This is a genomic window from Lelliottia sp. AC1 (assembly GCF_023278595.1).
Classification (GTDB): Bacteria; Pseudomonadota; Gammaproteobacteria; order Enterobacterales; family Enterobacteriaceae; genus Enterobacter; species Enterobacter nimipressuralis.
In genome coordinates this window covers 449,794-565,136 of the sequence record NZ_CP025699.1, presented here as the reverse complement: position 1 = coordinate 565,136, position 115,343 = coordinate 449,794, and the positions used below count along the sequence as shown (strand labels likewise).

Here is a 115,343-nt window from a genome sequence, read left to right as displayed (position 1 = left end):
TTACCAAAACGGGTGCGATGGGCGAGGAAAATGCCGATCACCACCACGCCTAACATCAGCAGGCCCATCGCGCTCAGACGCCCGCCGCCGGGGATTTTCCACGCCAGGCTTGAGAGCGTGTCGTAGATCGGGTGGTTAATCGGGATCGACTCTTCCGACACCAGATAGCTCACGCCGCGCAGGAAGAACATTCCGGCGAGGGTAATGATAAACGCCGGGATCTTCAGGGCATCGATCAGGAGTCCCATGAACGCACCAAACGCGCAGCCCATCGCCAGCACCAGCGGGAAGGCCAGCAGCGGCGAGATCCCCCAGAAACCGATCGCTTTGGCGAGGAACACGCCAGTAAAAGCGATCACCGAGCCGACGGAGAGATCGATCCCGCCGGAGAGGATCACAAAGGTCATGCCGACAGCGATGATCCCGAGAAAGGCGTTATCCGTCAGAATGTTGCAAATCACGCGCGTGGAGGCGAAACCGGGGAATTGCGTCAGGCAGTAGAGATAGCCCAGCACGAAGACCCCCAGCGTGATCATGAGCGGTAAATTACGTTTTATCATGGCCGCGAATCCCCTTGATGATGCTAATAAAGCGCGACGACTGAACAATCAGCACGCAGAGCACAACCACCGCTTTCACCACCTGATTCAGCTCCGGCTGGAAGCCCGAAAGCAGAATTCCAGTGTTCATCCCCTGGATAATCAGCGCGCCAATCACCGACAGCAGCAGGTTAAAGCGCCCACCCATCAGCGATCCGCCGCCAATCACCACCGCCAGAATGGCGTCCAGCTCCAGCCACAGCCCGGCGTTGTTGGCATCAGCGCCGCGAATATCGGCGGCGACGATGATCCCGGCAATCGCCGCGCAGACACCGCTCAGCACATAGGTCAGCATCACCACCATACGGGTGCTGACGCCCGCATTTTTCGCGGCGCGAATGTTGATCCCAACCGCTTCGATAAACATCCCCAGCGCCGTTTTGCGGGTAAACAGCCAGAAAACGATTAGCGTGACCAGCGCAATGATCACCGGCGTCGGGAACAGCAGCAGCTTGCCGCTGCCGATCCACGCCAGCGACGGTGAGTCAAAGGTGACGATCTGCCCGGAGGTAATCAGCTGCGCCACGCCGCGCCCGGCCACCATCAAAATTAAGGTCGCGACAAACGGCTGAATTTTGAGAAGCGAAACGAGGACCCCGTTCCACAGCCCCGCCAGCACCCCGGTGCCCAGCGCCGCTAAAATCACCACAGGCAGACTGTGCCCGGCGACCGTCATCGAGGCGGCAGTCGCGCCGGCGATAGCCATGGTCGCCCCCACAGAGAGATCAATGCCGCCGGTGGCAATCACCAGCGTCATACCGATCGCCAGCAGCGCCACCGGTGCCGCGCGGTTTAGGATATCGATGGGGCTACCGAACAGCCGCCCATCCTGCAAAATGATCTGGAAAAAGTGCGGCGCAACGAGGCTGTCCACCACCAGCACCAGCAGCAGCGCCACAATTTGCGGCGTACCGGTAGGCCAGCTGAAGCGGCGCCTGGACTCGCCAGGCTTCGGAAGAGAACGGGACATCACGATTGACTCCTTATGCCGCGATGGCATTCATGATCGCCGGAACGGAGAGTTCATCCAGCGGGATCTCTGCCACCTGCTTGCGATCGCGCATGATAATCACGCGATCGGCATACCCCACCAGCTCCTCAAGCTCGGATGAGATAACCAGCAGCGCCAGACCGTCGGCGCAGAGCGTTTCGATCAGGCGAATAATTTCCGCGTGCGCGCCAACGTCGATACCGCGCGTCGGCTCATCGAGGATCAGGAACTGCGGTTTGGTCAGCAGCCAGCGGGAGAGCAACACTTTTTGCTGATTACCGCCGGAGAGAAACTCAATCGGCTGTTCAGGGCTGGGGGTGCGAATGCCCAGCTGGCGGATAAAGCGTTCGGCGATGGCGATCTGCTCGCGCTTCGGAATGGGCCGTAGCCAGCCGCGCTGCGCCTGTAGCGCCAGGACGATATTTTCGCGCACCGAGGCCGCGGCAATGATGCCGTCGGTTTTACGATCTTCCGGGCAAAAACCGATCCCAAGGCACGAGGCCTGATGCGGCGATCGCAGGGTTTGCGGTTTGCCTTTGATCATCGCGCTGCCGCTGTCGGCGGGCTTGATGCCGAAGATCACCTCGGCGGTTTCGGTGCGACCGGACCCCAGCAGGCCCGCCAGACCGACAATTTCGCCGGGACGCACTTCCAGGTCGAACGGTGTGATGGTCCCTTTTTTGCCGAAATCTTTGAAGGCGGCGACGGGTTTGTCGCTCAGCAGTGTGCGGCCCGCGCGCTGCAGCGCATGGGTGTCCAGCTCGCGGCCCAGCATCATTTTGACCAGCTCGATCTGCGGCAGCTCGCGGGTGTCGCGGCAGCCGACAAAACTGCCGTTGCGCAGAACCGTAATACGATCGCTGACCTGATAGACCTGATCGAGGAAGTGGGTGACGAAGATCAGGCTGACGCCCTGATCGCGCAGCTGGCGCATCAGGGTGAAGAGCATTTCCACTTCCTGGGTATCGAGGCTGGCGGTGGGTTCATCGAGGATCAGCACTTTGGCAGAGAGATCGATGGCCCGGCAAATGGCGACAATCTGCTGCATCGCTACGGAAAAGCGGTTCAGCGGCTCGCGCACGTCGAGGGAGAAACCGTAGGATTCCATCAGCCGGGTGGCACGCGCCTCCATCTCTTTTCGGCGCAGCAGACCAAACCGACGCGGCTCACGGCCAATAAACAGGTTATCCGCCACCGACATGTTCGGCAGCAGGTTCACTTCCTGGTATACGGTCCCGATGCCCAGCTGCTGAGCGTGAGCGGTATTTTTCGGTGAAATGGCGTTGCCTTCCAGCCAGATGCTGCCGCGATCGGCGTGATATACCCCGGTTAAGGCCTTGATCAGCGTCGATTTCCCGGCGCCGTTTTCCCCGAGCAGCGCCATAATCTCACCGCGTCGCAGGCTGAAATCGACGTTATCCAGCGCTTTCACGCCAGGGAAGAATTTGCTTAATCCTTCGGTTCGGAGGATTTCCTGGTGTTGTTCAACGGTCATGGTTCCCCCTGCATCAAGCCGAATGACGCTGCGCTTATCCGGCCTACAAAAGCGTGTACTGTAGGCCGGGCAAGCGCAGCGCCACCCGGCTTTTTTCCTGGCTTAAAGGCTTAGTAGCCCATGTTTTTCTTCTTCTCTAACTCTTCTTTCGCCGTATCTGGCAGATAGAGGGTCGATTTGGTGATGGTCAGCTGTTCGGGTTTGGTGCCGTCTTTCTTGAATTTCTCAAGGGCATCAAACGCCGGACCAGCCATGTTTGGCGTCAGCTCGACGCTGGCATTCGCTTCGCCGTCGATCATCGCTTTGTAGATATCCGGTACGCCGTCGATAGAGCCGGTGAGGATATCTTTGCCCGGCTTCAGGCCCGCTTCTTTGATCGCCTGAATTGCGCCGATCACCATGTCGTCGTTATGGGCGTAAACCATGCAGATGTTTTTGCCGTTGTTTTCCGCTTTGATGAAGCTCTCCATAACTTCTTTACCTTTACTGCGGGTAAAGTCGCCGGACTGAGAACGGATGATTTTGATGTTTGGCGCTTTGGCGATGGCTTCCGCAAAGCCTTTCTTACGGTCAATCGCCACGCTCGCGCCGACGGTGCCTTGCAGTTCGACGACGTTACACGGCTTGCCATCCACCTGCTTAATCAGCCAGTCGCCAATCAGCTGCCCTTCGAGCACGTTGTTGGCGGTGACGGTGGTCATATAGAGAGATTTGTCTTTGACATCAATGGAACGGTCGAGCAGGAATACGGGAATTTCAGCGTCTTTGGCTTCTTTCAGCACCGGTTCCCAGCCCGTCGCCACTACCGGCGCGATGAAGATGGCGTCTACGCCCTGGGCGATAAACGAGCGCACTGCTTTAATCTGGTTTTCCTGTTTTTGCTGGCCATCGGCGATTTTCAGCGTGATGCCGCGCTTTTGGGCTTCGCTTTTCGCGACATTGGTTTCCGCCGCTCGCCAGCCTGATTCCGAGCCAACCTGTGAAAAACCGACGGTTAATGGTGCGGCCATCGCCATAGACGACATGGCTGCCGAAACTGCTGTGACAAGAAGTAAGCGCTTCCACATAATGATGCCCTCGTAGCCCAGGTTATTGTTGGTCAAAAGATGTTCTGCGAAAAAACTATAGCCAATGGGCGATGTAACGGATTGCGTTACATCACACTTCAGAAAAGTGAATAAAACGTTAATCACAAGTTTGTAATCGCTTTCATTCACCCATTAAATATGCGGCTGAGTTTATGGATTTTCCTGTCATGGAAAGGGTCTGAAAATGGCACGAGGATGCGGATGAGAATGAAAACAGGCGGAGACTTTCGGCGCGAGTTGGCTATAATACTCGCCACTTGTTTAGCATACATATAGGACACTCACATGAGCTTACTCAACGTCCCTGCGGGTAAAGAACTGCCGGAAGACATCTACGTTGTTATCGAAATCCCGGCCAACGCAGATCCTATCAAATACGAAATCGACAAAGACACCGGTGCGCTGTTCGTTGACCGTTTCATGTCCACTGCGATGTTCTACCCGTGCAACTACGGTTACATCAACCACACCCTGTCTCTGGACGGTGACCCGGTAGACGTGCTGGTCCCAACGCCATACCCACTGGCCCCAGGTTCTGTGGTTCGCTGCCGTCCGGTTGGCGTTCTGAAAATGACCGACGAAGCCGGTGAAGATGCGAAACTGGTTGCGGTTCCGCACACTAAGCTGAGCAAAGAGTACGATCACATTAAAGATGTGAACGACCTGCCAGAACTGCTGAAAGCGCAGATCACTCACTTCTTCGAGCACTACAAAGATCTCGAAAAAGGCAAATGGGTTAAAGTTGACGGCTGGGACAACGCAGAAGCAGCGAAAGCTGAAATCGTTGCATCCTTCGAGCGCGCTGCTAAGAAGTAATTCTTACGCCCAATGCTAAGCCCCGCGAGTCGGGGCTTTTTTGTGCCTGTCATTCCATATCCCCTTAACAATTAACCGGTTATTGTCCTACCAGAAAAGGTAGCCGTTGTTCACACAACTCAATTGATAATGAGAGTAGATATCATTATCATTTTCACTTCGTAAATAAATGTGAATAAACGTCAATGACCCTACACAATGTGAAGACCCTCAAAGCCTCCGCCGCACTCGCGGTTACTGCTGCTTTTATGCTGACCAGCGTGTCTGGTTACTCGGCCACCCTGCCAGAGAAAGACTTTATCACCCAGCCCGTGGGCCACGGTGTCTACGAACTGGCCTACGACGCAGAGGCAAAGGTGCTGTTTGCCGCCAGCGCCCCCTCTTTTGATAAAGACAAAACCAACGGCAAAATCTACAAGCTGAACCTGGAAGATCTGACCGGCACGGGCGTCATTGAAACCACGCGCCGCGCGTTTGCAACTGTGCTGGACGAAGAGAGTCAGACGCTTTACGTGGGCAATACCCTCGAAGGCTCCGTGACCCTGATCGATACGCGCACCGGCAAGGAGCTGGCCGTGATTCAGCTCGCCGACACCAGCAACCCGAAAGATATCGCCCATACCCGCGAAATGGTGCTCGATAAACAGCATCACCGCCTGTACGTTACCGGCGTGGTGGAGAAAGGCATCGTCTGGGTGGTGGATACGAAAAAGCGTCAGCTCATCAACACGCTGACCAATATGGGTGAGTACCCGACCGGGCTGGCGCTGGACGCGGAGAAAAACCGTCTGTACGTGGTGAATGGCCGCAACGACCTGATCGCTGTTGATACCCAAAGCGATACCATCGTCAGCCGGTTCAGCGTCGAACCGGAGAAAAAACACTTCTTTCTGAATATCGCCCTCGACAGCAAAAACAACCGCGCCTTCCTCACCGACCCGGATTTACCGAAGGTGCTGGTGGTGGATATCACTACCGGCAAGGTGCTCCAGCACATCGACGTCACCAACTCGCTGGCGGTGCTCTATAACGAAAAGCGTCACGAAGTTTACGTCACGCACCGCAACGCCAAGCTCATCAGCATTATCGACAGCCAGACATATCAGCTGAAAAACAGCATTGCGACCACCGCGATGCCGAACAGCCTCGCCCTCTCCTCCGACGGTAACGTGCTGTACGCCAGCATTAAACAAGACGAGAAAGTGGCAAAAGAGAAACCGGATTACGTCATCAAAATCACGCTCGATAAGCTCTGATTTCATCATCCACCACACCTTGCGGCGTAAGACCGCAGGGTGTTTTTTTTTATTTTTCCTTTTGGGTTTATGGCTATGAAAACGCGTCAATTTATTACGTTCACAGGCATGGTGGCGTTAACCGGCACACTGGTTTTACCCGCGCAGGCAGATGATGAAATGGTGGTCACCGCCACCGGCTTTTCACAACAGAAAAAAGAAGCGCCCGCGACGATTTCAAGTATCGATCGCAAAACGCTGGATATTCAGCCCGACCAGACCATCGGCGACGCGATTAAAAATATCCCCGGCGTGTCGGTCTCTAACGGCGGCAGCGATATGGCCAACGGCAGCATCATGATGCGCGGTATGGACTCAAGCTACACGGCGTTTATGGTCAATAGCGTGAAACAGAACACCAGCGAATCGCGCCCCTACGGCCAGGATATCGGTGCCGAAGCAGGCTTTTTACCGCCAATGGAAGCCATCGAACGCATCGAAGTGATTCGCGGCCCGATGTCATCCCTGTACGGCTCTGACGCCATCGGCGGCGTGGTGAACGTGATCACCAAAAAACCCTACGGCGTGGCCGACTGGACCGGCGCTATCGCCGCCAATACCTGGCTGCAGGAGCATAAAGATCTGGGCAACACCAGCCAGCTGAACCTGTTCGCAATGGGACCGCTCATCCAGGACAAACTCGGTCTGAGCATTGCCGCCGACGGGCTGGATCGCCGCGATGACGAGCGCCAGAACTACTTCGGCAAGCACAACCGTAAATCTGTCGATGCCACTCTGGGCCTCAAGGCCAGCGAAAATAACCTCTTTGACCTGAATGTGGTTGTCGGCGAGCAGGAAAAAAACCGCACCAAAAAACGCGGTACGCCGTGGATGTGGAAGTTCGATCGCGACGCCGTGACGCTCACGCACACCGGCTGGTATGCGGATGACACCATTGCCACCACTAACTACATCAACTACGAGAAAGGGCGCTCGAAGTACCTGCTCGATAACACCTCGCCGGAGTACGTGCAGACGGAAAACTACGTCGCCAACTCGCAAACCACTTTTACCTTCGATAACCATAAACTCACCGTCGGCGCGAACTTCACGCGCGAAGAGCTGAACGACCACTTCTATGAGTCGGGCAAAACGCTGCCGGGCGTCGAACCGGTCACCAAAGTGACACGCAACGGCTGGGCGCTGTTCGCGGAAGATGGCTGGACGATTAACGACTTTACCTTGACCACCTCCGCGCGCGGCGATTACGACAGCTACTTCGGCGCGCACATCACACCAAAACTGTACGGCAACTGGGCGATTTCTGACGCCTGGGCGCTCAAAGGCGGGATCTCCGCTGGCTATAAAAAACCGGAGCTGCGCGCCACCTCCGATCAGTTTGTCACGCCGCACGGATCAACGCCGCCCTATCCGTTCCTGACCGTGGGTAACGACGATCTGAAACCAGAGAAAAGCCTCAACGCCGAAACGGGCCTCTACTGGACCGGGGAAGCCGTATCGCTGGATGGCACCGTCTTCTACACCCAGTTTAAGGACAAAATCTCCGAGCAGACGATTTGCGAAACCACCGCCACCAACCAGTGCGAAGTGAACGGCTATAAAGCGGATTCCGTCGATAAATACTTTAACGTCAGCAAAGCGGATGTTTACGGTATCGAGCTGAATGGCGACTGGCAGATCACTCAGGATCTGAAAGCGAACGCGAACTACACCTACAACCACAGCGAGCAGAAATCTGGTGTGAATAAAGGCTACGCGCTGAACGACTATCCGCGCCACATGGCGAACCTGTCGCTGAACTGGGCGGCAACGCAGTCGCTGGATCTGTGGAGCAACGCGAACTACCGCAGCAGTAACCGGGACAGCAACAGCGGCACGAAGTATGAGGCTTACACGCTGGTCGATATCGGCGCGCGCTACAAGCTGAATAAGAACACGCAGCTGCTGGCGGGGATTTACAACCTGTTTGATGCGGATCCGAAACGCGAAACGTCGTGGGGAGAATACGGGCAGCTCGAAGGACGCCGGTATAATCTTGGCGCGCGCATCGAATTTTAAGGGTACCAAAAACAACGCCACCCGAAGGTGGCGTTGTTTTTATCAGTACTGGTCTCTGTCTAACCAGTTACCACTTTCAATCAGTTTCAATCCATCGACCTGACGCTGGTACACGTACATCCATGCACTGCCATACGGGGTCTGGATCAACTGGCGTGCATATTCACCGCCCCTGGTGCGCAAGGCATCAAGTTCGGCAAGTGTAGCGTTATCAATACGATAAACTTCACCCTGTACCGTCCCGTTCCCCGGAACCGCGCCTGGATAGTGGCCCAGACTGTACAACTGGTAGTTCTCGATATTGTAATTTCCCAGCAACTGGGCGTTCGTCATCCAGTGACTGTTGCCCTGCCTGGTTCGTAAACTGCCGTATACAAATATTCGCATTGCTAAAACTCAAACTGATAGAGCAAATCGAGCGCCTGGTCTACGCCAGACACCGCTTCCAGATATAGCTTAGGCATCAGCCGATAGCGTAGCGTGAGAGTTGCCAGTGAGTCAAAGATCCCCACGCCATATTTCACCTGTAGACCCGGCAGTACATAGCCGCTGACCACCACCTGCGAAGAGTCACCGACCCCCTGGGTGTCCAGCGCCAGATTACTTACGCCAAACGTCTCGCCGATTTTACCCACAACCTGACCACTTTGTGCAACCCCCAGGCCGACTAACATTGAGGTCATCGCCGCACTATCGCTCTGCTGGCTGTCCAGACCCTGCCCGCGCAGCAGATAAGAGAGCGCTTCCTGCTGCGACATCGCCGGATCGGAGAAGATCTCCGCCTTTGGCTCGTCGGCCGTTCCGGTGACACGCACCCCGGCAATCACATCGTTTTCGGTCGACTCTGGGTTACGAATCGCTTCGATGTTGAGCAGCGGCTGGTCCGGCGGGCCGGAGAACAGCAACTCACCTTTGCGCACAATCAGATCCTGGCCGTAGGCGTGGAAACGCCCTTCCGGAATGTTAATTTGCCCGTTCAGGCCCAGCCCTTGCTGATCCTGCGCCACTTTCAGGTCACCCGTCAGTCGCGCCTTCAGGCCAAACGCATCGAGACGCACGTTGTTGCCGACGTGAATGATCAGGTTACTGTTAATCGGAATCGCGGCGCTTTTGGTTTCGACCGGCTTCAGATCGTTATTCAGCATCACCTCATCACTGGAAACGCCGACGGCGCTTTCCGGCACGTCGTGAACCACGATACGTGCCCACGGCACATCGACGCGGCCATCGAGGGTAAACAGGCTCGGCGTCGCCTCGAACACCACATCCGGCGACACGTCGAGGCGCACCATTGGTGGCACCGTGATACGCACCCGGCTGCCTTTCGCCGCCACGCGCGCGCGCCAGTTATCGATCTGGCTCCAGTCGGCGTCACCGCTGAGGTTGATTTGCCCTTGCTGCGTGCGCACCACCCCGGCCAGCGTCGAGCTCATGCCGTTGAAGTTCATTGAGATCTGGCTCGGCTGCATATCAAACGGCATAAAGTTGCCGTCGATATCCACACCGTTGAGCTGCATCTGACCAAACAGCTGCGGGCTTTCGGCGTTGCCCGCCAGACGCAGATTGGCGCTGAGCATCCCCGCCGCTTTTTCGCCGCGGGAGAAGATCGGGTTCACCATCGCCAGGTTCATATTGCGAATATTGACGTTACCGCCCAGATTACGCCGTCCTTGCGGATCGGTGATCTGCACCTGGCCGTCAAACTGTCCGTTGTTGGTCAGGCGAATCAGCCAGCCCAGCTCCGCACGGTTGTTATGCAGATCCGCCGTCAGGTTCAGCGTCTCGAACGCCACCGGCAGCGGCGCGTCGTTCACCGTCTGGGTCACTTTTACGTTGCGCCCGGAGAGGGTCACGTTACCTTGCGGCAGCCCTTCTTTGGTGGTGTCCCAGGACACATCGGCTTTACCGCTAAAGACGCCGCTCGCGTCGGTGGTTTCTGGCATAAACGGCTTGAGCATCGCGAGATCGAAGCGGTTCAGATTCACCACCGCACGCCCTTCCGCACCGGCATCAATGGTCTGCGGCACGCACAGTTCGGCGTTCGGGTTAGTCCAGCAGTGTGGCCCGATGCTGATTTTCTGCTCGGCGTTGCGGTAATCCAGCGCGATGGAGCGGGACAGCGTCAGTGGCCCTACCGGCGTGCTGAACCGGGTATTATCCAGAACCCCTTTCCAGCGCTCCTCTTTGCGGTCGAAACTCCCCGTCAGATGCAGCTGGCCGGAGACCGGCTCGCCCTGCACGCGCAGCTGGAGATCGTGCTGCTTCTCGCTGCCTTTTGCGTCCAGCGTGACCAGGCTGATATTCACATCCGGCTGGGAAATCCGCTCGACGCGCAGGTTCAGGTTACCCGCGATCTGATCGGTGGATTTGACGTCACCTTTCACCAGAACGCGCGCGACGGACAGCTCCTGCCAGCGCAGATTGTTGGCGGTAATATCCGCCAACAGCTGCGGCGCGTCGACGGTGCCACGCACTTTCACTAAGCCTTTCGCAGTGCCGCCGAGGCCCGGCAGGGCATTGTCGAGATTTGGCGCGTCGATGGTGGCATCCAGATTGAGATCTTTCACGCCCAGCTCGCCTTTGATATCGGCGGTGTTGCGTCCGAGCGCCACGTGCAGTTTCGGGATGATCCACTGCAGATAGCTGTTCCCGCGCAGAGAGCCTTCGACGTTCACTTTATTCTGCTTCACGTTGCCGGTGATTTTGAGCTCCGGCACCTCCATCTGCCAGCTTTCGCCGTACAGGCTGCCGCGCGTTTTGATCGTCCCATCGAGTTTCGACGGCCAGTCCGGCACCTCTTTGGCGGTGTTGATCCCTTTGAGGTTCAGCTCGCCGCGCCAGCTGATCGCTTTCTGCCAGTCGAGCAGCGCCGTCAGTTCGGTTTTGCCTTCCAGCGCCGCCACGGAGAGTTTATCGAGGTTAATCTGCTGCTCGTTACCCTTGGCATCCAGAGTGATATCCGCAGGCGGTAACCCTTCGCCTTTCACCGACGTGCGGAACGACAGGGTGTAATCGGTCATTTTACCGCTCAGCTTGAGCTTCAGCTTATCGGCCAGGAACTGTTTTTCGCCGGTAAACGGCCAGTAAAGCTGTTCGCTCACCACCTCCAGATTCAGCGGTAAACCCGCTTCCGCCAGCTGAGTCTGCCCGCGCAACACCATATCTACCGGGCCGGAGAGATTCACGCCAAACTCCAGCTTCTCGCGCAGCGCACCGCCCACTTTCAGCTTCACCTTCTCGCCTTTGAGCGGGTCGATATTCAGGGCGCTGTTGAGGGTGATATCCACCGGCCAGTTGTCGCGCAGCAGCGCCTGCCCGGTCGCGTTCACGCTCCCCTGATTGGTATCAATATCCAGCGCATCGAGCTTCATGGTGCCGTCGATGCTGCTCACTTTCAGCAGCATGTTGAACACGGTCAAATCCGTGTCGCCCGTCAGGCGCAGCTGTTCGCCCTTAAACTCTTCGATATTCAGATTGAGCGGCAAATGAACGTCGGTCATCTCCGGCAGAACCGGCTTCGAGAAGAGATCTTTCAGGGTCTCGCCGAGCGGTTTCTCTTCCGGCTGCGGGTTCTGAATTTTCGGTTCGACGATCTCTTCCTGTGCCACTTTCGCCACTTTCGGCAGGGCGATCAGCAGCCCCTGCAGAGAGGTCGGCGTCAGCGTCAGGTTTTTCTCCTGCCAGCGCAGGCCGGAGGTGAAGTCCATCACCGAAACGGTGGTGTCGTCGATCTTAATATTGACGTTATTGAGCGCCACGCGGTACAGCGCAATCGGATAGGGAGTGGAGAGGTTCAGCGGGCCGCTGTCCTCCTCCTCGACAGGGGCAGATTTCGGCATTTTGTCCGAATCTATCGCCACGTTGACGTCTTTTAACGACAGATCGTTGACGCACAGGCTGCTGTCACGCAGACAGCTGAGCTTAACCGCAAGGTGAAACTCGCCCGCGTTCACCGCCACGCCGGGCTGCTGGTAGCGGATATTCTTCAGACGCAGATCGCGCCAGCCGCCCGTCACCTGGCCGATCTCAAGCCCTGGCACCCAGCGGTTAGCCGCGTTAAACAGCAGATGCAAGCCGGTGGTGGTGCCCACCAGGAACGCCACCGTGCCGAGCAGCAGCACGATAAAAATCAGAACGCCGAGGCTGATCTTCTTCCATAAACTCATAATTCAGGCCCCAGACCGATGTAAAACTGTAAACCGTGTTCGTCTTTGTCGCCGACCGGAACGGCGAAATCGAGCTTGATCGGCCCGACCGGTGATTGCCAGCGCACGCCTACGCCCGCACCGGTTTTGAAATCGCTTTTGCGGATATCGCTCACCGCTTCACCGCCGTCGACAAACATCGCTCCCCACCATTTGCCGCTGACGTTGTACTGGTATTCCAGCGAGCCGGTCGCCAGTTTGGAGGCCCCCATCAGCTGGCCTTTGTCATTTTTCGGGGAGATCGATTTGTATTTGTAGCCGCGAATACTGCGGTCGCCACCCGCGAAGAAACGCAGGTCTGGCGGCACACGTTCGAAATCGCCGGTTTCAATCCAACCGAGGTTTCCGCGCGTCACAAAGCGGTGTTTGTCATAGAACGTACGGATCCAGACGTTTTGCGCCTGTACTACCGAGAAATCGACGTCCGATCCCCAGGCGGTATTGGAGTAATCAATCGAGTAACGCTGGGAATCGCCCCAGGTCGGCATCAGGCCGCCGCGCGAGCGGGTACGGCTGATCATCACGCCCGGATAGAGCAGCATGGTGGTGTTGGTGACGTTTGCCTGGGTAAAGTGGTCGAGACTCCAGCGCAAATTAATCGCCCGCTGCCAGCCGCTGGAGAGGTCCCAGAAGCGCGACAGCGCGAGAGTGGTGGAGTCAGACTCCGTATCGTTTAAATCGGTACGCTTAAAGCCGCCCTGCACCAGGTAATACTGCTCCAGCGGGTTCTTCAGCAGCGGCATTTTATAGCTGAAATCGAGCTGCTGTTCCGGGGCGGAGATACTGGCGCTGGTGGTCAGACTGTGGCCGTAGGAGTTCATCCACGGCTTTTTCCACGTCGCTTTCACGCGCGGGCCGACGTCCGTTGAGTAACCGACACCGGTTTCTATGGTGTTTTCGGTACGCGGTGAAACCACTCCGTGCAGCGGTAACACTTTGGTTTTGCGCGCCTTGTCGAATTCCGGCGCAACAACCACGGAGTTAAACCAGCCGGTCGCCGACAGGCGGCGGTTCAGCTCCGCCAGATCTTTTGACTGGTAGTAATCGCCCTCTTTGAAAGGGATCAGGTTTTGCAGATACTCGTCGCGGATTTGCGAGCCTTCGAAGGTCACGTCGCCAAAACGGTAGCGTTCACCGCTATCGTAATCGATATCCCAGAACGCCTGGCGGCGGTCGAGGGCAACGCCCAGCTGGCTTTTATTGAACTGGCTGTCGAAGTAGCCCTTACGCAGCGCGACGCTGGTAAGCTCTTTTTTAAAGTGGTCGTAGTCGCCGTGATTCAGCACGGTGCCAACTTTCGGGCGCGTGCCCAGCAGATCCAGATAATCACGGTCAGTGCGCGCGCCGCCGCGCAGCACCACGTTGGTGCCGCCAATCAGCACCGGCTCGCCCTTGGAAACGCGGGCAATTAACACCTGACGGCCTTTGGCCGGTGGTGGACGTAAATCGAAATCAATGGTGGGTTCGTAGTAGCCCAGCGCTTTTAACCCTTCGCGGATCGCATCATCTACGCGCGCGCGAAAGCGCCGGTCCGGCGTCACTTCGTCACTCTCAATCGTTGACAGCTGTGCACGCACGTTTTTTTCCAGCGTCCCGGATAACCCCTCAACCTGCAAACGGACATTCGCCGCGCTGGCGACCCCGCTTGTCAGCAATAAACTGACCAAACAAAACTGGCGGATCTTTGGCACGTTCTCTCCTGAATATCCTTGTTTCCACCCCTGGAAGCAATTGATGTACCGCTCCGCGGCGTATCACGGCATAAAGCCCAAAACCCAATAAGAGGGTTGAAAAATGGCCGAGAGGCCTAATATTTCTTATGTTTAAATCTAGACTCATTCAGCGTATTTATTGTGTTCAATTAAACGCTCCATGACAACCTTAACTGAAACATCGCTGCCCCGGAGGCCCTACCGTGAGTTTATTCGACAAAAAGCATCTTGTTTCTCAAGCAGATGCACTGCCGGGACGTAATACGCCAATGCCGGTCGCTACCTTACACGCTGTGAACAATCATTCAATGACTAACGTCCCGGACGGGATGGAGATCGCCCTCTTCGCCATGGGCTGCTTCTGGGGCGTCGAGCGTCTGTTCTGGCAACTGCCGGGCGTCTACAGCACGGCGGCGGGCTACACTGGCGGTTACACGCCGAATCCGACCTACCGCGAAGTCTGCTCGGGTGATACCGGCCACGCAGAAGCCGTGCGCGTGGTGTACGACCCGGCGATCATCAGCTACGAACAATTATTGCAGGTTTTCTGGGAAAACCACGATCCGGCCCAGGGGATGCAGCAGGGTAACGATCACGGCACGCAATACCGTTCCGCCATTTACCCGCTGACGCCGGAGCAGGACGCCGCCGCGCGCGCCAGCCTGACCCGCTTCCAGGAGGCGATGAATGCCGCGGGCGATAAGCGTCACGTCACCACCGAAATCGCCAACGCCACGCCGTTCTACTACGCGGAAGATGACCACCAGCAGTATCTGCACAAAAACCCGTACGGCTACTGCGGGATCGGCGGGATTGGTGTCTGCCTGCCGCCACAGTTGGCCTGATTACTGATCCAGCGCCACGCGAGCCGCGTGGCGCGTGGCATTACTGACCGATCCAAAATCCATCACTTTGCCCTGCAACAGCAGGTTAAACACCGACGCCTGCGGCCGGTTCAGCCGCGTCTGAAGCAGGTGCACCGCCTCAATCCCCAGCTCACGACACGGCACCGTGACGCCCGTCACCGGCGCATCCAGCCGGTTTTGCAAATTCCAGGTGAAATCGGTGGTGATAATGGAGATATCCTCCGGCACGCGCAGACCGCGACGCTGCAACGCCCTGAGCACCCCTTCCGTCATACTGGTGCTGTTAGGAAAAATCACCTGCGGCCACTGGGTTTTATCGTGCCCGGCCAGCCAATCGTCGAGGGCGCGCTCGGCCTCCTCCGCCGTAAACCACTCGGTTACCATCAAATCGTTTTGCGAGTCGAACGGCACGTGAAAATGGCGGTACGCCTCTTTAATGCCGTCGAGGCGCGCGTAGAGCGTCTCACGACGCAGGCAGGTCATGGTCAGAATTCGGCGGTGGCCCTGCTCGAAGAGATGGCGCATGGCGGTAAACCCGATGGCGCGATGATCGGGCGAAACAGAATCGAGCGCCATTTCCCGATCGATGGAGTTAATTAAAACGCAGGGTTTATTCAGGGTGGTGGCGAGTTTAAAGATGGTGGAATCATCAGTGCCGATAATAATGATCGCGTTAATATTTTTATGCCCGGCTTTTTCGAGAAATAATTTTACGTCTGCGCGCTGTTCTTCTAATCCGCAATAACTGATCCAGACATCATGGGGCGCACTGGCTTCGGCAATGCCTTTCGTCACCTCAAGATAAAAAATATCCCCGCGTCCCTGAAAGGTGCGTTCTGGGGCAAACACCGCAATGCCGTTAATCAGCAGCCGCCCGCTCGCCATGGACGCCAGCACGCCAAGTTCCCGCGCGCAGCGCACTATAGCCTCGCGGGCCTTGTCGCTGGTATAGGATTTGCCGCTTAAAACCCTGGAAACGGTGCTGACGGAGTAGCCCGTCAACGCCGCAATTTCGTCCATTTTTAGCTTGCCCGGCATAGTGTGACCTCGCTCGCATTCAGTTTTTGCAATTATTTGCAGAAACAGCCTGTTGATTTTAAAACCAAATCTACCGGGCGTAGGTGTTTACTTATGCGCCTTGCGAGTATTCTCACAAAAACACATTGTCGCTGCGGTTCGCCTTTCCTATTTTCCCCTCATCACTCTTTTTAACGACTTAAGGTGTGACATGGAAAAGGTACGGTTTGGCATTATTGGTATCGGCAATATCGGCACGGTTCATGCGCGCTATCTGTTAGCGGGTGTCGTTAAAGATGCCTGTCTGACGGCGGTCTGCGAAAACGATCCCGAAAAACATCACGCCATTCGGCAGCTCGTCGGCGAGTCCGTCGCGCTCTTTCATGAGGCCGAAGAGCTGCTCACCAGCGGGCTGATCGACGCAGTCATTGTCGCCACGCCCCACTACGATCACCCCCGGCTTTCCATCATGGCGATGCGCCACGGCATTCATACCCTGTGCGAGAAACCGGCGGGCGTCTACACCGCACAAGTGCAGGAGATGAACGCCTGCGCACGCGAGTGCGACGTAGTGTTCGGCATCATGTACAACCAACGCCCTAACCCGCTGTATCTGAAAGTGAAAGATCTGATCGACAGCGGCGAGCTGGGCGAAATCCGCCGCTCTAACTGGATTATCACCAACTGGTACCGCTCGCAGAGCTACTACAACTCCGGCGGCTGGCGCGCCACCTGGAAGGGCGAAGGCGGCGGCGTACTGCTCAACCAGGACCCGCATCAGCTCGATCTCTGGCAGTGGCTGGTCGGGATGCCGGTGCGGCTGCGGGCGTTTTGCCAGTTCGGTAAACATCGTCAGATTGAAGTGGAAGACGAGGTGACCGCCTACGCCGAATACGCCAATGGCGCGACCGGGGTGTTTATCACCACCGTCGCCGAAACACCGGGAACCAACCGGCTGGAGATCACCGGCGATCGCGGCAAAGTGGTGGTCGAAGAGGGAAAACTGCGCTACTGGCGGCTGCGGGAGTCCGAAACCGACTTTAACGCCCGCTGGCAAAACGGCTTTGGCGAGCCGGAGTGCTGGGAGGTTTCCATCCCGGTCGCTGCGGAATGCAGCGAACACCACGTCATTACCGCCAACTTCTGCGCCGCCGTGCTGCGCGGCGAGCCGCTGATTGCGCCCGGGCTTGAGGGGATCAACGGCCTGACGCTCTCCAACGCCATGCATTTATCAACCTGGACGGACGACTGGGTCACGCTCCCGCTCAACGAGAAACAGTACCTGCGCCTGCTGCAACAGCGCATCGCCACCTCTGTGGACAAAGAGACCACCAGCCGCACCCTGGATGCCTCAGGCACCTGGTAACACCGGAGAAAAGAACGATGTTAAAAATCGCCATCGTGGGAACAGGGAACATCTCGCATAACCATATTCAGAGCTATTTGCAGTTCGGCCAGCGCTGCACCATCGTGGCGCTGGTGGACATCTACCCGGAAAAAGCGCACGAGAAAAAAGCGCGCTACGGCCTGAATGACGCGCGCATCTATGAAAGCCACCAGCAGATGCTGGCCGCCGAAGCGGATATTGATATCGTCGACGTCTGCACGCCGCCCTACGTCCACGCCGAAATCAGCATCGACGCCCTGAACGCCGGGTGTCACGTCCTGTGTGAAAAACCGATGGCCGCGTCGCTTGAGGAGTGCGACGCGATGATTGCCGCGCAACAAGCCAGCGGAAAAACCCTGTCGATCATCGCCCAGAACCGCTTTACCGACGCCTTCTGGCGGCTGAAAGCAGCGCTGGATTCCCGCCTGGCGGGCAAAATCTGCCACGCGCAGGTGGACTCGTTCTGGTGGCGCGGCCACTGCTATTACGACCTGTGGTGGCGCGGCACCTGGGAGAAAGAGGGCGGCGGCTGCACCCTCAACCATGCGGTTCACCACATCGACGCCATCCAGTGGATGCTGGGCTTTCCGTCGGAAGTGGTGGCGATGATGACCAACGTCGCCCACGACAACGCCGAAGTGGAAGATCTGAGCGCCGCGATTTTCAAATACCCCAGCGGCGCACTCACGCAGCTCACCGCTTCCGTGGTGCACCACGGAGAAGATCAGAAGATTGTGATTCAGGGTGAGAAAGCGCGGATCTCCGCGCCGTGGGAGGTGTTCGCCAGCGTCAGCGCCGACAACGGTTTCCCGCAGCCCACGAACGATACGACGCGCGAAACGCAGCTGAATGCGGTATTTCACGAGACGCCCAAACTCGAGTGGACGCTGCACACCGGGCAGATCCACGACCTGCTGCGCGCGGTTGAACAGCAAACCGCTCCGCTGGTCGATGGCGTGCAGGGCAAACGCTCCCTTGAACTCATCACCGCCATCTATAAATCGTCCATCACCGGAAGTGTGGTCCGACTGCCTATCTCCCGCGATGACCCGTTCTATCGCACCGGTGGCACCAACGTGCTCGCCCCGCGCTTCTACCAAAAATCCGCCAGCGTCGCCAATTTCAGCGAAACCGGCGCCATTCCATTAGGCAAAAATCTGGACCAGGGGATCTGACCATGAATAAACATGACGGTATGAATTACGCGCCCGTGGGCAAACCACAGCCGGTGGTCCAGCCCGGTGAATTTGTCTTTGCGGCGGCGGCTCTCGATCACGGCCATATCTACGGCATGTGCAACGGGCTGATGGAGGCCGGGGCGACGCTGAAATGGGTCTACGATCCCGATCCCGCGAAAGTGGATAAATTTGTGCAGCAGTATCCGCAGGTGAAGGTCGCTGACTCGCTGGAGGTGATTCTTGCCGACAGCGACGTGCAGCTGGTCGCCGGGGCGGCGGTTCCGTCCGAGCGCTGCGCGCTGGGGCTGAAGGCCATGGCCGCAGGTAAAGACTATTTCACCGACAAAGCGCCGCTGACCACGCTGGAGCAGCTCGACGATGCCAAAACGATGGTGGCGAAAACCGGGCGTAAATACGCGGTCTATTACAGCGAGCGTCTGCACGTCGAAAGCGCAGTGTTTGCCGGCCAACTGGTGAAACAGGGGGCGATAGGTCGCGTGGTACAGACCCTCGGCACGGGCCCGCACCGCGAAGGGCAAGGCCGCCCGGACTGGTTCTACGAGCGGCGCTATTTCGGCGGCATTCTGTGCGATATCGGCAGCCACCAGATCGAGCAATTCCTGTTTTACACCGGCAACCACGAGGCCACGGTGGTCGCCAGCCAGGCACGAAATTTCAACCATCCGCACCACCCCAATTTTGAAGATTTCGGCGACGCGATGCTCAAGGGTGAAAACGGGGCCAGCGGCTACTTCCGCTGCGACTGGTTTACCCCCAACGGGCTATCAACCTGGGGCGATGGGCGTCTGACGCTGCTCGGCACCGACGGGTATATCGAAATTCGTAAATATGTCGATCTCACGCGCGGCGAACAGGACGTGGTCTATCTCGTCAACAACGAGGGCGAATTCCGCTATCCGGTGGCGGGTCAGGTCGGTTTCCCGTTCTTTGGCGAGCTAATTCTGGACTGCCTGAATCGCACCGAAAACGCGATGACCCAGGCGCACGCCTTTAAAGCGGCCGAGCTGTGCGTGAAAGCGCAAATGCTGGCAAACGCGGCGGATTAACGAGAGGTGCGGATGAAAACGCTCAATGCAGCCCTTATCGGCGGCGGTGCGATCCACAGCTGCCACGTCAATGCCCTGCGCCAGATGCCTGGCGTGACCCTGCGCGCGCTGGCGGATATCAACAGCGAAGTCGGTTTGAAGCTGGCGATGGCGTATCAGTGCCGCTTTTATCAGGATTATCAGGAGATGCTGCTGGATGACGAAATCGACGTGATTCACATCTGCACGCCGCATTTCGAGCATAAACGGATGATTCTGGCGGCCCTTGCGGCAGGGAAGCATGTGTTCTGCGAAAAGCCGGTGGGGATGAACGGCGGCGAAATCACTGAGATCGCGCACGCCGCGCAGAATGCGGCGGGGCTGCTTGGCGTGTGTTATCAGAACCGGCTCAACCCCACCAGCCAGCGCATCCGACGGGAGCTGGCAGAGGGTGAGATGGGCAAGATGCTGAGTATCAAAGCCGTGCTCACCTGGTCGCGTTCGGGCGCTTATTACACCGAAAGCCCCTGGCGCGGGCGTTTTGCCACCGAGGGCGGGAGCTTGCTGATCAATCAGGCGATTCACACCCTCGATCTGATGCAGTGGTTTGCGGGCGGCGTGACGCGCCTGAAAGGGGTCGTCGACAGCGGCGAGCTGGCCGACGTGACGCAAGCCGAGGACAGCGCGATGGCGACGCTGCACTTCACCAACGGCGCGCGTGGCCTGTTTTACGCCACTAACTGCCACACCACCGACTCGCCGCTGCTGCTCGAGATTCACTGCGAAAACGGCACCTTGCAGCTGTGCGATAACGCCCTGTGGCGGTTGTGCAACGGCGAGCGGGTGAAACTGGTAAGCGACGCATCGCCAAACGGTGTCGCAAAAAGTTACTGGGGTTTAGGCCACCAGCACGCGATTGGCGGTTTTTATGCCGCCATCCAAAACCCGGAAAAAGCGGATTACACCGATATTCGCGAAGCCGGAAAATCAATCAACCTTGTGGAGGCCATTTATCGTTCATCCCAGATTCGGCAATGGATTGAGATTAATCAGCAGTGAATAAAAATCGGCCAGAATAAATCTGGTTCATAATAACCCTACTCTGAGTATCAATATTATGGTCAAACCAACTGAACGCAGGGTTGGTTATGGTGTGGCGCTTGGCTACGGCATAACCGATCTGTTTGGCGGAGGCGCTTTCGCCATTATTGGCACCTGGCTGTTATTTTTTTATACCACCTATTGCGGACTGAGCGTGCTCGAAGCCGGTTCTATCTTTGCTATTGCGCGAGTCATTGACGCCGTATTAAGCCCGATCATGGGTTATATCACCGACAATTTTGGCAATACCTGGCTCGGGCGAAAATTTGGTCGCCGCCGCTTCTTTTTATTATTAAGTTCACCGCTGATGTTTTTATATGCCCTGCTGTGGGTAACCGATATGGGCTACTGGTATTATCTCGGCACCTATTTGTCGATTGAATTATTGTCGGCGATGGTGCTGGTACCGTGGGAAACGCTGGCGGCTGAGATGACCAACCGCTACGAAGAGCGCAGCCGCTTGTCCGGAGTGCGGATGATCTGCTCCCAGCTCGGCGGTTTTCTGGCGGTGTCTGTGCCCGGCGTGATTATGCATTTCACCGGGAAAGATAATCCGTTTACTTATACCCTCACCGGATTAATCTTCTCCTGCGTCTTTTGTCTCGCGGTATTTATTACCTGGCGCACCACCTGGGAGGCGAAAGATGTACATCAGGAGTCCGATTTTAAAATTGAGACCCACCGCAGTAGCGGTTTACTCAATCACCTGAAATATCTGGTACTGGATCTCTTCTCCGCCTTCCAAATTCGCGCCTTTCGTTTACACATCATCATCTATATTTTCTCGTTTACCGCGATGGATGTGTTCGGTTCAGTTTTTACTTATTACGTGGTTTATTGTCTGAGTCAGGACGCAGCGGCGGTTTCCGGCTGGCTCAGTATCGCCGCGTTCGCCTCGGTGCCGGGCACTTACGGATTTATGCTGCTGTTAAACCGGCTGAATATTTCCCCGTCGGCGGCGCTGCGAATCGCTTACGGCTGTATATTCTTCGTGCTGGCGTTCTTGTTCGCCGTCTATTACACGGAAACCCAGGTCCCTGCCCTGCTGTTCTCGGCGGTCTTTATTCTGCTTGGCGCGGCGCGTGCCGGGTTGTATTACATCCCGTGGAACATCTACAGCTTTATTCCTGACATCGACGAGATGGTCACCCAGCAGCGCCGGGAGGGGATTTTTGCCGGCGTCATGGTGCTGACGCGTAAAAGCACCGTCGCGCTGGCGATCATGCTGATCGGCGTGGTGTTGCAGGAGTCCGGGTTTGTGAAAGGCAACGGTGCGCAGCCTGAATCGGCCCTGTACGCCATTATCGGCCTGATGCTGTTCGCCACCTCCGCGCTGCTGGCGGTGAGTTTCATCACTACCTATAAATTCACCCTAACGCGCGACACCCACAAACTGCTGCTCAAAGAGATCGCCCGTCGCAAGCTGGGCGGCGATTACCGCGACTGCGATGCGCATACCCGGGTGGTCATTAAACAGCTCACGGGCTATGAGTACGACGAGGTCTGGGGCGGTAACGCCGCACGGCGACCGGTGGATAATGTCAGTTTGTCCTAATTAAGGGGCCGGGCAGCACACGCCTGCCCGGCCTGTTTTTGCCAAAAATGTGACCTCTGGCGGATTTACACACGTTTACGCTATACTACCCGCTGAAATAATCGGCTCAACGCTACGAGCCGATGTTCAATGTGTCTTCACACAAACGAAATCAACTTCCCTTCCGAGGATCTGGCGAGAAGCCGGATAAACTATGTTAAACAGTATTTTAGTAATACTTTGTCTTATTGCCGTCAGTGCATTTTTCTCGATATCTGAGATTTCGCTGGCCGCCTCCCGCAAGATCAAACTTAAACTGCTTGCCGACGATGGCAATCTCAATGCACAACGCATCCTGAAAATGCAGGAAAATCCCGGTATGTTCTTTACCGTGGTGCAAATCGGTCTGAACGCCGTCGCCATTCTCGGCGGTATCGTGGGTGACGCCGCCTTTTCTCCGGCCTTCTATAGCCTGTTCTCGAAGTACTTCTCGCCTGAACTGTCCGAGCAGCTGAGCTTTATTCTCTCCTTCTCACTGGTGACCGGCCTGTTCATCCTGTTCGCGGATTTAACCCCGAAACGCATCGGTATGATTGCGCCAGAAGCTGTGGCTTTGCGCATCATCAACCCGATGCGCTTCTGCCTGTACGTGTTCCGTCCGCTGGTCTGGTTCTTTAACGGCCTGGCAAACACCATTTTCCGCCTCTTCAAACTGCCAATGGTGCGTAAAGATGACATCACGTCTGATGATATTTACGCGGTGTTTGAAGCCGGTGCGCTGGCAGGTGTTCTGCGTAAGCAGGAGCATGAACTGATCGAGAACGTGTTTGAACTCGAATCCCGTACCGTGCCGTCCTCCATGACCGGGCGCGAAAACGTGATTTGGTTTGATCTGCACGAAGACGAGCAGAGCCTGAAAAACAAAGTGGCCGAGCATCCGCACTCCAAGTTCCTGGTCTGTAACGAAGATATCGATCACATCATCGGCTACGTCGATTCAAAAGACCTGCTGAACCGCGTGCTGGCTAACCAAAGCCTGGCGCTGAACAGCGGTGTGCAGATCCGCAATACCCTGATTGTGCCGGACACCCTGACGCTCTCCGAAGCGTTGGAAAGTTTCAAAACTGCGGGCGAAGACTTCGCGGTGATCATGAATGAATACGCGCTGGTCGTAGGTATCATTACGCTCAACGACGTGATGACCACCCTGATGGGTGACCTGGTCGGCCAGGGTCTGGAAGAGCAGATCGTCGCGCGCGATGAGAACTCATGGCTGGTGGATGGCGGCACGCCGATTGAAGACGTGATGCGCGTGCTGGATATCGACGAATTCCCGCAGTCGGGCAACTACGAGACGATTGGCGGCTTTATGATGTTTATGCTGCGTAAAATCCCGAAACGTACCGACTCGGTGAAGTTCTCCGGCTATAAGTTTGAAGTGGTGGATATCGACAACTACCGCATCGACCAGCTGCTGGTGACACGCATCGATAACAAACCGACCGTGCTGGTGCCGAAGCTGCCGGACGCGGAAGAGAAAGCCTCGGCGTAAGTGCCCCACAAACATCAACGGCTCCCAATGGGAGCCGTTTTTATATACTGCTTTAACTACTGCATAGCACGCGGTTAAGCCATCTCAGTTTGCAGACGCATAACCTGGCGGTTGACTTCGGACATCACAGAATAGTGCTGTTTGTCCTTCACTTTCGGGATAAGAATTTTGCCCTTATCAAATTCGAAAGCGCCAACATCCTTGATGTACAACCGTCCTCGGAACAGGATCTTCACGTACTTCGCCACCTGAAGCGGGTTGTAGCGTTGGAAAATTTTCATTCTTGTATCTCCTGCGAATCATACGCTCTTGCGGCGCCACAATCGGGCCGACTGTCCTGAGCGCAAATTTATTGCTCAATGACTATAGACCAGAAAAACGTTGATACCCAGTATGCATAAGTTTATTTACCGTTTGATTACAAATATTCAGAACATTCTTTGCATAGCATTTCTAAAAGCAGTATAAGCCTTCGTTTTTTTACGGATATGTGCGTTCGCCCGCAAACTGGCACTCGGATTGCGGGAAAAGCCGATTGATCGCACTTATGATTAAACCGTAAGACCAAGTGGTCGGATCACCTGCAACTATAAGGAAACACCATGACCCTTCGTAACATCCTGGCCGCAGCGTGCCTGTTACTGCCGCTGATGGCTTCCGCACACAACATTGAAAAGGGACAACGTGTGCCACCAGTCGGTATTGCCGATCGGGGAGAATTGATTCTCGACAATGATAAGTTTAGCTATAAACCCTGGAATAGCGCGCAGCTCGCGGGCAAAGTGCGAGTGGTGCAACATATTGCCGGTCGTACCTCGGCAAAAGAGAAAAATGCCACCCTCGTGGAAGCGATTAAGACTGGCAAATTCCCGCACGACCGTTACCAGACCACCACCATCGTGAACACCGATGACGCGATTCCAGGCTCGGGCATGTTTGTGCGCAGCAGCCTGGAGAGCAACAAAAAGCTCTATCCGTGGTCGCAGTTTATTGTCGACAGCGATGGCGTGACGCGTAAAGCCTGGGGTCTGGAAGAGGAGAGTTCAGCGATTGTGGTGCTGGATAAAGATGGCCGCGTGCAATGGGTGAAAGACGGCGCGCTGACGCAGGAAGAGGTGCAGCAGGTTGTCGCCCTGCTGCACAAATTGCTCGGTCAGTAAATCGAAACCCGGAAGCCCGGATTTAAGAACGACTCGCGCGGGGTGTAGTCCAGTGGCTTGCCCTGCCAGTCGTGAACGTGTGCGCCCGCGGCAGACGCCACCGCATGGCCTGCCGCCGTATCCCAGACGTTGGTTGGCCCAAAGCGCGGATACAGCTGCGCCTGCCCTTCCGCCACCAGGCAGAATTTCAGGGACGAGCCAATCGACGTCGTCTGGTGCTCGCCGATTTGATGCAGATACTCCTGCAGCTCAGCGTCACTGTGGGAACGGCTGATGACCACCAGCGGTGGTCGCGCGTCGCGCACCTGGATGGGCTTGCGCGTACCGCTCTCTTCTTTCCACGCCTTGCCTTCTGCGGCGCTGTACATCACCTTCAGCACCGGCGCGTAGACCACGCCCAGCACCGCTTTCCCGTTTTCAATCAAGGCAATATTGACGGTAAACTCACCGTTACGCTTGATAAATTCTTTGGTGCCATCCAGCGGGTCCACCAGCCAGTAGCGCTGCCAGTGCTGGCGCACATCCCAGCTCTGCGGATCTTCTTCAGACAGCACCGGGATATCCGGCGTCAGGGCCTGAAGCCCTTTGAGGATCACCTCGTGGGCCGCGAGATCGGCCGCTGTCACCGGCGAGTCATCCGCTTTGCTGACAACGTCCATCGGCTTTGTGCCATCGTAGACCTGCATAATGGCATCACCCGCATCCCGTGCGAGCTGACAAATTTTATCTAACATTATCCACCTCTTCGTTATCGCAGTGGTCATAACTTATTGTTTTAGTTATATCGTATTGTTAACAATTCCGCTATCTGTGAAGCAATTCTGGTTTCACGACGCTTTTTTCTGGCAGGATTCACACTTCTGTAAGCAACAAAATATACATACATATTCTTTTGTGGCTTGGATCGTAAAAAGGACTCCTCTGATGATTAAGTTTAGCGCAACGCTCCTGGCAACGCTGATTGCCGCAAGCGTGCAGGCCGCGACGGTAGATCTTCGCATTCTGGAAACTACCGACCTGCATAGCAACATGATGGATTTCGATTACTACAAAGATACCCCGACCGAAAAATTCGGACTGGTACGCACCGCAAGTTTGATTAACGCCGCGCGCGGCGAGGTGAAAAACAGCGTGCTGGTCGATAACGGCGACTTAATTCAGGGTAGTCCGCTCGGCGATTACATGGCGGCGAAGGGGCTGAAAAAAGGCGATATTCACCCGGTTTATAAGGCGTTGAATACCCTGGATTACGCCGTCGGTAACCTCGGAAACCACGAGTTTAACTACGGGCTGGATTATCTGCATATGGCGCTCGCTGGCGCAAAATTCCCGTACGTTAACGCCAATATCATCGACGTTAAGACCCAAAAGCCGCTGTTTACGCCCTATCTGATTAAAGAGACTGAGGTCGTGGATCAGGACGGTAAAAAGCAGACGCTGAAAATCGGCTATATCGGGTTTGTGCCACCGCAGATCATGACCTGGGATAAAGCCAATCTCTCGGGCAAAGTGACCGTTAATGACATCACCGAAACCGCGCGCAAGTACGTTCCGGAAATGCGTGAGAAAGGGGCTGATCTGGTGGTCGTGGTGGCGCACTCCGGACTGTCTGCCGATCCGTATCAGGCGATGGCCGAGAACTCCGTCTATTACCTCAGCGAAGTACCGGGCGTTGACGCCATTCTGTTTGGTCACGCGCACGCGGTCTTCCCTGGCAAAGATTTTGCCAGCATTAAAGGTGCCGATATCGAGAAAGGAACCCTCAACGGCGTGCCGTCGGTGATGCCCGGCATGTGGGGCGATCATCTGGGTGTGGTGGATCTGGTGCTGAATAACGATGGCGGAAAATGGCAGGTCACCCAGTCGAAAGCCGAAGCGCGCCCAATCTACGACGCGGCGGCGAAAAAATCGCTGGCGGCAGAAGATAAAAATATCCTGAACGTGCTGAAACACGATCACGATGCGACCCGCGAATTTGTCAGCAAGCCGGTCGGGAAATCCTCCGACAATATGTACAGCTACCTGGCGCTGGTGCAGGACGATCCCACTGTTCAGGTGGTGAATATGGCGCAGAAAGCCTACGTTGAGCGCTTTATTCAGGGCGATCCGGACCTGGCGAAACTGCCGGTGCTTTCTGCGGCGGCTCCGTTCAAAGTCGGCGGGCGTAAAAACGATCCGGCCAGCTACGTTGAAGTGGAAAAAGGTCAGCTCACCTTCCGCAACGCGGCGGATCTCTATCTCTATCCGAACACGCTGGTAGTGGTAAAAGCCACGGGGAAAGAGGTGAAAGAGTGGCTGGAGTGTTCCGCCGGTCAGTTTAACCAGATCGACGTTCACAGCAGTAAGCCGCAGTCGCTGATCAACTGGGACGGTTTCCGCACCTATAACTTCGACGTGATTGACGGCGTGGAATACCAGATCGACGTGTCACAGCCGGCGAAATACGACGGCGAGTGCCAGACGGTGAACCCGCAGGCGGAGCGTATCAAGCATCTGACCTTCCAGGGTAAACCGATCGACCCGAACGCGGTATTCCTGGTCGCGACCAATAACTATCGCGCGTACGGCGGCAAATTCGCCGGGACCGGCGATAGCCATATCGCGTTTGCATCACCGGACGAGAACCGCTCGGTGCTGGCGGCGTGGATTGGCGAGCAGTCGAAAAAGGATGGCGCGATCCATCCGGCGGCAGACAATAACTGGCGTCTGGCCCCGATTCAGAGCGCGTCTAAGCTGGATATTCGTTTTGAGACATCACCGTCTGACAAAGCGGCGGCGTTTATCAAAGACAAAGCGCAGTATCCGATGAGCAAGACCGGAACCGATGATATCGGGTTCGCGATTTATCAGGTGGATTTGAGCAAGTAAACGTATTTACCCGGCCTGCACAATGGCAGGCCGGGTAAAGGTTAACGCCGTGCGGCAATCACGCCGCACGATCCTCGCGATGAGCCAACACCTGCGGCGTATTTACCTCGATCCAGTCCACCAGCGCGGCGACCTTCTCGCTCACCTCATCGCCCAGCGGCGTGAGGCTGTACTCCACGTGCGGAGGCACCACCGGATACGACACACGATTCACAAATCCATCCTGCTCCAGCGCCTGTAATGACTGCGCCAGCATCTTCTCGCTGACGCCACCCATTTTACGACGCAGGTCGCTAAAGCGATGCGTGCCCTGGCGCAACGCCACCAGAATCAGCACGCCCCAACGGCTGGTGACGTGTTTGAGCACTTCACGGGACGGACACTGCTCGGCAAACAGGTTGCCGTCGCGCATTTGCTCGCTGAGGGTAGGGATTGCTGTTTTCATACTGATCTTTTCACACATACTAACTAAAAGTTAGTGATATTATGCCACATCAAAATCCCGCCCACCAGAGCCGCAGCTTCATGCCCCAGCCGCTGGTGTAACCCGTGGTAATGGATTTGACCTCTCCGCGCGAGACGATAAGCACCGTCGGGGTCACCTGCACCTGCCAGCGGCGTGCGAGCTGGCCCTGAGGGTCGTTGACCGTCGGCATCCCGTAGTGCTTTTTCGCCAGCCAATGGCTCAGCGTGGCATCGTCACCGGAACGCAGCGCCACGCTGATGACGTTTCTCCCCTCCTCTGCCATCTCTGCCACCGACGGCGTGGTGTAGCGGCATACGCCACACCAGGTCGCCCAGACATACACCAGCAGCGGTCTGTCGTGGCTGCGCTGCGCCAGATCCACCGATTCGCCGTCCAGCGTCTGCAGCGGCGTGCTGATAAAGGTCGATGGAAGCGCAGGTTTGCGGAACTGATCGGTGATCAGCACTGCCGCGAGGGCAATCAGCAGCCAGACCATACCCTCACGCAGCCAGCGCAGCGCTTTACTGCGCATCTGGCTTCGCCAGCTCTTGCTTCACCAGCGCCTCCAGGTCGTCGTACGGAATAGCGCCCGGCACCAGGGTTTTGCCGACCAGGGTCGCCGGAGTGCCCTGCACGCCCAGCACCTGAGCAAGAATCAAATTCATCTGCAGGGTTTCGCCGCTCTTCTCATCGGCCTTGATGGCGCCCGTGCCCGTTTTCTGCTGAGCGGCCAGGATAGAAGCCTCGTCGTGATAGCCTTTCTTCGACATCAATCGCTGGTGCAGCGCCCAATACTGCTGAGGCTGCTGTCGCCAGGCCGTCAGCGCAATTCGCGCAGAGTGGGCCGAGCTTTCACTGCGAAACGGCAGCAGTTTCACCACCAGTTTGACGTCCGGAAATTTATGCACAATCTTCTCAAGCTCCGGGTCAAACTGCTTGCAGTAGGGGCAGTTGTAATCGGTAAACGACACCAGCGTCAAGCGTGGTTTTTCCGCGCCCATCGCAGGCGTGTCAGGATCATTCCAGAGCAAATTCTCCAGATCGGGTTCAGCGGCAAAACTCAGGGTCGAAAAACAGAACAGCACGATCAAGGTTAAAATACGCATTGTTAGTGTCCTTTGGCGTTATTCAGGGTCTGAAAGAGATCGTCACGATCCAGCAGCGGCGGCAATATGCGGCCTTGCTCCAGCCCGGGGCCATAAATTTGGTTGAAGGGGACGGCGGCACTCTGACGCGCGCGAAGGAACTGGCTAATCGTCTCGGATGGACGGCTCCAGTCGCCGCGCAGCGCAACCACATCCGGTTCGCTGAGGGCGTTTTGCACCTCGTCGCGTAGCAGCACGTTGTATTTGTTCGCTTTGCAGGTCACGCACCAGTCGGCGGTGACATCGACGAAGACCCGTTTGTTGTCGGCCAGCGCGGCGGTAATCGCCTGTTCGCTGAGCGGCTGCCAGACGATGCGATCTTTCGCCAGCCCCGGTTGACCGGCGCCGATGAGCGGAAGGGAAATACCGAGCGACACCATCGCGGCCAGGGCACTCCACAGCGCCACCCGCCATCCCCAGCGCCATAGCGTGGCGATCAGCAGCGTGATGACGATGAACGCGCCTAACGCCTGCGTCGGCACTCGCCCAATGTGAACGGCGAGCAGGCTGGCAAGCCACAGCCCTGACGCGAGCATCATCAGGCCGAGGATTATCCGCACGACGTTCATCCAGCGTCCCGGACGCGGCAGGCGCAGCGCCAGCCCTGGCCAGGCAGCGATCAACAGCCACGGCAGGCTCATGCCGATCCCCATCACCAGGAATATCCCCCACAGCAGGGACAACGGGGCGACCAGCGCCACCGAAACCGCCGTGCCGAGAAACGGCGCGGTGCACGGAGTTGCCAGCAGCGTCGCAAAGGCCCCCTGGCAGAAATGACCCACCAGACCATTGCCGCCCCGCGTGGCGAGAAACGTAGAGACACCGGATGAAAGCCTGATTTCAAACAGCCCCAGCAGGCTGGCGCTGAACCCCACCATCACCACCACCATCGCGGCGATAAACCACGGGTTCTGGAACTGGATACCCCAGCCGAGCGCCTGATTGCTGAGACGCAGCGCCGTCATCATCAGCGCCAGCGCGAGGAACGAGGTCACGATCCCGGCGGCCGAGGCCATAAACTGCTGACGCACCACGCGGCGATGAGTCGACGAGGCCTGCACGACACTGCCCAGTTTCATTGCCAGTACCGGCAGCACGCACGGCATGACGTTGAGGATCAGCCCACCGGCCAGCGCCATCAGCAGAATCCAGGCCATGGTAAACGGGGCGTCCCCGGATGGCGCGTCGCCCACCGTCACCTGACTCTCCTGCGCCTGACCGCTGTCGGCGAGCACCAGCGACAGGGTTTTGCCCCGCAGATCCGGTGCGCTGTCTCCCCAGCCGTCGCTGACGGGCAGCGTCGCGGTCAAGGTCTGGCCGTCAATCCGGTATACCGGCTTGCCAAAATCCGTGTCGGCCAGGGTGTCGATAAACAGCTCGGGCTTTTGCCAGCCCGCCTCGCGGGTGGCGGTGATGCGAAGCTTTTCGTCACCGAAACCGGCGCTTAGATCGGAAGTGAGCCCTTCCTTGAGCGGCAGAGTACCCAGCGCGCGGCTGAAATCGTAGCTAAATTGCGGATCGGCGGGCGCACTGAGATCCAGCGCAAAGGGGTAGTCCGTCAGGATGCAGACGTTGCTGCAGGTGGAGAGCGTGAGCACGCCCGACAGTTTCTCCGGCATTGCGCCGCGCAGGGTGATCGGAAACGACACATTACCGTCGTAGCCCTGCGTGGTAATGCCTGCCACCTCGAAACGCTGCGGCACCGGCCAGCGCCAGTCCATCTCCAGCGGCGTGTTCCAGCTTATCGCCGGGGCGATGCCGCCCTCTCCAGGCGATCGCCAGTAGGTTTTCCAGCCTTTTTCGAGACGAACATCCAGCAGCAGGCGCGTGTCGTGCCCTTGCCGGGCGTCTGCCCGCACGCGAACGCTGGCGTGGTCATTATCCGCGGCGCGTAGCCAGCCGCTGTCGGCGGCCTGACTGACGGGCAGCCATAGCCAGAACAGGCAGAGCACAAGCTGCCTTAAAAATGCATACATTTATTTTCTCCATAAATAATTAATTACCCTGAATTAGCAGGCAATCAATCATTCACGGAATACGCAGAGTCGCAGATGCACCCGCAATCGGGGCGGAGAGATGACGCGAGGCGGCCAGCGGCGCACCGGGCGATGGGGTACGGCGGCCAGCACCGCCAGGACCAGCGTGATGGCAAACAGCGCGCCTTCAAACATGATCGGCGGTGTTGCCAGCAGGGATTTGGCACTCAGCTCGCAAGGGGTGACCGGGGCATCGCTGTCGCCAGTCTGCTTTACCGTTTGCTGAGCCACAGAAGCGGCGTTCATCACCAGCGCGTGCAGCCCCGCCATGCGCTGGGTGGTGCAGACAAGCACCACCAGACATGCCAGAGCGACAAGAAGAAAAGCTTTACGCTGACGGGGGATCATAGACGCCTCAATCAAATTCAGGCGGATATCTTAGCGGCAAAAAAGGCGCTGTGCTGTAAAGAAACGTCGTGATGACAAATTTAACACTTACCTTTTTGTACGTACTTACTAAAAGTTAGTAAGAGTGGTAATGTTCCGTCATACCATGCAAACAACGAGGAAATAACTCATGATCGCAATTACCGGCGCAACCGGCCAGCTTGGCCAACACGTTATCAACAACCTGCTTAAAACCGTTCCTGCCAGCGAGATCGTGGCAATTGTACGTAACCCGGCAAAAGCCGACGCCCTGAGCCAGAAAGGCATTACCGTTCGCCAGGCGGATTACACCGACCAGGCCGCGTTCACCACCGCCCTGAGCGGCGTGGAGAAACTGCTGCTGATCTCCTCAAGCGAGGTCGGCCAGCGTGCGACCCAGCATCAGAATGTTATCAACGCGGCAAAAGCGGCGGGCGTGAAATTTATCGCCTACACCAGTCTGCTCCATGCGGATAAGTCGCCACTCGGCCTGCGCGATGAACACATCGCCACCGAAAAGGCGCTGGCCGAGTCCGGCATTCCTTACGCCCTGCTGCGCAACGGCTGGTACACCGAAAACTATCTCGCCAGCGCACCACCGGCCCTGGAGCACGGCGTGTTTATCGGCGCGGCGGGTGACGGCAAAATCGCCGCAGCCACACGCGAAGATTATGCCGCTGCGGCGGCGAAAGTGATCGCGGAAGAGGGTCATGCAGGCAACGTGTACGAACTGGCTGGCGACACGGCGTGGACGCTGAGCGAACTGGCTGCCGAGCTGAGCAAGCAAAGCGGAAAACCGGTGACCTATCAGAACCTGAGCGAAGCCGATTTCGCCGCCGCGCTGAAAAGCGTGGGCTTACCGGCCGGGCTGGCGGATATGCTGGCAGATTCCGATGTCGGTGCCTCGAAGGGTGGTCTGTTCGACGACATCCGTACCTTGAGCAAATTGATCGGTCGCCCGACCACGCCGCTGGCTGAGAGCATCAAAGGCATTCTGTAATTGTTAAGCGGTGGTTAATTTTAGTGGCATCCCCGTGGGTCATCTCTGATAATGAAAAGATGACCCACCTGGAGGATCACCGTGCAAGGCGTACCCGAACAGTTCATTGATGAAAGAGACAGCGCCCGCTTTCGCCATCTGGCGCAGGTGCCGGGCGTCGAACTGTATCATGCGCATATCTCACGTTACGCCTTTGAACCTCACACCCACGAAGCCTTCGGGATCGGCGCGATAGAAGCCGGAGCCGAGCGCTTTCGCTATCGTGGCGCGCAGCATGTCGCGCCCGTTCACTCTGTTGTCACCATGAATCCCGACGAGTTGCACACCGGCGAGGCCGCCACTGAAGACGGCTGGCGCTACCGGATGGTCTATCTCGATCCCGCTCTGCTCGAAGAGGTGACCGGCATTCGCCACTGGTGGTTTAGCGACGTCACGCGCCACGACCCGCTGCGTTCGCAGCAGATCTGTCAGCTGATTTATGGACTGTGGCATACGGACGATCCGCTGGCCCAGAAGGGCTTACTGCTGGATCTGATCGAGACATTTCAGCCGCTGGCGCGCCATGCTCCGGTCATTCAGGAAGGGGCGCACCGTTTCGAGCGCGCGCGCGAGTATCTGCACGACAACTATATGCATCCGGTGACCCTGGATGAGCTGGCGCACGTGGTCTCGCTGAGTCCGTACCATTTCCAGCGCCAGTTCAAAGCGCACTTTCACGTGACGCCGCACCAGATGCTGATGGCGATCCGCCTGTGGCGCGCCAAAGCGTTTCTCACCCTCGGCATGCCGGCCGCTGAAGTGGCCGCCGCGACCGGGCTGACCGATCAGTCTCATCTCACCCGCGCCTTTACCCATCGCTACGGCATTACGCCCGTTCGCTATCAGAAGCAGGTCGTTCGGCGCTAATGCGCAATCTCATACAATATTCCCGGCGGACCTCTTTCTACACTGTGCGCAGGTTTCTCTGACGTGGATAGCAAAATGATTAGCGGCGTGTTGTATGCCCTGCTGGCGGGTTTGATGTGGGGATTAATTTTTGTCGGCCCGCTCATTGTGCCGGAATACCCGGCAATGTTGCAGTCGATGGGGCGCTATCTGGCGCTGGGGCTTTTCGCCCTGCCGCTGGCGTGGATGGGGCGCGCTCGCCTGCGTCAGTTGAGTCGCGGCGACTGGGTCACCGCCCTGGGCCTGACCATGATGGGCAATCTGATCTATTACGTTTGTCTGGCCAGCGCCATTCAGCGCACCGGCGCGCCCGTGTCGACCATGATTATCGGCACCCTGCCGGTGGTGATTCCGGTGTTCGCCAACCTGCTCTATAGCCATCGCGACGGTAAACTGGCGTGGTCGAAAATGCTGCCTGCGCTGGTGTGTATCGCCACCGGTCTGGCGTTCGTCAATATCGCCGAGCTGCGTCATGCGCGTGTCGATGAGTTTGACGGATGGCGTTACGGCTCGGGGATTTTGCTGGCGTCGATCTCCGTGGTCTGCTGGGCGTGGTATGCCCTGCGTAACGCCCGCTGGCTGCGGGAAAACCCGGATAAGCATCCGATGATGTGGGCCACCGCCCAGGCGCTGGTGACGCTGCCGGTATCGCTGCTCGGCTACGTGGCATCTTGCTGGTGGCTGGGGCTGCAACAGCCGGAGTTTGCCCTGCCGTTCGGGCCGCGTCCGTGGGTGTTTGTCGGCCTGATGGTGGCGATTGCGGTGCTGTGCTCGTGGGTGGGTGCTTTGTGCTGGAATATCGCCAGCCAGAAATTGCCGACGGTGATTCTTGGGCCGTTGATTGTCTTTGAAACCCTGGCCGGGCTGCTTTATACCTTCCTGATGCGCCAGAGCGTGCCGCCGCTGTTAACGGGGTGCGGGATTTTGCTGCTGGTGGTGGGGGTGGTGATTGCCGTCAGAGCGAAGCCGGAAAAACCGACGGTGGTGACGGTTTCGCAGGTTTGACACCACGCCCGGAAAGCGTCAGGGCTTTCCGGGAGCGGATTGTAGTAGCCGGATGGACGCAAGCGCCCTCCGGTCTCTGTCAGAAGGTTTCCCAGTTCCCGTCAACCATCGCTGCTGCGGGTTTAGCTTTTGCGACGTAGGTTTTCACCGGTGCCGCTTTTACCGCCTGACCGCGAGTGATTTTAAACACCGCGACCGCTTCGTTCAGGCGCGCAGCCTGATCTTCCAGCGCCGCTGCGGCTGCCGCTGACTCTTCCACCAGCGAGGCGTTCTGCTGAGTCACGCGATCCATCTCGGCGACTGCCTGCCCGACCTGATCGATACCACGGCTCTGCTCGTCGGACGCCGAGGCGATTTCGCCCATGATATCGGTCACGCGGGTGACGGCATTCACGATCTCAGACATGGTCTCCCCGGCCTGATTCACCAGTGCAGAACCGGCGTTGACGCGATCGCCTGAATCATCGATCAGTGCTTTGATCTCTTTCGCGGCCTGAGCGCTACGCTGGGCCAGAGTACGGACTTCCCCTGCCACGACCGCAAAACCACGGCCCTGCTCGCCTGCACGCGCCGCTTCTACCGCCGCGTTGAGAGCCAGGATGTTGGTCTGGAAGGCAATGCCGTCGATCACGTTAGTGATCTGGGCAATTTTGCTGGAACTGGTGGCAATCTCATCCATCGTGCGCACCACGCCTTCCACCACGCTGCCGCCTTTTTTGGCGGTGGTTGATGCATCCAGCGCCAGTCGGGACGCCTGACGGGCGTTATCGGCGTTTTGCTTCACGGTGGCGGTCAGCTGTTCCATGCTCGCAGCGGTCTCTTCCAGCGACGCGGCCTGCTGCTCGGTGCGGGAGGAGAGATCGTTGCTGCCGGCGGAAATTTCACCTGCGCCCGTATAGATTGTGTCAGCCCCTTCGCGCACCACGCCGACGGTGTTCGCCAGTGCGGTTTGCATCTCTTGCACGTTACGCGCCAGTACCGCCATTTCGTTCTTGCCCTGGGCGTCGATCGGCTGCGTCAGATCGCCTGCCGCAATCGCGCGGATATGGCTGATCACATCATGCAGCGGGAGCAACAGCACGCGGCGCATCGCAATCCAGCTGGTAATAATAACGGCGGCGACCACCACCATAATGGCGGAGAGGATCCACAGGATGCGGGTGTAGTCGCTTTCATTGTCCTGAATGCCTTTACTGGTCAGCTTCGCCTGCGCTTCACGCCACTCGCGATACACCTTTTGCATCGCGGTCTGCTTTTGCTCGGCGTTTTGCTTGAACATATCTTCCAGGTTGCCCTGTGCCAGTAAGGTGTTCATTTGCGTCAGAGTGGCGGAGTAGACGCGGTACTGCTCTTCCAGCTGTTTGGAGAGGTTTTCGTCCATTCCCGGCGTTTCCGGCAGGGCGTAATATTTATCGTAATGACCCTGCGCTTCCGTCAGCAGGTTTTTCGCGGTAGCGACCAGCTCGTTCAGCTGCCCGCCGTTAATCTGGCTCGCCACGCTGCTCTGCAAGCGGAGCATTCCACGGTTGAGGGTGACGCGCGCCTGGTTGAGGCTGATCCAGGCGTCAGTAAATTCCGCGACGTTCTGGCTGGAGAGCTGAGAGACGGTGAAATTGTCTTTGTCATTATTCAGAGCATTGATGAATACCCCGGCGGAGATCAGCTGAACGGCGCCCAGCCCGAGCAACACCGAGATTAAGAGGGTGATGACTTTTATACGTTTAAACATGCGATGCCTTTAGTTATCTGCAGGATTTTATCTGACCTGTATCTATCGGCAGGGGCGCAGGGTTATTTAACGCCTTCTCCGGCATGAGAAGCCCATTCGCGGAATTTTTCAAATCCATTCAGCAGGTTAATACATCAAAATAAATGTGACGGATCTCTCATTTTCTCCGCTGCCCCCAAAGGGTTATAGCTTCACCAAAAAGATGCATTTAAAATGCATCTTATATTCTTAATGATGAGGTAACGACGATGGCCTTCCGCGACCAACCTTTAGGCGAGCTGGCGCTCTCCATCCCACGCGCATCTGCGCTGTTTCGTAAATACGATATTGACTACTGCTGCGGCGGGAAGCAAACGCTGGCGCGTGCGGCATTGCGTAAGGCGCTGGATGTTGATGCGATTGAAGCTGAGCTGGCGCAGCTGGCCGAACAGCCCATCGAGAAAGACTGGCGCAGCGTGGCGCTGGCGGAAATCATCGACCACATCATCGTGCGTTACCATGACCGTCACCGCGAACAGCTCCCGGAACTGATTCTGCAGGCAACCAAAGTTGAGCGCGTGCATGCCGATAAAGCCACCGTACCGCGCGGCCTGGCGAAATACCTGACCATGCTGCACGAAGAGTTATCCAGCCACATGATGAAAGAGGAGCAGATCCTCTTCCCGATGATCAAACAGGGCATGGGTACGCAGGCGATGGGACCGATCAGCGTCATGGAGAGCGAGCACGACGACGCGGGCGAACTGCTGGAAGTGATCAAACACACCACCAATAACGTGACGCCGCCGCCAGACGCCTGCACAACCTGGAAAGCGATGTACAACGGCATTAACGAGATGATCGATGATCTGATGGAACACATCAGTCTGGAAAATAACGTCCTGTTCCCACGTGCCTTAGCCGGGGAATAAAAAAAGGCCCGGTCGCGTGAGCGCTTACCGGGCCTCTGTTTTGTGCTTTAGTGTGCCGGAGAGACGAAGCGCCCCCGGCAACAGACTTAGCGCATACCTGCCATACGTTTCTTACCGATAAACAGCCAGCCTAACCCCAGCGCAATGAACCACAGCGGCGTTACGATCAGCGCCTGACGGGTGTCATCTTCCAGCGTCAACAGAACCAGCACAAACACGAAGAACGCCATACAGACCCAGCACATCAGCTTGCCGAGCGGCATCTTGTAGATGGATTTCTCATGCAGCTGCGGACGCTGTTTGCGGTACACCAGGTACGAGCAGAGGATGATGGTCCAGACAAACATGAACAGGATCGCGGAGACCGTGGTGATCATGGTGAAGGCGCCAATCACGCTCGGGTTGACGTACAGCATCACCACACCGCCCAGCAGGCAGATGCAGGAGAAGGTCAGCCCTTTCGCCGGTACGGCACGTTTGGAGAGCTTCGCGAAAGCGCTGGGTGCCACGCCTTCCTGCGCCAGACCGAACAGCATACGGCTGGTCGAGAACACGCCGCTGTTGGCAGAAGAGGCCGCCGACGTCAGCACCACGAAGTTAATCAGGCTTGCCGCAGCAGGCAGACCAACCAGCACGAACAGTTCTACGAACGGGCTTTTGGTTGGAACGACGGAGCTCCACGGCGTCACGGACATAATGACGATCAGCGCGAAGACGTAGAACATGATGATACGAATCGGGATGGAGTTGATCGCGCGCGGCAGGGATTTCTCCGGATCTTTGGTTTCCGCAGCGGTGGTGCCCACCAGCTCAATACCCACGAAGGCGAACACCGCAATCTGGAAGCCAGCAAAGAAGCCGCTCAGCCCTTTCGGGAACCAGCCGCCGTCATTCCACAGGTGTGTAAAGGAAGCCTGCACGCCGGTCGGTGACTGGAAGTGCGTCAGCACCATCACCAGCCCCACGACAATCAGCCCGACGATGGCGACGATTTTGATCATCGCAAACCAGAACTCCATCTCACCAAACATTTTTACGGTGGCGAGGTTAAGGCTCAGCAGCAGGACGATCACCGCAAGGGACGCCACCCAGTCGGAAAGACCGGGGAACCAGAATTGCGCGTAGGCGGTGATGGCGACAACGTCAGCCATGCCGGTGACCACCCAGCAGAACCAGTAAGTCCAGCCGGTAAAGTATCCCGCCCAGGGGCCGAGCAGGTCAGAAGCGAAGTCGCTAAAAGATTTGTATTCGAGATTCGAGAGCAGCAATTCACCCATTGCACGCATCACGAAGAACAGCATAAAACCGATGATCATATAGACGAAGATGATCGACGGCCCGGCAAGACTGATGGTTTTGCCAGACCCCATGAACAGCCCTGTGCCGATGGCACCGCCGATGGCGATAAGCTGAATATGACGGTTTGTGAGATTGCGCCGTAGCGACTGTTCAGACGAAGCCTCTTCGTCGGCAACGACTTTTACCTGATCTACCATGTGTTTTTTTCCTGTTATGCCTGTCTGTGTTGTTAAGGCTCTTCTGGCCTTTAGTTACGTCATGATGTGACGGTCCCTTAAAAAGGACTCATCGATAGTAGGTAAGAATCGGCGGGATGAATACTATGAAATAGATATTATGTTAATAATATGTTTAAAGTGAGTGTCATATCACTCATACAACGCGAAACAGCTCACAAAAATACACGCAACTCGTAGCTTTGCAAGATAAAATATTGATATCGGCTTAACTATAGGTTTTCTCACTATTTCCCCTCCCGCAGGGGGAGAGGAAATGTGTGTGCCGATTACAGAATTTCCAGCAGCTCGACTTCAAACACCAGGGTGCTGAATGGCGGGATGGACGCGCCAGCGCCACGCTCGCCGTAAGCCAGGTTCTGCGGGATAGTCAGTTCCCATTTGGAACCTACAGGCATCAGCGTCAGCGCTTCGATCCAGCCTGGGATCACGCCGTTGACCGGGAATTCAGCCGGTTCGCCACGGGCGACAGAGCTGTCGAACACCGTACCGTCGATCAGTTTACCGGTGTAGTGCACGCGTACATGGTCAGTACGTGCAGGGATTGCGCCTTCACCCTGAGCGATGACGCGGAACTGCAGGCCGGATTCGGTGCTGTTCACGCCCTCTTTCTCACGGTTCTCTTCCAGGTATTTCACGCCTTCGGCGGCCATCTCTTCAAAACGCTCGCGACGAACGGCATCTGCACGTTCGTGAACTTCACGCAGTGCGCGATGTACAACGTCTACCGGTACAGCCGGGTGTTTGCCTTCCAGCGCGTCAGCGATACCCGCCACCAGTGCTTCAGGTAACAGTCCTTCCAGGCCGGATTCGCTCAGCTGCTGTCCTACCTGCAAACCGATACCGTAGCTTGCCTGCGCTTCGATAGTGTCAAAAGTCGGGGTGGTCATGGGTTTTCCTTCCATCACATTTAAAGTAGCGGGCAGCATATCAGCCACGCCCTTATGGGTAAAACTTTGTCTTAAGTTAAGATGACAAACTGCGCCGAAACAGAAACAATAGAGGTGACCAGGTGTTTTCCTAAACGTGAGTCACACGAGTCGGGTTTACTACGCCATTCAGGCAGTTAGCAGACTATACTTCTCAGGACAGGATTATAATGATGCGGAGCAGGAGGAGAGCCATGCCCGGGCGATTTGAACTGAAACCTACCCTGGCGAAAATCTGGCATGCGCCGGACAACTTTCGCATCATGGATCCGCTGCCGCCCTTCCATCGCAGAGGCGTCATTATTGCTGCCCTGGTGGTGGTGATTGGGTTCCTGCTTCCTTCTGGCGATGACAGCCGCGATGCGCAGCCTGTCACGCGTAATGCGCAGTTAGATATTCAGTCGCAGTCGCGGCCACAGCCCGATCAACAGCCGATGCAAACGCAGCTGGTGACGCCGTCAAACGATCCAGGCCAGGTGGCGCCGGTCTCCCCGGAACCGATTCAGGAAGAGCAGCCGCAGGAACAAGCCGCAGCGCCAGTTCAGTCGCAGGCGCAGCAGCCCACCGGCATTGAACAGCAGTGGCGCTCCTATCGCGTCGAGCCGGGTAAAACCATGGCGCAGCTCTTCCGCGACCATAATCTGCCACCGACCGATGTGTACGCCATGGCGCAAGTAGAAGGCGAAGGAAAACCCCTGAGTAATTTGCAGAATGGCCAGATGGTACAGATTCGCCAGAACGCCAGCGGCGTGGTGACAGGGCTGACGATTGATACCGGCAGCGGCCAGCAGGTGCTTTTTATGCGTGAGCCAAACGGCAGCTTTATCCGCGTGAAGTAGCCGAAAGCCCGGTCACACTGGCCGGGCGTTCATATCAGGCGTTTTTTTTGGCCTTATTCACCCACCAGATCCCCGAACAGACCAGCACCAGCGCGATAGCGTATTTGATCTCCAGAATGTTTTCCCCGAGGAAAATGGCGGACAGCACTGTACCGGCAACCGGAATGACAAAGTTGAAGGGGGCTATCATGCTGACGCGATTTACTTTGAGCAGCATACTCCACAGTGCAAAGGCCACGGACGAGAGCAGCGTCAAATAGCCGAGAACGGCCACTGCAGCCGTGCTGTGCACTTCCAGCCGCCCACCCGTCGAGTAGCCCCCTATCACCAGCACCAGCCCGCCAATGGCCAGTTGCCACCCGGTCATTACCGTGGGATCGACGGTTTGCGAAATACGTTTCCCGTACAGCGTGGCTGCCGAGAGGATGAACGCCGCCAGCACCACAAAACCATCACCGTTCCAGACAAAGTGAAAATCCAGTAATCCGCTGTTGAAATTCACCAGCATCACGCCCGCAAAGCCCAGAATACAGCCGATGGTTTTGTTATAGCTGAGTTTGTCGTTTTGATAGATAAAGTGCGCGAGCAGTACGCTGAAGAAGGTTCCGGTCGCATTCATGATCGACCCTTTCACGCCGGTCGTGTACGCAAGGCCCACATAGAAGAAAACGTACTGGATTGACGTTTGTGTCAGGCCCAGCAGCGTAAGCTGCCCAAACTGCCGTGGCGTGAGCCGGGCGATGGGTTTGCGTTGCGCGAGGGCAAACATCAGCAGTAGCAGGCCTGCAAAGAGAAAACGGTAACCGGCAAAGACCACTTTCGACGGAATATCGTCGGTGGCAATCTGAAAAAGTTCGTAGCCGCTTTTGATCGCCGGATAAGAGCTTCCCCACAGCAGGCAGCAGAGCGTGGCGCTGGCGTAGGCGATATTCTTACGGGCAAACAGGGATACGGGCTGAGAGGCATCCATAGCAAATCTCAAAGATAAAATAGCGTTTCAATTATTATCAGAGATTGCGACGGGAATAGCTACCATACAAGTTGAGAGGTGTGATTCTGGCGGGGCTAAAAAACAAAACGCCGGCACAAGGCCGGCGCTTAGACGCTAACTAAGTAAAAATTACTCAGCTACAACGTTAACAACCAGTTTAGCGAACACTTCGCTGTGAACCTGGAAGTCCACTTCGTGCTCACCAGTGGTACGCAGAACGCCGTTCGGCATGCGAACTTCGCTCTTAGCCACTTCAACGCCAGCTGCAGTTACAGCGTCAGCGATGTCGCGGGTACCGATAGAACCGAACAGTTTACCTTCGTCGCCAGATTTAGACGCGATGGTAACGGTGCCCAGTGCATTGATTGCTTCAGCACGAGCGTTAGCAGCCGCCAGAACGTCAGCCAGTTTGGCTTCCAGTTCAGCACGACGTGCTTCGAAAAACTCAACGTTTTTCTTAGTAGCTGGAACAGCTTTACCCTGTGGAACCAGGAAGTTACGTGCGTAACCCGCTTTAACGTTAACCTGATCACCCAGGCTGCCCAGGTTTGCTACTTTATCAAGCAGAATAACTTGCATTACCTTATCCTCTTAAAGTCGTATTAATGGACCGTGCCCGATTACTGATGACGATCAGTGTACGGCAGCAGGGACAGGTAGCGAGCGCGTTTGATAGCGCGAGCCAGCTGACGCTGATATTTTGCACGAGTACCGGTGATACGGCTTGGGACAATCTTACCGCTTTCGGTGATGTAGTTTTTCAGCGTTGCGATATCTTTATAGTCGATCTCTTGAACGCCTTCCGCGGTGAAACGGCAGAACTTGCGACGACGGAAATAACGTGCCATATGGCTAGTCTCCAGAATCTATCAAATCAATCTGCTCGGCATGCAGAACCATTTTGCTCAGGCCGTTCTTTGCCTTGTGGCAAGAGATGAACCCCTGAACGGTGACTGCACAGCCGACCGTTATACTGTGAGTAATGGCCTGGTTTTCGTGTCCGCTAATAATAACGGGCATTTGGCACCACGCCTGCCGGTGAAACCCGGCTTCCTCCTGCACAGAACGATGCTCAAGCACGAACTGGCAATGAGGAATTCCTGATGGGCTGACCTTACGAAGGGGGGTCCTGCACACGGTACCGGACAACACCAGACGGTTGGTCATCAGAAATTACTCTTCAGAATCCCCAGCATCAGAATCATCTGCGGTTTCGTTTGCGAAATCATCGCGACGCTCACGGCGCTCGTCTTTCGCTTTAACCATCGGAGATGCTTCGGTAACTGCGTTCTTAGTACGCATTACCATGCTGCGGATAACGGCGTCGTTGAAGCGGAAGTTAGTTTCCAGCTCATCGATCACTTCCTGCGGAGCTTCAACGTTCAGCAGAACGTAGTGAGCTTTGTGCAGTTTGTTGATCGGGTAAGCCAGCTGACGGCGGCCCCAGTCTTCCAGACGGTGGATCGTACCTTCTGCTGCAGTGATTGCACCAGTGTAACGTTCGATCATACCCGGAACCTGTTCGCTCTGGTCAGGATGGACCATAAAAACGATTTCGTAATGACGCATCGAATTGCTCCTTACGGATTATTCAGCCTCCTGTCTGGGTCAGCCGCGGCCCATGGAGGCAAGGAACGTGTTAAAGGGCGGCCGAAAAATTGACGCGTCATTCTAATTGCGAACCCCCATAAACTCAAGCTGATTGCACAAATAATTCGCACAAAGCGTAAAGCTGGCCTAAGTGGATGATTTAAAATTAGACACATCGGAAAGCGCTACTTTTTTGAACAACAGCATCAGAAATGGTCGCCATTCCCCACACTATTAGCGATTACACTTTAATCAGACCCTATCCCAGGCGAATAAGGAGAGGAAAACCGTCACAGCACGCAGTCGTGGAGCGCATATCATGAAAAAAATCGTAATAGCCATTCTGGCTGCGCTTTTGCTCAGTGCAAACGCGATGGCAGCCATCAAGATCGACGGTCGACAGGCCAGAAATATGGATGATGTGCAGAGCTTAGGCGTAATTTACATAAACCATAACTTCGCCACCGAAAGTGAAGCAGATCAGGCGCTGAATGAAGAGACCGATGCATCGGGCGCAAAGTACTACCACGTCATTTTGACCCGTGAGCCCGGTAGCAACGGCAATATGCATGCAAGCGCAGATATCTATCGATAAGACTTTGACGCTAGCACCAGGAAAGCCAAAACGAGAACATAGCCATAGTTTGACTTGCCCCCTGCCCGGGGGCTTTTTTTATTTCTGCCCGTAATACGCATGAGGGCCATGCTTGCGCAGATAGTGCTTGTTCATCAAATAGCGATCAATGGGCTGTAGCTGCGGATTGATTCCGCGCGCAATCCACGCCATCTTCGCCACCTCTTCAAGTACTACCGCGTTGTGCACCGCCTCGTGAGCATTTTTGCCCCACGCAAACGGGCCGTGCTGCCAGACGACAATCCCCGGCGTATGCAGCGGCTCGCACTCGCCGATCGTCTCGATGATGACCTTGCCCGTATTCAGCTCATATTCACCCTGTACTTCTGCTTCGGTTAATGGCCGGGTACAGGGAATATCACCGAAGAAATAGTCCGCGTGCGTGGTACCGAGTGCCGGGATAGCGAGCCCGGCCTGCGCCCAGGCTGTCGCATGGGTAGAGTGGGTATGCACCACACCGCCGAGCGTCGGATAGCGGCGGTACAGCGCCAGATGGGTTGCTGTATCCGAGGAAGGATTCCATCTCCCCTCGATAACGTTCCCCTCAAGATCCACTACCACCATATCCTCTGGCTGCATGACGTCATACGCCACCCCGCTTGGCTTGATGACCACCCGCCCGCGCCCGCGGTCGATAGCACTCACGTTGCCCCAGGTGAATGTCACCAGGCCGTAGCGCGGCAAATCCATATTCGCATCATAGACCTGCTGTTTAAGCTGTTGCATGAGCCGCCTCCCGCAATCCCGCCCGCGCCATACGCTCGCAAACCCAGTCGCGCGCTTTCGCCACTTCGGCTAGTGGGTCGTCTGCCGTTTCGCTCCACATCTCAATCAAATAAGGCCCACAATAACCGCTCTGTTTGAGTGTCCGGAAGCACTGTTCGAAATCCACCACCCCGGTGCCGAACGGTACGTTTTTGAATACGCCGGGGCGTGTGTCTTTGACGTGAACCGCTACGATATGCCCGCAACCTGCCTGCAACTCCATCTGTACGTCGTTATCCCACGCCGAGAGATTGCCGATATCAGGATAGATCTGGAACCACGGATTATTGAGATAGTGCGCGTAGCCCAGCGCTTTGCTGATGGAGTTCATCAGCGGGTAATCCATGATCTCCATCGCCAGCGTCACCTGGGCACGGCTGGCCATTTCTACGCTTTGCTTCAGCCCCTCACGAAAGCGACGCCGGGTTTCGTCATTGGCCTCCTGATAATAGACGTCATAGCCCGCCAGCTGGATGACGCGAATCCCGACATCCTGCGCGAAAGTGATGGCTTTACGCATGATCTCCAGCCCCTGGGCGCGAATCGGGTCATCTTCGCTGCCCAGCGGAAAACGGCGGTGCGCACTTAAGCACATTGACGGCACCCGCACGCCCGTTTCCGCTACCGCATTGACCAGCGCCAGCCGCTGTTCACGGCTCCAGTCGAGACGCGCGAGACGAAAATCGGTCTCATCCACCGACATTTCGACAAAATCGAACCCCAGCTGACGCGCCAGTTGCAGGCGCTCCCCCCAGCACTCCCCGGCAGGGAGTGCTTTTTCGTAGATCCCGAGCGGGACCTGTTTCGATAACATATCCGCTCCTTATCCCCACAGCTGGGCGATGGAGCGTTTAAACTGACGCGCAGCCTCTACCGGTGAAACCGCATCACGAATGCTGCGCCCGGCAATAAAGACGTGAATCGGAATGCCTTTAAACAGCGGTAAATCCTCCAACGCCAGGCCGCCGGTCACCGTCACTTTGAAGCCCATCTCCGAAAGACGTTTAATTGCGCTGATATCCGCGTCGCCCCAGGCGACACCAGCGGCCTGCGCGTCGCGGCTGCGGTGATACACCACCTGCTGAATGCCCGCATCACGCCACTCTTGCGCCTGCTCCCAGGTCCAGTAGCCGGTCAGCTCAATCTGCACATCGCCATTAAACTCGTTTGCCACTTCCAGCGCGCCTTTGGTGGTGTTGATATCGGCACAGCAAATCACCGTCACCCAGTCTGCGTTCGCTTCAAAACACATGCGGGAGAGAATTTTCCCGGCGTCAGCGATCTTGGCGTCGGCCAATACGATTTTATGCGGGTATAGCGCTTTCAGGTCACGGACGGCGCGAACACCTTCTCCGACGCAGAGAATGGTGCCGACTTCGATGATGTCCACCTCTTCAGCAATCAAACGCGTGGTTTCATACGCATGGGCCATCGTTTGGTTATCCAGTGCGACCTGCAACATCGGTAATGACATTTCACTTCCCTCTTATACTGCCGCCGCAGTGGCGTGATCGATTAATTCCAGCACTTCCTGCTCGGTACGGCAGGTGCGTAAACGGTCGAAATTGGCTTCATCATCAAACAGATTAACGATCTGCATGATGCCCACCTCCTGGTGAGTCGTCGCATCGACTGCCGCCAGGGTGATCAGGATATCGACCGGATCGTTATCCTCATGGTTAAACACCAGCGGCGACTTCAGCGTCACCAGCGCAAAGCCGGTTTTTTTAACGCCCTCTTCCGGGCGGCCATGCGGCATAGCCAGACCCGGTGCGATAACAAAGTACGGGCCGTGCTGCGCCACGCCGTCGAGGATGGCCTGGTAATAGCGCGGCTCAACCACATCGGCGTTAACCAGCAAATCGACGCCCAGTTTGACGGCGTCCTGCCAGGTGCTGGCCTCGGCCTGAAGCAGGATGGAATGGTTCTCCGCCAGCGAATCTCGTAATTTCATGACGCGTCCTTATTTGATATCACCAGGGAAGTGCGCTTTGATGACCTCCATCAGCTTCGGACCAAAATCGGCAGCAGAGAGCATGTTGCGCACGCCCACCACATATTTATTGCCCGTCACCGTGATCTCCCCTGCGATATGCGTGGAGGCAATAATCACATCTGCCCCGCTCAGTTCGCTTTTGTATTCGCCCACGGCACAGCTATTTACCGAATGATCAACGCCCTGCCCGGTGAGAAACTGGTCCACTTTCATTTTCATGATCATGGAGCTGCCCTGTCCGTTACCACACACTGCCAGAATACGTACGGTCATAATCAAAACTCCTTATTAAGCAGACTGCTCTGCCAGTTGTTTCTCTGCGTCTTCTTCAGCGCGAAGTGCGCGTCCGGCGAAGACCATATAAACCAGTGCAATCAGGATAATGATGGCCATAAACGCGAGCCCGATGGAGGCGAAGCCCTGCATCATCGGCGGCGCCAGAATCGACCAGTCGGCCATGCCCATCCAGGCGCTCATGCCGGTCAGTTTGACCGCCCACACGCAGCCGAAGATTTCGATCATCCCCATCACCAGACAAATCTTCAGCGCCGCGCGCCAGCCGCCGAAGTGGTTAGCAAACACGCCGATGGTGGCGTTGGAGAAGAACATCGGGATAAAGCCGGGGATGATCAGAATGGAGGAGCCGCAGCCAACCAGAATGCCAACGGCAATCAGCTGGCCGATGGTGCCCCACATAAAGCCCCACACCACGGCGTTCGGCGCGAAGCTATAGATTGCCGCACAGTCGATCGCCAGAACGGCACCGGGGATCAGGCGCTGAGAGATACCGTTAAAGGCTTCGGAAAGTTCAGCCACAAACATGCGCACGCCCTGGGTGATGATGAAAATCGCCACCGCGAACTGGAAGCCCGTTTGCAGAATGTAGATACTCCAGTGGGTTTTGCCGGCCATCGCCTGCACAACGTCAATGCCGAAGGAGAGCAGGATCGCGCCAAAAAAGAGGGTCATGACGATGGCGGTGGAGACAATATTGTCGTGGAAGATATTCAGCCAGCCGGGCAGTTTGAGATCTTCAACGCTCTCCTCTTTCTTACCGAGGTACGGCGCAACTTTATAGGCAATCCAGGAGGCGAACTGCTGCTGGTGACCAATTGAGAAACCGCAGCCGTCAGTCACTTCCTGCGTCGGTTTGTACATCATGTTGGAGGTGATACCCCAGTAGAGCGACACCAGCACTGCCGTGCAGATAATAGTGGTCCACATCGGATAGCCGAAGATATAGAAGAAGACGGCGATCAGACCCGCCTGCTGGAACATGATGTGCCCGGTGAGCATTATGGTGCGAATGCCGGTAATACGCCGCAGCAGGACGAACGTAATGTTCAACGCCAGCGCGAGCAGCACCGCATACCCCACCCAGCTGTAAGCCTCGCCCATGCGTTCAATGGTCGCCATCATCGAGGCGTAGGTGTCAGAGATGGCACCGTTAATGCCATAAACTTCCGACATTTTGGCGACAACAGGCTTGAACGTGCTGGTTAATATACCTGACCCTGCCTGCAGCAACATAAACCCGATAATCGTTTTGATGGTGCCTTTCACAATTACGCTCGCGCTTTTGCGTAACAGGATATAGCCAAGGCAGGTCACAATACCCAACAACAGCGGCGCATTGGTCATTACCTGGTTGAAGAAAACGGTAAAGACGCTGTAGAGGATTTCCATAACACACTCCAGAAAGTGAGGGTACGAAGGATAAACTGCGTACAAGAAGTGCCCTCACTCTAGTAATCACAAATAATCACCACAAGATTGCATTTGATTATTTGTGACGTGTCACGCATATTATTTCCCTGCACTTTATAGTGATTTTCATTCAGCATTCACCATCACAAATTTTTTCTTTTAATTTATACAATTAACAAAACACACCAACAATTAAGCCTGTTTGCGCACCCGCTCAAGACCCCCATACCCGATCTATCAATCAATAAAATCACCATTGCAAAGCTGATTTAATGGTGACAACATAAATCACAACACATCACATTATGATTAATTATGATTGAAACAGGGAGTCAAACGATGAGTAAAGTAAAATCCATCACCCGCGAATCATGGATTCTGAGCACTTTCCCGGAATGGGGTAGCTGGCTGAATGAAGAGATCGAACAGGAACAGGTCGCACCGGGCACCTTTGCGATGTGGTGGCTGGGTTGCACCGGGATTTGGCTAAAATCGGAGGGCGGCGCAAACATCTGTGTCGATTTCTGGTGCGGGACGGGCAAGCAGAGCCATGGCAATCCGCTGATGAAAGCAGGCCATCAGATGCAGCGCATGGCTGGCGTCAAAAAACTGCAGCCGAACCTGCGCACCACGCCGTTTGTGCTGGATCCGTTCGCGATTCGTCAGATCGATGCCGTGCTCTCAACCCACGATCACAACGATCATATCGACGTGAACGTAGCAGCAGCGGTCATGCAAAACTGCGCCGACGATGTGCCCTTTATTGGGCCACAAACCTGCGTGGATCTGTGGATGGGTTGGGGTGTGCCAAAAGAGCGCTGCATCGTGATGAAGCCCGGCGACGTTGTGAAAATCAAAGACATTGAGATCCATGCCCTCGACGCCTTTGACCGTACCGCATTGATTACTCTGCCTGCCGACCAAAAAGCGGCTGGCGTGCTGCCAGACGGCATGGACGAGCGCGCGGTGAACTACCTGTTCAAAACGCCTAGCGGATCGCTCTATCACAGCGGCGATTCGCACTACTCCAACTACTATGCGAAGCACGGCAACGAGCATCGCATCGACGTAGCGCTGGGATCGTACGGGGAAAACCCGCGCGGTATCACCGATAAAATGACCAGCGCCGATATGCTGCGCATGGCGGAAGCGCTCAACACCAAAGTCGTGATCCCGTTCCACCACGATATCTGGTCAAACTTCCAGGCCGATCCACAGGAGATCCGCGTCCTGTGGGAAATGAAAAAAGATCGTCTTAAGTATGGCTTCAAGCCGTTTATCTGGCAGGTCGGCGGCAAATTTACCTGGCCGCTGGACAAAGATAATTTCGAATACCACTACCCGCGTGGTTTCGATGACTGCTTCACGATAGAACCCGATCTGCCGTTCAAATCGTTCCTGTAGTGGCGGAACTCAGGTTGCCAGGCGAGTCGCCTGGCAATTCTCTCATTTGCTTAGTATTTTCAGGCTATTTCAAATATCATCTTTTAAAATCAATTTATTTCGGAATAGCTCATGACGGAAGCGCAACGGCATCAAATTTTACTGGAACTCCTGGCGCAAACCGGCTTTGTCACCGTCGAACAAGTGATTGATCGCCTGGCAATCTCCCCAGCCACGGCGCGGCGTGATATCAACAAACTGGATGAGAGCGGGAAGCTCAAAAAAGTACGCAACGGTGCCGAGGCGATCAGCCAGCAGCGCCCGCGCTGGACGCCGATGAATATCCATCAGGCGCAGAATCATGATGAAAAAGTGCGTATTGCGCGGGCGGCTTCGCAGCTGGTGAATCCGGGGGAAAGCGTGGTGATCAACTGCGGCTCCACGGCCTTTTTACTGGGCCGCGAGATGTGCGGGAAGCCAGTGCAAATCATCACGAACTATCTGCCGCTGGCCAATTACCTGATCGACCAGGAGCATGAAAGCGTGGTGATCATGGGCGGCCAGTACAACAAAAGTCAGTCCATCACCCTCAGCCCACAGGACAGCGAAAACAGCCTGTATGCCGGGCACTGGATGTTTACCAGCGGTAAGGGCCTGACTGCCGACGGGCTGTACAAAACCGATATGCTGACGGCGATGGCGGAGCAGAATATGCTAAACGTTGTCGGAAAACTGGTGGTACTGGTCGACAGCAGCAAAGTAGGCGAGCGCGCCGGCATGCTGTTCAGCCGGGCAGAACAGATCGACATGGTGATCACCGGCAAAAACGCTAACCCTCAGATCCTGCAAAAACTGGAGGATCTGGGTGTCACCATTCTTCGCGTTTAGAGATGCTTTTGGAAAAAACCGGTCGTGGCATCCAGCGCCGTGGGCGTGATGCGATGCCCCACACCGACTTCCCACAGGCAGGTCAGGTTTTTATCCAGCCCCTCACGCAACAATGCCTGCTGTAATCGGAATGTCTCGGCGGCAGGCACAATATCGTCTGCTTCGCCGTGCCAGAGCAGCAGCGGGCGGTCTGCCAGACGCGGTAAGGCGTGTGTCACGTCCCACTCCGCGAGGGTTGCCAGAACGCTTTCAACGTCCTGCGCCTGTGGCGGAAAGAGAGTCTGCGACAGAGAGGTAAAGTATCCCGACCCCATCAGGCTCGCTACGCATTTTACCTCCGGGTGGCGCGCCATAATGCCCAGCGCGGTCATGCCGCCCATCGACGCCCCCGCGACGGCAAGACGTTCATCGGCCACCAGCCCCGCCGCATAAAGCGCATCGCGAAGCCCAGCGAACTCCGCCAAACTGCCGTGTAATATTTGCCAGAACTGCCCTAACCGCGCCTGCTCATCACCCGTAAACCGCGCCCCGTGCCGGGGTGCATCCGGCATCACCACGCGAAAACCCGCCTGCGCCAGCGCGACGGCAAAATAGCTGTAAACCAGTTTTGATGAGGTAAACCCATGATAAAAAATAATAACGGGTAAAGGTTGCTCACTTAACCCCGCCGGAAAAGCGTGTAGAATTTCATGGTCGCCAAGCCGCTGAGTCTTAAGTTCAATCATCGTCGATCCTCTTTCTAATGGGTGATTCATAATCTTGAGAACTGGATTACGCTTTCACGATATTTTCATTCGAAAATGACGTCACAGATAACAGTTTGGGAACATTCCCCCAAAATGAAATTCGCAGACATCTACACTATGGCTATCAGGAAACGAGATATGGTTATGCGCAGGTTCGCTGCTTTATTGCTGGTGCTGCTGTTAACAAGCTGTAGCGTGCTGGAAGGAACACCACAGCCCGCCCCGGCCGCCACCAGTTATCCTCAGGAAATTCGTCGTAATCAGACCGAAGGATTACAACGTATGGGTACCGTCAGTGTGCTGGTTCGTGGCTCACCGGCGGATGCGGAGGATGCAATAAAAGCGAAAGCTGTCGCCGCAAAAGCAGATTACTACGTCATTATTATGGTGGATGAAACCATTATTACCGGACAGTGGTACTCGCAAGCCATTTTGTATCGCAAATAACTGTCAGGATTTAAACGACATTTACACTGCTTTGCGTCCATAGACGTTTTCCTGTCCACAATAAACTCCATGCCTGTGACAATGGAAGTGAGTTTATTTGCGAAGGATTGCCCGGCGGATACCGGAGACATGTGAAATGGAGCTGACAATGAAACGATCTCTTGCTTTGACCTCACTGCTGCTCTCAGCGGGGCTGATGAGCACAACCGCGCAGTCAGCCGAATTTGCCAGCGCTGATTGTGTCACAGGCTTAAATGAAATTGGCCTTATCTCCGTGAATAACATTTCAGGGAGCCCGCAAGACGTGGAACGTGTGATTGCATTTAAAGCGGATGAGCAGGGTGCTTCGTGGTATCGCATTGTCCAGATGCAGGAAGACCGATACGCCGACCAGTGGCGAGTACAGGCTATTCTTTACGCCTGACACGCCCCGATAAAAGCCACTTAATTTTAGTGGCTTTTGTATTTTTACCTATCTATTATCTTTAGCGCTACCAAATAGAGACAGTAGTGTAACATTTTGTTACATAAAGTTGATAAATGTTAGCTCCGCTCTGCCGTTGAACTGCCATACCTTTTCAACAATGAGCAATTTATGATCAACTTTTTCCGCCGTTCAGGCCTTGGCGCAAAGCTATCGTTACTTACCGGCGTGAGTGTCGCAACGCTCTTTCTGCTGTTCACTTTTCTTCTGAGCCATAAAGCCAGCCAACAGCTGGAAGCACTGGCGGTGGAAGATCTTCATAACCAGTCCACCGGTATCGTGGATATGGTGCAGATGTTTAATACCAGCCTGAGTGAAGAAGTTGAGAGTTACACTAAACTCTTCGGCACCTTTCTGCCCCAGCCGCTTAGCATCGATCCCGGTCAGCTACGCGCCATCAATGGCCAGAACGCCCCCTTGCTGAAAGGCGGCGATACCGAACTGCATGAAAACAACAGCTTCTCCGACGACTTTCTGAGTCGTACCGGCGCGATCTCAACCTTGTTTGTCCGCAGCGGCAACGATTTTGTACGCGTGGCAACCTCCCTGCGCAAAGAGAACGGTGAACGTGCGAGCGGTACCGTGCTGGACAACTCCAGCGCCGCCTTCAACGCCGTCACCAAAGGCGACGTCTATCGTGGCCTGGCCCTGCTGTTTGGCAAGCGCTACATCACGCAGTACCAGCCGGTTAAAGATGCGAGCGGTCAGGTGATTGCAATCGTGTTTGTCGGCGTAGATATCAGCCATTCCTGGAATGTGATGCGCGATAAAATTCTTAATCGCCGCCTGGGCGACAGCGGTCACTTTTACGTCCTGGATCGCAGCAACGGCAAAACACGCGGGCAGTATCTGTTCCACGCCAGCGAAGAGGGCCAACTGCCAAAATGGGATAGCGCCCTCCAGCAGCAACTGCTGAGCGGAAAAGAGGGCACCGTCGAGCGCATTAGCGACGATGGCCGCACGCTGAAAATGGCCTATACTCCGCTGCCGGGCTGGAACTGGACGATTGTCGGTGAAGTGGATAAATCCGCACTACTGGCGAACGTCAACGCCTTACGTGACCGCTTCCTGCTGGCAGGCGTCGTGCTCTCGGCGCTGTTCGCTGCCGCGTTTGTCATTATCATTCGCCGCTGGTTAACCCGCCCTCTGCGCGATGTGATTCACCTTGCCCGCCAGTACGCCGCAGGGGATCTGCGCGCCGAACTGCCCGTCAGCCGTCAGGATGAAGTGGGGCAACTGATCGGCGCGATTAACGGCATCGGCGGCGGGCTTCAGCAAATCGTGCACCAGGTGCGCGAAGCCGCAGGTGAGATTCACCTTGGCACCAACGCACTGGCAGCCGATGCGGGCGAAATCTCCGGGCAGATCAACAAACAGGCCAGCAGCGTTGAAGAAACCTCCGCGAGCATGGAGCAACTGGCCGCCACCGTGCAGCAAAATGCGGCGAACATGGAACAAACGCAGCAGCTGGTACGGGAAACATCGCGCGCTGTTCATCACGGTGGGGAAACGGTCGGTAACGCTGTCGCCACCATGGATGATATTCGCGACGCATCGAAACGTATCGAAGATATCACCCGCGTGATTGAGTCCATCGCGTTCCAGACCAATATTCTGGCGCTGAACGCTGCAGTAGAAGCCGCGCGCGCCGGTGAACATGGCAAAGGTTTTGCGGTGGTGGCGCAGGAGGTCCGGGCGCTGGCCGCGCGCAGTGCAAACGCCGTTAAAGAGATCGAGCAGCTTATCGGCGACACGCTGAAAAAGGTAAGCGAGGGCCACCAGCTGTCCGAGCAAACCCGGCAGGCGATGGACTCGATCATCGTGCATATCGATAACATCAACCAGCTGGTCACGGAGATTAACCACGCCTCGCACGAGCAGTCGGCGGGGATCCGTCAGGTCAATCTGGCGATGACCCACATCGGCGAAGCGACACATATTAACGCCGACCGCGTATCGCGCAGCGAGCAAACCGCACACACGCTGCGCGAGAAAGGCTCACACCTGACCGAGCTGGTAAGCCTGTTCCGCCTGAAGGGTTAACCGACTCGCCCCGTGGCGCGCAGCAGCAGTTCGTTTTGCACCTGTTCGCTCAGCAGCGAGCCGCCGCGGGGATCCAGCATCATGCGACACCAGGCTTGCGCCACCGGCGGCGAGGCATGTCGCAACATCTGCGCCCCGGCGCCCAGCAAAAAGAGCTGCTGGGTAATTTCCCGGCCCTGAGCCTCCTGCGGTTTACGCAGTTTTTGCTGCAGCTGCCGCCAGCCACGATCAAAATGACGATCCTGACCTTTCACCTGCGCGAAGTCCTCGTGCAGCACATCAACAATGCCCGAATGTTTCGTCAGCACCCGCAGTACATCCAGGCACATGATGTTGCCCGACCCCTCCCAGATGCTGTTCACCGGCATTTCGCGGTACAGGCGCGGCAATTCGCTCTCTTCGCAATACCCGGCACCGCCCAGCACTTCCATCGCCTCGGCGACAAAGGGAATTCCGCCTTTGCACACGCTGAATTTCGCTGCGGGCGTAAAGAGCCGTGCCCATGCAGATTCTTGCGGATCGTCCCGGCGATCCCAGGCGCGCGCCAGGCGGAACAGCAGCGCCGTTTGCCCTTCGAGCTGGAGCGCCATCCGGCTCAGCACATCGCGCATCAGTGGCTGGTCGATAAGGTTTTTGCCAAATGTCTGCCGCTGATGGGCATGATACAACGCGGCCGAGAGCGCGCGGCGCATCAGCCCGTGGCTGCCCAGTGCACAGTCAAAGCGCGTCAGGCCGCCCATCTTCAGGATTTGGCGCACACCCTCGCCCTCTTCGCCTAATAGCCAACCGGAGGCGTTCATAAACTCGACCTCACTGCTGGCGTTCGACCGGTTACCGAGCTTGTCTTTCAGGCGTTCCAGCCGGACGGCGTTGCGCTGCCCGTCAGGCAGAATGCGCGGAACGAAAAAGCACGACAGCCCTCCGTGAGCCTGAGCCAGCACCAGATGGGCATCGCTTTGCGGCACAGAGAAAAACCATTTATGTCCTATCAGCCGATAGCTGCCGTCGCCGCACTTCTCTGCCCGTGTGGTGTTGCTCAGCACATCGGACCCGCCCTGCTTTTCGGTCATTCCCATACCGATAAGCAGCCCACGCTTTTGCGCGCCGGACGCCAGATGCGGGTCGTAGCGATCGCTCAACAGCGGCGAGAGCCACTCGTGGAAGGGTTTGGGAAGTGATTGCTGAAGTAACGGCGTGGCGGCGAAGGTCATGGTGATGGGGCAAAGCGTTCCGGCCTCAACCTGAGCATGGAGCACAAACCGCGCGGCGCGGGCGACAAACGCCCCTTTACGCGCCTCCTCCTCCCACGCCAGATTGTGGACCCGATTAGCGCATAGCCCCTGCATCAGCAGATGCCACGCCGGATGGAAGCGTACATCGTCCAGCCGCTCCCCGCGCGGATCGTAACGTAACAGTTCCGGCGGATTGGCGTTTGCGAGGCGGCCCAGCTCCAGCGATTCCGCCGTTCCGAGCTGCTGGCCGATGCTGGCGAGAAATTCGCTGTCCCATTCCGCCCCTTCGCGTGCCACCGCCTCACGCAGCGCGCAATCGGACAGAAAAAGATTGCTGTTCGACAGGGGTACAGGCTGATTGAAAACCGTGTGTGTCTGCCAGTGCATATGTCTCCCTCCTTCAATGGCAATGAAGGTAAGTATGGACAGACTGCACAACGGCTGCATGGGAGTCGGGTCACAAGGCGACGATCTGATTGAAATCATTCGTGAAACAGGTCACACAATATAAGAATAAACTATTTCACGTCGGCCATTCTGTTGAATAATTTATTCTCATCTTCCGAGAGAGAATCATTATGCAATCTTCCCAACGTGCGCCGGATGCGCACAAGCGCGCTTTAATTGCAGGTTCGATTGGCAACTTCATCGAATGGTATGAATTCGCGGTGTACGGTTTTATGGCGACCGTCATTGCGAAGAACTTCTTCCAGCTGGAAGGTGAAGCGGGGATGACCAGCCTGATCCTCACCTACGCCTCATTTGCGATCGCGTTCTTCTTCCGCCCGCTCGGCGCAGTCGTTTTTGGCCGCATCGGCGACCGCATTGGCCGTAAGCCGACGCTGATTATCGTGCTGGTGCTGATGACGCTCGCGACGGCCGCTATCGGCATGGTGCCGGTTTACGCCAGCATCGGCATTGCCGCACCGCTGATCATTACCGGGCTGCGCATTTTGCAGGGCCTGTTTGCGGGCGGCGAGTACGGCGGGGCCGTGTCGCTGATGACCGAGTTCGCCCCGCGTGGCAAACGGGGGCTTTACGGCGCGTGGCAATCCTTTACCGTGGCACTTGGGCTGCTGGCTGGCGCTGGCATCGTCGCACTGCTTTCGGTCGTGATGACGCCGGACGCGCTGCATGACTGGGGCTGGCGTATTCCGTTCTTCCTCGCGCTGCCGATGGGCGTGGTCGCCCTGTGGCTGCGCGTCAGCATGGAAGAGACGCCGAGTTTTGTGCAGCAAAAGGAAAAACCGGTTGTCGCCGAAGCGCACACCGCTGCCACGCTGAAAGCGATTGTGATGGGGATTGGCCGTGTGATGGTCTGGTCAGCCGCCGGGTATACCTATCTGGTGATCATGCCGACCTATCTGCAATCCGCATTGCATACGGGCTTTAACCAGGCGCTGCTGATTGCGGTGATTTCGAATATCGGATTTGCGCTGACGATTATCCCGTCAGGAATACTCAGTGACCGCATCGGGCGACGCACGGTGATGGTGATGGCGACCGCGCTGCTGCTGATCCTCGCCCTGCCGCTGCTGAAAATTTTGCAGGCGGAATCCAGTACCCTGGCGGTGAAAGCGATTGTGGTGTTAATTGCGGGCGGTCTGGTGGGGATGCTCGCGGGGCCAGGGCCTGCGATGCTGTCGGAGATGTTCCCGACGCGCGTGCGCTATACCGGGCTGGGTCTGGCCTATTCGCTGTCTAACGCCATTTTCTCTGGCTGCGCGGGGTTGATTATCACCGGGTTGATCAAGCAGACGGGGAATCTGGATATTCCAGCGTATTACGTGATGGCGACGGCGGTGGTGAGCATTGTCGCGCTGATGACGCTGAATAAAGATGACCATTTGCGGTCTTTAGAAGAATAGTTTTCGGCCGGGTGGCAGCTTCGCCTGACCCGGCCTGGATGTTTTTGTAGACCCGGTAAGCGAAGCGCTACCGGGCACAAAAAATCACCCGCGCTGACGCACCGCTTCGAACAGGCAAATACCTGTTGCCACAGACACGTTCAGAGACGAGACGCTGCCCGCCATCGGAATGCTGATCAGCTCGTCGCAATGCTCGCGCGTCAGACGGCGCATCCCTTCCCCTTCAGCACCCATCACCAGCGCCATACGGCCGGTCATTTTGCTCTGATAAAGGGTATGGTCTGCTTCGCCAGCGGTGCCGACAATCCAGATATTCTCTTCCTGCAGCTGACGCATGGTGCGCGCCAGGTTGGTCACGCGGATCAACGGCACGTTTTCCGCCGCGCCACAGGCGACTTTCTTCGCCGTAGCATTGAGCTGCGCAGAACGGTCGCGCGGTACAATCACCGCATGTACGCCTGCCGCATCTGCACTACGCAGGCATGCGCCGAGGTTGTGCGGATCGGTCACGCCGTCGAGGATCAGGAAGAACGGGTTATCGAGCTGGGCGATCAGATCCGGCAGATCGTTTTCCTGATACTGACGGCCCGGTTTCGCACGCGCGATAATGCCCTGGTGAACGGCACCCTCGCTTTTTTCGTCGAGGAACTGGCGGCTCGCCAGCTGAATCACCACGCCCTGGGCTTCCAGCGCATGGATCAGGGGCAGCAGACGTTTATCCTCGCGGCCTTTCAGAATATACACTTCCTGAAAACGCTCCGGAGCGCGCTCCAGCAGGGCCTGCACCGCATGGATGCCGTAAATCATTTCACTCATTGATGGTTCTCATTAATTGCTTTTGCCGGGCAATTCTACGCTTGCCCGGCCGACAAAGGGTGAGGGAGTGTTACTCCGCCACTTTTTTCTTCGCAGCACGCTTCGCTTTGGTCGCGGCCGCTATTTTCTGGGTCTTGGCGGACGGTTTTTTCGCGCCTTTCTCTTTCTTCGCTTTGGGTGGTTTTGGCGCTGCTTTGCCTTTATCACCACGGAACGCGGCATCCGGCTCGAAGTTCACCTTTTTGCCCGCCTGACGACGCCTGCCGCCGGTTTTACCGTTCGACCCTTTTTTCGCTTTTTCGCGCTCGGTTTTACCGACGTTACGCGGAGCACGTTCGCTTGAGATCAGACTGAAATCAATCTTACGTTCGTCCATGTTAACGGCTTCCACCTTCACTTCCACGCGATCGCCCAGACGGTAAGTCTGACCGCCGGATTCACCCGTCAGGCGTTGACCAACCTGATCGTAGCGGTAGTAATCGTTATCCAGCGATGAAACGTGGACCAGGCCGTCGATAAACAGCTCGTCGAGACGCACAAAGAAGCCAAAGCCGGTAACGCTGGCGATGACGCCTTTAAAGACATTGCCCACCTGATCCAGCATGAAGTCACACTTCAGCCAGTCCGCCACGTCACGCGTTGCTTCGTCGGCGCGACGTTCGGCCATGGAACAGTGCTGACCAAGCTGGAGCATCTCTTCCATGGAATAGTGGTAGCCGCCCGTTTCGGTGGTGTTGCCCTTATGCCCCTGCTCTTGCGCCAGCAGATATTTAATGGCGCGGTGCAGCGACAGATCCGGGTAACGACGAATCGGCGAGGTAAAGTGCGCATAAGACTGCAGCGCCAGGCCGAAGTGACCACGGTTTTCCGGATCGTAAATCGCCTGTTTCATGGAGCGCAGCAGCATGGTTTGCAGCATTTCCGCATCCGGACGATCGCTGATGGACTCCAGCAGCTCGGCGTAATCGCGCGGCTCTGGTTTACTGCCACCCGGCAGCTCCAGGCCCAGCTCCGCCAGCACCGAACGGAACGCGGTGATCGCTTCAGTGGTCGGTTTATCGTGAATACGGAACAGCGCAGGCTCTTTGGCTTTCTCAACGAAACGCGCCGCCGAGATGTTTGCCAGGATCATGCACTCTTCAATCAGTTTGTGGGCATCGTTACGCTGCGTCTGCTCGATACGCTCGATACGACGTTCAGCGTTGAAGATGAACTTCGCCTCTTCGCTCTCAAAGGAGATCCCGCCGCGCTCTTCGCGCGCCTGGTCCAGCACTTTGTAGAGGTTGTGCAGCTCTTCGATGTGTTTGACCAGCGGCGCATATTGCTCGCGCAGCTCCTGGTCGCCCTGCAGCATGTGCCAGACTTTGGTGTATGTCAGGCGCGCGTGCGAGCTCATCACTGCTTCATAGAATTTATAGCCGGTTAAGCGCCCTTTGGTGGAGATGGTCATTTCACAGACCATACACAGACGATCAACCTGCGGGTTCAGGGAGCATAGCCCGTTGGAGAGCACTTCCGGCAGCATTGGCACGACCTGCGACGGGAAGTACACGGATGTACCACGGCTGCGGGCTTCGCTGTCCAGCGGGGTGTTGGGGCGGACGTAATAGCTGACGTCAGCAATCGCCACCCACAAACGCCAGCCGCCGCCGCGTTTTTTCTCGCAGAAGACGGCGTCATCGAAGTCGCGAGCGTCTTCGCCATCAATGGTCACCAGCGGCAGATCGCGCAGATCCACGCGGCCGATTTTGGCCTCTTCCGGGACCTGCTCTTTCAGATCTTTGACCTGATTTTCAACCGCAGCCGGCCAGACGTAAGGGATTTCATGCGTACGCAGCGCCATATCTACGGCCATGCTGGTGCCCATGTTATCGCCGAGCACTTCCACGATCTTACCAATCGCTTTGGTGCGGCGCGTTGGACGCTGGGTGAGTTCGACTACCACCACAAAGCCCATGCGTGCGCCCATCACCTCTTCCGGCGGGATCAGGATGTCGAAGCTCAGACGGCTGTCGTCCGGCACTACAAAGCCCACGCCTGCATCGGTGAAGTAACGCCCGACGATCTGGCTGGTTTTGGGTACCAGCACGCGAACGACGCGCGCTTCGCGGCGGCCCTTGCGGTCAGCCCCTAACGGCTGCGCCAGAATCTGATCGCCGTGGATGCACATCTTCATCTGTTCAGAGGACAGATACAGGTCGTCTTTGCGGCCTTCTACGCGCAGGAAGCCGAAACCATCGCGATGGCCGATGACGGTGCCTTTGAGCAGGTCAAGACGTTCCGGCAGCGCGTAGCACTGGCGACGCGTAAAGACCAGCTGGCCATCACGCTCCATGGCGCGCAGGCGGCGACGAAGGGCTTCAATTTGCTCTTCGCCTTCAATGTTTAATTCAACGGCAAGTTCTTCACGATTGGCGGGCTTTTCGCGTTTTGTTAAGTGTTCGATGATGAACTCGCGGCTTGGGATAGGATTCGCGTACTTTTCTGCTTCGCGTTCCTGGAAAGGATCATGTGACATGTCGGTTCCTCCGTTGTCAGCTCCGGTGGAAATTTTCTTCATTCCACCAGCAATAATTTATATAGCGGTTGATTCTCTTCAACCAAATCGGCCAGCGTGTAGTTATCCAGTTCCTTGAGAAAACTTTGCACAGCCGTAGAAAGCGCCTTTTTCAGGCGGCAAGCGGGGGTGATGTGGCAAAAGTCGCTGCTGCAGTTCACCAGAGTTAATGGCTCCAGTTCACGTACCACATCTCCAACACGAATACTCTGTGCAGGTTTTCCGAGACGAATCCCCCCGTTTTTCCCGCGGACGGCAGCTACGTATCCCGCACGGCTAAGTTGATTGATTATTTTGACCATATGATTACGGGACACGCCGTACACCTCTGTCACCTCAGAGATACTGGTCATCTGTCCTTGTGGCAACGACGCCATGTAAATCAGCGCACGTAAGCCGTAATCGGTGAAACTCGTTAACTGCACATCAACCTCAGGAAAAGGGAAAAACGCGGTCTAACCGCAGAGATATTCACTATTGATGATAAACCAGCCAGATACTTAGCGGCTAATTTATTTGACTGAAAGGGGGAAAGAGGAACTAAAAAGCCGGATACGCGTTGCTTATCCGGCTTAAGAAGCGTTTTGTAGGCCTGGCAAGCATAGCGCCGCCAGGCAGAACGAGGTTTAAGCGTCGAACGGGTCGCGCAGAATCATCGTTTCGGTACGGTCAGGGCCGGTAGAGATAATATCGATCGGCACTTCGGTCAGTTCTTCAATACGCTTGATGTAGTCCAGCGCGGCTTTCGGCAGACCGCTACGCTCTTTCACACCAAAGGTGGTTTCGGACCAGCCTGGCATGGTTTCGTAAATCGGCTCGATACCTTCCCAGTCGTCAGCGGCCAGCGGAGTGGTGGTCACTTCGCGGCCATCTGGCATACGGTAGCCCACGCAGATTTTCACTTCTTTCAGGCCGTCCAGCACGTCCAGCTTGGTCAGGCAGAAGCCAGACAGGGAGTTGATCTGCACTGCGCGACGCACTGCAACCGCATCCAGCCAGCCGGTACGACGACGACGACCGGTGGTCGCGCCAAACTCGTTACCTTGCTTGCACAGGAACTCGCCGATGTCATCAAACAGCTCAGTCGGGAACGGACCTGCACCCACGCGAGTGGAGTAAGCTTTAATGATACCCAGCACGTAATCCACATAACGTGGACCCAGGCCGGAGCCAGTCGCCACGCCACCCGCGGTGGTGTTAGAGGAGGTCACGTACGGATAGGTACCGTGGTCGATATCCAGCAGCGTACCCTGCGCGCCTTCGAACATGACGAAATCGCCACGTTTGCGCGCCTGGTCCAGCAGATCGGACACATCCACAACCATACCGGTCAGGATGTCAGCAACCGCCATGACATCATCCAGTACTTTCTGGTAGTCAACGGCGTCTACTTTGTAGAAGTTCACCAGCTGGAAGTTGTGATATTCCATCACTTCTTTCAGTTTTTCAGCGAAGGTGGCTTTGTCGAACAGGTCGCCAACGCGCAGACCGCGACGAGCAACTTTATCTTCGTAAGCAGGGCCGATACCACGGCCGGTGGTGCCGATAGCTTTCGCGCCACGTGCTTTTTCGCGCGCCACGTCCAGTGCGACGTGATAGTCGAGGATCAGCGGGCAGGCTTCGGAGAGCAGCAGACGCTCACGAACCGGGATACCACGGTCTTCCAGGCCTTTCATCTCTTTCATCAGCGCAGCAGGAGACAGCACAACACCGTTACCGATGATGCTGGTCACATTTTCACGAAGAATGCCTGATGGAATAAGATGGAGGACGGTTTTTTCACCGTTGATTACGAGAGTATGGCCTGCGTTGTGACCACCCTGATAGCGTACAACATATTTAGCACGTTCAGTCAGAAGATCGACAATCTTCCCTTTACCTTCGTCACCCCATTGGGTGCCCAGTACGACAACGTTGTTACCCATTTTTCAAAATCACCGATTGCTTAAAAATGGATTCTACCACCGCTTTTTCAGAGTTACAGCACTTTTTGCCCTCAATATAATGCAAATCCGACCACTTTTTGATCAGCCAATCGTTTTCCTCAACATGTAGTAGATCACCACTCCTGCAACCACAAGACCCCCGCCAAAACGACGTAAAATATTATCCGGCAGTTGGGGTCATGGTGGCGATCATTCGGCGCCAGGCGCGCGGATAAAGCATCGGGCCAAGGCCTTCGAGCACCAAAACCAGAGCAAGCGCCAGCAAGATGGTGGAATTCATTTTAGCTCCTGATAAAAGAAAACCACCGCTCCGTTGAGAGCGGTGGTTTGATAACTCAAACGAGATGGAGTTTATCGCGTGGCGTTGCCTGGCGTCTTCATATAACGGAAGAAATCGCTGTCAGGACTGAGCACCATCACATCCTGGTTGCTCTGGAAGCTGTTTTCATACGCACGCAGGCTACGGATAAAGGCATAGAAATCCGGATCCTGGCTGAATGCATCGGCAAACAGTTTCGCGGCTTCCGCATCGCCTTCACCGCGCATAATGCGGCCCTGACGTTCGGATTCAGCCAGCGTTTTCGTCACTTCATAGTCCGCTGTCGCGCGCAGTTTCTCAGCCTCTTCCTGACCCTGTGAACGGTGGCGACGGGCAACCGCTTCACGCTCAGCGCGCATACGGTTGTAAATCGCTTCGGACACTTCCGCAGGCAGGTTAATCTGCTTGATACGCACATCGACCACTTCGATACCTAACGCCGCCATACTGTTCGGGTTGATCACCGGCACTTTGCCGTTGGTTTCAGCCTGAACACGCTCAGCCGCTTTAGCAATCGCATCGTCCGCTGCTGGCGTCGCAACTTCGTCTTCCGTGCCCGCAGTACCGGAGTTCAGCGCATCACGCACTTCCAGGGTCAGACGACCACGGGAGTCGGTCACGATGTCTTTCACATCCAGACGACCAATTTCAGAACGCAGACGGTCAGAGAACTTACGTTTCAGCAGCACTTCGGCCTGAGAGACGTCACCGCCGCCTGTTGCCAGGTAGTAACGGCTGAAGTCGCTGATACGCCATTTGATGTAAGAATCGACGATCAGGTCTTTTTTCTCTTTGGTGACAAAACGATCGGCCTGGTTATCCATCGTCTGGATACGAGCGTCGAGCATTTTCACTGATTCAATCATCGGGAGCTTGAAGTGCAGACCCGGTTCAAAGACCAGCGGTTTGTTTTCATCGTCACGAAGGACTTTACCGAAGCGCATGGTAATCCCGCGCTCGCCCTCTTTCACCACAAAGATGGAGGTATAAAGTACGACCAGCGCGATGATGATAATCGCAATAACTGACTTACGCATCGTTATTCCCCCTGACGCTGGCTGTCGTTACGCTGTGCGTTGGCACGGCGTTGGTCCATGATGTCACCATCGCTTGAAGAAGACGTGGTATTGGCGCTGGAACTGCTGCTGGATGCCGGAGGCAGACGCAGCAGATTGTTTGCTCCGCTGTTATCCTGCTTTGCCGCAGGCGCATTACCGCCTTTCAGCATCTGGTCCAGCGGTAGCACCATCAGGTTGCCACCTTTGTTGTCGTTCACCAGCACTTTACGGGTGTGGCTCAACACTTTCTCCATGGTCTCGATATACAGACGCTCACGGGTAATTTCCGGGGCAGCTTTATATTCCGGCAGGAGCTTCGCGAAGCGAGCCACTTCACCCTGGGCTTCCAGGATGGTCTGAGTCTTATACGCACGCGCCTCTTCGAGGATACGCTGCGCCTGACCGTTAGCACGAGGCTGAACTTCGTTGGTGTAAGCTTCAGCTTCACGGATGTATTGCTGTTCGTTTTCACGTGCGGCAATTGCATCATCGAAGGCAGCTTTGACCTCTTCCGGCGGACGAGCGGCCTGGAAGTTGACGTCCAGCAGGGTGATACCCATGTTGTACGGACGGATGGTCTCTTCCAGCTCGCGCTGGGTATCGCTACGAATAACGGTACGACCTTCGGTCAGGATACGGTCCATGGTGTATTTACCGATCACGCCACGCAGGGCGCTGTCGGTAGCCTGACGCAGACTGTCGTCGGCGCTGGTCACACTGAACAGATAGTGTTGCGGATCGGTGACGCGGTACTGCACGTTCATCTCAACGCGCACCACGTTCTCGTCAGAGGTCAGCATCACGCCAGACGCCGCCAGTTCGCGTACCGATTCCACGTTTACCGCAGTCACGTTATCCACGAACGTTGGCTTCCAGTTCAGACCCGGCTCAACCAGATGGCTAAACTTACCGAAACGAGTGACCACACCGCGCTCAGCTTCTTTAATGGTGTAGAACCCGCTGGCAGCCCAAATGATGACCACGGCAGCAGCAACAATGCTCACTACGCGGCCACCCATGTGCGGGCGCGGACCCTGAGTGGAATTTCCACCCGAGCCAGAACCTTTACCTGTACCGAAACCACCAAGCTTTTTGCTCAGCTTGCGAAAGATATCGTCCAGATCAGGAGGCCCCTGCTCGCGACCACCTTTGTTGCCATTTCCCCCAGAGTTGCCGCCTTGATTATTGCTGCTTCCCCACGGGTCGCGGTCTTGTCCGTTATTACCGGGCTGATTCCACGCCATGTATATGCTCCATATTTGTTATGCAAGGGCGAATTTTCAGGCTCGTGCACCTTTATCTGGTCAGACGACGTAGTCCACCAGCGTAGGTTCTTGTTTACAGAGGCGACGCCAGTCAACGATCGGCATACGCACCTGCATCCCCACGCTGCCGTCATCCTCCATCCACTCTTTTTCTATCGCCTGAAGCTGATAAAACCGGCTGCGCAGCCTGCCTTCCTGTGGCGGCAGACGCAGCGTGTGCTGAGCCACCTCACCAGAAAGACGTTCTGTCAAAGCCTGGAAAAGTAGTGGCACACCGACACCGGTCTGAGCGGAAAGCCAGACCCGAATCGGTTTGTTCTCTTCATCTCGGTCGATACGTGGCTCGAAATCGTCCAGCATATCGATTTTGTTCATCACCAGAAGCGTTGGGATCTCGTGCGCATCGATCTCTTCGAGCACGGTATTCACCGCGTCGATGTTTTCCTGCACGCGAACATCCGCAGCGTCGATGATATGCAGCAGCAGCGTCGCCTGACGCGTCTCCTGCAGTGTGGCTTTAAACGCGGCCACCAGATCGTGTGGCAAATGACGAATAAACCCTACGGTATCCGCCAGCACTGTTTCACCCACATCCGCAACGTCAATGCGACGCAGCGTCGGGTCAAGGGTCGCAAACAACTGGTCTGCGGCATAAACCTTGGCCTCGGTGATCTGGTTAAACAGGGTGGATTTACCGGCGTTGGTATACCCCACCAGCGACACCGTTGGGATGTCAGCTTTGGTTCGCGAACGACGTCCTTGCTCACGCTGTTTTTCAACTCTTGCCAGACGTGAGAGGATCTGGGTAATACGGCCGCGCAGCAGTCGACGGTCGGTTTCGAGCTGGGTTTCACCCGGACCGCGTAAACCAATCCCGCCTTTTTGCCTTTCAAGGTGGGTCCAGCCGCGCACAAGACGCGTGGCCAGATGACGCAATTGCGCCAGCTCAACCTGCAATTTCCCCTCGTGGGTACGTGCACGTTGAGCAAAAATGTCTAAAATCAGTCCGGTACGGTCGATAACACGACATTCGCACAGGGCTTCCAGGTTACGCTCTTGAGCCGGAGATAGCGCATGGTCAAACAGCACGACGGACGCGCCGGTTGCTTTTACGGCTTCCGCAATTTCGACTGCTTTACCTTCACCAACAAAAAACTTTGGGTGCGGCGCTTTACGGCTACCGGTAATCACCTGTAATGCTTCGACACCGGCAGAAGAGACCAGAGCTTCAAACTCCTGGAGATCTTCCATATCTTTGTCTTGCGTAAAATAGATGTGTACCAGTACCGCATGCTCGCCGGCATCATAACGGTCAAACAAGCGTATTATCCTCAAAATAAATCAGCGGGGAACGCAGAAACCTGGCTCCCCGTGTGGAAAAACAGCCCGTTACCTTATTCGGTTTCTTCGCTGTCCTGCGCAGGAGCAGAAGAGCCCTGTGCGTTGCTGCCATGATGGTAGTTACTACCGGTGCCGCCGCCAGCGTTGTTGCTGTGATGAGATACTGGACGAGACGGAACAACAGTAGAGATAGCGTGCTTATAAACCATCTGGCTGACCGTGTTTTTCAACAGGATCACGAACTGATCGAAAGACTCAATCTGACCTTGCAGCTTAATACCATTCACCAAATAAATAGAAACTGGAACACGTTCACGACGCAATGCGTTCAGAAACGGATCTTGTAAAGATTGCCCCTTAGCCATTCTATCTTTTCCTTATATGCTTGTTATGTACTTAGAACCTTGCGATTCTGAAAAATTGCGCACGATACGACTTAATTGTACACATTCAGTCTGCGATAGCACCCACAACCTGTAAAACTTCATTGTACGCCTGGTCTGGCTTCTCACTGTCTAACCAGTGGATACCGTCCCAACCGCGCAACCAGGTTATCTGGCGTTTCGCTAACTGTCTGGTGGCGCAAACACCTCGATAAACCATTTCATCGTATGAGATCTCACCTTCAATGTATGACCACATCTGGCGGTATCCGACACAACGAATGGAAGGCATGTCCGTATGCAAATCTCCGCGAGCAAATAGCGCCCGCACTTCTGCTTCAAAACCTGAAGCTAACATCTGATGAAAACGCTGCTCAATTCGTTGATGGAGCAGTTCACGGCTCGCCGGGGCGATGGCGAACTGATGCACCTGATACGGCAGAGCCTCTCCTGACGTTTGCGTCAGTTCCGTTAAAGTTTTACCCGAAATGAAAAAAACTTCCAGTGCCCGGGAAAGCCTTTGCGGATCATTTGGATGAATCCGTGCTGCGGCAACCGGGTCAATGTCCTCCAGCTGCTTGTGCAACGCGCCCCATCCTTGCTCTGCCGCCTGCTGCTCAATTCTGGCTCTCACCTCAGGGTCTGCGGATGGCAAGGGTGATAACCCTTCCAGCAGCGCCTTGAAGTAGAGCATGGTCCCGCCAACTAACAACGGTATCCGGCCCGCTGCGGTGATCTCGGCCATTTGCGCCAGCGCATCGCGGCGGAAATCCGCTGCGGAGTACGCCTGCGACGGGTCGAGAATATCCAGCAGTCGGTGCGGTGCCGCGCGCAGTTCTTCTGCGTCTGGCTTCGCCGTGCCGATATCCATCCCTTGATAAATAAGGGCGGAATCGACGCTAATCAACTCTACTGGCAAAACTTTACGTAGCTCAATGGCTAACGCGGTTTTACCCGAGGCCGTTGGGCCCATTAAAAAAATCGCCTTTGGCAGGCTCGCCTTACTCACATCACTCATTTTTCAGGGCATTCATCGCCGAATCTAAATCAACACGTTGTAATAAACCACCCGGCGGTGCTTTGACCAAATGAGGGCAAAGACGTTCAACTTCGGCCAATACGGTAATGGCTTGCGCCATATTCCACGGATGATGGTCGCTCGCTAAATGACGGGCGATCCACTGCGCGGTATTGGTGGCATCAAAGGTCGTTTGCTGCGCCAGGTAGCCTATCAGTTCAGGAATCAAGTTTTGTAAATTTTGTTGGCGTAAGGGTAAAGGCACCGCGCGAATCGTCACATGATGCGCCTCTAACACAAATTCGATGCCCATTTCCGCCAACAGCGCTTTCGCACGGTTTAACAGGCCGGCTTCGTCCGCTGAAATTTTGAGCCGAACCGGAATCAGCAGCGGCTGAGCACAGGCCGCATTTGCCCCGGGCGTCAGCTGTGCCTGCTTCAGCCAGCGCTCCGCAACCGGTAACGCCAGCAGAGCCAGTTTCCCGTCACGCTCCAGCAGCGCCACATCCGGCGCAATGATGGTTAACACCCGACCAAAACTTTGGCTGTGGCCTTCCAGCGCGGGGGCCGCTGGCGCCACGGGCTCTTTGCGCTCTACGGCTGGAGTATCCAGCAATTTGCTATAAAGCGCACCCTGCTGCTTTTGATAACCCGGCGCATGAGGGTAATTCGCCCCGCTCGGGCGCGGCGCCTGGCTGGTCGGGGAATAGCGCGGGGTTTCGGGTTCACGGGCAACGGCGGGTTCTGCAAACTGGTTACGGCCAGCCGCCACGCGGTTTTCCGGGATCGGACGCGGCGCGACGCTCTCTTCTTCCAGCGGCAATACCGGTTCCGCCTGCTGCTGTAAAACGCTCAGCACGCCCTGATAGATAAAATCATGGACCAGACGCGACTGATGGAAACGCACTTCATGCTTGGCAGGATGCACGTTGACATCCACCTGATGCGGATCGATTTCAAGATAGAGAACAAACGCAGGCTGCTGATCCGCGCCGAGTTTATCTTCGCAGGCCTGGCGGATAGCGTGGTTGATCAGACGATCGCGCATCATGCGACCGTTGACGTAACAGTACTGGATTTCCGCCAGCGCCGCGTTCATGGATTTTGGATCGGCCACCCAGCCGCGCATCGCGAGATCGCCGTGCTGCCATTCAATTGCCAGCGCCTGTTCCAAAAAGCCAGTCCCGCAAATTGCCCCCAAGCGACGCTCTTTCTGCCCGCCTTCCGCAACGGCGCGATACTGGCGCATCACTTTGCCGTTGTGGCTCAGGTTGATCGTCACGTCAAAACGCGCCAGCGCGATGCGGCGAATGATTTCGTCGATGTGGCCAAATTCGGTTTTTTCGGTGCGCATAAACTTGCGCCGCGCCGGGGTGTTGTAAAAGAGATCCAGCACTTCCAGCGTGGTGCCCACCGGATGCGCGGCGGGTTTGACGGTCACGTCCATGTCGCGCCCTTCCGCGTACGCCTGCCAGGCCTCCTGCTGTTCGGCGGTACGGGAGGTGAGCGTCAGACGAGAAACGGAGCTGATACTGGCCAGCGCTTCGCCGCGAAAACCGAGGCTGATAATGGCTTCCAGATCGTCGAGAGAGGCAATTTTACTGGTGGCGTGACGCGCCAGCGCCAGCGCCAGCTCGTCTTTTTTGATCCCACAGCCGTTGTCGCGAATGCGGATAAGTTTGGCACCGCCGCGTTCGATATCAATATCGATGCGGGTGGCTCCCGCATCGAGACTGTTTTCAACCAGCTCTTTCACGACCGATGCAGGACGCTCCACCACCTCGCCGGCGGCGATTTGGTTCGCAAGCTGCGGCGGCAGAACCTGAATCGGCATGATCTCTCCTTAGTTGGTCGCGCTCATGTCGCCAGGCAGGGCGGCGCTGGCGGTTTGACCCGCGCCCCCTTGCGGCGCTGACTGGAGCGGATGCGCGGCAAAATAGTTGCGCAGACCGTTATAAATCGCATCGGCAATTTGCTGCTGATAGCTGTCGCTGCCCAGCAGGCGCTCTTCGCCGTTATTGGTGATAAAACCGGTTTCAACCAGAATCGACGGGATATCCGGTGAGCGTAACACCCCTAAACTCGCATGCTCAGGACGGCGTTTGTGGATCGCACCGACGCGCTGAAGCTGGCTAATCACGTTCGTCGCCACATCATACCCGACGCGCTGAGAATGGCCGAATTGTAAATCCAGTACCGCCTGGCTGAGGTATGGGTCGGACTGGCTGTTCGCCAGCACGTCACCTGCGCCGCCGAGCAGTTCAGACTGTTTCTCATGCTCCTCGAGCCAGTTCGCCATTTCGCTGTTCGCACGACGATTTGACAGCACCCACACCGACGCACCGGTCGCGCTGCGATTCGGCGCAGCATCCGCGTGAATCGACACCAGGAAGTTGGCGTTTTGCTTACGCGCCACGTCGGAACGCCCCATCACGGAGATAAAGTAGTCGCCGTCGCGGGTCATGACGCCTTTAAACATCGGATCGTCATTCAGCAACGCGCGCAACTTACGTGCAATCGAAATCGTGACGTTTTTCTCCTGCGTACCACCCGGCCCAATCGCGCCAGGGTCCTGACCGCCGTGACCGGCATCAATGGCAATGATCACTCTCTCATCGGACGACACCGCACGGGCGCGCGCCGCGGGACGCGTCACGGTATTGCTGCTGGTGACGCTGGTAAGACGATCGTTTTGCGCTTTGAACGGATTCCGCGCCGGTTCAGAAGGACGCGGCGCGACCACCGGCTGCTCTACACGTTGTGCCACGACGGGCGCTGGCGGCGGAGGCGGAACATCGGCATTGATGGTAAAGACCACGGTGTAGTTAGCACCATTTTGCTGCTTCACCGCACGGGTTTTGCCGTTTTGCGTCAGATCCACCACCAGTCGCAGGGACTGAGGATCTTTTGCATTGCCGGAGCGAATACTTTTCACCAGGTTATTCCCGCTAAACTGCAGCGGTAGCCCCTGGATCACGCCGGTCTGTTTGATATCCAGCGCAACGCTACGTTTATCGACCTGGGTAAAGGCGTAATCGGGATCGCCCATAAAACTGAAGGTGATACGCGCCTGCGCATCACCGTTGGACACCTGAATGTCCGATAAGCTCGCCGCACCGGCCTGCGCGCACAGCAGCACCGTGGCGGCCAACAACCAACCTTTAACGCGATTAATCATCCCGTTATCCCTTCATTCAGCTGGCTAAGCGAGCCAGCAAGGAACAGCCTGATGAGGAAACTGCACTGATGCGTGCCTCACGCCCTTGCGCCTGGTAATCTAAGTGAATTTCGACATCCGGGTCAGGCAACACACCCGCACCTTGTTGCGGCCACTCCACCAGGCAAATGGCATCGTTGGCGAAATAGTCACGGATACCCATAAATTCCAGCTCCTCTGGGTCCGCAAGACGGTAAAGATCAAAGTGATATACCATCAGATTGTCGAGCGTATAGGGTTCGACCAGGGTATAGGTCGGACTTTTCACATTCCCTTTGTGGCCTAGCGCCTGTAAAAAACCCCGGCTGAAGGTGGTTTTACCCGCGCCCAAATCACCGTACAGATAGATGACGGTGGCACCGTCACAGGCCAGTGCCAGGCGCTTGCCGAAATCCAAAGTTGCCTGCTCGTCGGGTAAAGCAATCACACGATTAGTCATTTTCTACGTCAGTCACATCCGGGTTAACAACACGCCGCAGCGTGTCAAAAATATCGGTGGCCAGCATGCCGCGCGTTCCATACTGCGCCGCCACTCTATCAGCAGCGGCACCGTGCGCCACGCAGCCTGCAATAGCTGCATCATAAGGGGTAAGTTTCTGTCCAAGCAACGCGCTGATAATGCCGGAGAGCACATCGCCCATTCCGCCACTTGCCATTCCCGCATTGCCCGCGTCGATAATGCCCAACGCGCCAGATTCACAGGCCACTATCGTGCCTGCCCCTTTCAGAACCGCAACACCCCCATAACGTTTTACCAGACGCTGCGCAGAAAGTAAGCGATCGCTTTCAATTTCTGCGACGCTGCAGTTAAGCAGCCGCGCGGCTTCGCCGGGGTGTGGCGTCAGGATGCGATTGTGACGTTTATCAGGATTGATTGCCAGAAGGTTCAGCGCGTCGGCATCCCACAGCATCGGTTTACGGCAATTCTCGACTTTCTGTAGCGCTTTTTTGCCCCACTCCTGTTGACCCAGCCCCGGGCCTATCGCCACCACGTCCGCCCAGGCCAGGCTCTCTTCGAGAGAGTGCGGCGTGAGTTCGCTGACCATCAGTTCAGGGCGAGCGGTAATTAACGGCGGGATGTTTTCGATGCGAGTGAGCACTCGCACCAGACCAGCGCCCGCCCGCAGAGCGGCCTCTCCGGTCATACGAATCGCCCCTGCCGTGCCGTGATCGCCACCGATAATCACCAGTTTCCCGTGATCGCCTTTGTGGGATGTCGGACGGCGCGGCGGCAGCCACTGAGCAAGCTGGGAAGCATCAAAACGGGAAAGCGACGTCTCCTGGCCCGCAAGCCAGCTATCCAGGCCGAGCGCATGATGGTGAAGCGTCCCCACCACATCGCGCGCTTTGCCGGTCAACAATCCAGGTTTAAGGGCGATAAAGGTCACGGTAGCCGTGGCGTGAATCACCGCGCCAGGCGTCGCGCCCGTTTGCGCCACCAGGCCCGAAGGAATATCCAGGGCGATTACGGGAGCGGGATGGCTGTTGGCATGTTCAATCAGTGTCGCAACGTTGTCGCGCGGAGCCTGGCTCAGCCCGGTGCCGAGCAGGCCATCAATAATCAGATCGATACCCTCTGGCCAGACGACATCCGAAGCATGGATCACGCCACCGGCGTTTACCCAGGCGTCCCGGGCTTCGCTCGCTTCTTCTGGCAACGGTTTGTCGCTCTCCAGTGCCAGCAGGGTTACATTCAGGCCAGCGGCGGCGGCCAGTCGGGCCACCACGTAGCCATCGCCGCCGTTATTGCCGTGCCCGCAAAGAATCAACCAATGAGTGGCGTGCGGATAGGCTTCACGCGCAACGCGAAACGCCGCTTCGCCCGCGCGGAGCATCAGCTCATACAGGGTAATGCCCAGGCTATCTGCCGCCTCTTTTTCAGCGCGTCGCAGGTCATCCGCAGGCCAAATGGAATGTGGTATACTTGCGGGGATTTTCTTCACCGTATGGTCCGTCATGTCACAGCCCCTCGATCTCAATCAATTAGCGCAAAACATTAAACAATGGGGCGCTGAGCTTGGCTTTCAGAAAGTCGGTATCACCGATACTGATCTTTCCGCGAGCGAGCCAAAACTGCAGGCCTGGCTGGACAAACAATACCACGGCGAAATGGAGTGGATGGCGCGTCACGGGATGATGCGCGCCCGGCCCCACGAGCTTTTACCGGGTACCCTGCGCGTCATTAGCGTTCGCATGAACTACCTCCCCGCTAACGCGGCGTTTGCCCGCACGTTGAAAGATCCCTCCCTGGGTTACGTCAGCCGATATGCGCTTGGGCGTGATTATCATAAGCTTTTGCGTAACCGCTTAAAAAAACTCGGGGAAACTATCCAGCAGCACTGCGGCTCGCTGAATTTTAGACCTTTTGTCGACTCTGCGCCTATTCTTGAGCGCCCTATCGCTGAAAAAGCCGGGCTTGGCTGGACAGGTAAGCACTCACTTATCCTCAGCCGCGACGCAGGCTCATTCTTCTTTCTCGGTGAATTGCTGATTGATTTGCCGCTGCCGGTCGACGGCCCGGTCGAAGAAGGGTGTGGTCGCTGCGTAGCGTGCATGACCATCTGCCCGACAGGAGCGATTGTCGAGCCTTACACCGTGGATGCACGCCGCTGCATCTCGTATCTCACCATCGAACTGGAAGGGGCGATCCCCGAAGAGTTCCGCCCGCTGATTGGCAATCGAATTTATGGCTGTGACGACTGTCAGCTCATCTGCCCCTGGAATCGCTACTCGCAGCTCACGGATGAAGACGATTTTAGTCCGCGTAAAGCGTTACATGCGCCGAAACTGACGGAGCTGTTTGCCTGGGACGAACCGTATTTCCTCAGGATCACCGAAGGTTCGGCAATTCGCCGTATCGGCCATCTGCGCTGGCTGAGAAATATTGCCGTTGCGCTAGGAAATGCTCCCTGGGACGAGGCCAATATTCAGGCGCTTGAAAAGCGCAGAGGTGAGCACCCACTTCTCGACGAACACATAGAATGGGCGATTGCGCAGCAAATTGAGAAGCGAAACGCCTGTGTAGTCGAGGTGCAATTACCTCAGAAAAAACGTCTGGTGAGAGTGATCGAAAAGGGGCTTGTGCGCGACGCCTGAACTATTCACAGCCTGTGAATAAAATCATGAAGTCAGCAACCATCGGGCTTTGCAGAGAGGTCAAGAGATCTCAATAACATTTTGAAATGATATTTTTAGCTTTATATTCAATTGGTTATGAATATACCGTTCACCCTGCGAAGGTTTTTGGGCTTTTAGCAAAATAGTGGGATCTGTGGATAACTCTGTTCACAAGAGTTTGTCAGAAACAAAAGAAAGCGTCCCCAACGAAGCATTTCGCTGTGGATAAACTGGGTATGAAGAAGAATTTGGAGCGGGAAACGAGACTCGAACTCGCGACCCCGACCTTGGCAAGGTCGTGCTCTACCAACTGAGCTATTCCCGCTTGGGTGGTGCGTGTCTTGCGACACTTTTCAAATTTTGGAGCGGGAAACGAGACTCGAACTCGCGACCCCGACCTTGGCAAGGTCGTGCTCTACCAACTGAGCTATTCCCGCTTGGGTGGTGCGTACATCTTGCGATACTTTTCAAATTTGGAGCGGGAAACGAGACTCGAACTCGCGACCCCGACCTTGGCAAGGTCGTGCTCTACCAACTGAGCTATTCCCGCAAAAATTTGTTGCTGTCGTAACGTGTAATTCTCTGTCGTTACGGGAGGCGCATTATACGAGAAATCCTTTTAGCTGCAACCCCCCTGAAAGCGATTTTTTTGAAATCCTGTTCAAGTGCCTAATTAATCGGCAAGCTGCACAATTTAACGGCAAAAACCCGGCTGCGCAAGCGCGCCGGGCAGCAAACTTACAACTTAATAAAGTTTTCGCGGTAATACGCCAGCTCAGCCACCGACTCACGAATATCGTCCATCGCCTGATGGGTGCCCTGCTTCTTAAAGCCATCCAGAATTTCCGGTTTCCAGCGACGCGCCAGCTCTTTCAGGGTGCTGACATCCAGGTAGCGGTAATGGAAATAGGCTTCAAGCTCCGGCATGTACTTAAACAGGAAGCGGCGATCCTGGCCGATGCTGTTACCGCAGATCGGTGATTTACCGGCAGGCACCCACTGTTTCAGAAACTCAATGGTCGCCAGCTCCGCGTCGCGATCGCCCTGAGTGCTGGCTTTCACGCGCTCTACCAGTCCGCTGCCGGTATGGGTGCGCACGTTCCAGTCGTCCATCAGCGCCAGCTGTTCGTCAGACTGATGTACCGCAATGGTCGGGCCTTCCGCCAGAATGTTCAGGTTGGCATCGGTCACCAGCGTTGCGATCTCAATGATGCGATCGCGCTCGGGATCCAGACCGGTCATTTCAAGATCAATCCAAATCAGGTTGTTTTCATCCGCGCTCATGTTATTTTCCACCCTTCTCGCATAACCGGCAGTAGCAGGTTAACTAGTATTAATTAGTGTGTATCATAGAGGTTTTGCCCGATACGGGCGACCAGGAGTCAGCACGATTGAGTAAAAATAAACTCTCCAAAGGGCAACAGCGCCGTGTGAGTGCCAACCATCAGCGCCGTCTTAAGACCACTTCGGAGAAACCCGATTACGACGACAACCTGTTTGGCGAAACGACCGAAGGCATGGTGATCAGCCGTTTCGGCATGCACGCCGATGTGGAAGCCGCCGACGGTAGCGTCCACCGCTGCAACATTCGTCGCACCATCCGTTCACTGGTGACCGGTGACCGCGTGGTATGGCGTCCAGGCAAAGCGGCGTCCGAAGGTGTCAACGTAAAAGGGATCGTCGAAGCGGTTCATGAGCGCACGTCCGTTCTGACACGCCCCGACTTCTACGACGGCGTTAAACCGATCGCTGCCAACATCAATCAGATCGTGATTGTATCGGCGATCTTACCCGAGCTTTCGCTCAATATTATCGACCGCTATCTCGTGGCCTGCGAAACGCTGGACGTTGAGCCGCTGATCGTGCTCAACAAAATCGATCTGCTGGATGACGACGGTATGGCATTTGTGAACGAGCAAATGGATATCTACCGTGATATTGGCTATCGCGTACTGATGGTCTCCAGCCACAAGAAAGATGGCCTGAAACCGCTTGAAGAGGCGCTCACCGACCGCATCAGCATCTTTGCGGGCCAGTCTGGCGTGGGGAAATCCAGCCTGTTAAATAATCTTCTGGGGCTGCAGGAAGAGATCCTGACCAACGATGTGTCCGACAACTCCGGGCTGGGTCAGCACACCACCACGGCCTCGCGCCTGTACCACTTCCCACACGGCGGCGATGTCATTGACTCTCCAGGGGTGCGTGAATTTGGTTTGTGGCACCTTGAGCCGGAACAAATCTTCAATGGATTTGTCGAATTCCATGACTATTTAGGCGCTTGCAAATACCGCGACTGTAAACACGATAACGACCCTGGCTGCGCCATTCGTGAAGCGGTTGAAACCGGGAAAATTGCCGAAACCCGTTTCTACAACTATCACCGCATCCTCGAAAGCATGGACCAGGTAAAAACGCGTAAAAACTTTTCTGATTCTGATAACTGACAACTAAGCTAAGCGTCGCTAAAATCGTCCCCTTTTTTCAGGTTCCGGCGCTGTGAAGCCGGATCAGGAACGACAAAACAATGGCCTGGAGGCTACCTTGTTAAACTCATTCAAACTTTCGCTTCAATACATTCTGCCTAAACTATGGCTCACCCGCCTGGCGGGCTGGGGCGCGAGCAAACGAGCGGGCTGGCTGACTAAGCTGGTTATCGATCTGTTCGTTAAATACTACAAGGTCGACATGAAAGAGGCGCAGAAGCCGGACACCGCCAGCTACCGCACCTTCAACGATTTCTTTGTCCGCCCATTGCGTGATGACGTTCGTCCGCTGAACACCGACCCGAATGTGCTGGTGATGCCGGCAGACGGCGTGATAAGCCAGCTTGGCAAAATCGAAGAAGACAAAATCCTGCAGGCCAAAGGCCACGACTACAGCATGGAAGCCCTGCTGGCAGGTAACTACCTGATGGCAGACCTGTTCCGCAACGGCTCATTTGTCACCACCTACCTCTCGCCGCGCGACTATCACCGCGTACACATGCCGTGCAACGGTATCCTGCGTGAGATGATCTACGTGCCAGGCGATCTGTTCTCCGTGAACCATCTGACGGCGCAAAACGTCCCGAACCTGTTCGCCCGTAACGAGCGCGTCATCTGCCTGTTTGATACTGAATTCGGTCCAATGGCGCAGATTCTGGTGGGTGCTACCATTGTTGGCAGCATCGAAACCGTCTGGGCTGGCACCATCACGCCGCCACGCGAAGGTGTAATCAAACGCTGGACATGGCCGGCTGGCGAAAACGAAGGCTCGATTGCCCTGCTGAAAGGCCAGGAGATGGGTCGCTTCAAACTGGGTTCTACCGTGATCAACCTGTTCGCGCCGGGTAAAGTGAATCTGGTGGATTCTCTGCAAAGCCTGTCCGTGACCAAAATTGGTCAGCCGCTGGCTATCTCGACGGAAACCTTCGTGACACCAGAAGTTGAGCCAGCACCGCTTGCAGAAGAAGAGATTAAAGCCGAACACGACGCCAGTCCGCTGGTTGACGACAAGAACGACCAAGGCTAACCAAAGGGGTTACTGAAGTGCGCCCGATTATCATTTTTCTGATGGCCTGGTGCCTCAGTACAGGGGCGTACGCAGCGACAGCCCCTGATGCCAAACAGATCTCTCAGGAACTGGAGCAGGCAAAAGCGGCAAAACCCGCCCAGCCGGAAGCCGTTGAGCAGCTACAGGCTGCGCTGAACGCGCTTGAGGAACGTAAAGGTTCCCTCGAGCGCGCAGAGCAATATCAGCAGGTTATCGATAACTTCCCCAAACTCTCCCAAACGCTCCGCTCGCAGCTGAATAATTTACGCGATGAGCCGCGTAACGTTCCCTCGGGCATGACGACGGACGCCCTGAATCAGGAAATCCTGCAGGTCAGCAGCCAGCTGCTGGAGAAAAGCCGTCAGGCGCAGCAGGAGCAAGAGCGGGCGCGTGAAATCGCAGATTCGCTCAGCCAACTGCCCCAACAGCAAACCGATGCTCGCCGCCAGCTGAACGAAGTCGAACGTCGTATTGGCACACAGCCCGGTAATAATCCGCAAAATCTCAGCCTGCAGGCCGAATCGGCCAAACTGAAAGCCCTGGTCGATGAGCTTGAGCTGGCCCAGTTGTCTGCCAATAACCGTCAGGAACTGGCGCGAATGCGTTCCGAACTGGCGCAGAAACAGGGTCAGCAGCTCGATACCTATCTGCAAGCCCTGCGAAATCAGCTTAACAGCCAGCGTCAGCGCGAGGCAGAACGCGCGCTGGAGAGCACCGAACTGCTGGCAGAAAACAGCGAAAATCTCCCGGCGGGGATCGTAGCGCAGTTCAAGATTAACCGCGAGCTGTCCGCAGCCCTGAACCAGCAGGCCCAGCGTATGGATCTGGTGGCCTCGCAGCAGCGCCAGGCGACCAATCAGACGTTACAGGTGCGTCAGGCGTTGAACACCCTTCGCGAGCAGTCCCAGTGGCTGGGCTCATCGAATCTGCTGGGCGAAGCCTTACGCGCTCAGGTTGCGCGTCTGCCGGAGATGCCTAAGCCGCAGCAGTTGGACACGGAAATGGCGCAGCTGCGCGTCCAGCGTTTGCGTTATGAAGACCTTCTCAACAAACAGTCTCAAGTCCGTCAGCAGCATCAGGCCGATGGCGAGCCGTTGACCAGCGAAGAGAATCGCATTCTCGACGCTCAGCTGCGCACTCAGCGCGAATTGCTGAACTCTCTGCTGCAGGGCGGCGACACGCTGATTCTGGAACTGACCAAGCTGAAAGTCTCCAACAGCCAGCTGGAAGACGCGCTGAAAGAGGTGAACGAAGCCACGCACCGCTATCTGTTCTGGACCTCTGACGTGCGCCCGATGAGCATCTCCTGGCCGATTGACCTCGTGCAAGACCTGCGCCGCCTGATTTCACTGGATACCTTTGGTCAGTTGGGCAAAGCGGGCGTGATGATCCTCACCAGCAAAGAGACGATTTTCCCGCTGCTTGGCGCGCTGATTCTGGTCGGTTTTAGCATTTACTCGCGCAGGCACTTCACCCGTTTCCTGGAGCGTTCCAGCGCCCGGGTGGGGAAAGTGACGCAGGACCACTTCTGGCTCACGCTGCGCACCGTATTTTGGTCGATTCTGGTGGCGTCCCCGCTGCCGGTGCTGTGGATGACGCTGGGTTATGGCCTGCGAGAAGCCTGGCCGTATCCGCTCGCCGTAGCGATTGGCGATGGCGTGACGGCCACGGTGCCGTTGCTGTGGGTGGTGATGATTTGCGCGACCTTTGCCCGTCCGAACGGGCTGTTTATCGCCCACTTCGCCTGGCCGCGCCAGCGCGTGACGCGGGCGATGCGCTATTACCTGATGAGTATCGGGCTTATCGTGCCGCTGATTATGGCGCTCATTATGTTCGATAATCTCAACGACCGTGAGTTTTCCGGCTCCCTCGGACGTCTGTGCTTTATGCTGATCTGCGGCGCGCTGGCGATGGTAACCCTGAGCCTGAAACGAGCCGGGATTCCGCTGTATGTCGACAAAACCGGTAGTGGCGAAAACATGGTGAACCGCATGCTGTGGAACCTGCTGCTCAGCGCTCCGCTGGCGGCGATTCTTGCCGCAGCAGTCGGGTATCTGGCAACCGCCCAGGCTCTGCTTGCCCGTCTGGAAACGTCGGTGGCGATCTGGTTCCTGCTGCTGGTCGTGTATCACATTATCCGCCGCTGGATGCTGATTCAGCGTCGCCGTCTGGCGTTTGACCGCGCCAAACATCGTCGCGCCGAAATCCTCGCCCAGCGTGCGCGTGGCGAAGACGATCCGCACAGCACCAGCAGCACTGAAGGCACAACGGAAGTGGACGAGGTTGAACTGGATCTGGATGCCATCAGTACCCAGTCCCTGCGCCTGGTGCGCTCCATCCTGATGCTCATCGCTCTGCTGTCAGTGATCGTACTGTGGTCGGAGATCCACTCGGCGTTTGGCTTCCTTGAGAACATCTCTCTGTGGGATGCCACATCTACGGTGCAGGGCGTCGAAAGCCTTGAGCCGATTACGCTGGGTGCGGTGTTGATTGCGATTCTGGTGCTGATCATTACCACCCAACTGGTGCGTAACTTCCCTGCTCTGCTGGAGCTGGCGCTGTTACAGCATCTGGATCTCACCCCCGGCACCGGATATGCCATCACTACGATTACCAAATACCTGATTCTGCTGTTTGGCGGACTGGTTGGCTTCTCGATGATTGGGATTGAGTGGTCCAAACTGCAATGGCTGGTCGCGGCACTGGGTGTCGGTCTGGGCTTTGGTTTGCAGGAGATCTTCGCCAACTTCATCTCCGGCCTGATCATCCTGTTCGAAAAACCCATCCGCATTGGCGATACCGTGACGATCCGCGATCTGACCGGGAGCATCACCAAGATCAACACCCGTGCGACTACAATCAGCGACTGGGATCGCAAAGAGATCATCGTGCCGAACAAGGCGTTTATCACCGAGCAGTTTATCAACTGGTCGCTGTCCGACTCCGTCACGCGCGTGGTGCTGACCGTTCCGGCGCCATCAGATGCTAACAGCGAAGAGGTGACGCAGATTCTGTACACCGCTGCCGAGCGCTGTTCGCTGGTGATCGATAACCCGGCACCGGAAGTGTTCCTGGTCGATTTGCAGCAGGGGATTCAGATTTTCGAACTGCGTATCTACGCCGCTGAGATGGGCCACCGTATGCCGCTGCGTCATGAAATCCACCAGCTGATTCTGGCCGGGTTCCGCGAGCACGGTATTGATATGCCATTCCCACCGTTCCAGATGCGTCTGGAAACACTCGATGGGCGTAAAACGGGAAGAACGTTGACGTCTGCGGCGCGCAAGCGCCCGGCGGGAAGTTTGTAGGGTGAGTAGGGTCTGATGCACTCACCCGCCCTCTCCCTCAGGAGAAGGGCTCACATAAAAAACCCTCTCTCGAGAGGGTTTTTGCTGCTTATCTAGGCGCGATCAACCGTAAACGCAATCACATCGCCTAATTGCTCGGCACCGAGCGCCAGCATCACCAGACGATCCACACCCAGCGCTACGCCGGAGCAGTCTGGCAGACCGGCTTTTAATGCTTCCAGCAGATGGGTATCAATCGGCTGCTGCGGCAGGCCGCGCGCGGTACGCTTGCGGTTATCCTGTTCGAAGCGCTGCTGCTGTTCGCGGGCATCGGTCAGCTCGTGGAAACCATTCGCCAGTTCCATGCCTTTGTAATAGACCTCAAAACGCTCGGCGACGCGGTGATCTTCGGTGCTGATCTGCGCCAGCGACGCCTGACTTGCCGGGAAGTGATAGACAAAGGTCGGGCGGTCTTTACCAATCTGCGGCTCTACGCCAAAGGTGAACAGCAGTTGCAGCAAGGTATCGCGATCTTCTTCTGTATCCGCGACGTTGCTCAGATCCAGCTTCGCCGCCACTTCACGCAGCTGCGTTTTGTCCGCGGACAGCGGATCGATTTCCAGATGACGCTGGAAAGCCTGCTGATAAGAGAGCGTCTCAGCACCGGCGCACTCCAGCACCTGTTGCAGCAGATCGTCCACTTCGTTCATCAGACGGTACATGTCGTAATGCGGGCGATACCACTCCAGCATGGTGAACTCTGGGTTGTGGTGGCGCCCCATCTCTTCATTGCGGAAGCTGCGGCACAGCTGATACACCGGGCCACAGCCCGCCGCCAGCAGGCGCTTCATGTGATATTCCGGGCTGGTCATCAGGTACAGATTCATCCCCTGAGAGTGACCAGGACCGACAAAACGGGTTTCAAACGGGACCAGATGAATATCTGTTACCGTCGCCTGACTCATGCACGGCGTTTCCACCTCAAGTACACCACGGTCAGCAAAGAAGCGGCGAATTTCTGCCATAATTGCTGCACGTTTTAACAGGTTAGGGATGGTTGCGCTCGGCTGCCAGGTGGCCGTTTCGCTCATGGGAATTTTCTCCGGATTCAGACAAGGGCACGAAGTCTACTCGTTAGCGGGGAGAGAGACAAATTTTGCACAGTAAATTTTCTCGATTCAGCAATCCGCTAAATTCCGTGACGCAATCCATCAATTACGGTGATAAATCCCAGGACTTAACAGCAAAAAAATCGAACGCGTCAAATTTCCCCCACATCCATACGGTTATACTGTTTTACCCATAAAGGAGCAGTGGAAACGCATTCGCAACCGCCCTTACGGCAAGTGAAACCTGTCAGGTCACACGTTGCGAAAAAACAAAAATCTGGAGGAATGTCGTGCAAACTTTTCAAGCCGATCTTGTCGTTATAGGTGCTGGCGGCGCAGGATTACGGGCTGCGATTGCTGCAGCACAAGCGAATCCAACCGCTAAAATCGCACTGATTTCAAAAGTCTATCCGATGCGCAGCCACACGGTTGCCGCAGAAGGAGGGTCCGCCGCCGTAGCGCAGGATCATGACAGCTTCGAATACCATTTCCACGACACGGTTGCAGGGGGCGACTGGCTTTGCGAACAGGACGTCGTTGACTACTTTGTCCATCACTGCCCGACGGAAATGACCCAGCTGGAGCATTGGGGTTGCCCGTGGAGTCGCCGTCCGGATGGTAGCGTTAACGTGCGCCGCTTCGGCGGGATGAAGATCGAACGCACCTGGTTTGCCGCCGATAAAACCGGCTTCCACATGCTTCACACCCTGTTCCAGACCTCCCTTCAGTTCCCTCAAATTCAACGCTTCGACGAACACTTCGTCCTCGACATTCTGGTTGACGACGGTCATGCCCGTGGTCTGGTGGCGATGAACATGATGGAAGGCACGCTGATTCAGATTCGCGCCAATGCGGTAGTGATGGCGACGGGCGGTGCAGGCCGCGTCTATCGCTACAACACCAACGGCGGGATCGTCACCGGTGATGGCATGGGCATGGCGCTTAGCCACGGCATTCCGCTGCGCGACATGGAGTTCGTGCAGTATCACCCAACCGGTCTGCCGGGTTCTGGCATTCTGATGACGGAAGGCTGCCGTGGTGAAGGCGGTATTCTGGTCAACAAAGATGGCTATCGCTATCTGCAGGATTACGGCATGGGCCCGGAAACACCGCTCGGAGAGCCGAAAAACAAATACATGGAACTCGGTCCGCGCGACAAAGTTTCTCAGGCGTTCTGGCACGAATGGCGCAAAGGTAACACCATCTCCACGCCGCGCGGCGATGTGGTCTATCTCGACCTGCGCCATCTGGGCGAGAAGAAATTACTGGAGCGTCTGCCGTTCATCTGCGAACTGGCGAAAGCCTACGTTGGCGTCGACCCGGTGAAAGAACCGATTCCAGTGCGTCCAACGGCGCACTACACCATGGGCGGTATCGAAACCGATCAGCAGTGCGAAACACGCATCAAAGGGCTGTTTGCCGTCGGGGAGTGCTCTTCCGTCGGCCTGCACGGTGCCAACCGTCTCGGCTCCAACTCGCTGGCAGAACTGGTGGTGTTTGGTCGTATGGCGGGTGAGCGTGCGATGGAGCGTGCTGCTACTGCCGGTGAAGCCAACAGCGCCGCGCTGGACGCGCAGGTAGTGGATGTTGAAAAACGCCTGAAAGCGCTGGTTAACCAGGAAGGGACGGAAAACTGGGCGAAAATCCGCGACGAAATGGGGCTCTCCATGGAAGAAGGCTGCGGCATCTACCGTACGCCGGAGCTGATGCAGAAAACCGTCGATAAGCTGGCGGAACTGCAGGAGCGCTTCAAGCGCGTGCGCATTACCGATACCTCCAGCGTGTTTAACACCGACCTGCTCTACACCATCGAGCTGGGCCACGGCCTGAACGTTGCCGAATGTATGGCGCACTCGGCCCTGGCGCGTAAAGAGTCGCGCGGCGCGCATCAGCGTCTGGACGAAGGCTGCACCGAACGCGACGACGTGAATTTCCTCAAGCATACCCTCGCTTATCGCGACGCGGACGGTACCACTCGTCTGGATTACAGCGACGTGAAAATTACCACGCTGCCACCAGCAAAACGCGTGTATGGGGCAGAAGCGGAAGCAGCCGATAAGAAGGAGAAGGCGAATGGCTGAGATGCAGACGTTGAAAATTGAAGTGGTGCGCTACAACCCGGAAGTGGACGCCGCACCGCATAGCGCGTTCTACGACGTGCCTTTTGATGAGCAGACCTCCCTGCTGGATGCGCTCGGGTACATCAAAGATAACCTGGCACCCGACCTCAGCTATCGCTGGTCCTGCCGCATGGCTATCTGCGGCTCCTGCGGCATGATGGTCAACAAAGTGCCGAAACTGGCCTGTAAAACCTTCCTGCGCGAGTACACCAAGGGCATGAAGGTCGAAGCGCTGGGTAACTTCCCGATTGAACGCGATCTGGTGGTCGATATGACCCACTTTATCGAAAGTCTGGAAGCGATTAAGCCGTACATCATTGGCAACCCGCGCACGCCGGATCAGGGTCCAAACACCCAAACCCCGGCGCAGATGGCGAAATACCATCAGTTCTCCGGCTGCATCAACTGCGGTCTGTGCTACGCCGCCTGCCCGCAGTTTGGCCTGAATCCGGAGTTTATCGGCCCGGCCGCCATCACGCTGGCACACCGTTATAACGAAGACAGCCGCGACCACGGGAAGAAAGAACGTATGGCGCAGCTGAACAGCCAGAACGGCGTGTGGAGTTGCACCTTTGTGGGCTATTGCTCGGAAGTGTGTCCGAAGCATGTCGACCCGGCCGCCGCTATTCAGCAGGGTAAAGTGGAAAGCTCGAAAGACTTTCTTATCGCCACCCTGAAACCACGCTAAGGAGTGCATGATGACGACTAAACGCAAAGCCTACGTGCGGCCAATGCCAGCCACCTGGTGGAAGAAACTGCCGTTTTATCGCTTCTATATGCTGCGTGAAGGCACGGCGGTTCCCGCGGTCTGGTTCAGCCTTGAACTGATGTACGGCCTTTTCGCGCTGAAGCACGGCCCGGAAACCTGGGCCAGTTTTGTGGGCTTCCTGCAAAACCCGATCGTGGTGATCCTGAACCTGATCGTGCTCGCCGCCGCGCTGCTGCATACGAAAACCTGGTTTGAGCTGGCGCCGAAAGCAGCAAACATCATCGTGAAAGGCGAGAAAATGGGACCGGAGCCTGTCATTAAAGGGCTTTGGGCGGTGACTGCAGTGGTGACTGTGGTCGTTCTGTTTGTGGCACTGTTCTGGTAAGGAGGCCTGAGTGATTAATCCCAATCCAAAACGCTCTGACGAGCCGGTATTCTGGGGCCTGTTCGGTGCAGGCGGCATGTGGAGCGCCATCGTCGCACCGGTCATCATCCTGCTGGTAGCAATCTTGCTGCCGCTGGGGCTGTTCCCTGGCGATGCGCTGGGCTACGACCGCGTGTTTGCGTTCGCCAGCAGCTTTATTGGCCGCGTGTTTATCTTCCTGATGATTGTTCTGCCGCTCTGGCTGGGGCTGCATCGCATCCACCACGCCATGCATGACCTGAAAATCCACGTGCCTAACGGCAAGTGGGTGTTCTACGGTCTGGCAACCATTCTGACGGTTGTCACCCTGGTTGCTATCGTCACAATTTGATATTGTGCGTCTTCATCCGGCCCGCCCTTCCGGCGGGCTTTTTTATGGAAGATGCTCAGATGAAAAAATCACTTTGCTGTGCGTTACTGCTCAGCGCGTCATTCTCAACGCTCGCGGCCCCCGTGACAGACAAACAGCTGGCCGATATCGTTAACCGCACCATTGCCCCGCTCATGCAGGAGCAGGCTATCCCAGGGATGGCGGTCGCGGTGATTTACCAGGGCAAACCTCACTTCTTCACTTGGGGTAAAGCCGATATAGAAGCTAACCGCCCCGTCACTCAGCAAACCTTGTTTGAACTGGGTTCCGTGAGCAAAACCTTCACCGGTGTGCTGGGCGGCGACGCCATCGCGCGCGGCGAAATTCGCCTGAGCGATCCTGTGACAAAATACTGGCCTGAGCTGACGGGTAAGCAGTGGCAGCACATTAACCTGCTTCATCTGGCGACCTACACGGCGGGTGGTTTGCCGTTGCAGGTGCCTGATGAAGTAACCGATCGGGCTGCCTTGCTGAAGTTCTATCAAGACTGGCAGCCACAGTGGGCGCCCGGCGAAAAGCGTCTTTACGCGAACGCCAGCATTGGCCTGTTTGGTTCGCTTGCGGTCAAACCTTCCGGTATGAGCTTTGAACAGGCCATGACCACGCGCGTACTCCAGCCGCTGAAACTCAATCACACCTGGCTGACCGTACCTGAGAGCGAACAGCAGCATTACGCCTGGGGCTATCGCGACGGCAAAGCAGTTCACGTTTCGCCGGGCCAGTTGGATGCAGAAGCCTACGGCGTTAAAACCACGATTGAGGATATGGCGAGTTGGGTGCAGGCCAACATGAATCCGGCAACCGTAAGCGATCAAAAACTGCAGCAGGGCATTACGCTTGCTCAATCGCGCTACTGGCAGATCGGTGAGATGTATCAGGGCTTAGGCTGGGAAATGCTGAACTGGCCGGTGAAGGCAAAAACGGTGGTGGCCGGCAGCGATAATAAAGTGGCGCTGGCGCCGGCCACTGCGGTGGAAATTAATCCGCCTGCGCCTGCCGTGAAAGCATCATGGGTACATAAAACCGGATCTACCGGCGGATTTGGCAGCTACGTGGCCTTTATTCCGGAAAAAGATCTCGGCATCGTGATGCTGGCGAATAAAAGCTATCCCAACCCGGCTCGTGTAGATGCCGCGTTCCGTATTCTGGACGCGCTCCAGTAACCTTTTGTCCCGCATTTTCCTTGCTGTCATCTACACTTAACAAAAAAACAGCAAGGAAACTTCTATGCGCATTTTGCCTGTTATCGCCGCGGTGACAGCCGCGTTTTTAGTTGTGGCCTGTAGTTCCCCTACCCCGCCGAATGGCGTCACCGTAGTGAATAACTTTGATGCACAGCGTTATCTCGGTACCTGGTATGAAATCGCCCGCCTCGATCACCGCTTTGAGCGCGGGCTACAGCGCGTCACCGCAACCTACAGCACCATGGATGACGGTGGCATTCAGGTCATTAATAAGGGATATAATCCAGAGCGTGGAATGTGGCAGCAGACGATCGGCAAAGCCTACTTTACCGGCGACCCGAGCAGAGCCGCGCTGAAAGTGTCGTTCTTTGGTCCGTTCTACGGCGGGTATAACGTGATTGCGCTGGATCGGGAATATCGCCATGCGCTGGTCTGCGGGCCGGATCGCGACTATCTGTGGATACTCTCACGCACACCGACCATTTCTGACGAAATGAAAAAGCAAATGCTCGATGTCGCGACCCGACAAGGGTTTGATGTGTCGAAATTAATCTGGGTTGAACAGCCGCATTAATGGGTGCTGAGTTTAAGCCCAATAATCCCCGCGACGATTAACGCGAGGCTGGCGATACGCGCCGGACTCGCGGATTCCCCCAACAGCAGAATGCCGGTAATTGCCGCACCGACTGCGCCAATCCCCGTCCACACGGCATAGGCTGTCCCCACGGGCAGCGTGCGCATCGCCCAGGAGAGCAGTGCAATACTGACAATCATCGCGGTGACGGTAATGATGCTGGGCGTGAGGCGCGTAAAACCGTGGGTGTATTTCAGGCCAATGGCCCACACCACTTCCAGCAAACCGGCGATCAAAAGAATTATCCAGGACATATCAGGCTCCTTAACTTAAATAACAGTCTGGGGCCGTCCCCGGTGAGAGAAGCGCTTGCAGGTCGTCCCGCAAGGCTGAGTTGAGAGGCCTATTCTGCGCAAGATGTGATTTTTTTTCAATCTGTTTGCTGAATGTAAGTAAAAGCCTGAAATAGCCTCAGTATGCAACGGAGTTCCATCATTTATCACTCATCGGACTTCCCTATGATGGTGTGCTTTCTGATGGCAGAAAGCCGAACCCGTTGCCTGATGCGAAAAAAAACATGTTTAAAATTCTCTTGATTGACCGTTGTCACTTCACCCGCTCAGGGTTTGCAGCATGGCTCAATCATTCAGGTCTGTTCCCCGGCTCTTTTATGGTCACCGGCGTTAACAACCTGTTCCTTGCCCGGGAGCATATCCTGCAATGGAACCCTACGCTGATTATTGCTGACTTAAATAGTTTTACTCAGGATATGGGTGATATCCAGCAACTCTCCTCGCTGCTCATTGCCAGCGAGACGCGGCCTTTTATTTTGCTGCAATCCAGCGAAAAAACGGACATGTCGCAATATATAAAACAGTTCCCGCTGTGGGCCTCGCTGTGTAAAAACACGCCGCTCTACACGCTGGCGACGGTGATTAATGACGCCCTGAGTTCCTGTGCCAGCTATGAGATACCGCAAATTGCGACGCCGCTCCTGACCCGCCAGGAAGAGAAAGTATTAGCACTGTGGATGGAAGGCGCGAGCAATCAGAAAATTGCCGGTAAGCTGAGTATTAACAGTAAGACGGTCTACACCTACAAACGGAACATCCGTATGAAGCTGCATATGGATACGCGGTTTTCACCGTTTTTGACACTTCAGGACGTTGCAAGCTGACGGTACGGTGGCAGTTCCGTACCGTCCGTTAACACCGCTATTAATTCTGTGCTTTTGTTGCTGCACCAGAAATAGCGTTACCGCCGCTTTGGATATCTTCACCCACGCCACGCGTGGTGTTGCATGCGGTTAATACTGAGGAAAGCACCAGTACAGAAAAGATCGCTGCAATTGTTTTCTTAACCATAATATATCTTCCTTTTATAGCCAATGTTATTTGTGTATAGCCACTTAAGGATAGACAAAATCCCGCCGGTCGACGGAAAAGGACGTATTTTTTCGGAGTTTTAGAAGTGATTAGCTGGCCGCGTGGGAAATAACATGGCCCAGATCTTTAATATCCTCGCCGACACCACGTGCGGTGTTGCACCCGGAAAGGATCGCGCTGGAGAGCACCAGCATCAGCAGAATTTTAACGGTACGTTTCATCATCCCTGCCTGAATCAATCAGGCGCAGCAGACGCTGCGCCTCAATCATTTACATGAATTACTTCACGCGGGATACGTATTCGCCAGAGCGAGTATCCACTTTGATCACTTCGCCAATCTGAACGAACAGTGGAACTTTAACCACTGCGCCAGTGGACAGCGTTGCTGGCTTGCCGCCAGTCCCTGCGGTATCACCTTTCAGGCCTGGATCGGTTTCAATGATTTCCAGCTCAACGAAGTTAGGCGGAGTCACGCTGATAGGCTGACCGTTCCACAGGGTCACGATACATTCAGCCTGATCCAGCAGCCATTTCGCATTGTCACCAACGGCTTTCTCGTCAGCAGCCAACTGCTCGAAAGTTTCGTTGTTCATGAAGTGATAGAACTCGCCGTCGTTGTACAGGAAGGTCAGGTTCATATCGACCACGTCAGCGCCTTCAGCGGAGTCGGTGGATTTGAAGGTTTTCTCAACACGGGTACCGGTCAGCAGGCGACGCAGCTTAACGCGCGCAAATGCCTGGCCTTTACCTGGTTTAACGAATTCGCTGGCTTCAACCGCATACGGTTCGCCGTCCATCATGATTTTAAGACCAGCACGAAAATCGTTGCTATAGTAAGTCGCCATAAGGCCCTCTGAAAATTGTTAACTGGTAGCTAAGCCACAAAATGGCGCATATTGTAACCCTAAATACCCCGTCCAGAGAAGATTGGTTATCGCAACTTGCCGATGTAATCACCAGTCCTGATGAACTGCTGCGTCTATTGAATATAGACACGGATGAAAATTTGCTCGCCGGTCGTGAAGCAAAACGCCTCTTTGCCCTGCGCGTGCCGCGTGCGTTTGTCGCGCGTATGGAGAAAGGCAATCCCGATGATCCGCTGCTTAAACAGGTACTTACCTCGCAGGATGAGTTCGTGACAGCACCGGGCTATAGCACCGATCCGCTGGAAGAACAGAACAGCGTGGTGCCGGGCCTGCTGCATAAATACCTCAACCGCGCGCTGCTGCTGGTGAAAGGTGGCTGTGCGGTAAATTGTCGCTATTGCTTCCGTCGCCACTTCCCGTATGCCGAAAATCAAGGCAATAAACGCAACTGGCAGGTGGCACTGGACTATATTGCCGCCCATCCGGAGCTGGATGAGATCATCTTTTCCGGTGGCGATCCGCTGATGGCGAAGGATCACGAGCTGGACTGGCTGCTCACGCAACTCGAAGCGATCCCGCACATCAAACGGTTACGCATTCACAGTCGTCTGCCGATTGTGATCCCCGCGCGCATCACAGATACCCTGGTTTCGCGCTTCGAACAGTCGCGACTGCAAATCCTGCTGGTGAATCACATTAACCACGCCAACGAGATCGACGACACTTTTCGTTCGGCGATGGTTCGTCTGCGCCAGGCTGGCGTGACCTTGTTAAACCAGAGCGTGCTGTTGCGCGGCGTGAATGATAACGCACGTGCGCTCGCCGATCTGAGCAATGCGCTGTTTGATGCGTCGGTTATGCCTTATTACCTGCATGTGCTGGACCGCGTTCAGGGTGCGGCGCATTTCATGGTGAGCGATGAGGAAGCCCGGCAGATTATGCGGGAGCTGCTGACGCTGGTATCAGGCTATATGGTGCCGAAACTGGCGCGAGAAATTGGTGGTGAGCCGAGCAAAACGCCGCTGGATTTGCAGCTACGTCAGTTGTAAAAAGCGGATGGTGTAGGGTCAAAACAAAACGGCAACCGGTGTTGCCGTTTTTTTGTTTGTAGCCTCTGCGATAAACAGAGGATTCAGGTGAGGGCATCAGCCCGCACGTGACTCAGTTCGGGCACTTATAGACCTGGCCGTTCATGGAGCTAGCCGTCGGGACAAAGCTCGACAGAATGCCTTGTGACGGGCTGCTCACACCGTAAATGACGTTGCCACCCATTGCCGCCGCCTGGTTACGCAGCGCATTCGCGGCACCACGCATTGAACCGCCTTCGTCACCGTGCTGACCCGACATCCAGTTACTCTGCTCACCGGTTGCCGAACCTAACAGCTGGCACTCGCTGCCCGGCTTATCTTCCACAAAGCGAACGCCCTGACCCGCCGAGGAGAGCTCATTACTGGAGCTACAACCTGCCAGCAGCAACGCTGCCCCTACGATCCCTGCACAGACTTTAACGCGCATGTTATTCCCCGTTTGCAATAAGCTGGACAAGAGTTGTCCGTGTGTAAACCTTATACTAAAAAGATGAACAAAAGAAAAACCCCCAGACATTTCTGCCTGGGGGTTTTTCAATTCCGGGAGGGTTACGCCCAACGCATTCTGGTTACAGAATGATGCCGGGCGTAGGGCAATTACATCATGCCGCCCATTCCACCCATACCGCCCATGCCGCCTGCGCCTAAGTCAGGAGCATCGCCTTTAGGCAGGTCGGTCACCATGCATTCGGTGGTGATCATCAGACCCGCTACAGATGCCGCGTACTGCAGAGCAGAACGGGTAACTTTAGTTGGGTCCAGGATACCGAAGTCGATCATGTTGCCGTATTCTTCAGTTGCTGCGTTGTAACCGTAGTTACCTTCGCCTGCTTTCACGTTGTTCGCCACAACAGACGGCTCTTCACCGGCGTTGGACACGATCTGACGCAGTGGAGCTTCCATTGCGCGCAGCGCAACTTTGATACCCACGTTCTGATCTTCGTTCTGAGCAGTCAGGCCAGCCAGTTTAGCGGCAACGCGAACCAGCGCAACACCACCACCCGCAACTACGCCTTCTTCTACCGCAGCACGGGTTGCGTGCAGGGCGTCATCAACGCGCGCTTTCTTCTCTTTCATTTCAACTTCGGTAGCAGCACCGACTTTGATCACTGCAACGCCGCCTGCCAGTTTCGCTACGCGCTCCTGCAGTTTTTCACGGTCGTAGTCAGAGGTCGCTTCTTCGATCTGCTTACGGATCTGAGTAACACGGCCCTGGATTGCGCCTTCGTCACCCACGCCATCGATGATGGTGGTGGTGTCTTTGTTGATCACAACGCGTTTCGCCTGACCCAGGTCTTCCAGAGTCGCTTTTTCCAGTTCCATACCGATTTCTTCAGAAATCACGGTAGCGCCGGTCAGCGTTGCGATGTCCTGCAGCATTGCTTTACGACGATCGCCGAAGCCAGGTGCTTTAACCGCAGCGACTTTCACGATGCCGCGCATGGTGTTAACCACAAGCGTTGCCAGTGCTTCGCCTTCAACATCTTCAGCGATGATAACCAGTGGTTTACCGGCTTTAGCAACGGCTTCCAGTACTGGCAGCATTTCACGGATGTTGGAGATTTTTTTGTCAGCCAGCAGGATGAATGGGCTTTCGAGTTCAACAGCGCCGGTTTCTGGCTTGTTGATGAAGTATGGGGACAGGTAGCCGCGGTCGAACTGCATACCTTCTACTACGTCCAGTTCGTCTTCCAGACCGGTACCGTCTTCAACGGTGATCACGCCTTCTTTACCGACTTTGTCCATCGCTTCAGCGATCAGTTTACCTACGGTTTCGTCGGAGTTAGCGGAGATAGTACCCACCTGCGCAATCGCTTTAGAGTCGGAGCATGGTACGGACAGGGCTTTCAGCTCTTCAACAGCGGCGATAACCGCTTTGTCGATACCGCGCTTCAGGTCCATTGGGTTCATGCCCGCAGCAACAGCTTTCAGGCCTTCAGCGATGATCGCCTGAGCCAGCACGGTCGCGGTGGTGGTACCGTCGCCTGCAGCGTCGTTCGCTTTAGAGGCAACTTCTTTCACCATCTGCGCGCCCATGTTTTCGAATTTGTCTTCCAGTTCGATTTCACGTGCAACGGAAACGCCATCTTTAGTGATGGTTGGTGCGCCGAAGGATTTATCCAGCACTACGTTACGGCCTTTCGGGCCCAGGGTCACTTTAACTGCATCTGCCAGTACGTTTACGCCGCGCAGCATTTTCACACGAGCGTCGTTACCGAATTTTACGTCTTTAGCTGCCATGTTCTTATTTCCTCAAATTCGTTCAGTATCGTTTCGCGGATTACGCTTCAACAATTGCCAGGATGTCGCTTTCGGACATGATCAACACTTCTTCATTGTCGATCTTCTCGGATTTCACGCCGTAGCCATCGTTGAAAATCACGATGTCGCCAACTTTAACGTCCAGCGGTTGCACTGTACCGTTTTCCAGGATGCGGCCCTTACCGACAGCGATGATTTCGCCACGAGTTGATTTGGCTGCTGCAGAACCGGTCAGTACGATGCCGCCTGCAGATTTGGTTTCAACTTCTTTACGCTTGACGATCACACGATCATGTAACGGACGAATACTCATTGATAGCTCTCCTTCGAGAAAGTCATTATCAGTTATGGAAGACGCCGGGCCGTAAAAGGTTTACCGACTGGTGCCCTGAGAGATGGGGGTCGGATTTTGCCCCTTCAAGGGGCAGTCGAAAAAAAATTTGTGAAAGTGTTACCATCGCCTCTCTTTTGATGGTGGCAGGACGAAGTGAATGAGTGGACTCAAACAGGAGCTGGGGCTGGCGCAGGGCGTTGGTTTGCTCTCCACCTCCTTGTTAGGTACCGGCGTTTTTGCCGTGCCCGCACTGGCGGCTCTGGTGGCAGGAAATAACAGTCTGTGGGCGTGGCCGGTGCTGATCGTGCTGGTTTTTCCGATTGCGATTGTCTTTGCGACGCTCGGCCGCCATTTCCCCAGCGCCGGTGGCGTGGCGCATTTTGTCGGCATGGCGTTTGGCCCACGGCTGGAGCGCGTCACCGGCTGGCTTTTCCTGTCGGTCATCCCTGTAGGGCTTCCTGCTGCCCTGCACATCGCCACCGGTTTTGGTCAGGCGCTGTTTGGCTGGCATGACGAACAGCTGCTGCTGGCGGAGCTGGGCACGCTGGCGATCGTCTGGTGGGTCGGATCTCGCGGCGCCAGTTCCAGCGCCAATCTGCAAACGTTGGTCGCCGTGCTGATTGTCGCGTTGATTGCGGCGATCTGGTGGGCGGGCGATATCCAGGTGAGCGCGATTCCGTTCCCGGCGATCGCTGATGTCGAGCACACACAACTTTTCGCCGCGCTTGCGGTGATGTTCTGGTGCTTTGTCGGGCTGGAGGCGTTTGCGCATCTGGCGTCAGAGTTTAAACAGCCGGAGAGAGATTTCCCGCGCGCGCTGATGATTGGCCTGCTGCTGGCGGGCACCGTTTACTGGGCCTGTACAGTGCTGGTGCTGCATTTCAATGCGTATAGCGCCGACATGGCCGCAGCCGCTTCGCTACCAGGGATTGTGGTGCAACTCTTTGGCGTCAAAGCCCTGTGGATTGCCTGCGTGATTGGTTATCTCGCCTGCTTTGCCAGCCTGAATATTTATATTCAGAGCTTCGCCCGTCTGGTGTGGTCCCAGGCGCAGTATAAGCCGGACAGCCGCCTCTCGCGCCTGTCAAAGCGCCAGTTACCCCTGAACGCGCTAAACGCGGTGCTGGGCTGTTGCGTGCTGAGCACCCTGTGTATTTATGGGCTGAATATCAATCTCGATGCGCTGATCGTCTATGCGAACGGCATTTTCATCATCATTTATCTGCTGTGCATGCTGGCAGGATGCCGGTTGCTGAAAGGACGATTTAAAGTGCTGGCGGTAGTTGGCGGCGTGTTGTGTTTGCTGCTGCTGGTGATGGTTGGCTGGAAGAGTTTGTACGCTTTGGTGATGCTGGCGGGGCTGTGGATGTTCTTGCCGAAACGAAGCGTGCTTTAAACGCCGGATAGCGCTGCGCTTTTCCGGCCTGCAAGAGATTAGGCCCGGTAAGCGAAGCGCCACCGGGCACACCTGTCAGCGGTCGTCTTTATGATCGAGGCGGTCGCGCTGATCGTCCTTGCGCTGAAACTCCCCGTCAAAGGTCTCTCCATTTCCCGGCCCAGTGCTGAAACCGCCGCCAGGCATGCGGTTAAAACGCAGATGCGGTAGCAGTCTCATGGTCAGAAGTTTTTGCACCGGTGGCAACAGCAGTAACAGGCCAAGGAAATCGGTGAAGAACCCCGGCAGAATCAGCAGCAGGCCCGCAAGAATCAGGGACACGCTTTTGATCATCTCGGCTGCCGGGCTTTCCCCCGCCGCCATCTTCTGCTGCATTAACAGGAAATTTTTGAAACCCTGATTGCGCACCAGCGACATCCCAATTACGGATGTGAAGATGACCAGGATCAGCGTCAGCAGGACACCCAGCACGTGGGCGACCTGGATAAAAATAGAAATCTCGATGTAAACATAGAGAAAAATGGCAATAAAAGGTATCCAGCGCACTGGTTTCTCCTGTGTGGCAGACGCCTCTGGCCTCTGTCTGTATGTGTTTGCGAGTCGCGTCTTTCTGAGATGGAGACGGATAGCCAAATTTCAATCGGTTTGCACGGATATTTTTTCTGGAAATATTCAAGCGGTGATTCATTTCACAGATTAATAATTATCATGAGATGAGGGCGATAATAAGTGATCCAGATTACGGCAATTCGCTATCATCAGCATATGATCTCGAGTATCTGGCTGATTGAGGGAATAATCGTCGGTCAGCAAATATTGAAAACCACATATCTACTGTGTGTTTAGTACAATCCATCGGCCGCTTTAAAAGAAGGTTCACATGTTAAACAACATTCGTATCGAAGAAGATTTGTTGGGTACCAGGGAAGTTCCAGCGGATGCCTACTACGGTATTCACACTCTGAGAGCGATTGAAAACTTTTACATTAGCAACAACAAAATCAGCGACATCCCTGAATTTGTACGTGGCATGGTGATGGTGAAAAAAGCCGCAGCACTGGCAAACAAAGAGCTGCAAACCATTCCGAAAAGCGCTGCAAATGCCATCATCGCCGCCTGCGATGAAGTGCTGAACAACGGCAAATGCATGGATCAGTTCCCGGTTGATGTCTATCAGGGCGGTGCGGGGACCTCCGTCAACATGAATACCAACGAGGTGCTGGCTAACATCGGCCTTGAACTGATGGGCCACCAGAAAGGTGAGTACCAGTACCTCAATCCAAACGACCACGTTAACAAGTGCCAGTCTACCAACGACGCCTACCCGACCGGTTTCCGTATCGCCGTGTACGCCTCTGTGGTGAAACTGATCGACGCGATTAACCAGCTGGGTGATGGCTTCCAGCGTAAAGCCGTTGAGTTCCAGGACATTCTGAAAATGGGCCGTACCCAGCTGCAGGATGCCGTGCCGATGACCCTCGGCCAGGAATTCCATGCCTTTAACGTGCTGCTGAATGAAGAGACCCGCAACATCCTGCGCACCTCTGAGCTGCTGCTGGAAGTGAACCTTGGCGCCACCGCCATCGGTACGCGTCTGAATACCCCGGACGGCTATCAACAGCTGGCAGTGCAGAAACTGGCGGAAGTCTCCAATCTGGCGGTTGTTCCGGCGGAAGACCTGATCGAAGCGACCTCCGACTGCGGTGCCTACGTGATGGTGCACAGTGCGCTGAAACGTCTGGCAGTGAAACTCTCCAAAATCTGTAACGACCTGCGCCTGCTCTCCTCCGGTCCACGCGCTGGCCTGAACGAAATCAACCTGCCAGAACTGCAGGCCGGTTCGTCCATCATGCCAGCTAAAGTGAACCCGGTGGTGCCAGAAGTGGTTAACCAGGTGTGCTTCAAAGTCATCGGCAACGACATTACCGTGACCATGGCCTCCGAAGCGGGTCAGCTGCAGTTGAACGTCATGGAGCCAGTGATTGGCCAGGCGATGTTTGAATCCATCCACATTCTGACCAATGCCTGCTACAACCTGCTGGAAAAATGCATTAACGGCATCACGGCGAACAAAGCCGTGTGCGAAAGCTTCGTCTATAACTCCATCGGTATCGTCACTTACCTGAACCCGTTCATCGGCCACCATAACGGTGACATCGTCGGGAAGATTTGTGCCGAAACCGGTAAGAGCGTGCGCGAAGTCGTCCTTGAGCGTGGACTGCTGACAGAGGCTGAGCTGGATGATATCTTCTCGGCGCAGAACCTGATGCACCCAGCCTACAAAGCGAAGCGTTATACCGATGAAAGCGAACAATAACAGTTCGGGTTAAACTTCCGAAAGGCACGTCACTTGTGACGTGCCTTTTTGCTTTTATAGGACATCACAAAAATAACATTTACGTATCCAACAACTAACATTCAAGGAAGCGATTATGATTGTCATTGAGCTGATTATCGTTTTAGCGGCGATTTTCCTCGGCGCCAGGCTAGGGGGGATTGGTATCGGCTATGCCGGGGGATTGGGCGTGCTGGTTCTGGCAGCCATTGGTGTCGCACCGGGGAAAATCCCGTTTGACGTTATCTCCATCATCATGGCGGTGATTGCAGCCATCTCGGCCATGCAGATTGCGGGTGGTCTGGATTATCTGGTTAATCAAACGGAAAAACTGCTGCGCAAAAACCCGAAATACATCACCATTCTCGCGCCGGTCGTGACCTACTTCCTGACGATTTTTGCCGGTACCGGCAACATCTCTCTGGCAACGCTGCCGGTTATTGCCGAAGTGGCGAAAGAGCAAGGCATTAAGCCGTGCCGCCCGCTGTCGACTGCTGTGGTGTCCGCGCAGATTGCGATTACCGCCTCGCCGATTTCTGCCGCGGTGGTGTATATGTCATCAGTAATGGAAGGCCATGGCGTTAGCTATATTCATCTGCTCTCCGTGGTGATCCCGTCGACGCTGCTGGCTGTGCTGCTGATGTCGTTCCTGGTCACTATGCTGTTTAACTCCAAACTTTCTGACGATCCGGTGTACCTGAAACGTCTGGAAGAAGGTCTGATCGAACTGCGCGGTGAAAATAAAGTTGAGATCAAACCGCGCGCGAAACTGTCGGTGCTGCTGTTCCTGCTGGGCGTGGTCTGCGTGGTGATTTATGCCATCGTCAACAGCCCAAGCCTCGGCCTGGTGGCAACACCGCTGATGAATACCACCAACGCGATCCTTATTATTATGCTGAGCGTCGCGACCCTGACCACCGTGCTGTGCGGCGTGGAAACGGACAGCATTCTCAGCTCCAGCACCTTCAAAGCCGGGATGAGCGCCTGTATCTGTATCCTCGGCGTGGCGTGGCTGGGTGATACCTTCGTTTCCCACAATATCGACTGGATTAAAGAGACCGCAGGTACCGTAATTCAGGGCCATCCGTGGCTGCTGGCGGTAATTTTCTTTGTGGCTTCCGCGCTGCTGTATTCTCAGGCTGCGACGGCGAAAGCGCTGATGCCGATGGCGCTGGCACTGAACGTGTCTCCACTGACCGCTGTGGCCTCTTTCGCTGCCGTTTCTGGCCTGTTTATTCTGCCAACCTATCCGACGCTGGTCGCGGCCGTGCAGATGGACGATACCGGGACGACGCGCATCGGACGTTTCGTCTTTAACCATCCGTTCTTTATTCCGGGCACGATGGGCGTGGTGTTTGCCGTGTGCTTCGGTTTTCTGATCGGTAGCGTGATTCTTTAAGCTTTCGGTGTTGTAAAAATAGTTAAAGTCGGGCCGCTCAGCGGCCCGATTCATTAATGCCCTCAGGCTCAGCGTGATATAGTGATTTTTTCGCGATGAGGAGGTCGAGTAGTGAATACACCTGACGCTGTCGTTGTACTGTGTACCGCCCCCGATGAAGCCACTGCCCAGGAGCTTGCCGCCAAAGTGCTGGCAGAACAGCTCGCTGCCTGTGTCACGATCCTGCCCGGCGCTACCTCGATGTACTACTGGGAAGGCAAGCTGGAACAGGAGTACGAAGTGCAGATGCTGCTGAAAACCAACGTCTCGCATCAGCAAGCGCTTCTCGACTGCCTCAAGTCTCATCATCCATACCAGACCCCAGAACTGCTGGTGCTGCCAGTGGTTCACGGCGATAACGATTATCTCTCATGGCTCAACGCTTCCTTACGCTGATCCTGCTGCTGTGCAGCACATCAGTTTTTGCCGGGTTGTTCGACGCGCCCGGCCGCTCTAATTTTATTCCCGCCGACCAGGCGTTTGTCTTCGACTTCCAGCAGGACCAGCACGATCTCAATCTGACCTGGCAGGTCAAAGAGGGCTATTACCTCTACCGCAAGCAGGTGAGCATTACCCCCGATCGCGCGACCGTTGGCGAGCCGCAGCTGCCCGCAGGCGAATGGCACGAAGATGAGTTCTACGGCAAAAGCGAAATCTATCGCCATCGGCTGACAGTGCCGGTCACGGTAAATCAGGCCAGTTCAGGGGCCACGCTGACGGTGACATACCAGGGCTGCGCCGACGCAGGTTTCTGCTATCCGCCAGAGACCAAAGTGGTACCGCTGAGCGAAGTGCAGGCGTCCCCTGCACCTTCAGCTCCCGCAGAGGAAACGGATGATACGAGTGCTAAGCTGCCCTTCTCCGCGCTGTGGGCGCTATTGATCGGTATTGGTATCGCCTTCACGCCCTGTGTCCTGCCGATGTATCCCCTGATTTCCGGCATCGTCCTCGGCGGCAAACAGCGTTTATCCACCGCCCGTGCGCTGCTGCTGGCCTTTATCTATGTTCAGGGGATGGCGCTGACATACACCGCCCTTGGCCTGATCGTGGCCGCAGCAGGGCTTCAGTTCCAGGCGGCGCTCCAGCACCCCTATGTGCTCATCGGGCTGTCGGTGGTCTTTACCCTGCTTGCACTGTCGATGTTTGGGTTATTCACCTTGCAGCTGCCGTCGTCACTACAAACACGCCTGACACTGATGAGCAACCGTCAGCAGGGCGGTTCTGCTGGCGGCGTCTTTGCAATGGGCGCCATTGCCGGGCTGATCTGCTCCCCCTGCACTACCGCGCCGCTTAGCGCAATTCTGCTCTACATCGCTCAGAGCGGGAACATGTGGTTCGGTGGCGGGACGCTCTATCTTTATGCACTGGGCATGGGGCTGCCGCTGATTCTGGTCACCGTCTTTGGCAACCGTCTGTTGCCGAAAAGCGGTCCGTGGATGGAAACCGTGAAAACGGCGTTCGGCTTTGTGATTCTGGCCCTGCCGGTATTCCTGCTCGAACGTGTGATTGGCGACGTCTGGGGAGTGCGCCTGTGGGCGCTTCTGGGTGTGGCATTCTTCAGCTGGGCGTTTATTACCAGCCTGCACGCGCAGAAGCCGTGGATGCGGATCGTGCAAATTATCCTGCTGGCCGCCGCGCTGGTGAGCGTGCGTCCCCTTCAGGACTGGGCGTTTGGTTCCCCAGGCGTACAAACCCAGGCGCATCTTAGCTTTACTCAAATTAGTAACGTTGATGAGCTGAACACCGCCCTGGCGCAGGCCAAAGGCAAACCCGTGATGCTCGATCTCTACGCCGACTGGTGCGTGGCCTGTAAAGAGTTTGAAAAATACACCTTTAGCGATCCGCAGGTGCAAAACGCGCTGAAAAATACCGTTCTGCTGCAGGCCAATGTGACGGCCAATAACGCGCAGGACAAGGCTCTGTTAAAACAGCTCAACGTGCTCGGCCTGCCGACTATTTTGTTCTTTAATGAGCAAGGAGAAGAGCAGCCTGCCGGGCGCGTGACGGGATTTATGGATGCCGCAGCGTTCAGCGCGCATTTGCGCGATCGCCAACCGTAAACGACACTGTTAACGGGAGAAACCGTTAGCATTGGGAGGAGAAAACCGTGCAACGTGAAGACGTACTGGGACAAGCCCTGCAATTACTTGAGGTTCAAGGGATCGCCAGCACCACGCTTGAGATGGTTGCCGAACGCATCGATTATCCTCTGGATGAGCTTCGCCGCTTCTGGCCCGATAAAGAAGCGCTGCTGTACGACGCCCTGCGCTATCTGAGCCAGCAGGTGGATATCTGGCGCAGGCAGTTAATGCTTAACGAAGAGCTGACGGACGAGCAGAAAATACTGGCGCGTTATACGGCCCTCGCGGATTGCGTTCGCAACAAACGCTACCCGGGCTGCTTGTTTATCGCCGCCTGCACTTTCTATCCTGATCCAGGGCACCCGATCCATCAGCTGGCGGATCAGCAAAAAAGCGCGGCGCACGACTTTACCCATGAGTTGCTCACCCGACTCGAAGTCGACGATCCCGCAATGGTCGCGCGGCAGATGGAGCTGGTGCTGGAAGGTTGCCTGAGCCGTATGCTGGTCAACCGCAGCCTGGCCGACGTCGAGACGGCGCACCGTCTCGCGGAAGATATCCTGCGTTTTGCGCAGTGCCGTATGGGTGGCGCGCTGACTTAAGCCAGCATGCCTGCCCACGCAGAGATAAGCAGGCATAGCGCCATTACGCGTTGAAAGCGCACCATCGCCACGGTGGTGCGAAACACCCGATTTACCGCCTTTCCCAGCCACGCCCAGCACATCAGACAAGCAATCGAAATGATTAAGAACCAGAGCGCCATCAGCGCCACATCTCGCAGGGCATGCTCACCAACCGGCGCAAACAGGCTCACGACGGCCAACGCCATCATCCATGTCTTTGGATTAATTACCTGTAACAACGCTGCCGCACGTGCCGTAAAACGGTGATGCGAGCCATGTGACAGGTTTGCCGCTGGCGCGCTGAATAACTGCCAGCTCATCCAGCTTAACCACAACACGCCAGCCCAGCTCATCACCTGACGAATCAGCGGGTACTGACGCAACACTTCCCCGGCTCCCGCGCCAGAGATCAGCACGATGGCACTGGCCGCCATACAGCCGCTGACAAGGGCAGGAATCGTCGCCTTCACCCCGTAGTGCTGGCTGTTGGTCAGAACAAGGATATTGGTTGGGCCAGGCGTTATCGAGGCGACAAAAGCAAACAGCAGAAACGGCATCACGTTCACAGGTAGCTCCTTATTTTTGGAGCTCTGACTGTGCCGCTATTTTCTGGAAACGTCTGGAAGGTTTGTGCACAACTTTCGGTAATGGGCTGGGGTGATGCGATAGGCCCGCTGGAACCAGCGTCCAAGATGGCTCTGATCGGCAAAACCCAGCGACGCAGCGACATCCACCGGTAAATCGCCACGAGCCAGCATCTGACGGGCTTTGGCGAGCCGAAGCTGGATAAGCCAGGCGTGAGGTGCCAGATGGAACTCACGTTTGAAACAGCGCGTCAGCGTAAAGCGATCGGTTCCCGTCTCGCGCGCAAGATCAGACAGCCCAAGATTTTCGCCCATATGCGCATACAGATAGTCACGCGCCCGATGTGCCACCGCCGCGCTTTGCAGTTGCGAAGGGAGCCTTTTGCGCCAGTGGCAATGGGAAGTGATCTGCGCCAGCATGTGATCCATCGTGCTTTGCTGGACAATTTTCATCTCATCCTGATGCAGCGCATTAAACGTCTCACCGATGGTGCGAACCAGCTGCGGCTCACGCGTCAGGGTTTGCGCGAAATGGAGTGAATAACTACCGGGCGTGGATTCGTATAGCTCGTGCAGCGTGTTGTTCAGCCACTGTTCGTCCAGATAGAACGTCAGATAGGTAAAGCCGCCCTCGACCGGGGCATCGCCATCATGGATTTCACCGGGTTCAAGCAGAAAGGCATCTCCCGGCTGGCTCTGGTGACGCTCGCGGCGGCAATGGAACTGCTGAGTGCCAGAAAGCGTAATGCCTACCAGATAGCTGTCGTGCCAGTGTGGGTCGAAAGCATGGCCTTCGAAGTGTGCCTTAATGGTTTCAATACCTGTGTCTGCATGCTGACGTAGCTCAAGCCAGTCGTTCGCCATATCGCCCTCCTCTGATCTGTCAGCATTGCTATTTAGCACCCTCCTTGTCTGGAAGATTTGTGCAATTTCGCGGTGCAAACGGGCAGATTGCCGTAAAGTTAAGCAGTTGAACAGCTTTTCCTGAATTAGGGTTGACGACCATCCGGGATTAAGGTTTAATGCGCTCCGTTGCCCGGATAGCTCAGTCGGTAGAGCAGGGGATTGAAAATCCCCGTGTCCTTGGTTCGATTCCGAGTCCGGGCACCACTATTTAGAAAAACCAGCCTTCGGGCTGGTTTTTTGCTTTCTGGGATTCTGGTAGATTTCTGGTCGTTCTGGCCGCTAATGTCGCTGCTTTACCTCTTGAGTTCCGCCTGAGCATCTCCTTTTAGCGACTCCCTGCCCTTCCGGTCACAGTGTCGTTGTCTATTCGGCTTCAAACGGTCAATAAACACTATTTCCAACTTGTATGCCTATCTGGTGGAATCATCACAGCAAGACAGAATCCGGTCTTTGTCCGGTCAGGGGAAGGTAAGCAGCATCACTTCACTTTTGATGTGTGCAAAACTCTACTGCGCCGGTAGGCTTGCTCAACCCCTCACAACCCTGGGAAGGATTCCCGACCTTGTTCACGGTCCTCAATACAATCGGTTACCAGCCCTCCTTCAACCAACTTACTCCCGTCTCCAGTAAGTGATGCTGTGCATCGACCCGTTAAACTCGCAGCCATAAGAGGGCATTTTACACCACTATTTAGATAGACTAAATCGCCACGGATAATCTAGACACTTCCGAGCCGTTGATAATACTGGTTTTTATATTCTGTCGGTGACATCTGATTGCTCGAACCATGCCGACGCTTACTGTTATAAAACATTTCGATGTAATCAAAAATATCGCTGCGGGCTTCTTCCCGCGTTCCGTAGATCTTTTTCTTTATCCGTTCGCGTTTCAGCAACTGGTAAAAGCTTTCTGCAACCGCATTATCGTGACAGTTACCGCGACGGCTCATGCTGCCCTCCAGGCCGTGTGATTTCAGGAACGACTGCCACTCATGGCTTGTGTACTGACTGCCCTGATCCGAATGAACCAGTACCTGTTTTTGGGGATTACGCCGCCATACAGCCATCAGCAGTGCGTTCAGGACAATGTCCTTTGTCATCCGGGATTGCATTGACCAGCCGATGATTTTGCGTGAGAACAGATCAACAACCATGGCAAGATACAGCCAGCTTTCGTGAGTCCTGATGTAGGTTATGTCCGTTACCCAACGCTCATCTGGAGCATCCAGATTAAACTGTCGCTGGAGCCTGTTGGGCGATACGATACTGGCCTCGCCTTTGCGTGCCCGCGGGCCCCGATACCCGACCTGAGCCTTTATCCCGGCACGATTCATCAGTCGCCAGACTCTGTTCACTCCGCACTGTTACCCGCTATCCCGCAAGTCCAGATGGATCTTGCGATAACCATAAACGCAACCGGACTCAAGCCAGAACTGTTTGATCTGTCCCGTCAGTCTCAGATCTACCTGGTGGCGCTGAGAATACGGTTGCTTAAACCAGGCGTAAAAGCCACTGGGATGAACATCCAGCACCCTGCAGAGCATACGAACAGGCCAGCAACGGGAGTTGTCACGAATAAAGGCGTACCTCAGTCGGACAGCTTTGCGAAGTACGCCGCGGCTTTTTTTAATATGTCCCGTTCGTCAGTAACCCGCTTCAGCTCCTTATGGAGTCGGCGGATCTCGGCCTGAGCATCTGGCTGTTCTTTATTAGTGGATGAGTCCGGACCGTACTTCTTTATCCAGGCGTAAAGGCTGTGGGTGGTGATATCGAGACGTGTTGCAACGCTGGAAACAGAATGACCGCGATCAATAACCTGTTTGACTGCTTCAATTTCAAACTCTTCGGGATAACGCTTACCGCTCATGGGCACCTCTCTTTAAGTCATCTTAAATGACTCCGAGGTGTCTGTTAAACCCGTGGCGATTCATCTAGAATTATCAATGAAGACATAAAAAATGATAAGCCAAACGTTCTTACCTCTTTAGCTGAAGTTCAGTAAGATCTGTGGGCATACTGCATTAAAGTTCAAAATGGTCTGGAACTCACCTATTCCTTCAGAAAGATCAGTAAAGGAAAGGTGACGACCAACGAACCTCAAAATATTGGTCAGCGTGTATTCGCCTTATTTGATAAGTCAGATAGAGAATTAAGAGCATTCGATGGCAGTGCTATTAGTTTTGATGATAAAATTGATTGCATATACATACAAAACAAATTCTACACATTCCATAAAAAAAGTTTTGAATCTATTGCGGGACTCGATGCTGAATTTACAGAAGCTGCACAAAAAACGCTAAACACAATTAAAGAGTTTGACCTAATTGATGGCTTGGAGATTATTGAGCAAGCAATTTTACACAAGCAATCTCTACTAAAAACAATTGCTCATATCGCTGAAAAAGGTAATCACACCACAATGAAAAAAGATGAAGTACAATAAATGAATGGTGTGTTAAAAATGTTTCAAGATGAAGAGTTCACTATCAATAAAGATGGAAAAATTGTCATTGAAGACGAAAAGCAAGGAAGAAATTTCCTTAGACTTCTCAATGATTATTACAAGCAAGGAATGACTACAAAAAAATACTACGGTACGGATAGCGGTAACTTAGTAAATCCAGTTAAAAGCTAAGTCTATTCAATACAACGCCCTATCTTATTGAGGGCATTTATTTTCGCAAGCACCCTCATTTTAATTAATCATGCATCACATGATGCCAGCAAAAAATAACAACACCAACCACGACCGCACAAAAGAAAAATATTACCAGCCACCAAATCATAACTATTCAAAGATTACATACAAAAACCTCGCTCTAATCTTAATTAAAAAAAATCATAACACAAATGCATTTAAAAAATTAGAAAATTAATTTTTAATAAAAATCAATATAAAAGAGAGAAAAATCTCTTACAAGCGGCTATAGATGTTTGCGGTTCCTTTTCCCTTTCTGCAACCATTTTATAAGGACTTCTTCAACTATTCCCGCAGGTAAAAACTCCTGCTCCAGACGACCAAGCAGTAAGCCAGTTAAGTAACGATAAAAATCGGCCTCTTCATTAAACAAGCCATCTGGTATTGCTTCCTGTGCTTTTACTGGCTCAGGAACGGCGCTATGGCTGGCATATTGCTCAAACAGCTCAAGATTCATGAGCAAAGCATCAAGCGTCGGACGACAGCACCTGGCTCTCGCCAACATTAACAGTCCCCAGCTATCCATATCTCCCCAATAGGCAATGTGTTTATCATCCAGAACCGGGCTGGATAACCATTGCACGTCAAGGCCGCACCCTAAAATAGCAATAGTATCTGATAATGCTGGAAGTTGATGGAGGCACTGCTCATTTTCAATCACCAGTATACATGATGCAGTCAATGGCGTTTCCGCCAGTTCCGCCGTCGTCACCCGGCATTTTTTAAAAGGAAGCAAGCCCGGCGATAACGGCACAACCAGAACCCAGTGGCTGGACTCATCAAAAGCATCAAGAAAGGTCGTTAAACCCTGCTCGCTGGCTTCGCCTGAAAAACGCACGTCCAGCAGTCGAGTTAATAACGAAACATTATTCTCGATAAATTTGGTATCCACTCCTTGCCCGGAAAGCAACCTTAAAGGCAACCTGTTTGCGCAGCCTGGTTCTAATTGGCAGGCCAGCCTGGCCGCGCTGATGATGTCCTGCGGATCTCTGTAGCGCCAGAGGGAACGATGACTAACCAACAGCGGATGAAAAATAGGATCAACATGCTCAATAATACCTTCCAATAAGCAAAATTCCCGGCTCACCACCGGATCCGCCACAGCGTTGATCCAGTCAGAAGGACCATTCAGGATCCAGCGCAACGGCATTGAGATTGGCGTGTCACTTGCCCGATAATTCACATCTTCCCAGTCCACACGCCCAACCCGAACTTGCCGCCATAGCTGCACATGCTGCAAAACGTACTGCGTTTGCTCTGCGAAAATTGTGGCGGAAGGCTTTCCTATGGACAGACAGAGTGGCCAGTTATCAGGTGAGAGTAAACGCTCAGCCCGAAGTTTGGCGTTTTCCCACTGCCGGGTAAGCTTTTTACGAAGCTCATCAGGAGAAAACATTCTACGCGCTCTCCCGACGCTGATAGTGTTGTTCAAGCTCTTCCCAGCTCAGCGAAGCCATATTTGAATCCTGACCGCGCCGGTGGACGACAATAGCCGATCGAGTATGATCACGCAGGAGGCGTATCTCTTTATTGGGGGTGATAAATACCGCATGTAAGCCAAACTCCCTAAGCGCGGCAATGATCCTACCCGCAACGGCATGAGAGCTACGGGAGAACGCTTCATCGAGGACAATAGTACCAAATAGGGGATAACGACTCCCCGCAGGACAAAGCGCATAGCTAAGTGATGCGGTCAACACGTAAGAAGCGATAATCTCTTTTTCTCCACCGCTACCGCCCTGTGAGCCCGTGCGTGACTCAATCACATTACCGCTCTGACGATCCATCACTGACACGGCGAACTCCAGACGAAAACGGGGATCCAATAACGCCTTCGCCCCCAATGTGCGATTTCGTTCACAGGCATCCCGCAGTTGCGCCACCAGCACCTGCAAAGCCTTATAATGGCTTTCGCCGCTGTCATCAACAAACCGGGCGGCATTCAGTTGTCGCTGTGCTTTTTCAAGCGTGCGCAGACTTTCATGAATCACTTTTTTAGTATCTAAACGCAGGTAGCGATCTGGCTGGAAATCGACCCTGAACATGGTTTCATTGAGTTCGCTGAGGCGCGCCTCAATCACGAGCACCTCATGATCGATATGGCTGAGCAGTTGCGTTACACCATCGTCAGATGAGCGGTTCAGATAATCAAGAAAGCGATTGAGCTTTTCCGGCAGGGCTTCTTCGGTCAACTCCTGCAAACGCTGTAAATAGACAGGAACATCGTCCAAATCAGTCCCAGCCTCAACGAGCGCGCCGGTATCCACACGTTTGGCGTCAGACATACGTTTAGTCAGCTCTATGTTCAGTCGATGCAGATCACCTTTAACACCCTCAATTTCTTGCTGAATCCCCAGTTCATGTTGACGTTCCAGATCGCGAATGTCGGGCAGTTGCTCCAAAGTCACCACAGGAAAATGTGACGCGCACAACGCTTGCTCTTCATCCTGCATACCTTGTTGCGCGGTTTGGTGGGCCTTACGTTCTGCGGTCCGGGCTGAGGTGAGTTGTGTATCCAGCCCATTAGTGACTTTATTGGCGGCTCTGAGCTGCTTATCGAGTTCAGATTCAATCGTTTGAGCTTCATCAAGCTTTGCTTTTGCTACGCTGGCATCAGAATCCGGGCGGATCAGATTCTCCAGCCGCTGCTTGAGCGCTTCCAGTTGGTTCTTCGCGCCGGTAACATCGATGCTATCGTAATCAATCTGTTGTATTTTCTGGAATGAAATGGCCTGGTTTTGCAAAAGCCTCACCTCGCCTTTCGCAAACTCAAATGCCTCGCTTGCAGTTTTAACCTGCTCCTGGAGCACGGCAATTTCTTTGGCAAGGAAGTTCAGGCGATCGCGGTTATCAAATCCCGTCAGCCAGTCTTCATCAAGGCGTTTCTGATCCTGCTTGTCATAAAAACGCTGTTTACCAGACATTAACCCCTGAACCGTCATGGCATGTGGCATATCGCGCAACTGTTCAGGGTTATCAACACAATGCCTGTCACTTTCTGCCAGCAATACTTTGACGGCTTCTCGCCACGGATGATCTTTCCACAACAGCTTGCGGGTATAGCCATCGTCGAAGAACCGAACGAGAGAGTGCGGTAATTTGACCTCCAGTAGCCGCACATGCAGACGGTTGTTGCGCTGATTTATCCAGCGTAACGCTTCCGGAGCAGATTCTGATGAAACAAGAATACGCAGCCGATTACTCCCGATGGCACGCTCAATCGCACCACGCCATTGCGCCTCTTCCGGTTTAACCTGAATCAGTTCAGCGACAAAAGGCAGTTCAGACTCATCAACATTCAGCGCTTTTGCCAGCTCGCTGCGAAATGCCTGATAATGTGCGGGAAGGTTAGAATCCGGCCGACGTGCGATCTCAGCGCGTTCAGTTTCTCGCTCGCGTAGCTCTACGGTGATGTTATGGCTGATCGCATTTTTTTTATACAGCTCTTCTTCTTTCAGCTTTATATCACCATCAAGCCGCTCAAGCCGTAGTTCTACTTCATGCTGATTCGCCTCCAGTTGAGGCTGGGTCAGATCAGACAGCAATCCAAGATTGCGGGTCAACTGTTGATACTGGTGTGCCAGCGTTTCCCGACTGCCAAGCGTTTTTTGCCAGTCTTTGATGCGCTCATTCAGATCATCAATATTCGCGCCTCCCGCCTGGTAATAATGCTGCATGCAATCAGCCACCACCTTTTTTTGCAGCTCAAGTTGAGACAGGATCTGTCCTTCGCGAGTTTGTGCCTCACCAAGCTCGGCTTCAAGACCGTTGACTTTTTCTCGCCAGAGCTGACTTGCCTGTTGTGCAAACCAGATGGGTAACAGTGATTCCAGCACCTTCCTGTCAGTAAGTTGCCGCGCTTGCTTCTGATACTTATCCCAACTCAGGGCAACAGGTTGCAAGGACTGCTGCTGTTTACGCGCCGTTTCCAGCTCCTGATGGATTTCAGTCAGACCATCAAAACTGTTGGCTACTTCCGTCGCGCGATCAAAGGCGGAGCGATCGTCCAGCACAAGCTCGCGAAAAATCTCATCAATGCTGTTCAGCTGTTTTAACCCTGCCGCCCGGTTTAACAGCGTGAACGCATTTTCCCCCACATCGAAGAAATCCCGCAGTCGCGCCAGGTACTGCTTTTTATTCGGGTATGTCCAGATGCCAGTCGCTTCCTTTTCCATTTGCCGCAGCAAACGTGTGCCACCGTCATGGTAAACGTTCAGCCAGTGCTCAAGCGTCTGCCCGGGATTAGCGCTGAACAACCAAAGTCTTTTCATATCCGTCACGCTGGAGCTGGTGGAATCAAACCATAATAGCGCCCCCAGGCGTACCTGTTGCCCTTCACGCTCCAGTGTAGCGGCAATGCCGGTCACTGTTTTACCCGGTCTGGCAATATGCGATTGGCCGTCTCCTCCATCGCCGGGGCCGGATACGCCGCGCACATAGGAGATAAGATCCCTGTCGCTTTCATGACCGCCAGTTGAAGCCAGATTGTAACGAGGATTGGCGCAGAGTAGCGTCATCAAGGCATCGACAAGCGTAGTTTTTCCGCTCCCGGTTGGGCCAATAACGGCAGTCCCTTCATGATGAATTGCAGCCTGATGCAATCCGTGAAAACCGCCCCAGTTGAACAACTCGATGTGGGTAAGAATGAAAGATTCCTGCCCAGTAAGACGAACCACCTGACTCATACGTCCTCCTCACTGCTATCCTTTTCTGACGCATTATCTGGGGAGGTTTGCCGGGCAACCTGTTCCCGCAGCCATACCAGTAATGCCTGAAGATTTATCGGGTCGGCAAGATGAGCGATAATCGGACGAATCACGATCCGCTCATGCGCATCTGGCGACGTGACCAGCCCATGCCCCTTTAGTTGATCCAGCAGGGTAAGCAGCCGGGTACGTTCTTTTGATTCACTCCCCGGATCGCCAAGATAAATCTGGAGCTGAGGGAGAAGATCGTCGATAGCAATCTGCGCCTGACTGGCGCCAGTTCCACTTTCTTGCTCCCAGGCAACAAAATGCTGACGCAGTATGGCAACTAATAATGATTGTTCCAGGTTAAGCCGTTGCCGTCTCACCAGAGGGTGGGACCATTCATCCAGTTCTGGTGTTTCATCAAGCCTGACTTTGACATACAGCAGACCGCGGATCTCATCAATGCCGATATCCAGATCGAGAGGTTCCAGAATGCAGGTAACCTCTTCAGGATGAGTCAGTACTACGCGGTACAAATTGGGTTTAGTGGCCTCTTCAAGCAATCCATATTTGAGCAATTCCTGAGCCGCTTCGCGTATTTTTTTCGACGTTCGCACTTCGCTACGGGTTACCGTTTCCTCAACAGGCGTATCAGCAACCTCTTCGCCCAATGGCTCAGGTTCGCTACCTGCATTTGCGCTAACGCTCCGGCTAATCAGTTTGTCAAAAAATCCCGCCATACCTGTTACTCCCAATCAATATCCATTAATACCTGACTTTCCAGACCGGTAGTGGGAAGATTAAATCGCCAGCGACGCCCCTTCTCATCGCTAAGCTCAGAAAATTCACGTTTTGAATCAATAACCTCAATACCCGCTTCTCTTGCCATGCCAATCCAGACAGCGAACGTTTCGAGATCATGAACAGAGGGTAACAGCGCCGCCAGCTCAGCCAGACCAACGGGGCGATTTTCTTTTGCCAAAAGCAGCAACGTCTGCTGAATCAACGCCTCACGATCAAGACCGTTGAAAGCATCCCAGAAATCATCTCCAATCTGCGTTAAATCCGCGGCATGATTACTGAGATCCAACATTTGTTCCGCTTCATCATCCACTTCTTTAAAACGTAAACGTTCAATCGCAGGGATGCCCGTTACCGCCACACCAACGGCAGGAAGCGGAACCTCTTGTTTGCGAATCATCTGGCGCTGCCAGTCGAGCTTTAATGCCTGGTTCAGAAATTCGTTAAGCAGATGACCAACGCGGTGGTGTTCAGCAGCAAGACCGGTTTTCATAAAACCGCGGACATCGCGCTCGCTACGGGCACGAGCCTGGAGGACGGTTTGCGATTCATCTACGAGGCGTTTAACCAGCCAGCGCAAGTCGTAACGCTGTAGACGGTTGAGTGCATAGGAAGCCGACGGATGGCTAAGGATTACGCGCAGTCGGTCGCTCATTGCCGTTAGCTCGGCTGACTGGCGTAGCTGTTGCTGAAAACTGTCGAAGACTCTTCCTTCCGGCGTATTAAGCAACGCGTCCTGATCGTTCAGCAGACGCTCCACAATATCGCCGCGATGATACTGCTCGCCGATAATGGATTGCCGAAGCGCGCGATCGGCCTCACGCCAGGAGTCTTCAACGCGACGAAAGTCAGCCCGCAGGCTGGAAGCCAGATTGAAAACCTCACGAATATGTTCAACCGCCTGGTGTGTTTCCAGCACTTCTATATGCCCAGCTTCCGCCTCCTGTAATTCACGTTCCAGCTCGGCAATACGACGACGTAAGGTTGAAACTCGGTTTGCCGGATTAGGATTAAGCCGGGTTTCCAGATTTTCAATTTCTCGCTGTACGGTGGACAATCGAGAAGCCGTAGAGGTCATGAAACGATTATCCAGTGATTCAACAAACGTAATTGCGACCTCAAGCGCATCAGTGGCGAAGATACGCCCATCCCGTTCAACAATTAAACGGCGTTTAATCCATTCCCGCAGTTCACGGCTGGCCTGAAGAGATGGATTTTCCTGATTAATCTCGTACTGTTCCTGACTCACATGCTCAACAAGAATGACGGTAAGAGACTGAATCGCCTCCTCAAGAGGGATGCCATCATGTGATTTTTCAAACAGTGCTTTCAGGCTACTCAGTACTAATGGGGAGCGACGAGTAGCAAGAAGTACCCATGCAGGATGCTGGTTTTTTGCTGAAATGTAACTTTCCGTACGCTGCCTTGTGTTTTCTTCCATGTAACTGAACCTTCAACAATGCGGGTTGAGATACCAGACTGCGATAATTCGCCGTTGCGGATTTTTTCTTCAGAAGACCGCCTTACTTTATGATTTTTATCACAATATTTGATCCAGGTACTTTTCTTCAGAAACCGGAAAATATTGCCCCCACGCTCGATATATTCAAGAAAGATATAAAGACAGGCCGCGGAACAATTTCTAAGACCACACTGACCTTACCATTAACCGATAATCAAATTGATGACAGAGCTAACAGAGCTATAGGGAAAGCCCCACTAATTTAATGATGCAACAAAAGTCTTCCACTACCGTGCAGTTTCACGTACGCTGTGCGGCTGGATTTCTCCCAGCGAAAATTCGCAGAGATACCCATGAACCGCAAATATACGCCATTCATCTCCCTCTCTCGCCGTAAACGCCGGGCTAAAACTCTTAAAATCAAAACCCTTATCAACCGTGAGCGGGAAATCTGGGGTGGGCTCTTCTATGACGAATGCGATCATGCAACAGCCGTTGCCAGCGGAAACTGGTGCTGGAGCGATATTGTTTTTCTTGGACACGATCCGGCTGCCTTCTGGAATGCAGAGATCATAACCGCCAATGTCGCTTTTGCCGATACCGTAGAAGAAGCGGTATTAAATGAAGCCATGCTTCTGCTGGAAGCAGCTGGTAAGCAGAATGCGGTCCTCTCTGATAACAGCCCAGATAATATCATCGGCCACATATTGCTTCGTAGATCCGAGAAAACCTATTCGATATTTAACGGCTTAACCTTCAATGATTTTACCGATAAACGAGCGCTGGAGATTGCCCGGGATGCTCCCCCGGCAGTTTACCGCGGCTACCGCATCTTACCGGGTTTCGCTTCCGGAATTGGCTTGAAGATGGTCGTTGAGGCTGACGTCTTAAACCAGACTCTGATTGAAGCAACTATTCAAGATTTTCTTGCCCGCGGAGAGCACAACTGGGTCTCTGACATGCCTTCACCGGTCCGCTATGCGGGACAAGATATCTGTAACCAACTTGACACAAAAAGCTGAGCATTTACGGGAACGAACCTTGAAAAACAAAGCCGCATACCTCATAGCCGCGCGGTTAATGGCCGCGCTCAATATGAGGAAAAACCATGGCACGAACTCGCGCAGAAAGGCGCCACCATATGCGTCGAATGAAACAAAGACGGCAACACGACAATGCAGTTGGCGACGGTTGTCCAAAACATCTGGATCGTCATTATAAAACTCCGTGTAGCTGTTCCTGCTGGATGTGTGGGCACCAACGTTACTGGTATGGACCAGGTATACAGGAGCAACGCGTACGAGCAAAAAATACCTGAGGAGGGCATATGAGGTAACTATCTTTGAACAGGAACCTAAAATGTCTGTTTTTAACACACGACGAGACCGTGACCGGAACGATAAACCAAAACCACATTACCATGTTGGTTACCCTGGATTCGATGGCAAGATGATGCACCATTACGATCGCATCTCAGGATTCTGGCCGAACTGGAACACCTGTCATTGTCCGTCAGCCTGGACACGTATGTTTATGACCAGCCACGCCGGGCAAAAGAATCTGTCGCTATCGGGCGGATAATGAAAGGAACCGATCCCGACGGGATACTCTTCCCTCACCGAACGAAGCCATATGTATATTATTACTGAACCTTGCCCCCTTCCAGGGGCTTTATTACCAGAGTCAGCCGTGATCGATTGTTAATATCCAGGTAAAACGAGCCATACCTTAGTACAGAACTGGCACGAGTTTTGAAAATCCCCGTGTCCTTGATTCGATTCCGAGTCCGGCACCACTATTTAGAAAAACCAGCCTTAGGGCTGGTTTTTTGCTTTTGGGGTTTCGGTAGATTCTGGCCGCTTCATTCAACTCTATGGATTGCTTCCCCACAGTCTGAACGCCTCTTTTCAGCATTACTTCGCTCGAATTCCACTACTCGACTTACTTTTTCACGCTTATAGCGGCGCTATAAGAGGCTGGCTCTTTGTATAAAAGGGTTTTGATGCGATTGAGGAGGGTAATTCGTGACTGGATCGAAGGACAATAACTAGACTGTTTGGCTGGTCCGGGACTATTTTTGTATAAAGATAAAAACGCAAAAAGGCCATCCTTGCGGATGGCCTCTTCACTTGTTTGATGTCTGGCAGTTCCCTACTCTCACATGGGGAGACCCCACACTACCATCGGCGCTACGGCGTTTCACTTCTGAGTTCGGCATGGGGTCAGGTGGGACCACCGCGCTAAAGCCGCCAGGCAAATTCTGTTATCAACACGCATTCCTGCGTATCAAGTAATCTGTATCAGCTGAAAATCGACTGTCTCTGCTTCGCCAAAACATCTTCGGCGTTGTAAGGTTAAGCCTCACGGTTCATTAGTACTGGTTAGCTCAATACATCGCTGCACTTACACACCCAGCCTATCAACGTCGTAGTCTTCAAC

105 protein-coding genes, 4 tRNA genes, 1 rRNA gene, 3 pseudogenes and 1 other annotated feature (1 of these 114 running past the window's edge) are annotated in these 115,343 nt (G+C 55.2%); of the genes and pseudogenes, 46 read left to right on the top strand and 67 right to left on the bottom strand.

Translation table 11 applies throughout. The features are described from left to right. The 4 genes from yjfF to ytfQ all read right to left on the bottom strand — a co-directional run. Positions 1-560, bottom strand: the 5' portion of a protein-coding gene (yjfF, locus tag C0560_RS02690) for a galactofuranose ABC transporter, permease protein YjfF (RefSeq protein ID WP_102104469.1). It extends 442 nt beyond the left edge of the window; 560 of the gene's 1,002 nt are visible here — the first part of the coding sequence; the start codon lies at positions 558-560; the stop codon falls past the left edge of the window. Next, on the bottom strand, positions 547-1,572 hold the full coding sequence (gene ytfT / locus C0560_RS02685) for a galactofuranose ABC transporter, ATP-binding protein YtfT (RefSeq protein WP_129035707.1): 1,026 nt from the start codon (positions 1,570-1,572) through the stop codon (positions 547-549). The genes yjfF and ytfT overlap by 14 nt, the downstream gene beginning before the upstream one ends. 10 nt (positions 1,573-1,582) lie before the next feature. Further along, positions 1,583-3,085 carry a galactofuranose ABC transporter, ATP-binding protein YtfR gene (ytfR, locus tag C0560_RS02680; protein ID WP_100777846.1) on the bottom strand — a complete coding sequence of 501 codons (1,503 nt, stop codon included), beginning with the start codon at positions 3,083-3,085 and terminating at the stop codon, positions 1,583-1,585. 110 nt (positions 3,086-3,195) lie between these two features. After that, positions 3,196-4,152 carry a galactofuranose ABC transporter substrate-binding protein YtfQ gene (ytfQ, locus tag C0560_RS02675; protein WP_095284160.1) on the bottom strand — a complete coding sequence of 319 codons (957 nt, stop codon included), beginning with the start codon at positions 4,150-4,152 and terminating at the stop codon, positions 3,196-3,198. A gap of 306 nt (positions 4,153-4,458) precedes the next feature. Between ytfQ and ppa the strand changes: the two genes are divergently transcribed. The 3 genes from ppa (at position 4,459) to C0560_RS02660 (ending at position 8,303) form a co-directional block, all read left to right on the top strand. Beyond that, positions 4,459-4,989, top strand: coding sequence for an inorganic diphosphatase (gene ppa / locus C0560_RS02670; RefSeq protein ID WP_064324598.1), 531 nt, complete (start codon positions 4,459-4,461; stop codon positions 4,987-4,989). A gap of 185 nt (positions 4,990-5,174) precedes the next feature. Next, entirely contained in the window at positions 5,175-6,245 is a 1,071-nt protein-coding gene (locus C0560_RS02665; RefSeq protein WP_248859571.1) for a YncE family protein, read from the top strand. A gap of 75 nt (positions 6,246-6,320) precedes the next feature. Further along, positions 6,321-8,303: a TonB-dependent receptor domain-containing protein gene (locus C0560_RS02660; RefSeq protein WP_107702370.1), complete on the top strand. Its 1,983-nt coding sequence runs from the start codon at positions 6,321-6,323 to the stop codon at positions 8,301-8,303. 42 nt (positions 8,304-8,345) lie between these two features. Here the strand turns inward: C0560_RS02660 and C0560_RS02655 are convergent, their stop codons facing one another. Genes C0560_RS02655 through tamA form a run of 3 tightly spaced genes read right to left on the bottom strand, consistent with a single transcriptional unit; the run spans position 8,346 to position 14,199 of the window. Beyond that, entirely contained in the window at positions 8,346-8,690 is a 345-nt protein-coding gene (locus tag C0560_RS02655) for a gamma-glutamylcyclotransferase (protein WP_248859569.1), read from the bottom strand. A 2-nt stretch (positions 8,691-8,692) separates the two neighbouring features. Beyond that, a complete protein-coding gene (tamB, locus tag C0560_RS02650; RefSeq protein ID WP_248859568.1) occupies positions 8,693-12,469 on the bottom strand; it encodes an autotransporter assembly complex protein TamB in 3,777 nt (1,258 codons plus the stop codon). After that, entirely contained in the window at positions 12,466-14,199 is a 1,734-nt protein-coding gene (gene tamA, locus C0560_RS02645) for an autotransporter assembly complex protein TamA (protein ID WP_100777850.1), read from the bottom strand. The genes tamB and tamA overlap by 4 nt, the downstream gene beginning before the upstream one ends. 224 nt (positions 14,200-14,423) lie before the next feature. Between tamA and msrA the strand changes: the two genes are divergently transcribed. Continuing rightward, complete coding sequence (gene msrA, locus C0560_RS02640) at positions 14,424-15,065, top strand: peptide-methionine (S)-S-oxide reductase MsrA (protein WP_100777851.1); 642 nt, start codon at positions 14,424-14,426, stop codon at positions 15,063-15,065. Here msrA and C0560_RS02635 read toward each other — a convergent pair whose 3' ends face one another. Continuing rightward, positions 15,066-16,124 carry a LacI family DNA-binding transcriptional regulator gene (locus tag C0560_RS02635; RefSeq protein ID WP_248859566.1) on the bottom strand — a complete coding sequence of 353 codons (1,059 nt, stop codon included), beginning with the start codon at positions 16,122-16,124 and terminating at the stop codon, positions 15,066-15,068. A gap of 190 nt (positions 16,125-16,314) precedes the next feature. Between C0560_RS02635 and C0560_RS02630 the strand changes: the two genes are divergently transcribed. The 6 genes from C0560_RS02630 to C0560_RS02605 all read left to right on the top strand — a co-directional run bounded on the left by C0560_RS02630 (position 16,315) and on the right by C0560_RS02605 (position 23,901). Then, positions 16,315-17,469, top strand: a complete 1,155-nt coding sequence (locus tag C0560_RS02630; RefSeq protein ID WP_248859564.1) for a Gfo/Idh/MocA family protein — start codon at positions 16,315-16,317, stop codon at positions 17,467-17,469. Positions 17,470-17,486: 17 nt separating this feature from the next. Further along, positions 17,487-18,665, top strand: a complete 1,179-nt coding sequence (locus C0560_RS02625) for a Gfo/Idh/MocA family protein (RefSeq protein WP_248859562.1) — start codon at positions 17,487-17,489, stop codon at positions 18,663-18,665. A gap of 2 nt (positions 18,666-18,667) precedes the next feature. Then, complete coding sequence (locus C0560_RS02620; RefSeq protein WP_123429600.1) at positions 18,668-19,735, top strand: Gfo/Idh/MocA family protein; 1,068 nt, start codon at positions 18,668-18,670, stop codon at positions 19,733-19,735. Between the two features lie 12 nt (positions 19,736-19,747). Continuing rightward, entirely contained in the window at positions 19,748-20,773 is a 1,026-nt protein-coding gene (locus C0560_RS02615) for a Gfo/Idh/MocA family protein (RefSeq protein WP_248859560.1), read from the top strand. Between the two features lie 58 nt (positions 20,774-20,831). Continuing rightward, positions 20,832-22,370: an MFS transporter gene (locus C0560_RS02610; RefSeq protein WP_248859559.1), complete on the top strand. Its 1,539-nt coding sequence runs from the start codon at positions 20,832-20,834 to the stop codon at positions 22,368-22,370. A gap of 193 nt (positions 22,371-22,563) precedes the next feature. Then, positions 22,564-23,901 (top strand): hemolysin family protein, encoded by a 1,338-nt coding sequence (locus C0560_RS02605; RefSeq protein ID WP_100777858.1) that lies wholly within the window; start codon positions 22,564-22,566, stop codon positions 23,899-23,901. 74 nt (positions 23,902-23,975) lie between these two features. Here C0560_RS02605 and C0560_RS02600 read toward each other — a convergent pair whose 3' ends face one another. Next, positions 23,976-24,182 (bottom strand): DUF1107 domain-containing protein, encoded by a 207-nt coding sequence (locus C0560_RS02600; RefSeq protein WP_012015808.1) that lies wholly within the window; start codon positions 24,180-24,182, stop codon positions 23,976-23,978. 321 nt (positions 24,183-24,503) lie between these two features. Between C0560_RS02600 and C0560_RS02595 the strand changes: the two genes are divergently transcribed. Next, positions 24,504-25,061 (top strand): YtfJ family protein, encoded by a 558-nt coding sequence (locus tag C0560_RS02595; RefSeq protein ID WP_100777859.1) that lies wholly within the window; start codon positions 24,504-24,506, stop codon positions 25,059-25,061. Here C0560_RS02595 and cysQ read toward each other — a convergent pair. Next, a complete protein-coding gene (gene cysQ, locus C0560_RS02590) occupies positions 25,055-25,795 on the bottom strand; it encodes a 3'(2'),5'-bisphosphate nucleotidase CysQ (RefSeq protein WP_100777860.1) in 741 nt (246 codons plus the stop codon). The two genes, C0560_RS02595 and cysQ, sit on opposite strands and share 7 nt — an antisense overlap. 190 nt (positions 25,796-25,985) lie before the next feature. Between cysQ and C0560_RS02585 the strand changes: the two genes are divergently transcribed. After that, a complete protein-coding gene (locus C0560_RS02585; protein WP_102104457.1) occupies positions 25,986-27,929 on the top strand; it encodes a bifunctional 2',3'-cyclic-nucleotide 2'-phosphodiesterase/3'-nucleotidase in 1,944 nt (647 codons plus the stop codon). Positions 27,930-27,987: 58 nt separating this feature from the next. Here C0560_RS02585 and C0560_RS02580 read toward each other — a convergent pair whose 3' ends face one another. Genes C0560_RS02580 through C0560_RS02560 form a run of 5 tightly spaced genes read right to left on the bottom strand, consistent with a single transcriptional unit; the run spans position 27,988 to position 31,924 of the window. Then, positions 27,988-28,374 (bottom strand): helix-turn-helix domain-containing protein, encoded by a 387-nt coding sequence (locus C0560_RS02580; RefSeq protein ID WP_100777862.1) that lies wholly within the window; start codon positions 28,372-28,374, stop codon positions 27,988-27,990. 49 nt (positions 28,375-28,423) lie between these two features. Continuing rightward, a complete protein-coding gene (locus C0560_RS02575) occupies positions 28,424-28,927 on the bottom strand; it encodes a protein disulfide oxidoreductase (protein WP_248859557.1) in 504 nt (167 codons plus the stop codon). Beyond that, a complete protein-coding gene (locus C0560_RS02570) occupies positions 28,917-29,501 on the bottom strand; it encodes a DsbA family protein (protein ID WP_100777864.1) in 585 nt (194 codons plus the stop codon). The genes C0560_RS02575 and C0560_RS02570 overlap by 11 nt, the downstream gene beginning before the upstream one ends. A 2-nt stretch (positions 29,502-29,503) precedes the next feature. Beyond that, positions 29,504-31,516, bottom strand: coding sequence for a protein-disulfide reductase DsbD (locus tag C0560_RS02565; RefSeq protein WP_248859556.1), 2,013 nt, complete (start codon positions 31,514-31,516; stop codon positions 29,504-29,506). A 48-nt stretch (positions 31,517-31,564) separates the two neighbouring features. Further along, the gene (locus C0560_RS02560; RefSeq protein ID WP_181827227.1) at positions 31,565-31,924 is read right to left on the bottom strand and encodes a copper resistance protein; all 360 of its coding nucleotides are present in this window, start codon (positions 31,922-31,924) and stop codon (positions 31,565-31,567) included. Between the two features lie 169 nt (positions 31,925-32,093). On the opposite strand from C0560_RS02560, the gene C0560_RS02555 reads away from it, so the two are divergent. From C0560_RS02555 to C0560_RS02545, 3 genes are all read left to right on the top strand, one after another. Continuing rightward, entirely contained in the window at positions 32,094-32,942 is an 849-nt protein-coding gene (locus C0560_RS02555) for an SDR family oxidoreductase (protein WP_248859555.1), read from the top strand. Between the two features lie 81 nt (positions 32,943-33,023). Continuing rightward, entirely contained in the window at positions 33,024-33,848 is an 825-nt protein-coding gene (locus C0560_RS02550) for an AraC family transcriptional regulator (protein WP_248859554.1), read from the top strand. A gap of 75 nt (positions 33,849-33,923) precedes the next feature. Continuing rightward, positions 33,924-34,892, top strand: a complete 969-nt coding sequence (locus C0560_RS02545; RefSeq protein ID WP_123429640.1) for a DMT family transporter — start codon at positions 33,924-33,926, stop codon at positions 34,890-34,892. Positions 34,893-34,971: 79 nt separating this feature from the next. On the opposite strand, the gene C0560_RS02540 is transcribed toward C0560_RS02545, so the two are convergent. After that, a complete protein-coding gene (locus C0560_RS02540; protein ID WP_100777869.1) occupies positions 34,972-36,621 on the bottom strand; it encodes a methyl-accepting chemotaxis protein in 1,650 nt (549 codons plus the stop codon). 248 nt (positions 36,622-36,869) lie between these two features. Here C0560_RS02540 and ytfE point away from each other — a divergent pair, with 248 nt between their 5' ends. Then, on the top strand, positions 36,870-37,532 hold the full coding sequence (ytfE, locus tag C0560_RS02535) for an iron-sulfur cluster repair protein YtfE (RefSeq protein ID WP_123429611.1): 663 nt from the start codon (positions 36,870-36,872) through the stop codon (positions 37,530-37,532). 86 nt (positions 37,533-37,618) lie between these two features. Here the strand turns inward: ytfE and cycA are convergent, their stop codons facing one another. Further along, complete coding sequence (gene cycA / locus C0560_RS02530) at positions 37,619-39,028, bottom strand: D-serine/D-alanine/glycine transporter (RefSeq protein WP_100777871.1); 1,410 nt, start codon at positions 39,026-39,028, stop codon at positions 37,619-37,621. Between the two features lie 308 nt (positions 39,029-39,336). Then, positions 39,337-39,957 carry an FKBP-type peptidyl-prolyl cis-trans isomerase gene (fklB, locus tag C0560_RS02525; protein WP_181827225.1) on the bottom strand — a complete coding sequence of 207 codons (621 nt, stop codon included), beginning with the start codon at positions 39,955-39,957 and terminating at the stop codon, positions 39,337-39,339. Between the two features lie 233 nt (positions 39,958-40,190). Between fklB and C0560_RS02520 the strand changes: the two genes are divergently transcribed. Then, positions 40,191-40,835 (top strand): OapA family protein, encoded by a 645-nt coding sequence (locus tag C0560_RS02520; protein ID WP_248859553.1) that lies wholly within the window; start codon positions 40,191-40,193, stop codon positions 40,833-40,835. A gap of 34 nt (positions 40,836-40,869) precedes the next feature. Here the strand turns inward: C0560_RS02520 and C0560_RS02515 are convergent, their stop codons facing one another. From C0560_RS02515 to rpsF, 5 genes are all read right to left on the bottom strand, one after another. After that, complete coding sequence (locus C0560_RS02515; RefSeq protein WP_248859552.1) at positions 40,870-41,805, bottom strand: DMT family transporter; 936 nt, start codon at positions 41,803-41,805, stop codon at positions 40,870-40,872. A gap of 150 nt (positions 41,806-41,955) precedes the next feature. Next, entirely contained in the window at positions 41,956-42,405 is a 450-nt protein-coding gene (gene rplI / locus C0560_RS02510) for a 50S ribosomal protein L9 (protein WP_059179941.1), read from the bottom strand. Positions 42,406-42,446: 41 nt separating this feature from the next. Beyond that, on the bottom strand, positions 42,447-42,674 hold the full coding sequence (rpsR, locus tag C0560_RS02505; protein WP_000135199.1) for a 30S ribosomal protein S18: 228 nt from the start codon (positions 42,672-42,674) through the stop codon (positions 42,447-42,449). A 4-nt stretch (positions 42,675-42,678) separates the two neighbouring features. After that, on the bottom strand, positions 42,679-42,993 hold the full coding sequence (gene priB, locus C0560_RS02500; protein ID WP_100777875.1) for a primosomal replication protein N: 315 nt from the start codon (positions 42,991-42,993) through the stop codon (positions 42,679-42,681). Between the two features lie 6 nt (positions 42,994-42,999). Further along, positions 43,000-43,395: a 30S ribosomal protein S6 gene (gene rpsF / locus C0560_RS02495; RefSeq protein ID WP_100777876.1), complete on the bottom strand. Its 396-nt coding sequence runs from the start codon at positions 43,393-43,395 to the stop codon at positions 43,000-43,002. 340 nt (positions 43,396-43,735) lie between these two features. Between rpsF and yjfY the strand changes: the two genes are divergently transcribed. Continuing rightward, entirely contained in the window at positions 43,736-44,011 is a 276-nt protein-coding gene (gene yjfY / locus C0560_RS02490; protein ID WP_100777877.1) for a DUF1471 family protein YjfY, read from the top strand. 78 nt (positions 44,012-44,089) lie between these two features. On the opposite strand, the gene C0560_RS02485 is transcribed toward yjfY, so the two are convergent. Genes C0560_RS02485 through ulaA form a run of 6 tightly spaced genes read right to left on the bottom strand, consistent with a single transcriptional unit; the run spans position 44,090 to position 48,497 of the window. Further along, a complete protein-coding gene (locus tag C0560_RS02485; RefSeq protein WP_248859551.1) occupies positions 44,090-44,776 on the bottom strand; it encodes an L-ribulose-5-phosphate 4-epimerase in 687 nt (228 codons plus the stop codon). Further along, positions 44,763-45,629: an L-ribulose-5-phosphate 3-epimerase gene (locus C0560_RS02480; protein WP_123429616.1), complete on the bottom strand. Its 867-nt coding sequence runs from the start codon at positions 45,627-45,629 to the stop codon at positions 44,763-44,765. Before C0560_RS02480 ends, C0560_RS02485 begins: the two co-directional genes overlap by 14 nt. 9 nt (positions 45,630-45,638) lie before the next feature. Further along, positions 45,639-46,289 carry a 3-keto-L-gulonate-6-phosphate decarboxylase UlaD gene (ulaD, locus tag C0560_RS02475; RefSeq protein WP_100777880.1) on the bottom strand — a complete coding sequence of 217 codons (651 nt, stop codon included), beginning with the start codon at positions 46,287-46,289 and terminating at the stop codon, positions 45,639-45,641. Between the two features lie 12 nt (positions 46,290-46,301). Beyond that, positions 46,302-46,769: a PTS ascorbate transporter subunit IIA gene (gene ulaC, locus C0560_RS02470; protein WP_100777881.1), complete on the bottom strand. Its 468-nt coding sequence runs from the start codon at positions 46,767-46,769 to the stop codon at positions 46,302-46,304. A gap of 9 nt (positions 46,770-46,778) precedes the next feature. Then, entirely contained in the window at positions 46,779-47,084 is a 306-nt protein-coding gene (ulaB, locus tag C0560_RS02465; protein ID WP_100777882.1) for a PTS ascorbate transporter subunit IIB, read from the bottom strand. Positions 47,085-47,099: 15 nt separating this feature from the next. After that, a complete protein-coding gene (ulaA, locus tag C0560_RS02460; protein ID WP_123429617.1) occupies positions 47,100-48,497 on the bottom strand; it encodes a PTS ascorbate transporter subunit IIC in 1,398 nt (465 codons plus the stop codon). A 360-nt stretch (positions 48,498-48,857) separates the two neighbouring features. Between ulaA and ulaG the strand changes: the two genes are divergently transcribed. Together ulaG and ulaR are read left to right on the top strand one after the other, a co-directional pair. Further along, entirely contained in the window at positions 48,858-49,922 is a 1,065-nt protein-coding gene (ulaG, locus tag C0560_RS02455; RefSeq protein ID WP_248859550.1) for an L-ascorbate 6-phosphate lactonase, read from the top strand. A 111-nt stretch (positions 49,923-50,033) separates the two neighbouring features. Further along, complete coding sequence (gene ulaR / locus C0560_RS02450; RefSeq protein ID WP_100777885.1) at positions 50,034-50,789, top strand: HTH-type transcriptional regulator UlaR; 756 nt, start codon at positions 50,034-50,036, stop codon at positions 50,787-50,789. On the opposite strand, the gene yjfP is transcribed toward ulaR, so the two are convergent. Beyond that, complete coding sequence (yjfP, locus tag C0560_RS02445) at positions 50,786-51,514, bottom strand: esterase (protein ID WP_181827218.1); 729 nt, start codon at positions 51,512-51,514, stop codon at positions 50,786-50,788. The genes ulaR and yjfP overlap by 4 nt on opposite strands. A 138-nt stretch (positions 51,515-51,652) precedes the next feature. On the opposite strand from yjfP, the gene bsmA reads away from it, so the two are divergent. The 3 genes from bsmA to C0560_RS02430 all read left to right on the top strand — a co-directional run bounded on the left by bsmA (position 51,653) and on the right by C0560_RS02430 (position 54,509). Next, the gene (gene bsmA, locus C0560_RS02440; protein ID WP_100780773.1) at positions 51,653-51,982 is read left to right on the top strand and encodes a biofilm peroxide resistance protein BsmA; all 330 of its coding nucleotides are present in this window, start codon (positions 51,653-51,655) and stop codon (positions 51,980-51,982) included. 136 nt (positions 51,983-52,118) lie between these two features. Continuing rightward, positions 52,119-52,406, top strand: a complete 288-nt coding sequence (gene yjfN / locus C0560_RS02435) for a DUF1471 family protease activator YjfN (RefSeq protein ID WP_100777887.1) — start codon at positions 52,119-52,121, stop codon at positions 52,404-52,406. Between the two features lie 171 nt (positions 52,407-52,577). Next, positions 52,578-54,509: a methyl-accepting chemotaxis protein gene (locus C0560_RS02430; RefSeq protein ID WP_248859549.1), complete on the top strand. Its 1,932-nt coding sequence runs from the start codon at positions 52,578-52,580 to the stop codon at positions 54,507-54,509. On the opposite strand, the gene C0560_RS02425 is transcribed toward C0560_RS02430, so the two are convergent. Continuing rightward, positions 54,506-56,128: an isovaleryl-CoA dehydrogenase gene (locus C0560_RS02425; RefSeq protein ID WP_248859548.1), complete on the bottom strand. Its 1,623-nt coding sequence runs from the start codon at positions 56,126-56,128 to the stop codon at positions 54,506-54,508. The two genes, C0560_RS02430 and C0560_RS02425, sit on opposite strands and share 4 nt — an antisense overlap. Positions 56,129-56,319: 191 nt before the next feature. On the opposite strand from C0560_RS02425, the gene C0560_RS02420 reads away from it, so the two are divergent. Beyond that, entirely contained in the window at positions 56,320-57,609 is a 1,290-nt protein-coding gene (locus tag C0560_RS02420) for an MFS transporter (protein WP_181827213.1), read from the top strand. 84 nt (positions 57,610-57,693) lie between these two features. Here C0560_RS02420 and rlmB read toward each other — a convergent pair whose 3' ends face one another. The 14 genes and pseudogenes from rlmB to nnr all read right to left on the bottom strand — a co-directional run bounded on the left by rlmB (position 57,694) and on the right by nnr (position 73,487). Continuing rightward, the gene (gene rlmB, locus C0560_RS02415) at positions 57,694-58,425 is read right to left on the bottom strand and encodes a 23S rRNA (guanosine(2251)-2'-O)-methyltransferase RlmB (RefSeq protein ID WP_095280487.1); all 732 of its coding nucleotides are present in this window, start codon (positions 58,423-58,425) and stop codon (positions 57,694-57,696) included. 70 nt (positions 58,426-58,495) lie between these two features. After that, the gene (gene rnr, locus C0560_RS02410) at positions 58,496-60,943 is read right to left on the bottom strand and encodes a ribonuclease R (protein WP_100777891.1); all 2,448 of its coding nucleotides are present in this window, start codon (positions 60,941-60,943) and stop codon (positions 58,496-58,498) included. Between the two features lie 38 nt (positions 60,944-60,981). Further along, entirely contained in the window at positions 60,982-61,407 is a 426-nt protein-coding gene (nsrR, locus tag C0560_RS02405) for a nitric oxide-sensing transcriptional repressor NsrR (protein WP_248859546.1), read from the bottom strand. A 201-nt stretch (positions 61,408-61,608) separates the two neighbouring features. After that, positions 61,609-62,907: an adenylosuccinate synthase gene (locus tag C0560_RS02400; RefSeq protein ID WP_100777893.1), complete on the bottom strand. Its 1,299-nt coding sequence runs from the start codon at positions 62,905-62,907 to the stop codon at positions 61,609-61,611. 102 nt (positions 62,908-63,009) lie between these two features. Further along, positions 63,010-63,208 (bottom strand): annotated as a pseudogene (locus tag C0560_RS02395) (DUF2065 domain-containing protein). A gap of 71 nt (positions 63,209-63,279) precedes the next feature. Further along, positions 63,280-64,284, bottom strand: a complete 1,005-nt coding sequence (gene hflC, locus C0560_RS02390; RefSeq protein WP_100777894.1) for a protease modulator HflC — start codon at positions 64,282-64,284, stop codon at positions 63,280-63,282. A 2-nt stretch (positions 64,285-64,286) separates the two neighbouring features. Further along, complete coding sequence (hflK, locus tag C0560_RS02385) at positions 64,287-65,549, bottom strand: FtsH protease activity modulator HflK (RefSeq protein WP_248859544.1); 1,263 nt, start codon at positions 65,547-65,549, stop codon at positions 64,287-64,289. Positions 65,550-65,609: 60 nt separating this feature from the next. After that, the gene (gene hflX / locus C0560_RS02380; RefSeq protein ID WP_100777896.1) at positions 65,610-66,890 is read right to left on the bottom strand and encodes a ribosome rescue GTPase HflX; all 1,281 of its coding nucleotides are present in this window, start codon (positions 66,888-66,890) and stop codon (positions 65,610-65,612) included. A 74-nt stretch (positions 66,891-66,964) separates the two neighbouring features. Beyond that, positions 66,965-67,276, bottom strand: coding sequence for an RNA chaperone Hfq (gene hfq, locus C0560_RS02375; RefSeq protein ID WP_006810391.1), 312 nt, complete (start codon positions 67,274-67,276; stop codon positions 66,965-66,967). Between the two features lie 85 nt (positions 67,277-67,361). After that, complete coding sequence (gene miaA / locus C0560_RS02370; RefSeq protein ID WP_248859542.1) at positions 67,362-68,312, bottom strand: tRNA (adenosine(37)-N6)-dimethylallyltransferase MiaA; 951 nt, start codon at positions 68,310-68,312, stop codon at positions 67,362-67,364. Then, positions 68,305-70,146 carry a DNA mismatch repair endonuclease MutL gene (gene mutL / locus C0560_RS02365; protein ID WP_248859541.1) on the bottom strand — a complete coding sequence of 614 codons (1,842 nt, stop codon included), beginning with the start codon at positions 70,144-70,146 and terminating at the stop codon, positions 68,305-68,307. The genes miaA and mutL overlap by 8 nt, the downstream gene beginning before the upstream one ends. A 9-nt stretch (positions 70,147-70,155) precedes the next feature. Continuing rightward, the gene (amiB, locus tag C0560_RS02360) at positions 70,156-71,490 is read right to left on the bottom strand and encodes an N-acetylmuramoyl-L-alanine amidase AmiB (RefSeq protein ID WP_248859540.1); all 1,335 of its coding nucleotides are present in this window, start codon (positions 71,488-71,490) and stop codon (positions 70,156-70,158) included. A 16-nt stretch (positions 71,491-71,506) separates the two neighbouring features. Further along, positions 71,507-71,968 (bottom strand): tRNA (adenosine(37)-N6)-threonylcarbamoyltransferase complex ATPase subunit type 1 TsaE, encoded by a 462-nt coding sequence (tsaE, locus tag C0560_RS02355; RefSeq protein ID WP_248859539.1) that lies wholly within the window; start codon positions 71,966-71,968, stop codon positions 71,507-71,509. Further along, positions 71,961-73,487, bottom strand: a complete 1,527-nt coding sequence (gene nnr, locus C0560_RS02350) for a bifunctional ADP-dependent NAD(P)H-hydrate dehydratase/NAD(P)H-hydrate epimerase (protein WP_248859538.1) — start codon at positions 73,485-73,487, stop codon at positions 71,961-71,963. Before nnr ends, tsaE begins: the two co-directional genes overlap by 8 nt. Here nnr and queG point away from each other — a divergent pair. Continuing rightward, the gene (queG, locus tag C0560_RS02345) at positions 73,486-74,625 is read left to right on the top strand and encodes a tRNA epoxyqueuosine(34) reductase QueG (RefSeq protein WP_102104433.1); all 1,140 of its coding nucleotides are present in this window, start codon (positions 73,486-73,488) and stop codon (positions 74,623-74,625) included. The two genes, nnr and queG, sit on opposite strands and share 2 nt — an antisense overlap. Positions 74,626-74,895: 270 nt before the next feature. On the opposite strand, the gene C0560_RS02340 is transcribed toward queG, so the two are convergent. From C0560_RS02340 to orn, 4 genes are all read right to left on the bottom strand, one after another. After that, positions 74,896-74,971, bottom strand: a tRNA-Gly gene (locus tag C0560_RS02340). A 36-nt stretch (positions 74,972-75,007) separates the two neighbouring features. Beyond that, positions 75,008-75,083, bottom strand: a tRNA-Gly gene (locus tag C0560_RS02335). 37 nt (positions 75,084-75,120) lie between these two features. Continuing rightward, positions 75,121-75,196, bottom strand: a tRNA-Gly gene (locus C0560_RS02330). A gap of 188 nt (positions 75,197-75,384) precedes the next feature. Beyond that, positions 75,385-75,930, bottom strand: a complete 546-nt coding sequence (gene orn / locus C0560_RS02325) for an oligoribonuclease (protein ID WP_100777902.1) — start codon at positions 75,928-75,930, stop codon at positions 75,385-75,387. 107 nt (positions 75,931-76,037) lie between these two features. Here orn and rsgA point away from each other — a divergent pair, with 107 nt between their 5' ends. From rsgA to mscM, 3 genes are all read left to right on the top strand, one after another. Then, complete coding sequence (rsgA, locus tag C0560_RS02320) at positions 76,038-77,090, top strand: small ribosomal subunit biogenesis GTPase RsgA (protein WP_248859537.1); 1,053 nt, start codon at positions 76,038-76,040, stop codon at positions 77,088-77,090. Positions 77,091-77,187: 97 nt separating this feature from the next. Continuing rightward, positions 77,188-78,156: an archaetidylserine decarboxylase gene (asd, locus tag C0560_RS02315; RefSeq protein WP_102104431.1), complete on the top strand. Its 969-nt coding sequence runs from the start codon at positions 77,188-77,190 to the stop codon at positions 78,154-78,156. Between the two features lie 17 nt (positions 78,157-78,173). Continuing rightward, complete coding sequence (gene mscM, locus C0560_RS02310) at positions 78,174-81,485, top strand: miniconductance mechanosensitive channel MscM (protein WP_102104430.1); 3,312 nt, start codon at positions 78,174-78,176, stop codon at positions 81,483-81,485. A gap of 92 nt (positions 81,486-81,577) precedes the next feature. Here the strand turns inward: mscM and epmA are convergent, their stop codons facing one another. Further along, entirely contained in the window at positions 81,578-82,555 is a 978-nt protein-coding gene (gene epmA, locus C0560_RS02305; protein ID WP_100777906.1) for an elongation factor P--(R)-beta-lysine ligase, read from the bottom strand. Between the two features lie 308 nt (positions 82,556-82,863). Here epmA and frdA point away from each other — a divergent pair, with 308 nt between their 5' ends. The 6 genes from frdA to C0560_RS02275 all read left to right on the top strand — a co-directional run bounded on the left by frdA (position 82,864) and on the right by C0560_RS02275 (position 87,954). After that, complete coding sequence (frdA, locus tag C0560_RS02300; protein ID WP_248859536.1) at positions 82,864-84,654, top strand: fumarate reductase (quinol) flavoprotein subunit; 1,791 nt, start codon at positions 82,864-82,866, stop codon at positions 84,652-84,654. Continuing rightward, the gene (locus C0560_RS02295; protein ID WP_095280467.1) at positions 84,647-85,381 is read left to right on the top strand and encodes a succinate dehydrogenase/fumarate reductase iron-sulfur subunit; all 735 of its coding nucleotides are present in this window, start codon (positions 84,647-84,649) and stop codon (positions 85,379-85,381) included. Before frdA ends, C0560_RS02295 begins: the two co-directional genes overlap by 8 nt. A gap of 10 nt (positions 85,382-85,391) precedes the next feature. After that, positions 85,392-85,787: a fumarate reductase subunit FrdC gene (gene frdC / locus C0560_RS02290; protein WP_100777909.1), complete on the top strand. Its 396-nt coding sequence runs from the start codon at positions 85,392-85,394 to the stop codon at positions 85,785-85,787. A gap of 10 nt (positions 85,788-85,797) precedes the next feature. Continuing rightward, the gene (frdD, locus tag C0560_RS02285; protein ID WP_102104428.1) at positions 85,798-86,157 is read left to right on the top strand and encodes a fumarate reductase subunit FrdD; all 360 of its coding nucleotides are present in this window, start codon (positions 85,798-85,800) and stop codon (positions 86,155-86,157) included. Between the two features lie 59 nt (positions 86,158-86,216). Next, positions 86,217-87,359, top strand: coding sequence for a CMY2/MIR/ACT/EC family class C beta-lactamase (gene ampC / locus C0560_RS02280; protein WP_248859535.1), 1,143 nt, complete (start codon positions 86,217-86,219; stop codon positions 87,357-87,359). Positions 87,360-87,423: 64 nt separating this feature from the next. Beyond that, positions 87,424-87,954, top strand: a complete 531-nt coding sequence (locus C0560_RS02275) for a lipocalin family protein (RefSeq protein WP_100777911.1) — start codon at positions 87,424-87,426, stop codon at positions 87,952-87,954. Here the strand turns inward: C0560_RS02275 and sugE are convergent. Beyond that, entirely contained in the window at positions 87,951-88,268 is a 318-nt protein-coding gene (gene sugE, locus C0560_RS02270; protein ID WP_100777912.1) for a quaternary ammonium compound efflux SMR transporter SugE, read from the bottom strand. The two genes, C0560_RS02275 and sugE, sit on opposite strands and share 4 nt — an antisense overlap. 263 nt (positions 88,269-88,531) lie before the next feature. On the opposite strand from sugE, the gene C0560_RS02265 reads away from it, so the two are divergent. Further along, complete coding sequence (locus tag C0560_RS02265; RefSeq protein ID WP_100780775.1) at positions 88,532-89,131, top strand: LuxR C-terminal-related transcriptional regulator; 600 nt, start codon at positions 88,532-88,534, stop codon at positions 89,129-89,131. A 40-nt stretch (positions 89,132-89,171) separates the two neighbouring features. Here C0560_RS02265 and ecnB read toward each other — a convergent pair whose 3' ends face one another. From ecnB to efp, 3 genes are all read right to left on the bottom strand, one after another. Next, positions 89,172-89,318 (bottom strand): lipoprotein toxin entericidin B, encoded by a 147-nt coding sequence (ecnB, locus tag C0560_RS02260; RefSeq protein ID WP_100777913.1) that lies wholly within the window; start codon positions 89,316-89,318, stop codon positions 89,172-89,174. A 110-nt stretch (positions 89,319-89,428) separates the two neighbouring features. Next, positions 89,429-89,560, bottom strand: a complete 132-nt coding sequence (locus tag C0560_RS02255; RefSeq protein WP_100777914.1) for an entericidin A/B family lipoprotein — start codon at positions 89,558-89,560, stop codon at positions 89,429-89,431. 58 nt (positions 89,561-89,618) lie between these two features. Next, on the bottom strand, positions 89,619-90,185 hold the full coding sequence (gene efp / locus C0560_RS02250) for an elongation factor P (RefSeq protein ID WP_095280459.1): 567 nt from the start codon (positions 90,183-90,185) through the stop codon (positions 89,619-89,621). Between the two features lie 41 nt (positions 90,186-90,226). On the opposite strand from efp, the gene epmB reads away from it, so the two are divergent. Next, positions 90,227-91,255 carry an EF-P beta-lysylation protein EpmB gene (gene epmB, locus C0560_RS02245; protein WP_248859533.1) on the top strand — a complete coding sequence of 343 codons (1,029 nt, stop codon included), beginning with the start codon at positions 90,227-90,229 and terminating at the stop codon, positions 91,253-91,255. 112 nt (positions 91,256-91,367) lie between these two features. Here epmB and C0560_RS02240 read toward each other — a convergent pair whose 3' ends face one another. The 3 genes from C0560_RS02240 to C0560_RS02230 all read right to left on the bottom strand — a co-directional run bounded on the left by C0560_RS02240 (position 91,368) and on the right by C0560_RS02230 (position 93,869). Continuing rightward, positions 91,368-91,721 (bottom strand): DUF4156 domain-containing protein, encoded by a 354-nt coding sequence (locus C0560_RS02240; protein ID WP_100777916.1) that lies wholly within the window; start codon positions 91,719-91,721, stop codon positions 91,368-91,370. Between the two features lie 170 nt (positions 91,722-91,891). After that, on the bottom strand, positions 91,892-93,535 hold the full coding sequence (gene groL, locus C0560_RS02235) for a chaperonin GroEL (protein ID WP_248859531.1): 1,644 nt from the start codon (positions 93,533-93,535) through the stop codon (positions 91,892-91,894). A 40-nt stretch (positions 93,536-93,575) separates the two neighbouring features. After that, complete coding sequence (locus C0560_RS02230; RefSeq protein WP_003855929.1) at positions 93,576-93,869, bottom strand: co-chaperone GroES; 294 nt, start codon at positions 93,867-93,869, stop codon at positions 93,576-93,578. Positions 93,870-94,047: 178 nt separating this feature from the next. On the opposite strand from C0560_RS02230, the gene yjeH reads away from it, so the two are divergent. Next, positions 94,048-95,286 carry an L-methionine/branched-chain amino acid transporter gene (gene yjeH, locus C0560_RS02225; RefSeq protein WP_181827204.1) on the top strand — a complete coding sequence of 413 codons (1,239 nt, stop codon included), beginning with the start codon at positions 94,048-94,050 and terminating at the stop codon, positions 95,284-95,286. Positions 95,287-95,361: 75 nt separating this feature from the next. Here the strand turns inward: yjeH and C0560_RS02220 are convergent, their stop codons facing one another. Beyond that, a complete protein-coding gene (locus tag C0560_RS02220) occupies positions 95,362-95,832 on the bottom strand; it encodes an FxsA family protein (protein ID WP_100777919.1) in 471 nt (156 codons plus the stop codon). Positions 95,833-96,166: 334 nt separating this feature from the next. On the opposite strand from C0560_RS02220, the gene aspA reads away from it, so the two are divergent. From aspA to C0560_RS02195, 5 genes are all read left to right on the top strand, one after another. Then, positions 96,167-97,603, top strand: coding sequence for an aspartate ammonia-lyase (gene aspA, locus C0560_RS02215; RefSeq protein ID WP_100777921.1), 1,437 nt, complete (start codon positions 96,167-96,169; stop codon positions 97,601-97,603). A 115-nt stretch (positions 97,604-97,718) separates the two neighbouring features. Further along, on the top strand, positions 97,719-99,020 hold the full coding sequence (locus tag C0560_RS02210; RefSeq protein WP_123429633.1) for an anaerobic C4-dicarboxylate transporter: 1,302 nt from the start codon (positions 97,719-97,721) through the stop codon (positions 99,018-99,020). Between the two features lie 111 nt (positions 99,021-99,131). Further along, positions 99,132-99,455 (top strand): divalent cation tolerance protein CutA, encoded by a 324-nt coding sequence (gene cutA / locus C0560_RS02205; protein ID WP_100777923.1) that lies wholly within the window; start codon positions 99,132-99,134, stop codon positions 99,453-99,455. Beyond that, on the top strand, positions 99,431-101,119 hold the full coding sequence (locus C0560_RS02200; protein ID WP_248859530.1) for a protein-disulfide reductase DsbD: 1,689 nt from the start codon (positions 99,431-99,433) through the stop codon (positions 101,117-101,119). Before cutA ends, C0560_RS02200 begins: the two co-directional genes overlap by 25 nt. A gap of 47 nt (positions 101,120-101,166) precedes the next feature. After that, positions 101,167-101,742, top strand: a complete 576-nt coding sequence (locus C0560_RS02195; RefSeq protein ID WP_102104422.1) for a transcriptional regulator — start codon at positions 101,167-101,169, stop codon at positions 101,740-101,742. Here C0560_RS02195 and C0560_RS02190 read toward each other — a convergent pair. Together C0560_RS02190 and C0560_RS02185 are read right to left on the bottom strand one after the other, a co-directional pair. Continuing rightward, positions 101,739-102,329 carry a LysE family translocator gene (locus C0560_RS02190; RefSeq protein ID WP_123429636.1) on the bottom strand — a complete coding sequence of 197 codons (591 nt, stop codon included), beginning with the start codon at positions 102,327-102,329 and terminating at the stop codon, positions 101,739-101,741. The genes C0560_RS02195 and C0560_RS02190 overlap by 4 nt on opposite strands. A 36-nt stretch (positions 102,330-102,365) precedes the next feature. Then, positions 102,366-103,211, bottom strand: coding sequence for an AraC family transcriptional regulator (locus C0560_RS02185; RefSeq protein WP_248859529.1), 846 nt, complete (start codon positions 103,209-103,211; stop codon positions 102,366-102,368). A gap of 170 nt (positions 103,212-103,381) precedes the next feature. On the opposite strand from C0560_RS02185, the gene C0560_RS02180 reads away from it, so the two are divergent. Further along, positions 103,382-103,457 (top strand) — tRNA-Phe (locus C0560_RS02180). Positions 103,458-103,971: 514 nt separating this feature from the next. Here the strand turns inward: C0560_RS02180 and C0560_RS02175 are convergent. After that, positions 103,972-105,119: pseudogene (locus C0560_RS02175) on the bottom strand (IS3 family transposase). A 138-nt stretch (positions 105,120-105,257) separates the two neighbouring features. Here C0560_RS02175 and C0560_RS02170 point away from each other — a divergent pair. Both C0560_RS02170 and C0560_RS02165 read left to right on the top strand, forming a co-directional pair. After that, complete coding sequence (locus C0560_RS02170; RefSeq protein WP_305884096.1) at positions 105,258-105,695, top strand: Kiwa anti-phage protein KwaB-like domain-containing protein; 438 nt, start codon at positions 105,258-105,260, stop codon at positions 105,693-105,695. Next, the gene (locus tag C0560_RS02165) at positions 105,696-105,887 is read left to right on the top strand and encodes a hypothetical protein (RefSeq protein WP_248859528.1); all 192 of its coding nucleotides are present in this window, start codon (positions 105,696-105,698) and stop codon (positions 105,885-105,887) included. A 289-nt stretch (positions 105,888-106,176) separates the two neighbouring features. Here C0560_RS02165 and C0560_RS02160 read toward each other — a convergent pair whose 3' ends face one another. The 5 genes and pseudogenes from C0560_RS02160 to C0560_RS02145 form a co-directional block, all read right to left on the bottom strand. Beyond that, positions 106,177-107,346 carry a DUF3322 domain-containing protein gene (locus C0560_RS02160; RefSeq protein WP_248859527.1) on the bottom strand — a complete coding sequence of 390 codons (1,170 nt, stop codon included), beginning with the start codon at positions 107,344-107,346 and terminating at the stop codon, positions 106,177-106,179. A gap of 1 nt (position 107,347) precedes the next feature. Further along, complete coding sequence (locus C0560_RS20980; protein ID WP_371923379.1) at positions 107,348-108,694, bottom strand: SbcC/MukB-like Walker B domain-containing protein; 1,347 nt, start codon at positions 108,692-108,694, stop codon at positions 107,348-107,350. A 1,737-nt stretch (positions 108,695-110,431) separates the two neighbouring features. Continuing rightward, positions 110,432-110,635, bottom strand: a pseudogene (locus C0560_RS20975) (ATP-binding protein); the annotation flags it as partial. Further along, entirely contained in the window at positions 110,632-111,381 is a 750-nt protein-coding gene (locus tag C0560_RS02150; protein ID WP_248859525.1) for a DUF4194 domain-containing protein, read from the bottom strand. The gene C0560_RS02150 and the pseudogene C0560_RS20975, both read right to left, overlap by 4 nt. A gap of 5 nt (positions 111,382-111,386) precedes the next feature. Continuing rightward, a complete protein-coding gene (locus tag C0560_RS02145; RefSeq protein WP_248859524.1) occupies positions 111,387-112,883 on the bottom strand; it encodes a DUF3375 domain-containing protein in 1,497 nt (498 codons plus the stop codon). Between the two features lie 374 nt (positions 112,884-113,257). Here C0560_RS02145 and C0560_RS02140 point away from each other — a divergent pair, with 374 nt between their 5' ends. Further along, on the top strand, positions 113,258-113,926 hold the full coding sequence (locus tag C0560_RS02140; RefSeq protein WP_248859523.1) for a hypothetical protein: 669 nt from the start codon (positions 113,258-113,260) through the stop codon (positions 113,924-113,926). 1,116 nt (positions 113,927-115,042) lie between these two features. Here C0560_RS02140 and rrf read toward each other — a convergent pair. Beyond that, a 5S ribosomal RNA gene (gene rrf / locus C0560_RS02135) occupies positions 115,043-115,158 on the bottom strand. 116 nt (positions 115,159-115,274) lie between these two features. After that, positions 115,275-115,343 (bottom strand) — a sequence feature (23S ribosomal RNA rRNA prediction is too short).

Excerpts from the sequence above, each read along its gene's own strand:
- C0560_RS02275 (WP_100777911.1), top strand. The coding sequence starts at position 87,424 with ATGCGCATTTTGCCTGTTATCGCCGCGGTGACAGCCGCGTTTTTAGTT.
- C0560_RS02610 (WP_248859559.1), top strand. The coding sequence starts at position 20,832 with ATGGTCAAACCAACTGAACGCAGGGTTGGTTATGGTGTGGCGCTTGGC.
- ytfE (WP_123429611.1), top strand. The coding sequence starts at position 36,870 with ATGGCCTTCCGCGACCAACCTTTAGGCGAGCTGGCGCTCTCCATCCCA.
- C0560_RS02240 (WP_100777916.1), bottom strand. The coding sequence starts at position 91,721 with ATGCGCGTTAAAGTCTGTGCAGGGATCGTAGGGGCAGCGTTGCTGCTG.
- ulaR (WP_100777885.1), top strand. The coding sequence starts at position 50,034 with ATGACGGAAGCGCAACGGCATCAAATTTTACTGGAACTCCTGGCGCAA.
- rpsR (WP_000135199.1), bottom strand. The coding sequence starts at position 42,674 with ATGGCACGTTATTTCCGTCGTCGCAAGTTCTGCCGTTTCACCGCGGAA.
- priB (WP_100777875.1), bottom strand. The coding sequence starts at position 42,993 with ATGACCAACCGTCTGGTGTTGTCCGGTACCGTGTGCAGGACCCCCCTT.
- C0560_RS02580 (WP_100777862.1), bottom strand. The coding sequence starts at position 28,374 with ATGAAAACAGCAATCCCTACCCTCAGCGAGCAAATGCGCGACGGCAAC.
- ppa (WP_064324598.1), top strand. The coding sequence starts at position 4,459 with ATGAGCTTACTCAACGTCCCTGCGGGTAAAGAACTGCCGGAAGACATC.
- tamB (WP_248859568.1), bottom strand. The coding sequence starts at position 12,469 with ATGAGTTTATGGAAGAAGATCAGCCTCGGCGTTCTGATTTTTATCGTG.
- yjfY (WP_100777877.1), top strand. The coding sequence starts at position 43,736 with ATGAAAAAAATCGTAATAGCCATTCTGGCTGCGCTTTTGCTCAGTGCA.
- frdC (WP_100777909.1), top strand. The coding sequence starts at position 85,392 with ATGACGACTAAACGCAAAGCCTACGTGCGGCCAATGCCAGCCACCTGG.
- C0560_RS02255 (WP_100777914.1), bottom strand. The coding sequence starts at position 89,560 with ATGAAACGTACCGTTAAAATTCTGCTGATGCTGGTGCTCTCCAGCGCG.
- rlmB (WP_095280487.1), bottom strand. The coding sequence starts at position 58,425 with ATGAGTGAAATGATTTACGGCATCCATGCGGTGCAGGCCCTGCTGGAG.
- C0560_RS02570 (WP_100777864.1), bottom strand. The coding sequence starts at position 29,501 with ATGCGTATTTTAACCTTGATCGTGCTGTTCTGTTTTTCGACCCTGAGT.
- yjfP (WP_181827218.1), bottom strand. The coding sequence starts at position 51,514 with ATGATTGAACTTAAGACTCAGCGGCTTGGCGACCATGAAATTCTACAC.
- C0560_RS02425 (WP_248859548.1), bottom strand. The coding sequence starts at position 56,128 with ATGCACTGGCAGACACACACGGTTTTCAATCAGCCTGTACCCCTGTCG.
- C0560_RS02185 (WP_248859529.1), bottom strand. The coding sequence starts at position 103,211 with ATGGCGAACGACTGGCTTGAGCTACGTCAGCATGCAGACACAGGTATT.
- ulaB (WP_100777882.1), bottom strand. The coding sequence starts at position 47,084 with ATGACCGTACGTATTCTGGCAGTGTGTGGTAACGGACAGGGCAGCTCC.
- C0560_RS02515 (WP_248859552.1), bottom strand. The coding sequence starts at position 41,805 with ATGGATGCCTCTCAGCCCGTATCCCTGTTTGCCCGTAAGAATATCGCC.
- groL (WP_248859531.1), bottom strand. The coding sequence starts at position 93,535 with ATGGCAGCTAAAGACGTAAAATTCGGTAACGACGCTCGTGTGAAAATG.
- C0560_RS02615 (WP_248859560.1), top strand. The coding sequence starts at position 19,748 with ATGAAAACGCTCAATGCAGCCCTTATCGGCGGCGGTGCGATCCACAGC.
- C0560_RS02480 (WP_123429616.1), bottom strand. The coding sequence starts at position 45,629 with ATGTTATCGAAACAGGTCCCGCTCGGGATCTACGAAAAAGCACTCCCT.
- epmA (WP_100777906.1), bottom strand. The coding sequence starts at position 82,555 with ATGAGCGAAACGGCCACCTGGCAGCCGAGCGCAACCATCCCTAACCTG.
- C0560_RS02620 (WP_123429600.1), top strand. The coding sequence starts at position 18,668 with ATGAATAAACATGACGGTATGAATTACGCGCCCGTGGGCAAACCACAG.
- tsaE (WP_248859539.1), bottom strand. The coding sequence starts at position 71,968 with ATGACTAATCGTGTGATTGCTTTACCCGACGAGCAGGCAACTTTGGAT.
- C0560_RS02400 (WP_100777893.1), bottom strand. The coding sequence starts at position 62,907 with ATGGGTAACAACGTTGTCGTACTGGGCACCCAATGGGGTGACGAAGGT.
- ytfR (WP_100777846.1), bottom strand. The coding sequence starts at position 3,085 with ATGACCGTTGAACAACACCAGGAAATCCTCCGAACCGAAGGATTAAGC.
- C0560_RS02545 (WP_123429640.1), top strand. The coding sequence starts at position 33,924 with ATGATTAGCGGCGTGTTGTATGCCCTGCTGGCGGGTTTGATGTGGGGA.
- C0560_RS02655 (WP_248859569.1), bottom strand. The coding sequence starts at position 8,690 with ATGCGAATATTTGTATACGGCAGTTTACGAACCAGGCAGGGCAACAGT.
- amiB (WP_248859540.1), bottom strand. The coding sequence starts at position 71,490 with ATGATTAATCGCGTTAAAGGTTGGTTGTTGGCCGCCACGGTGCTGCTG.
- C0560_RS02660 (WP_107702370.1), top strand. The coding sequence starts at position 6,321 with ATGAAAACGCGTCAATTTATTACGTTCACAGGCATGGTGGCGTTAACC.
- rnr (WP_100777891.1), bottom strand. The coding sequence starts at position 60,943 with ATGTCACATGATCCTTTCCAGGAACGCGAAGCAGAAAAGTACGCGAAT.
- C0560_RS02665 (WP_248859571.1), top strand. The coding sequence starts at position 5,175 with ATGACCCTACACAATGTGAAGACCCTCAAAGCCTCCGCCGCACTCGCG.
- C0560_RS02520 (WP_248859553.1), top strand. The coding sequence starts at position 40,191 with ATGCCCGGGCGATTTGAACTGAAACCTACCCTGGCGAAAATCTGGCAT.
- C0560_RS02140 (WP_248859523.1), top strand. The coding sequence starts at position 113,258 with ATGAACCGCAAATATACGCCATTCATCTCCCTCTCTCGCCGTAAACGC.
- C0560_RS02165 (WP_248859528.1), top strand. The coding sequence starts at position 105,696 with ATGAATGGTGTGTTAAAAATGTTTCAAGATGAAGAGTTCACTATCAAT.
- C0560_RS02145 (WP_248859524.1), bottom strand. The coding sequence starts at position 112,883 with ATGGAAGAAAACACAAGGCAGCGTACGGAAAGTTACATTTCAGCAAAA.
- ampC (WP_248859535.1), top strand. The coding sequence starts at position 86,217 with ATGAAAAAATCACTTTGCTGTGCGTTACTGCTCAGCGCGTCATTCTCA.
- cysQ (WP_100777860.1), bottom strand. The coding sequence starts at position 25,795 with ATGTTAGATAAAATTTGTCAGCTCGCACGGGATGCGGGTGATGCCATT.
- ecnB (WP_100777913.1), bottom strand. The coding sequence starts at position 89,318 with ATGGTTAAGAAAACAATTGCAGCGATCTTTTCTGTACTGGTGCTTTCC.
- hflK (WP_248859544.1), bottom strand. The coding sequence starts at position 65,549 with ATGGCGTGGAATCAGCCCGGTAATAACGGACAAGACCGCGACCCGTGG.
- yjfN (WP_100777887.1), top strand. The coding sequence starts at position 52,119 with ATGGAGCTGACAATGAAACGATCTCTTGCTTTGACCTCACTGCTGCTC.
- hflC (WP_100777894.1), bottom strand. The coding sequence starts at position 64,284 with ATGCGTAAGTCAGTTATTGCGATTATCATCATCGCGCTGGTCGTACTT.
- C0560_RS02160 (WP_248859527.1), bottom strand. The coding sequence starts at position 107,346 with ATGTTTTCTCCTGATGAGCTTCGTAAAAAGCTTACCCGGCAGTGGGAA.
- aspA (WP_100777921.1), top strand. The coding sequence starts at position 96,167 with ATGTTAAACAACATTCGTATCGAAGAAGATTTGTTGGGTACCAGGGAA.
- miaA (WP_248859542.1), bottom strand. The coding sequence starts at position 68,312 with ATGAGTGATGTGAGTAAGGCGAGCCTGCCAAAGGCGATTTTTTTAATG.
- ulaC (WP_100777881.1), bottom strand. The coding sequence starts at position 46,769 with ATGAAATTACGAGATTCGCTGGCGGAGAACCATTCCATCCTGCTTCAG.
- C0560_RS02600 (WP_012015808.1), bottom strand. The coding sequence starts at position 24,182 with ATGAAAATTTTCCAACGCTACAACCCGCTTCAGGTGGCGAAGTACGTG.
- C0560_RS02210 (WP_123429633.1), top strand. The coding sequence starts at position 97,719 with ATGATTGTCATTGAGCTGATTATCGTTTTAGCGGCGATTTTCCTCGGC.
- cycA (WP_100777871.1), bottom strand. The coding sequence starts at position 39,028 with ATGGTAGATCAGGTAAAAGTCGTTGCCGACGAAGAGGCTTCGTCTGAA.
- C0560_RS02605 (WP_100777858.1), top strand. The coding sequence starts at position 22,564 with ATGTTAAACAGTATTTTAGTAATACTTTGTCTTATTGCCGTCAGTGCA.
- epmB (WP_248859533.1), top strand. The coding sequence starts at position 90,227 with ATGGCGCATATTGTAACCCTAAATACCCCGTCCAGAGAAGATTGGTTA.
- ulaA (WP_123429617.1), bottom strand. The coding sequence starts at position 48,497 with ATGGAAATCCTCTACAGCGTCTTTACCGTTTTCTTCAACCAGGTAATG.
- C0560_RS02585 (WP_102104457.1), top strand. The coding sequence starts at position 25,986 with ATGATTAAGTTTAGCGCAACGCTCCTGGCAACGCTGATTGCCGCAAGC.
- ulaD (WP_100777880.1), bottom strand. The coding sequence starts at position 46,289 with ATGTCATTACCGATGTTGCAGGTCGCACTGGATAACCAAACGATGGCC.
- C0560_RS02200 (WP_248859530.1), top strand. The coding sequence starts at position 99,431 with ATGGCTCAACGCTTCCTTACGCTGATCCTGCTGCTGTGCAGCACATCA.
- C0560_RS02485 (WP_248859551.1), bottom strand. The coding sequence starts at position 44,776 with ATGCAACAGCTTAAACAGCAGGTCTATGATGCGAATATGGATTTGCCG.
- fklB (WP_181827225.1), bottom strand. The coding sequence starts at position 39,957 with ATGACCACCCCGACTTTTGACACTATCGAAGCGCAGGCAAGCTACGGT.
- C0560_RS02430 (WP_248859549.1), top strand. The coding sequence starts at position 52,578 with ATGATCAACTTTTTCCGCCGTTCAGGCCTTGGCGCAAAGCTATCGTTA.
- rplI (WP_059179941.1), bottom strand. The coding sequence starts at position 42,405 with ATGCAAGTTATTCTGCTTGATAAAGTAGCAAACCTGGGCAGCCTGGGT.
- C0560_RS02150 (WP_248859525.1), bottom strand. The coding sequence starts at position 111,381 with ATGGCGGGATTTTTTGACAAACTGATTAGCCGGAGCGTTAGCGCAAAT.
- C0560_RS02560 (WP_181827227.1), bottom strand. The coding sequence starts at position 31,924 with ATGATCCCCCGTCAGCGTAAAGCTTTTCTTCTTGTCGCTCTGGCATGT.
- C0560_RS02295 (WP_095280467.1), top strand. The coding sequence starts at position 84,647 with ATGGCTGAGATGCAGACGTTGAAAATTGAAGTGGTGCGCTACAACCCG.
- nnr (WP_248859538.1), bottom strand. The coding sequence starts at position 73,487 with ATGACGGACCATACGGTGAAGAAAATCCCCGCAAGTATACCACATTCC.
- C0560_RS02540 (WP_100777869.1), bottom strand. The coding sequence starts at position 36,621 with ATGTTTAAACGTATAAAAGTCATCACCCTCTTAATCTCGGTGTTGCTC.
- C0560_RS02630 (WP_248859564.1), top strand. The coding sequence starts at position 16,315 with ATGGAAAAGGTACGGTTTGGCATTATTGGTATCGGCAATATCGGCACG.
- rpsF (WP_100777876.1), bottom strand. The coding sequence starts at position 43,395 with ATGCGTCATTACGAAATCGTTTTTATGGTCCATCCTGACCAGAGCGAA.
- ulaG (WP_248859550.1), top strand. The coding sequence starts at position 48,858 with ATGAGTAAAGTAAAATCCATCACCCGCGAATCATGGATTCTGAGCACT.
- queG (WP_102104433.1), top strand. The coding sequence starts at position 73,486 with ATGTCACAGCCCCTCGATCTCAATCAATTAGCGCAAAACATTAAACAA.
- C0560_RS02230 (WP_003855929.1), bottom strand. The coding sequence starts at position 93,869 with ATGAGTATTCGTCCGTTACATGATCGTGTGATCGTCAAGCGTAAAGAA.
- ytfQ (WP_095284160.1), bottom strand. The coding sequence starts at position 4,152 with ATGTGGAAGCGCTTACTTCTTGTCACAGCAGTTTCGGCAGCCATGTCG.
- bsmA (WP_100780773.1), top strand. The coding sequence starts at position 51,653 with ATGGCTATCAGGAAACGAGATATGGTTATGCGCAGGTTCGCTGCTTTA.
- C0560_RS02575 (WP_248859557.1), bottom strand. The coding sequence starts at position 28,927 with ATGCGCAGTAAAGCGCTGCGCTGGCTGCGTGAGGGTATGGTCTGGCTG.
- C0560_RS02625 (WP_248859562.1), top strand. The coding sequence starts at position 17,487 with ATGTTAAAAATCGCCATCGTGGGAACAGGGAACATCTCGCATAACCAT.
- C0560_RS02595 (WP_100777859.1), top strand. The coding sequence starts at position 24,504 with ATGACCCTTCGTAACATCCTGGCCGCAGCGTGCCTGTTACTGCCGCTG.
- mutL (WP_248859541.1), bottom strand. The coding sequence starts at position 70,146 with ATGCCGATTCAGGTTCTGCCGCCGCAGCTTGCGAACCAAATCGCCGCC.
- C0560_RS02565 (WP_248859556.1), bottom strand. The coding sequence starts at position 31,516 with ATGTATGCATTTTTAAGGCAGCTTGTGCTCTGCCTGTTCTGGCTATGG.
- C0560_RS02555 (WP_248859555.1), top strand. The coding sequence starts at position 32,094 with ATGATCGCAATTACCGGCGCAACCGGCCAGCTTGGCCAACACGTTATC.
- C0560_RS02265 (WP_100780775.1), top strand. The coding sequence starts at position 88,532 with ATGTTTAAAATTCTCTTGATTGACCGTTGTCACTTCACCCGCTCAGGG.
- hfq (WP_006810391.1), bottom strand. The coding sequence starts at position 67,276 with ATGGCTAAGGGGCAATCTTTACAAGATCCGTTTCTGAACGCATTGCGT.
- efp (WP_095280459.1), bottom strand. The coding sequence starts at position 90,185 with ATGGCGACTTACTATAGCAACGATTTTCGTGCTGGTCTTAAAATCATG.
- orn (WP_100777902.1), bottom strand. The coding sequence starts at position 75,930 with ATGAGCGCGGATGAAAACAACCTGATTTGGATTGATCTTGAAATGACC.
- sugE (WP_100777912.1), bottom strand. The coding sequence starts at position 88,268 with ATGTCCTGGATAATTCTTTTGATCGCCGGTTTGCTGGAAGTGGTGTGG.
- C0560_RS02420 (WP_181827213.1), top strand. The coding sequence starts at position 56,320 with ATGCAATCTTCCCAACGTGCGCCGGATGCGCACAAGCGCGCTTTAATT.
- yjeH (WP_181827204.1), top strand. The coding sequence starts at position 94,048 with ATGAGTGGACTCAAACAGGAGCTGGGGCTGGCGCAGGGCGTTGGTTTG.
- C0560_RS02635 (WP_248859566.1), bottom strand. The coding sequence starts at position 16,124 with ATGCCGGGCAAGCTAAAAATGGACGAAATTGCGGCGTTGACGGGCTAC.